Origin of the sequence: Ferrimonas gelatinilytica (assembly GCF_039544205.1) — a bacterium.
Taxonomy (GTDB): Bacteria; Pseudomonadota; Gammaproteobacteria; order Enterobacterales; family Shewanellaceae; genus Ferrimonas; species Ferrimonas gelatinilytica.
In genome coordinates this window covers 1-115343 of sequence record NZ_BAABLF010000030.1, presented here as the reverse complement: position 1 = coordinate 115343, position 115343 = coordinate 1, and the positions used below count along the sequence as shown (strand labels likewise).

Genomic DNA, 115343 nt, shown 5'->3' with positions numbered 1-115343 from the left:
TTACGGCAACTGACCGGGGCGATCCGCACTGTCCTGGCGGATGACGCCCTGTTTCAGGATTGAACTTGCGGCTAGGCCAGCCGCTTGCCGGCCAGAATCGTCTCGACCACCTCGGGGACCCGTTGACCGGCTCGCCCCTGGTGATGAGAGCGAAACTGGCTGTGCACCTCCGAGGGCTCCAGGTTGATCTCCACGCTGTCGGCGCCCGCCTGGTTGGCCTGATCGACAAAACCCGCCGCGGGATAAACGGTGCCTGAGGTGCCGATGGCGAGGAAGAGATCGCAACGCTCCAGGGCTTCGTAAATTCTGTCCAGGCCAAAAGGCATCTCGCCGAACCAGACCACATGAGGTCGCATCACCTGGGGCGGCTCACAGCAGGTGCAGAGGTTATCAGGCCCAAAGGGCTGGACCAGGGGAAAAACCTGTTGCGTACGGGGACAGCGGGCCTTTACCAGCTCCCCATGCATATGCAGCACCCGTCGGCTACCACCACGCTCATGCAGATCGTCGATGTTCTGGGTAACCAGCAGTAGCTCGCCCTCAAACTCCTGCTCGAGTCGAGCCAGGGCCCGGTGAGCCTCGTTGGGCTCTATACCCGCCTGCAGCTGACGCCAGCGGGCATTGTAGAACTCGTTGACGAGCTCGGGATTGCGCCAGTAGCCCTCCGGGGTCGCCACATCCTCGACCCGGTGTTTCTCCCACAGGCCATCCTCGGCGCGAAAGGTTTTCATTCCCGACTCGGCTGAGATCCCGGCTCCGGTTAAGATCACTATCCTTTGATACATCCCGCTGTGCCTTCCAAACTTTGACTAAATCTTTGTCATTCTTAGTGTATAGAATCAAACCCGCAGTTAGCTAATGGTTTTAAGTTGACCCGATCCTCCCTATAATGGCGCGAGCATCTGCCTGGGTTTGACCACCCGAAAGAATCAAAGAGAGTGACATGACTGACGAAAATCAGGCACTAAAAAAAGCCGGATTGAAAGTCACCCTGCCACGGGTGAAAATCCTCGAGCTGCTGCAAAACCCCAACAACCAGCACATCTCCGCAGAAGACCTCTACAAGCTGCTGCTGGAGTCCGGCGAAGAGATCGGCCTGGCGACCGTCTACCGTGTGCTCAACCAGTTTGACGATGCCGGCATCGTCTCCCGCCACCACTTCGAAAGTGGTAAAGCGGTGTTCGAACTGGCCAGTCAGCACCATCATGACCACCTGGTCTGCCTAGACTGCGGTAAGGTGATCGAGTTCAGTGACGAACTGATCGAAACCCGGCAAAGAGAGATCGCCCTCAAGCACAACATCAAGCTGACCAACCACAGCCTCTATCTCTACGGTCATTGCACCAACGACGAGTGCGATCACAATACCTGACCGCCCAAACAAGCGTCGAACACGACAAAAGCGGACGGTGAGCGTCCGTTTTTTTGTGCCCCCCTCCCCACACCAAAGTTTCCCCGCAGTCCGCCGCTCAACCTCCGCTGCCGCAACACAGCGCTTCGGAGACCGAAAACGCCGAACACAAAAAAACGGCCTCCGGAAGGAGGCCGTTTCTCGTTAGATCCGAGTCAGTTAGTCGGCAATCTTGGCCCAGGAATCCCTCAAGCCCACGGTGCGGTTGAACACCGGGTGCTCCGGGGTGGAGTCCTTCACATCGGCACAGAAGTAACCGGTACGTTCAAACTGGTAAGCATTCTCCGGCTCGGCGTTGGCCAGGGAAGGCTCGACCACCGCGTCCTTGATCACCGTCAGGGAGTCCGGGTTCAGGGTCTCTTCCAACTCCCCAACGTTCGGGTTGGGCACGTTGAAGAGACGGTCATAGAGCCGGATCTCCGCCTTCACCGCGCGGGAAGCACTGACCCACTGGATCACGCCCTTGGGCTTAACGCCATCGGCGGGATCCGTCCCCAGGGTATCCAGGTCCACGCTGCAGTAGATGGTGGTCACCTTGCCTGCCTCATCCTTCTCCACCCGGTTGGCCGTCACCACGTAGGCGTTGCGCAGCCGGACTTTCTTGCCCAGCACCAGACGTTTGAACTTCTTGTTGGCTTCCTCGCGGAAGTCCTCCGCTTCGATGAAGATCTCGCGGGAGAAGGGCAGTTCGCGGGTACCCATCGACTCGTCGGAGGGGTGGTTCGGCGCTTGCAGCATCTCCACCTTCTCCTCCGGGTAGTTTTCCAGCACCAGCTTCACCGGATCCAGCACCGCCATGGCACGGGGAGCATTCTGGTTGAGATCATCCCGGATACAGGCTTCCAGCATCCCCATCTCAACGGTGTTCTCCATCTTGGTGACACCGATCCGCTTACAAAACTCACGCACGGCACCCGGAGTGTAACCCCGCCGGCGCAGTCCGGAGATGGTGGGCATACGGGGGTCGTCCCAACCGGAAACATGCCCGTCAACCACCAGCTGCTGCAGCTTGCGCTTGGACATCATGGTGTACTCGAGATTCAGGCGGCTGAACTCGTACTGACGCGGGTGGCAGGGGATGGTGATGTTGTCCAGCACCCAGTCGTAGAGACGGCGATTATCCTGGAACTCCAGCGTACAGAGGGAGTGGGTGATCCCCTCCAGGGCATCGCTGATGCAGTGGGTAAAGTCGTACATCGGGTAGATGCACCACTTATCCCCGGTCTGGTGGTGATGCGCGAACTTGATACGGTAGATCACCGGATCCCGCATCACGATAAAGGAGGAAGCCATGTCGATCTTGGCCCGCAGGCAGGCGGTACCCTCGGCAAACTCCCCCTGCTTCATCTTCTCGAACAGGGCCAGGTTTTCCGCCACGGGACGATCCCGGTAGGGACTGTTTTTGCCCGGTTCCTTGAGGGTGCCACGGTACTCCCGGATCTCATCCGGGCTCAGTTCATCGACGTAGGCCAGCCCCTTGTTGATCAGCTCAACAGCGAAGTCATACAGCTTGTCGAAATAATCCGAGGAGTAGCAGATCTCGCCATCCCAGTGGAAGCCCAACCACTGGACATCCCGCTTAATCGACTCGACGTACTCCATATCCTCTTTGACCGGATTGGTGTCATCGAAACGCAGGTTGCACTTACCCTGGTAATCCTGGGCAATGCCAAAGTTCAGGCAGATGGATTTGGCGTGACCGATGTGCAAGTAACCATTCGGTTCCGGCGGGAACCGCGTGTGAACACTGGTGTGTTTACCGGAAGCCAGATCCCCGTCAATGATGTTGCGAATAAAGTTGCTGGGACGAACTTCTGTGTCCGGCTGGCTCATGCGCATCCTCCGATGGGAAAACTACAAAATTAAGGGAGTAATATTCCTACAAGTCAGGGAAACCCGCAACCGCTGTGGGCTCCTTATGCCTGTCGTGGCGCAGGATCCCGCACACTTGCTCAGTTCTTGCTCAAGCCTTAAGGACGCGCGGCACCTCCCTGACCTTCAGGACGCCCTATCCGCATACTTTTGCTCCTGAACTGGGCAGCTTTGACGAGAAGCGACCAAACAGAAAAAGCAGCCCGAAGGCTGCTTTTTCGCTACTCACAGCAATTGCTTCTGGCGGGGCCATAACTGCACTTCACCGGGATGTCGCCCACCGGGTGTTGCTTGCCGACGCGACGCATGACGATAAGCAGCAGGGCGAAGAGGCCTGCCATCAGTCCCAGCCAGGGCAGTCCCGCCATCCCCCGTGTCGCCAACTGGTAATAGACCACGGCACTGGCATAGGCCAACGACAGTGTCCAACCGGCAGAGAAGAGCGCCCAGCGTCCGCCAATTTCATTGGCAATGGTACCCAGTACCGCAGCGCAGGGGGTATAGAGCAGAATAAACAGCAGGTACGCCATCGCCGCTGCCTGGCTTCCAAAACCCACCGCCAGATTACCCAGGCTGCTGGCTTCAAAGCCGTGGGCCTCTCCCACCGCGTCCACCTGGTGCAGGTCCCCGACAACCATACCCAGTGGATCCGCCGGGTCGATGCCCAGCAACGCATCCGGAATGGTAGCCAGAGCTTCCTGGGTGGTCGCCCAGAGATCCCACCCAGTAGCCTCATCCTCACCCGCGCCGTATAGGCTGCTGAGGGTGCCGACCACCGCCTCCTTGGCGAACAGGCCAGTGATGATCCCCACCGTCGCCGGCCAGTTATCCTGTTCAATCCCCATGGGGGAGAGTACGGGCGTCACCGCCTTGGCCGCGACCGCCAGCACCGACTGCTCACTGTCATCATGACCAATGGTTCCGTCCACCCCCAGGGTATTGACGAAACTCAGCAGGGTCACCACCACCACGATCACCTTACCGGCACCCAGAACAAACTGGCGGGTCCGGAACCAGGTCCGCGAAAGCAGCATCCGTAGAGAGGGGCATTCATAGTCCGGCATCTCCATCACCGCGTTACCACTGCGCCCCGGCAGCAGGGTGAAACGCAACACCAGCCCGGTCAGCATCGCCGCGACAATCCCGATGAGGTAGAGCAGGAACACCAGGTTTTGACCGTTGTTCTGGAAAAACGCGGCCGCAAACAGGGCATACACCGGCAAACGGGCACCGCAGGACATAAAGGGGGCCATCATTGAGGTCATGATCCGCTGCCGGCGGAGCTCCAGCGTGCGGGTGGCACTGATCGCCGGCACGTTGCAACCAAAGCCCACGATAAGTGGCACAAACGCCTTACCCGGTAGACCCAGCTTGTTCATCAGCCCCTCTACCACGAAGGCGGCGCGGGCCAGGTAGCCGGAGGTTTCCAGGATCCCGAGGGCGAAATAAAGAAAAGCCACGACAGGCACGAAGGTGGCCACGGTCTGGATCCCCATGCCCACCCCATTGGCCAACAATCCCACCAGCCAGTCCGGAAAGCCGATTGAGGAGTAGAGCATGCCGGCACCATCCACGAACAGGGCGCCGGCCATGATGTCGAAGAAATCGATGAACGCGGATCCCATATGGATGGCGAACATAAAGGTCAGGTACATCATCAGCAGGAAGATGGGCACCCCAGCCAGAGGATGGAGGATCCAGCGATCCAGCCTCTCTGTCAGGCTCGGCCCCTCACTTAGGCGCTGTCCAGTCTCGGCCAGCATCTCGCCAATCCAGCGATGTCGGCACGCCGCGATCTCCATCAGCAGCTCGCTATCTTGGCTCAACCCTTCGGCCAACGTATGGGGAGACTCTCCCTGGAGTCGACGGGCCACCGGTTCGCCATAGGGCAGTGCCAGCGGTGTCAGTGATTCAAGTCGCAGCAACTTTTCAAGGGCTTCACGGGCCTGAACGATGCCCTGCTTCGTCCGGGCAGACAGAGCGACCACCGGGCAGCCCAGTCGCTGCTCCAAGGTTTTCAGGTCAACCCCCATCCCCTGGGCGCAGGCACTGTCCCATTTGTTCAGGGCCACCACCATGGGCACGCCGAGCTCCCGCAGCTGCAGGGTCAGGTAGAGATGACGCTCCAGTTGGGTTGCATCAACCACATTTAATATTCCCTGGTAACCACCCGCGCTCAGGGCACGCTGGGACACCAGTTCATCCTCCGGCCCACCGGCAACCGGCGTCAGGTCGTAAAACCCGGGCAGATCCAGCAGGGAAACCGCACACTCATCCAACATGAGGGAACCGGCGCTCTGGGCAACGGTTACCCCGGCCCAGTTACCGACCTTGGCCCGACCATTGGTCAAACCATTAAAGAGCGTGGATTTACCGGAGTTGGGCAGGCCAACGGAGAGGATCGTGACGCTCTGGTTCATGACGTCACCTCAATATGAACCTGCTGCGCCAGTTGATGATTAACGCAGACAGAGGCACCCGCCAGCTTAATCTGGATCGAGCGCCCAAAGGGGGCACGGCGCACCAACTGCAGTTCGCAGCCCGGTGCCAGTCCCATGGCCACCAGCTTCATCTGGGTAAAGGACTCCAGGTCGGCGGCCACGAACTTTGCCACCCGTCCCCGTTGTCCATTCTGCATTTCCGCTAAGGTCATCTCTCACCAAATGCTAATCACTCTCATTTGTAGTGAAGTGTACGGGATTCTCATGAAAAAAAGTTGCGTCAGATCGTAAATCCGCAACTTTGCTATCACGCAACGAAAGACAACGCATGGCTCTTGAACCTAGGCCGCGCACCGCCCGCCGGGTAAAACGCAGATTTAGCACTGTTTGACAGGGTTCAGCGGCGAAAGGAGAGCCACGCACACACGAAAAAAGCCGGTCAGCGATGCTGACCGGCTTTTCAGATTGAAGGGCGTTCCGAATCAGTTTTTCGGATAGGGGTGTGCGACGCCTTTGTGGCAGTCAACACAGGTCTTACGCTCTTCCGGATCCTTCGCAGCATTGCGGCTGTGCATGGTCTTGGCCATACGGCTCATGCTTTCCGGCTGATTCTCTTCGATGCGAGAGTGACAGTGACGGCAGTTGGCGGAGTCATTGTCATGGAAGTACTTCAGCGCCAGATCCGCCTGCTCTTTACGGTTTTCATCCAACCACTCCTGAGTATTGAAGTTGTCGATGGTCAGGTAACCGTAGAGATCTTTGGACACGATGATCTTCTTGACGAGGTAATCCACCGGGCCGTGGGGCAGGTGACAATCCTGGCACTGCACTACCATGCCAAATTCATTACCGCCGTGCGGGGAGGCCAGCACTTCATCCTTGAGGGAGTGATTGCTATGGCAAGTCATACAGAACTCATCGGTGCTGGTTGCGTGCAGGGTTTGCTGGGTTGCAAAATACCCGATCACGCCGATCACGATACCCACGATCAGCAGGGCTGCGATTGAATATTTGGTGCTGGGCTTGAAAAGCGCTCGCCAGTTCATCATTCTTCTCCATCATTTTGTGCTTATGAGGCTTTGTCGATGAGCTCGCGGGGGGCCATTCAGCCCATTGCGCTCAAAGCGTGCCAAAGTTTTGCCGTATTGTAGGGAGGCTTAACAACTAAATTGATGATAACAATCACACTTTTCACATTCCGCGGGAACCATTCTGACAGAATGCGATCCAGCCTCAACTTTCCCCCACAATGATGAAGTTTACGTCACTTCTGCCCCTCTCTCTAGAACCTTGTTCATTTCCTCAACTTACTGCTTCGTTTACTCCTCTGCCATAAACCATTTTTCTTTAACCCCACCTTGGGTGTGCCTTCAGAATTCTTTGCTACGCTTTCTTCCAGTCACTCGTGAGTAATAAGAAAGAAAAAGCTAAGGAAGCTGGGAAATGATGAGTGTTGTGAGCCGCACGAAACGCCTCGGCGTTTTGGGGACCATGCTGTTGTCATGCATGGCCTTCAATGCGTCATCCGCCTGGGAAGATCTCCCCCAGGAGGAGTATGAAGCCGTCCTGAAAGGCAAGTTTGAGCAGGGAAACTACTCTGCGAAAGGCGCCGACAACTGCCTGATGTGCCACCGCCGCAATGAAACGGTGATGGCACTGTTTGAAGGCGTTCACGGGCGCACCGAAAACCCGGCCAGCCCCATGTCCTCCGGACAACTCCAGTGCGAAGCCTGCCATGGTCCCATGGGCAACCACAACCGTGGTGGTAAGGAGCCGATGATCACCTTCGGTAAAGGCTCCCAACTCAGTGCGTCAGCTCAGAACAGCGTCTGTTTAAGCTGCCACAAGGGTGACGACCGCCTGGCATGGCATGGCAGTACCCACGATATTGAAGAGGTGGCCTGCAGCAGCTGCCACAATGTTCACGCTGCTCAGGATCCGAGTCGCGACAAACATGCGGCCGATGAAAACTGTCTCAGCTGCCACCAGCAGCAGCGGGCGCAGATCCACCAGCGCAGCAGCCACCCCATCCGCACCGGCCAACTGAACTGCACCGACTGCCACAATCCTCACGGCACGCTCAACACCGCCATGCTAAGCGAACATAACATCAACGATAACTGCTATGCCTGCCACGCCGACAAGCGGGGTCCCTTCCTTTGGGAGCATGCCCCAGTTGCCGAAGATTGCAGCAGTTGTCACAACCCGCACGGCAGTGTCAATGAAGCGATGTTGACCCAACGAACGCCCCTGCTCTGTCAAAGCTGCCATGCGGGCGTTCACAGTGGCACCCCGGTGTCCCAATCTGGTCAGGATGCCTTTGGCGGGGGGCGCAGCTGCCTCAACTGCCACAACATGGTACACGGCTCCAACCACCCCTCAGGCAAACTGCTGCAGCGATAGGAGCGCACTTATGAAACTGAAGTTTCCAAAATTGGTCAGTGCCCTCACCATCGCCCTCGCCCCATCCGTGCTGGCCCTGGACTTTTCATTGGACAAGGCCAACACCGCCAACGTGAAGTGGGAAGGTTGGGAGTGCAAAAACTGCAAACCGGTGAGCGGAAGTTCCGGCCACTTCCAGATTGGTGTCGTGGATACGAACACCGATGATATCCACTCCGCCAACACCTTGGGTACCGACAAAGACGGTTTATCGATGCGACTCGGTGCCGATATTAACCACTGGGGTGAACACGATACCCGATGGATACTCAGCGCCAAGGATCTCGGATTGGACATCGCCTCACTCGCCGCTAGCGTCTCTCGGGCGAAGAACTTCAGCGCCGCGCTGCGCTATCGCGCCATGGCTCGCTGGGATGCCACCGTCTATACCCCCTTCGCCGTAAACAGCAATCGCTTCACCCTGCCTGATGATTGGGTTCGTGGCGCCACCACGCCGATGATGACCGACCTCAACGATGCCTTGGGTCCGAAAGATCTCAAGGTCGAACGGGACCATTTCGGTCTGGCGTTGGACAAGCATTTTGATGACATCCGGGTCTACCTGGATCTGGAGCAGCAGCAGCGGCGAGGCAACAAACGCGCCAGCAGCAGCCTGCTGACCAACTCCGTCGCCCTGCCGGAACGGGTGGATGACCACACCACTAACTACCAGATCGGACTCAACGCCACCGGAGGGCTATGGCAGGTCGCATTCGGTTATCAGGGCAGCCGCTACCGCAACGACGCCGCAGCCCTGGTGTGGGACAACCCCTACTCCGCCACCTTCGGCAGTGCCTTTGAGGGCCGACAGTCGGTGGCACCGGATAACGATGCCGACCAAGTGTTTGGCCGCGCTACCTGGACCAACAACCGGCACCTGTTCAGTGGTCAGGTCGTCTGGGGACGCCACCGTCAGGACGACGACCTGATCCCCGCCACCATTAACGGCCCCTCCCCGGCTCTACCTACTGACAGTGCCGACCTCAAGCTCGATAAGCTGGATGCGGACCTCCGTTACCGGGTGCGACTCACCGACAGGGCCAGCCTCCACGCCGACTACGGCTACCAGGATCGCGATTATCGACACCCCCTCTACTTCTACCCCCAGGTGATCACAGACAGCATCACTCGCCCCGCCGAACTGGCGCTTTACCCGGATAAAACTGAGCAACAGGCGGGCCTCAAATTCAGCTACCGTTTCGCCCGTGGGATCAGCGCCGACTTCGGTTACCGCTACCAACGGGATGAGTGGGAAAACCAACAGGCAGACAGCGCCGATACCAACAGGTACTACGCCAAGCTTCGGCTGAAACGGTGGCAGAAGGTTCAGGTCTGGCTCGAAGTGGCTGAGGATCAGCGTCGCACCAATGGCTTCAGCGACAGCCTGGATCTGAACGGCATCGATAACGATGAAGCACTGCGCCAATACCACCTGGCAGACCGGGACCAGACCGAAGGTAAGCTGATGGTTCAGTATCAGCCACTGGAACGGCTCAATTTCCAGTTCACCCTGGACGGTCAGGATCAGGACTACCAATCCGATGCCATCGGCCTGGATGAAGTTCAGCGCTATGGCTACGACATCCACGCGACCTGGTATCAGGACAGCTACCACCTCTATCTGTTCTACAACGATTACAAAACCAAGACACGGCAAAATGGCAGCAACATCAGCAGTCGGTGGCAAGCGCTGCAGGACGATGATGCCGAGAGTGTCGGGCTGGGATTTGAATACAGCGGACTGGAGGAGTCCTCGGGGCTGACCTTTGGACTCGATGCCGTCTACGCTGACAGCGACGGCCTCACTCAACTGGAACAAGGGGTGATTGGCCGCTATGACGATATCAGCAGTGAGAGAACCACGCTCGATGCCTATGTGCGGTACCGGGTGAACGAGCACTCGTCGGTTCAGCTGGACTTCCTGATGCAGGACTACGAAGACAGCAACTACCTCTACTCGGGTCTGTCCGCAGACAGCATAGGCAACGTCCTGTTCTTCCCCGACTTTTCACATGATTACAGCGACACAAGAATCGGCTTGAGCTACCGCCATGACTTCTGAACACAGAGTTACAGCGCGCACGGTTCCCTCTGGCAGGAGAGACACAATGAAGCGAATGATTAAAGGACACACATCGTCATGGATCCCGCTGACCCTGGCACTTCTGGCGCTGTCCGGTTGTGGCGACAACGGCTCGGATGGTAGCCCGGGAGAGCCCGGACCACCGACCCCGCCGCCGGCACAGGAGGTCACCGAGCTTAATGCCAGCCTGGAGCAATGGGGGGTCACCGAACAGGGTCGCCTTACCCTATCGTTTTTCGTCACCAACCAGGACGGCGAGGGGGTTATCGGTCTGCAAAGTGCCACCCTGCTCGCAGCACAACTGCTTCCCGCCGGCGCTACCGGTGCCGGCAACAGCACCGAATGGCGATTCCTCGGTTCCGAAACCTGCCAGCCATCAGCAAACTGTCCCGGAGAGTGGGTAGATAACGCCAACGGCGCCTATCGCTACACCAGCGCCTTCACCGTCAATGATCGCGAAGAGGTCAGTTACTCTGCCGAGTTGCCTGTGCGCCTGGTGTTGAAACTCGGGGGCGATACCTTGCCTGGGGATACCAGGGTGCTGTCCGTGATCAACGAGTCCGTGGATTTCCAACCTGACGGGGGAGCGCCCGCCTTTACCCGTCACCTGGTCGCCACAGACTCCTGTGAAAGCTGCCACAGTGACTTGGGCACCGTATTTCACCGTGGCAACTACACCGAAACCAACACCTGCGTGGTCTGCCACTCGGCGAATCGCATCTCCAATCCTGACAACATCTTCTACTCGCTGGCCCACCGGGTTCATGCCCAGAGCGGCTTGGCCCAATTCAGCAACTGTGAAAGCTGCCACAACTCGCCAGACCCAAGTGAGCCCCTGGCCAATGTCGATAACTGGGTACTCAACCCCAGTGCACAGGCGTGTGGTGCCTGTCACACCAACATCGACTTTGTCGCAGGCCAGGGTCACCCAGCCCAGAGCGATAACAGTAACTGTGCAGCCTGCCACAACCCCGACTGGACCCGGGATACCCACCTGATGGTGGACAAAGAAGCGGCTCTGGCCCGTTTCAAAGCCGAGGTCACCAGCATTACGCCGGATTTAGCCGCAGGCAGCGTCACCGTTGTCGTCAGTTTGAGCGACCCGGTATCCGGCACCCCGCTGGACAGCCCGGAACAACTACCGTACCTGAATGATCTGCGTCTTTACGCTAACTGGGGAACCAGTTTCGATTACAGCACCCGCTCGGCGCCGAGCCTGCGCCTGACGCAGATCACCCCAGAAGCAGTGGTGGCCGATGGTCAATATCGCTACACCCTGACCGGACTGACTGTCCCCCCGGGCAGCGAGATGGATGAAGGTGGTGCCGTGGCGATCCAGGGACGGGTGTGCCGCAGTGGGGATGCACTGAGCCCCTGTGATACCGCCACAGCCCTCACTCAGCCCATTGCCAGTCGGACCCAATTCTTCACCGTGGGCAATGGCATGGCCCGTCGGGATGTGGTCAGCAACGAGACCTGTGGCAGCTGCCATGGGGATCAACAGTTGAACTTCCACGGCAGTCGCAATGATCTCAGCCAACAGTGCCAGCTCTGCCACAACGCCAACATGACCGCCGATGCTTCTGCACCGGCCCCGGTAGCTGCCAGCAGTGCCAACTTCTCCCACATGATCCACGCCATTCACACGGCGCAACGTGAGGGCTACGAAGAGTTGGTTTACCCCGCACCGGTCTCTGACTGTCGCCAGTGCCACATCCAGTCACAGATGGGAGACAGCTTCGCCCTGCCCCTGGCCGATGGCATACCGCCACTCTCGCTCAACGACGGCAGCATCATCACCGCCACCGCGGCGACCTGCTCCGTCTGCCACAGCGGCGCGACAGCACAGAAGCACATGGAACAGAATGGCGCGGCCTTCAACTACGTGCCCATTCCCGGTGATCTCGGCACTCCCTTGGAAACCTGTGCCGTCTGTCACGGCCCAGGCAGTCAGTACGATATCGCCGTACTCCACGGCCTGGTCGGCGGGCAGTAGGGGGACGTAACCATGAACACTTCTTTGCCCAATGCAACATACTCACAACAGCAGGACGGTCCCATGAAGACTCTCACACAACTTTCACCATGGCGCTCCCTGCTCCTGGCAGGGATTGCCTCCTTCGCTTTGGTCGCCTGCAGTGATGGCGACGACGGCGCCGATGGCCCGGCTGGCCCCCCAGGGGAGGTGAACATCGGCATCAATGATGCCAAGTCGCTTAACGCCACCATCACCGAGGTCAGCATCGATGAGGCCGGTACGGTCGCGGTCGACTTCACTCTCACCAACGCCAACGGCGTTGCGATCACCGGGCTGGAACAACCGGATTCTGTAGATCGCATCGGCATGGGGATCGCCAAGCTGACCAGCCTGCAGAAGCGGGCACGTCCACTCCCTGGAGATGGAGCCGATCCTGCCGAGGATGACGATGTCAGCGCACAGAAAGGCACCAAAGCCCTGCAGTGGACCAGCTACATCAACCGCCTGGTAGAACCCGGTACAGTTAACCTCGGTGAGGTTGTCCCGCCCGAGGGTTGGGATGACAACAAGGGCACCCAGATCCAGGCAGGCATTGAAACCGGTTGTGGCAGCGACTGTGTTGAAGCCACCGGTAACGGTACCTACCGTTACACCTTCTCCATGCCACTGGAGGAGTACAGTGCCATTGAGGGGCTGGACACCAGCTACAACCCGGACCTGACACACAGGGTCACCATGGAGCTTCGCCGCGTCCGCGGTGATGTGAAAGAGGCGTTGGTGAACACCTTCTACGATTTTGTGCCTGCCACCGGCATGGCTGCCTCACCGGAGGAGACCCGCAACCTGGTGGTGTTGGAGCAATCCTGCCTGCGTTGCCACAGCAATGATTACGACAATGCCAGTGCGCACCCGCTGATCCTTCACGGCGGAGCCCGCTTCGAAATTGAGAACTGCAGCGTTTGCCATACCACATACTCCGGCGATCCGGAAACCGGTGCCACCATCGACTTTGGTTCCATGCTGCACCAGATCCACAAGGCCGAGTACTTTATGATCGGCTTTGGTGGTAATCCCCAGGATTTCCGTGAGCTCACCTTCCCCGCCAACGGCAACGACTGCAAAGTCTGCCACCTCGACGGCGAAGAAGGCGCCCCCCTGCAGGCCGAGAACTGGCACTACCATCGCCAGGAAGCCTGCCTGAGCTGCCACGAGAAGTTTGCCCCCGAGGATTGGGCAGGAACCGCCAGAGACCTATTCCATCGCCCGAGCTTCCCTCCCTTTGCAGAAGGCAACTGCGGTGCTTGTCACGCGGGTGATGAGTACAACGGCGAAGCCAACGACGCCGGTTCCTCCATCTTCCACCTTGCCCGTACCAACGCCACGGCCAATGCACGGGAAGCTTATGCTTACACCCTCAGTAACGGCACCTACGATGCCGTCGCCGGCACCCTGAGCTTTACCTTGAGTTGGACCACCGGCACCGCACCGGAATCCGACCCCAATGTGAGCGCCTTCTGGGTCTCCGCGGCGGCCTTCAACGGTACTGAGTACAGCCTGGGCAATGCACGGGCCACGACCGGCAGCGCCAACTTCGGTCGCAACCGCTCCCGCATCGCCTTCGATCTGGCGACCGCCAACACTGAAGGCAGCCCCGTGACCTCTGTCGTGGGTGAAGCGGGGGTCACCTACACGGTAACCGGCATCGACCCTGTCGAGCACGACCTGCTGGCCACTACCGGTGAGGGCTTTATGTACGGCAAGCTGTTCGTCTGCGCTGATTCCACGGTGGCCAGCATCGACCCAGAGTCTCTGCAGCCGGTCGACTGCGACAGCACCGAGGTTCGAGTCACCAAAGCGATCGTCGCCGGCAATCAGGCCAGCTTCTCCGCGGATGGAACGGATGTGGTGATGCGCCGCGTCGCGGCAATGGAGATGGGCTGTGTCAGCTGTCACGCCCAGCAGCCGGACTTTTCCAGCGCACACCTGGGCACCCGAGGGGATGAAACTTACCCACCCAACAGTGCCTGCGGTGCCTGCCACGCAGGGACACCGAATACCGCGGTTACCTTGACCGACGGCAGCTGTGTCAATTGCCACAACCCGGAGGGCTCGGCCCACGCCAATAAGCCGTTCGAACGGGGCTTTGACTTCAAGGTGATGATTCACCAGATCCACGCGGGCACACGCTCCGAGCGCCGCACCACGGATCTGGCAATAACCTATCCCAACAGCCCGGCCAATTGCGTCACCTGCCACGAAGCTGGACAGCTCGATCTGGGTGCCCTCACCGCCGTTCCGGCCTTCCTGGCCAGCGATGGGGCCGGTGCCTTGATCGAGTACTCCCCCACCGTCGCGGCCTGTGCTGCCTGTCACGCTGTCACCGAGGACGCCAATCCGGCTGCCGTGGCACACTTCCGCGGCAATGGCGGCGTCTATGGTGGCACAAGGGGTCAGTACGAGGCGGAAGGAAACAATGAATCCTGCGCCGTTTGCCACAGCGCAGGCAAGAGTCTGGGTTACGACGCCGTGCACGGACTCCAGTAACATCCGCGTTCATGAACAGGGGCCCCAAGTGGGGCCCCTACTTTTTTCTTTAGCGAAAGCTCAGACGCGTTAAACGGGATCAAGATACCACGCCTGGTGTAGCTTCCCCCGAGCAGTGTTCAAGCGTCATGTCCGGTTTCTGGATCGCTCAATTGATGGCCAGAAGAGTGCATTACCTCTCCCCGTTTCATTCCACGCCTGCCCTGACGGGCATTTAAAACGGACCTCTCACAGGAAGGCTCTGGAGGAACGCCCTGTGGCATCCTGTGAATACCCAAACAGCCTCGATAAATTCAGACCAGCACGATCATCTGGCGCCTGGTTGGCCGATTCAATTTTCGACAGGGTTTCAAGATGTTCTCAACAATCTTTCGATTTTGTGACTCTGCTCAAAAGCTCACAAGCCAACATTTAAGAAATTGTTTTTGAGCAAAAAAGTAACATTTTTGGGAATTTTTGAGATCCAGCGAACTAAAGCCTGAGCATAACCTCGCAAGACCCGCTCACTGTGCACTGTCTAATCAGTCATTTTGTCCAGAACGGGCGTCAAATCCGCAACCGCCCATTGATGAGTAACAACAAAACAACAAAGTGCACAAAGGGCAAGCGTTAACAGGATCACGTTGTCGTGCCCGACGGTTACATAAAATCGGTGCCAACCCACTGACTTCAATGGGTTCCTAAAAAATCTTTTCAAATTGCAGGGAAAAGAGATGACCAAGAACTACAAAAACTGGAAAGCGCTGGCCTCCGCGGCCGCCATTTCCGCCATCCTGGCCGGTTGCGGCAGCGATGGCAAAGACGGTGAGCCCGGTAAGCCCGGCGAACCAGGTCCGATCGGCATCAATATTACCGATGCAACGGGTATCAAGACTCAAGTAACCAACGCCTCTTTCGAAAATGACGCACTGGTTATCGAATTCGATGTCACCGACAAGCGTGGCGTGTCTGTATATGGCCTGGAAAACGAAGAGGCACACGGTGGCCATATCCGGGTTTCCTTCGGCCGTATGGGTACCGTGGGAGAACTGCAAGAAGATCTGGCAGAGGAGATCTTCAAGCAAGAGCTGGATCGCGAGATCTGGTTGTCCTACACCAACAAGATGAAGGGCGACCTCGTTGCAGGCACCAACAACTTCCGCACCAATCGCGATTGCCCGGAAGAGAGCCAGTGCCTGGAGTACCTGGGTGACGGCCGCTACCGCTTGACTGCGGAAAACATCATCAATGTGCAAAATCAGCCTTACGGTTACGACGCCGACGCCGTTAACGGGCTGTACCTGATGGTCTACGCCGCTGGCAACCAGCCGAATAAAGCGGTAGAAGCCTACTACTGGCAGCCGGCCACCGACCAGCAAGGTGTTCCTTCTCCGAAAGTGGTTATTGCTGGTGAGACCTGCACCAGCTGTCACGTCGATCAAGAGCACATTCGCCATGGCAACTACGGTAACACAGCCGATGGTTGTGCCTTCTGCCACACCGATTACACCCTCTACGCCGGCACTGGCCAGATGGAAGGTGGAGAAGCAGTAGAATTCACCTACAACGGCTCCATCAAAGGTCTGGTACACGCGATCCACACTGGCGCGACCCACGCAGACCGCCGTGCATGGGCCAAATTTGAGTCCACTATCGCTAAAGAGGGCGCGAACCCGGCATTCTTCCACAAGTTCAACAAGGAAGACGGGGTCTATCCGCAAGAGGCCTCCAACTGTCACGCCTGCCACGTAGACTACACCACCGATGTTGAGAACCTGCCGGCCGGGGTGACCCATCACGCGCTGGACTGGTTCGCAGACATTGATGCCAACAGCTGTCAAAACTGTCACGGTGACTACCATTACGGTGACTACCATGTCGGCGATGAATACTATGGTTGCGTTGGTTGCCACAATACTGATCCCTCTTATGGCAACCCTGATCGAAACAACCGCGGTGGGGCACTGCGCCACTTTGCCGGCCATGACACCGACAGCCGTGAACGTGCCTACGATGCAGCTAAGCTGATCGAGGTGGCTTACAGCGACTTCGCCCTGAACGAAGGCGTGCTGAGCTTCAACGTGGCTCTGAGCCAGGGTGAAGTTCAGGTTGATGACCGCTACGTCACCAGCAATAGCCTGTTCGTCAACGCCATCGATCCGACCCATCCGAAAGGCTTCCTGGTGTACCGTCCTGACGTGACCCGCACCTGGAACACCGATGGCACCATCACCGCGACCGTCACCGATGCCGCCCTGACCGCGGCCATCGAAAACGGTGCCAGCATCGCCGTTACCGCCTCCATCAAGGCCTGCTACAGCAACAAGAGCAGCGAGCTGAGCGAACTGGTCGAGTTGGACGGCGAACGCACCTGTGGTGGCGTAGTGAGCCAAAACGCCGCATCAACTCAGTACTTCAACCTGGATGGCACTGAAGGCACCGCTCGCCAGAGCGCCGCCAACATGGAAAACTGCCAAGCCTGTCACTCCGACGACATGGTGGTTCGATACAAAGGTGACCACTACCGCAATGCGGACCTGGCCACTTGTGCCCAGTGTCACGAGGCCGGCGATTACAACAGCCTGGCAGTTCGTGTCCATGGCACCTTCGGCAAGGCCCACGGCCGTGACGACGTACAACAGCTGCTGAGCTCTGCCGACTGCCAGGCCTGTCACAATGACAGCTATACTCTGGCTGACGCTCGTAACACTCCGCTGCGCTGGAACCGTAAGGACGACACCTGGAGCAGCCCGCACGCCGGTGTTTGTGCCTCCTGCCACGTATCCGACTCTTACGATCTGGGCAATGGCGCCGACTCTGCTAAAGCGCACATCGAAAGCATGGGTGGCGTAGTCGCCGGCAGTTACGATGACGCAACGTTGGCCAGTGAGTCCTGTGCGACCTGTCACAACGCCGACTACATCAAACAGAAGCACAGCTTCTAATTGTTCCTGTCTGAATAATGTAAAAGCGGCCTTCGGGCCGCTTTTTATTTGCGTGCCAGGTCACAAATCTTCGCGTCCGGCGTGAGTTTTTTTCAGCCACCAAGGAGCCAGATCAAAAAGCAGTGACAGCATTGAAAAAGCTCAATAAATCACTGACTCAAGTCACGGTTTAACTCGTGTGAAATTGTTATAAAACCCATTGACCAGATCCCTTGCCTGACTTTACCGGCAGAGGACAACACAACAGGTCCGGCATAACAACGTGCCCCATATTCTTTTGCAGGGAATAGATGATGACAAACCAAAAACAACTCTGGCGCCTCAGCGCCATCGCAGCTGTCCTGGCCACCGGCCTGGCGGGCTGTGACGACGGTAATGATGGCAAGCCCGGCGAACCGGGCCGCCCCGGCGGTGAACCCGCCGAGGTGATCAATACCCTCAACCTGGACGTCGTGGATGTCGCCAACCATGGCGCCAACACCACCATCACTGTGCTGGCCACCAACGAAAACGATGAGTCCGTCGTTGGCCTCCAGGGCTTCACTGCCCGCCGTACTCAGCTGCACCCTGTGGGTGAGCGTGGTGTCGGTGAGCGTGCAGGCTGGGAAAGCCTGAACAAATCTCAAAACGAGATCGTCGACGAGAAGAACGGCTACTACCAGATCACCTTCGAAAACCGCGACAACGTCAACGACGCTCTGACCCAGAAGGTCGGCCTGATTGTCGACCCAGGTACTTTGATTGATGGCAAAACCACGGTGCCTTACACCGAGGCCTTCGCCACCTTCGCCGCCGATGGTTCCGAAGCCCGCTACTCACACAACACCGTTGATGGCGAAGCCTGTGTTGCCTGCCATAGTGACGATGTCGCTGTTTATCACAAAACCAACCGCGGCGACGGCTCCGACCGCTTTGACCGCGGCAACGACTACCAGACCTGCACCATGTGTCACGACGATGCGGGTACCCAGAGTCGCGACCTGACCCTGATCGTGCACGATAAGCACGTAATGTCCGGCTTCGATCCGGCCTTCAAAGACTGCTCCACCTGTCACGTAGACCTGGAAGGCTTCGGTGAGTGGGGCAACTGGATGAATGTCCCCACCGTGGAAAGCTGCGCCGTCTGCCACAACGATGGCATCGATGACAGCAGCGGCCGCCGCTTCCCGATCCCCACTGCCCACATGAAGCAGCAGGGTGACAACAGCCAGTGTGCTTCCTGTCACACCGCCGAAGGCACCGGTGTGGTGATCGGCACCTACGACGCCCACATGAAAGACTTCGATGCCATCAGCATGATCATCGACGACGTCACCTTCAGCGCCGAGTCGACCATCAACGAAGACAACAGCGTCACCGTGGCCGTCAGCTTCGCCAACAAAGGCAACGCCATCGACGCCGGCGAGATCGCCAACAGCATCGACATGGCGGAATTTGTCTCCAATATTGGGCCGAACTTCCCGCAACTGGGCTACTACGGCAAAGACTCTGCCGCCCTGACTGGTGACGCGATCCCGGCGGCCATCGTCGACGGTAAGCTGACCCACACCACCAAGGTCCTTCCCTTCGGTGAGGGTGACGCCGCCACCGCCTTTACCCTGGTTGGGATGCGCGTCTGTGGCAACATGGGTGAGCTGGTTGCCTGCAGCGACGACGCCGATAAAGTGGCCCTCAAAGCGTTCACCGCCTTTGTCGCCACCGAAGGTAACGAGATTGCCCAGCGCCACTCTACCCTGGACAACGCCAACTGCCTGGGCTGCCACACCGACAGCTTCCAGCTGCACAACGGCAGCCACCACACCGGTTTCGTGCTCAATGACAACGTGAAAGTGGGCGACTGTGCCTCCTGCCACACCCCGGAAGGCACCTACGCGCCGACCACCAAGGGGGCCATCGAGATGAAACTGCACGTCCGCCACGGCGGCGAGGGGATCATCTCCGACTGTGCCCAGTGCCACACCGGTTTTGAACTGGACTCTTTCAAGGTGAAGGGTGCACTGAACACCGGCGCCGGCGACACTGGCGCGCTCTACAGCACCCCGCGTGCGGCCACCTGTATCGCCTGTCACAGCGAGCTGGACAAGGACATCGGTGGCATCACCCTGGAAGACCATATGGTTGACTGGGCCGGTGCCGTCATCAACGGTGACCGTGTTGAAGCCGATGCCGCTGCCCAGACCGAGTCTTGCTTCTACTGCCACGCTCCGACCCTGGAAGATCACACCGTGACCTTCAACAAGGGCGCGGCCCAGGCGATGCAGTTCTAAACCCGCTCGGGAGGGCTTCGGCCCTCCCGTCGAGAGCAAAGAAGAGATAAGGCATTACTATGCGTATGAAAACGATGATGGCGAGCCTGCTTGGCAGTACCCTGTTGGCCCTCGGGCTGACCGCCGGTGCTCAAGCGACCACCTGGCACGCCATGCCCCAGGCGGAGTACGAAGCGGCGCTGGACGCCAAATTTGCCGAAGGCAACTACTCCAAGCAGGGCGCCGATGGCTGCCTGATGTGTCACCGCCGCAGCGATAAGGTGATGGAACTGTTCGACGGCGTGCATGGCCGTATGGACCAGTCCAAGAGCCCCATGGCCGGCCTGCAGTGCGAAGCCTGTCACGGGCCGCAGGGCAACCACCGTAACAAGAACGAACCGATGATCACCTTCGGGGGTGACACCCCTCTGTCCGCGGAAAAGCAGAACAGCGTCTGTCTATCCTGCCACCAGGACGAGGAGCGGATGGCCTGGCACAACGCGACCCACAACCTGGAAGAGGTGGCCTGTGCCGACTGTCACCAGGTGCACGTCGCCCAGGATCCTATCCTGGACAAGACCACCGAAGTGGAAACCTGCACCAGCTGCCACACCCAGCAGAAGATGGACATGAACAAACGTTCTCACCATCCGATGCAGTGGGGCGAGATGACCTGCAGCTCCTGCCACAACCCCCACGGCACCATGTCTGAAGCCGACCTGACCGGTTTCAGCATCAACGACACCTGCTACAGCTGTCACGCCGAAAAACGCGGCCCCTACCTGTGGGAGCACCAGCCGGTCACGGAAAACTGCGCCAGCTGTCACAACCCGCACGGTAGCGTCAACGAAGGGATGCTGGATCGCCGCGCCCCGCAGCTGTGCCTGGAATGTCACCAGGGCCACAACGCCGATCGCGATGGCACCTCCATCCACACCGGCGGCCAAAGCTGCCTCAACTGCCACAACCAGGTGCATGGTTCCAACCACGCCGATGGCAGCAAGCTGATGCGCTAAGGAAGGGACATCGATGAAAACACGTTTGAATCTTATCACCCTGGCGCTGGCGAGCTTCTCCGGCGCGGCCATGGCCAACTACGGGCTGGCGCAAGCCAACCTGGAAAGTGTCGACACCTCCCGCTGGGCCTGTAAACGCTGCGAGCCGGTGAACGGCTACAGCGGCAAGGTGGGCGTTTCTGTCGGTGCCGTTGAGGCCGAGGACAACCACGCCGCCAACCGTCTGGGTGACACCGACGGTTTTGCCGGTGCGGTCAATGCCGACGTTCGCTACCGTGGCGACAAAGGCTACCGCGCTGACATGAAAGCCAACCGGCTGGGCAGTGACAACGGCTCTTTGACCCTCTCCGGCGGCAAAGCGGACTGGGTTAATCTCGCCTTCAATTACGGCACCCAGACTCACTGGGATGTGGATGGTGCGCTGAGCCCCTTCGCTCTGGAGGGGGATCGCTTCGTCGATACCGGCAGCGATGTCGAGCACGACCTGAAAGTGAAGCGGGAGAAGTACGGCTTCGCCCTGGATCTGGGCGGGGACTTCTGGACCGCTTACACCAACTTCCAGCGGGAAGACAAAACCGGTAACCGCCGCGCCTCCATCTACTCCGGTGGCGGTGTGAACCTGGCTGCGCCCATCGACAGCACCACGGATCGTTGGGAAGCGGGGGCCAAGCTTACCGGCCAACGTTGGCACGCGGGCGTCGCCTACATCGCGTCCCAGTACGATAACAACCTGCCGAACCAGTTCGACTTTGGCTTCCATCAGGCGGCTATGAGCAACGCCCCGAGCAACGAGTCCTACCACATCATGGCCAATGGCCAGTACGCGCTGGATCGGACCCACTTTGCCGGGCGCATCGTCAGCGGCAAGATGAGCCAGAACAACAACCAGGTGCAGATCGGCGGCATCAACGGACTGGATGGTGAGGTGGAAACCACCGATGCCAACTTCCGCATCGCCTCCACAGCCACCCGGGGGCTGCGCCTGACCGCCAGCTACGACTACAGCGATCGGGACAACAACTCCTCGGTTCTGGGCGGTAACACCGTCACCGTGGACGCACTCTCCGGCGACATCTCTGAGCGTGCCCGCTATGACAGCACTCGTCATACGGCCAAGATCGGAGCCAGCTACCGCATCGCCCAGGGTTACCGCTTCGACGCTGGCTACGACTACAAGCAGGTCGAGCGCAGTGATCTGGAGCGGGAGACCACCGAAGACCAGGGTGTCTGGGGTCGCTTGCGCGTCACCAGCCTGGACAATTGGGACTTCGGCCTCAAGGCTGGCTATAGCAGCCGGGACGGCTCCAAGTTCGAGGCGGCCCGCGCCACCTCCGAGGAGGAGAACGCCCTGCTGCGTCGCTACAACCTGGCGGATCGGGATCGCGTCGAGGCCCAGCTGAAGATCGGTTACACCCCGCTCAGCAGTCTGGCCATCGATGCTACCCTGCGCTACGCCAACGATGATTACAGCGATACCCTGGTGGGCCTGCTCAACGCCGACGACTACGGTTACGATGTGAACCTGAACTGGGGCGCGACGGACAATCTGAACCTGCACGCTTTCGTTGGTCAGCAGTGGATTGAGTCCGAGCAGAACAACCGCTTCAGCACCGGCAGCAGCTTCGATCAGATCGAAGACAGCTTCCTGAATGCGGGTGCCGGCATGGCCTACGGTGGCCTGGTGAACGACAAGCTGACCCTGGGTCTGGATTACCTCTACGCCGACTCCGAAAGCGAGACCACCGTCACCGTGGTGACCCCCGGTGAATACGGTGATTACTTTGCCACCAGCCACAGCGTAAACTTCTACGGTGACTACGCGGTGACCGAGCGGATCGGCCTGCGCCTGGATTACCGTTACGAGCGTTACCAGGACAGCGACTTTGCCAACATCGGCAATATTGGCAATGACGCCGTCAAGCTCTACACTCTGGGTAACCTCAACCACAACTACAACGCGCACATGATGATGCTCTCCTTCAGCTACAGCCTGTAAGCGTTGCTTAAAATCAAAACGCCCCGTTTCTTTGAGCGGGGCGTTTTTTTATCTCTACTCCCTCCCCCGCCCGTTCAGAGCAGGTACTGACTCACAGCCGGGAGCGGTGCGGCTCGATTCCTTTGTCATGAATGGCCATAAATGCAAAAACGCCGAGCGAGGCTCGGCGTTTTTTCCCAACAAGGTAGCAGGCCCGGTTAGAGCCCCAGCCGGGTCCGCAACGCGTCACCGTCCTCAAGGTACTCTACGCCCTGAAACTGACCGGCTTCGAAGCGCATGACGCTGACCTTGCCCTCTTCGGCGGGGAAGTTGGCGGTCGCAGCCCCCTGGTTGTCCAGCAGGGTCAGGAAGCTTTGCTTACGCATCTTGGGCATGGCGAACATCTTGGTGATGATCGCCGGCATGGCGCTAATGTCCGCCACATAAACGATGCCCGACTCTGCCAACTGCTCCGGCGTCACCCCCGTCAAGGCTTCCGTTGCGACATCGGACGCCGCCTTGTCACGGGTGAACACCAGGGCGTTCAGCTCGGCGCTCACGGTATGGGCCTCACCATGCTGATCATCCAGGGTCAGGTAGGGCAGCGGCTGCCCCAATTCCAGTGCCGAAGCGGGGGCCATCAAGGGGCCCAGCAGCATCGCCAGGGCACAGATCTGTTTTTTCATTGTTCGTTAACCTTGCAGTACGGCGTCTGCGACAAAGGGGTTGGAGCGACGTTCATCGCCAAAGGTGGCACCGGGGCCGTGTCCGGGCACAAAGGCGACCTCATCACCCAGGGGCCAGAGCTTCTGGGTAATGGAGTGGATTAAATCTTCGTGATTGGAGAGGGGGAAATCGGTACGGCCGATGGAGCCGTGGAAGAGCACATCACCAACGAACGCCAGCTTCTCACCCCGGTGGAACAGGACGATGTGGCCCGGCGTATGACCCGGGGTATGCAGCACCTCCAGTTGCTCCTCACCGAGGGTCAGCACGTCTCCCTCCTCCAGGAAACGGGTCGGGGTGAAACTGGCCAGCATCGGGAAACCGAACATCTGCGACTGGTTACCCAGGGAATCAAGCCAGAAATTGTCCGCTTTGTGCGGCCCAATGATCGCCACGCCGGTCTGCTCCGCCAGTGCGGTGGCGCCACCCACATGATCGATGTGGCCATGGGTAAGCCAGATCTGATCGATGGTCACACCCTGTTGTTGCGCCGCTTCGAGGATCCTGTCGATGTCGCCGCCGGGGTCGATCACTGCGGCCTTGTTGGTTTGCTCACACCATACCAGCGAACAGTTCTGCTGAAATGGGGTAACGGAAACGATTTGATGTTTCATCTTGCTGCCCAGTGGAAATTCGTGCCAGCAGGATAGCAAAATCCCACCGCGGGAACACGACTCAGGCGGCAGTGACTGTACCGGTGTGACTACCCGCTTACAGGGTTAAGTGGTCCCCTCGAACCGGTACCTCGACACCCAGTTTAAGATCCTTGCGGATCTTCTCCGCCAGTGTCGCTTGGGCTTCAGGCTCACCATGCACCAGGATAACCCGGGGCCGACCCGGAACCGCCGCTAGCCAGGCCATCAGCTGGCGCTGATCCGCGTGGGCGGAGAAGCCACCCAGGGTGTGGATCCCCGCCCGGACCGCAAATTGCTGGCCGAACAGTTTGATCTTCTTCTCACCCTCCACCAGCGACCGCCCGAGTGTGCCCCGAGCCTGGAAGCCGATGAAGAGGACTTGGGTATTCTCCTGCCAGATACGGTGCTTAAAGTGGTGCACAATGCGACCGCCGTTACACATCCCGCTGCCGGCGATGATGATAAGGCCGGAGCGGATGGCGTTCAGCGCCATGGAGTCCTGGGCATTTTCGGTCAGGTGCAGGTTGGGCAGAAACTGCTCCAGGGTCAGGCTCTGCTCAGCCCCCAGCTCCGCCCTGTCCGCCGGGTCCAACAGCTCCAGCCACTGGTCGTAGATCTGCGTCACCTCGATCGCCATGGGGCTGTCGAGCACCACATGCCAGTTTGCCAGCTTGCCCTGGTGGTAGAACCGGCCCATTTGAAACAGCAGCTCCTGGGTACGCCCCACGGCGAAGGCAGGGATCAGCACCACGCTGCCCTTGGCCGCGTTGAGCACCTGCTCCAGCTCCAGCAGGGTATCGGTATAGCTGCGGTGGTTGCGGTCGCCGTAAGTGCTCTCCATCATCACCACATCCGCCTCCGGTACCGGGGCGGGATCGCGCATCAGTGGGGACTCATCATTACCGAGATCGCCGGAGAACAGCAGCCGCTTATGCCCCTGCGTGCCGTCGAACTCCAGGTACACCATGGACGCGCCCAGGATATGGCCGGCGTCCAACAGCGTCAGCGTCACCCCGGGCAGGATGGCGGTTGCCTTTCCATACTCCAGGGGCACACACGCCTCCAGCACCGCAAGGACATCCTCCATGTCGTACACGGGTGCCTGCTCCGCCTGCCCCTTTCTCCGTCGCCACAGGTTGTGGCGCTCCAGATCTCTCAGATAAAGGTTACAGGCATCCTTTAGCATCACTGCCAGCAGGTTGATGGTGGGGGCCGTGCAATAGATGGGGCCCTTGTACCCCTTGCGCAGCAGCAGTGGCAGGGCCCCGGAGTGATCGAGGTGGGCATGGGAAAGCACCACTGCGGTTAAGGATTTGGGCCGAAAGGCAAACGCATCGCGACGCAGACGTTGCGTGATCTCCCGCCCCTGGTGCATGCCGCAATCGAGCAGCAGTGACTGACCGTCGAACTCGAGCAGATGGCGGGATCCGGTCACCTCTCCGGCCGCCCCGTGACAGTTAAGGTGGATCATGTGCGCTCCCAGATTCTGTGGCTCCCTAACAGTTTGGCAAAGCCATACCCTTTGTGGGGCCAATTACCCCAGGTTGTTTTACCAAGCCTGAACGTGAACGGCTACGAGGCAGGTTTCCCCTATCGTCGTCCATCGGCTTTCGCTACTCTTCGCCCTCTCGCCACGGGGCACACCTTAGGAGGTCACCATGTACCCTGCCCGGACACGCTTATCCCAAACGCTGCTACTGTTCGCCGCATTGCTGCTCGCTGGCTGCGGCAAGGATACCGGCAAAGTGAGCCTCGGCTGGTTCACTCTGAAAGACTTGGTGATCCGCGACTTCGCCGACCCGCTCATTCCCGGTGTGACCTGCCATATCGCCTCGGTAGAGGCCAACCTGTCATTGGCGGATCCCTCCAACTCCAGCATCGCCTGCCGACAGACCGGCCCCATCCACGCCGCCGACATTGAGCGCATCGATCGCAGTGAGCGGGGGGAGCAGGTGTTCAAGCAATCCAAGAGCGTCCTGTTCAAATCTTTGAAAGTAAGGAGAATTTTCGATGAAAAGAACCAGACCCTGCTTTATCTCTCCTATTCCACCAAGGAGAGTGAAGGCAGCCACAAACACGCGTTAAGCACCGTCGCTCTCTGGGGAACCGATGCTTACCACACCGGCCCCTGAACCGAGCGCCTAAGCGCCCTGCCCCTTTGTGGCACGGTAGATACGGTAACTGAGCGCCAGAGCGCTACAGGCCAGTGCGGGGCCGATCAAGGCGAGGAATTGCCAGCGTGCGAACAGCAGTGCCCCAAGGAAGCCGCCACCGATAAACCCGGCCACAATCAGGATCAACAGCCAGAACTTGCGCCGATCAAAATCGCCCCCCCGCAGGCGCCCGCCCAGCATCAAGCCAAGATCGGTAATCACGCCAGTCACGTGGGTGGTGCGAACGATGGCGCCGCTGTAGGTGGTAACTAGGGCATTTTGCAGTCCACAGGCGGCGGAGGCGAAGTAGTGCCCCCCGAGTCCGCCATGGGTAAGCAGCAGCGCCGCCATCATCAGCAGCGTCGCTTCCAGCCACAACAGGGTGTCATAGTGACGCCCCAGCCGCAGCGAGCTCTGACCGATCAGCCACCCGGAGAGGGCCGAGCCGACCAGGAAGCTGAGAATAATGCCGCCAAGATGCCAGAGTCCCGGCGCCTTGGTCACCAGGCCACTGCCGAGTTGAGTGGCAATCCCGGAGAGATGGGAGAGAGACTGATGCTCAACTCCGAGCAGACCGACCGCGTTCACGGTGCCGGCCAGCAGGGCCAGGGAAAAAGCGCCGGCTTCAACCCAACGCGGCAACTTAGAGATCACGACTTCAGCTCCAAGACAGGGCCAATCGAGCCCCAGCATCGAAAGTCCCGCGTGGGGGCATTTCTGATGCTCGGTCACCCCTGTTTAACGACAATCAGTTGGGCGACGTTCCGATAACGGGTCGCCTTTTCGCGGCCCCGCGCGACGGAGCAAACGCGATCACAGCGCGCCCGGAAAGGTCAGTTCGCTCAGTCCAGCATCAGGCGAGCACGGAACTGGCGGCCCTTGATCTTGCCATGCGCCAGGATCTTCAGCGCCCGGTTCACCACGCTGCGCTTCACTGCCACGTAGGCGCGCTGATCGGTGATCTGAATCTTCCCCAGTTGATCCCCTTTAAGGTTGCCATCACGGGTCAGGGCACCGACGATATCCCCCGGTCGCAGCTTCTGCTTCTTACCGCCGTCGATCTCCAGGGTGAGCAGCTCCGGACGCATCGGCGCATTCTGCAATACCGACTCGTTGGGCAGTGGCGTGCTTTCGATTCTCAGACCCAGGTAATCCTCAAGCCGGGTCACCTTGGCCGCCTCCTTGGTGCTGAACAGCGACAGCGCCAGGCCCTGACTGCCAGCTCGCCCAGTCCGCCCGACCCGGTGGACATGAACCTCACTGTCGTGGGCGATGTGATAGTTCACCACCGCGTCCAGCGCCTCGATATCCAGCCCCCGGGCCGCCACATCGGTGGCCACCAGCACCGAGGCGCTACCGTTGGCGAAACGGATCAGGGTTTGATCCCGATCCCGCTGATCCAGGTCCCCGTGCAGGGCAAGCACGCTAAAACCAAAGTCCTGCAGTGACCGGGCGACGCTGTTCACCTCTTTCTTGGTGTTGCAAAACACCACGCAGGATCCCGGCTGGTACTGCAGCAGCAGACGCTGCAAAGCCGGAGTCCGCGCTTCATTGTCCGCCACTTCAAAAAAGTATTGATGGATGTCGGCGGAAAGCTTGGTGGCAGCGGCCTGAACCATCCGGGGCTGGTGCATGAAGCTCTCAGCCACCTGCTGGATCTCATCCGGGTAGGTGGCGCTGAACAGCAGGGTCTGACGCTCAGCGGGCGTGCGGGCCACGATGTAGTCCAGCTCGCTCTGGAAACCCATCTCCAGCATGCGATCCGCCTCATCCAGCACGAGCAACTCCAGGGTATTGAGATCCAGGGTTTTTCGGCTCAGGTGGTCCTGCACCCGTCCCGGGGTACCAACCAGGATATGGGCACCATGCTCCAGTGATGCCGCCTGGGGGCCGAGCGGCGTGCCGCCGCACAGGGTGAGCACCTTGACGTTGGGGATCCCACGTCCCAGGCGGCGAAGTTCGTTGGCCACCTGGTCCGCCAGCTCCCGAGTCGGACAGAGGATCAGCGACTGCACGCAGAAGCGACCCACCCTGAGGCGATTGAGCAGCCCCAGTCCGAACGCCGCCGTCTTGCCGGAGCCGGTTTTCGCCTGGCCGACCACATCCTCACCGGCGAGAATGGGCGGCAGTGCCGCCTGCTGGATCGGCGTCATGGTGTGGTAACCCAGAGTCTCCAGGTTGGAGAGCAGTTCAGGTTTCAGCGGCAGCGTCGCGAAGGCTTGGGGGGCGGTGTCACTCAAGGGAGGTTTCCTGGTTCAGGTACGCATCAAGGGCGCGGAGTTTAGCACAGTTCCCGCCGGTGAACCCGGAGCGCCGTCGCAGGTCAGATTGGTCCCTCTGGCGCTGTTCTGCGTAAACAAAATGTATCCGTTTTTCGTCAGCGACTTAGCGGTTGCGAGATGGCTGCGGATCCTTACACTGTCCCTGTCTAACTCAGGAAGAGATCCAAGATGGCCCAGGCCCTGCTGCATCATAAGACCTACCAACATGCCGATCCCCGAGATTGGGTGGTACTGGTGCACGGCGCCGGTGGCAGCGCCAATATATGGTTTAAACAGCTCAGGGCCTATCGGGAGAAGTACAACCTGCTTCTGCTGGATCTTCGCGGACACGGCAACAGCCAAACCATGTTCGAGGGGTTGATGGAGGGGAGGTACAGCTTCAAGTCGGTCACGGAGGATGTGGTGCACTTGCTTGACCATCTCCAGATCCGGCGCGCCCACTTCGTTGGGATCTCCCTAGGCACCATCATCATCCGTACCCTGGCCCAGTTACAGCCGCAGCGGGTGCAATCCATGGTGCTGGGAGGCGCCGTCACCCGGATGAACAAGCTCTCCCAACTGATGATCAAAACCGGCCACCTGCTTAAGGATATCCTGCCCTATATGTGGCTCTATCGCCTGTTTGCCCGCATCATCATGCCCCAACGGGCCCAGGCCCCCTCCCGCAACCTCTTTATCCGTGAGGCCAAGAAGCTGTGTCAGAAGGAGTTCAAGCGCTGGTTCCGGCTCGCCGGCGAAGTGAATCCCCTGATGCGTTTCTACAACGAACGGGAGTTGCCGATCCCGACCCTCTACATCATGGGGGAGAATGACCACATGTTCCTGAAGCCGGTCAAGGCGCTGACCCAGCGACATCGCCGGGCCCGACTCAGTGTCATTGAGGACTGCGGCCATGTTTGTAACGTCGAGCGAGCCGAAGCCTTCAACACCCTGTCGCTGGATTTCCTTCGCCGTCACAGCCGTCACCGTCCTGACTGAGAGCCTCGCACTCAAGCCCCGTGAGTCGGCCGCGCGCCCTAGAGTGGCCATAGAGATCACAGATAAGTCGCCCCCCGGGTAACGCCCCTCTGGCTTAACGACAAGTCTCATCCCCTCTCTTCACACTCTGGTGCGCCTGCTGTACAGCTTCGCTTTATCGCCATCCGCTAACGGTTTATTCAGCGCCTGGCACCTGCACAATCCCCCGCTATTTGGCGCTATGCCTGGCAACAAGTGATTAGCTTGGCCGACGCGGCGCATGAAAGGGGCGTCAGCGCAGTGACGGTTCAGGGCTCCACAGGGTGGATCTGGTAAGCGGCAACTTCCTTGCCAATATCCACGCTCCGCTTGAACGCGTCACGCTGCTTCAACATTTCTAAATAGGCACGTGTTTGCGGTTTAAACTCCCTGTCCAAGCCCAATCGCTCGGCCAAGAACAGGGCATAACCCACGGCAATATCGGCAATGGTGAACTTATCGGCCACCAGGTAATCATGATGTTCCAACCGTTGATTCACTCGCTTCAGCCTGGCCAAAAACCAAATTTTATAATCGTCAACGGCTTGAGGAATGCGACGTGCCTCCGCTTCAAATTGCGAGTAGCGCAGGACAACCGTCAGGGGGAAGGTCAGGGTGGCATCACTGTGGAACAGCCAGTTGAGGTAGTGTCCATACTCCGGATGGTCCCTCGTGACAGAGAAATCATGTTGGTCATACTTTTCAGCCAGGTACAACAACATGGCGCTGGACTCCGTCAGAGTCGTCGCCCCATCCCGAAGGAAAGGTACCGTGCCTAACGGATTGAGGGCCAGGTAATCCCTGGAGAGAACGCGGGGAGGAAAGGGCAGATTATGGAGCTTGAACTTTATCCCCATCTCCTCCATCGCCCAAAGTGCCCGCAGCGATCGAGTCTGATGGGCATGCCAAAATTCAATTGTCATGATGATTCCAGTGCATCCATGCGATAGGAAGATAAAATAAGATATTAATGTGGTTTTTAATAGCCATTAAGAATATCGGGATAGTCGTCCACTCCAGCGGATTTCCTTCACTAGATAGCCGATCCTAGATCTGCTCCACGTCTTTATAAGTCCAAGAGCCTCCGGCTCTTAGGAATTAGGCCCTAGATCCGAGTTCCTAACAACGCCGTTCCCCACCGTGCCCAGCAATCTCCGAGTCAGTCGGCGTGCAACACAGTTTGGAACCGCTATTTAGGCTCAAAGCCGGGATATACCGGCTTCCCCTCCGGCTGCAATGTCGGACTGTCACCGCGCCGCTATTTCAGCAAGGGGCCCAAACGCAGTAACGCGGCCCTAAGGCCGCGTTACTGATTATCAGGGGGGGTGCCCCGACTCAACCACCGAAGTCATCCAACAGGATGTTCTCATCCTCGACGCCGAGATCCTTGAGCATGTTGATCACCGCCGCATTCATCATCGGCGGCCCACACATGTAGAACTCGCAATCTTCCGGCGCCTTGTGGTTCTTCAGGTACTTCTCCAGCAACACCGTATGGATAAAGCCGGTGTATCCCTCCCAGTTGTCCTCGGGCTGGGGATCAGACAGCGCCACATGCCACTGGAAGTTCTCGTTTTCCGCCGCCAGGCCATCGAAATCCTCCTGGTAGAAGATCTCCCGCTTGGAGCGCGCGCCATACCAGAAGCTCATGGTGCGCTTGGACTTGAGTCGCTTGAGCTGGTCGAAGATGTGACTGCGCATCGGCGCCATCCCTGCCCCACCTCCGACAAACACCATCTCGGCATCGGTCTCTTTGGCGAAGAACTCACCGAAGGGACCGGAGATAATCACCTTGTCGCCGGCTTTGAGGTTGAAGATGTAGGAGGACATCTGCCCCGGTGGCACCTTCATCCCCGGCGGCGGGGTGGCGATCCGCACGTTGAGCATGATGATCCCCTTCTCCTCGGGGTAGCTGGCCATGGAGTAGGCACGAATGATCTCCTCGTTCACCTCAGACTTGAGATCGAACAGGCCGAAATTCTCCCAGTCATCCCGGTACTCGGCAGGAATGTCGAAATCGCTGTAGTTCACCTTATGGGGCGGCGCCTCGATCTGGATGTAACCGCCGGCCTTGAAGGGGACCTCCTCCCCCTCCGGGATCCTCAACTTGAGCTCCTTGATGAAGGTGGCCTGGTTGTCGTTGGAGATCACCTCGCACTCCCACTTCTTAACCCCGAACACCTCCTCGTCCAGCTCGATCTTCATATCCTGCTTCACGGCCACCTGGCAGGCCAGTCGGACCCCCTCACGGGCTTCCTTCTTGCTGATGTGGTCCAGCTCGGTGGGCAGGATATCGCCGCCCCCTTCATGGACCTTACAGCGACACTGGCCACAGGTTCCACCGCCACCACAGGCGGAGGAGATAAATACGCCATGACCCGCCAGGGCCCCGAGCAGTTTATCGCCCGGCGACGTGGTGAACCCCTTGGCCGGATCTTCGTTGATGGCAATAGTGACGTTACCGCTGGGCACCAGCTGGCTCTTGGCCACCAGGATCACCGCCACCAGCAGGCTGACGATGAGGGTAAACATGCCTACGCCGATAATGATTTCCATCGACTCTTCCTTACGCTGTTATCGTTTTACAGGGTGATACCGGAGAAGGACATGAAGCCCAACGCCATCAGCCCGGTCGTAATAAAGGTGATGCCGATCCCCTGTAGCCCTTCCGGGATCTTGTGGAACTTCATCCGTTCACGCATCCCCGCCAGCAGGGCAATCGCCAGGGCCCAGCCGACGCCGGAGCCGGCAGCGAACACCACCGAGTCCAGCAAACCGTAATCGCGGTTGGCCATGAAGATCACGCCGCCAAAGATCGCGCAGTTCACCGTCAGCAGCGGTAGGAAGATCCCCAACGCGTTGTAAAGTGCCGGCAGGAAACGATCCAGTACCATCTCAAGGATCTGCACCATAGCGGCGATCACCCCGATAAAGGTGATCAACTGCAGGTAGCTGAGATCCAACTCTGGGAAGCCGGCCCAAGCCAGAGCGCCCGGCTTGAGCACGTAGGTATAGATAATCTGGTTCAGCGGGACCGCCAGGGTCATCACCACGATGACCGCGACCCCCAGCCCCAGCGAGGTGGAGACCTTCTTGGAGACCGCCAGAAAGGTGCACATCCCCAGGAAGAAGGCCAGTGCCATGTTGTCGATAAAGACAGCCTGAATAAACAGGGTCAGATAGTATTCCATCGGTTATCCCTTACGTTTCTGCACCACGTTAATCCCCCAGATCATGAAACCGATCAGGAAGAAGGCGCTGGGAGGCAGCAAGAACAGTTCGTTGGCCAGGTACCAGCCGTCATTCGCCTGGGTCGGCAGGATCTCGACACCAAACAGGGTGCCGGCCCCGAGCAACTCACGGACGAACGCCACGGAGCAGAGGATCACGCCATAACCCAGGGCGTTACCCAGACCGTCGACCACCGCCATCAAGGGGGTGCTCTTCATGGCGAACGCTTCCGCCCGGCCCATCACGATGCAGTTGGTGATGATCAGACCCACGAACACCGACAGCTGACGCGCGATCTCCGGCGCCAAGTCCTGCATCACCATATCCACCACGATCACCAGGGAGGCGATCACCGTCATCTGGGCGATGATCCGCACACTGTTGGGGATCGCCTTGCGGATCAGCGAAATGATCAGGTTGGAGAAGATCAGTACAAAGGTCACCGCCGCCGTCATCACCACGGCGTTGGTCATGGAGTTGGTCACCGCCAGGGCGGAACACACCCCCAGTACCTGCATGGCCACCGGGTTGTTGGCGAAGATCGGGGTGCGCAGTACCTCATTCATGGAGGGGTTTTGACTACTCATCTTATCTTCCTCATCCCTTGTTCATCTCTGACAGCTGCTGGAGGTAGGGTCCGAAGCCCTCATTACCGACCCAGAACTGAACCGCACGCTCGACACCACGACCACTCATGGTGGCCCCACTGATGCCGTCGACACCGTAGAGGTCACCGGGTTTGGCACCGCCACGAACCACGCTGATCACCACTTTGCCACTGTCGTTATAGAGCTGCTTACCCTGCCACTGACTCTGCCAGGCGGGATCATCGAGAAAATCACCGATCCCCGGGGTTTCGCCATGCTCATAGACGTAGAGACCCCGGATCGTGGAGAGATCCTCCTCCAGGGCGATGTAGCCGAAGATGACTGACCACAGTCCCTTGCCGTGGAACGGCAGCACCACGCCATCAAAGTTGCCAGCCTCATCGAGAATCGTGAAGGCACGACCCTGGTCAGCCCGACGGCCAATGCGAGCACTGTCCTTCTTCGGTTTGCTTGAGGTCTGAGGGTTGGCCGCGGCCATGTTGGGGTCAAACGTCATGGGGTCGATCTCGCCGTTCACCTCACCTCTGTCCAGATTGATGATCTGCGGCTGGATCCGGCGTTCAAACAGGCCGTCAATATCCCCGCCGCGATGATCACCGAAACCGGCGGCCATCAACACCGAGTGTTTCATTCGTGCCAGCTCTTTGGCTTTGGCGCGCTCCTTCAGACCCGCGGCGGTGCCGGTGATCATCAGCGAGCAAAAAATGCACAGGCAGGCGATGAAGAGGAAGGTGCCCGGCACTGAATCCTTGTTATACCGCATTACGGGCGAGCCTCCGTTTGATGTTGGCGCGGGCGACGAAATAGTCCATCAGGGGTGACCAGAGGTTGGCAAAGAGGATGGCCAGCATGATCCCTTCGATATGATCGGCGTTCACCACACGGATCATCACCACCATGAAACCGATCAGCAGGCCATAGGCCCATTTTGCGGTGCGGGTATAGGGCGCGGTGGTGGGATCGGTCGCTAGGAACATCATCCCCAGGGCAAAGCCGCCGGTAACCAGGTGCCAGGTCCAGGGCATCTGGTAGAGCACGTTCTTGTCGTCGCCGATCAGGTTAAACAGGGTCGCAGTGGCGATCATACCGATCAGCACTGCGGCCACGATGCGCCAGTCAGCCAGGCGGCAAAGCAGCAGCAGGCCACCGCACAGCATAATAAGCAGGGTGCTGGTTTCACCGATGGCGCCAGTATCCAGGCCCAGGAAGGCATCCCACCAGTGGCTGTCCGAGAACACGCTGTACCAAGTTACCCCTTCAAAGGCCCCCTTGCTGTTCAGCGCCTCCAGGGTGATGGGCGACTTGGCCCCCTCCACCGCCAGGTAGATCCCGTCGCCGCTCATTACCGTCGGGTAGGCGAAAGTGAGAAACGCCAGGCCGATCAAGGCGGGATTGAGCAGGTTGTAGCCCATGCCACCAAAGATCTGCTTGCCCACCACCACGGCAAAGGACATGCCGATCGCCACCAGCCAGAGGGGGATGGTGACCGGCAGCATCAGGGCAAACAGGATAGCCACCACCAGGTGCCCCTCCTGTACCGACTCGTTGCGCAGGCGGGAGAAGATCATGTCCCACACCAGGCCGACGAAGAAGGCGACAAAGAAGATGGGGAACACAAAGCTGGCGCCATAAAACAACCAGGCGATGAAACCGGAATCGACGGTCAGGCCGCCGGTGAGCCCGTTAAACAGGGCAAGTTGCCAGACATCCGGCGTAGCCAGGCCATCGGCCAGGGCGTTGTGGGCATGCCAGCCCTGTATCACCATGGCAAAGAAGAGGATGGGCAGCAGGCAGAGCCAGATCATCGACTGGCTGCGCTTCACATCCATCAGATCCCGGACCGCAACGCTGCCCCGGGTGCGCTGACCGTCCGCCAGCAGTAAGACCTTGAGATCGGCCATCAGGGTTCGAAACAGCATCCTCAGCCCTCCTTCTCGATAAGATCCAGACAGGCGCGCAGTTCGGCGCCGTAGTCATACTTGCCCGGGCAGGCAAAGGTGAATAGGGCGAGATCTTCCTCATCCAGCTCCAACGCCCCAAGCAGTTGGGCCTCGTCTGTATCCCGGGTCACCAGATCCCGCAACAGCAGGGTCGGCTCGAGATCCAGCGGACTGAGGTCATCGAAGCGTCCGTAAGCCATGATCGGCCGATTGATCCCGCCGGAATCGGTGGTCATATCGTACGCTTTCGGACGTGACAGCAGGGTGGTGATGGAACGGTAGAGGGAGAAGCGTTTTCGGCCCTGGCCGATCCAGCCGAAGCTGCGACGGTTGTAGCCCTCCTTGAGCACCGTAACCTGGTTATGGAACCGGCCAAGGAAACCGTGCGGGCCGGTGGCGTGATGACTGGAGAGGATGGAACCGGAAAGGACGCGGTTATTGCCCTCGATCAACTCACCCTCGGTAATGGAGGCGATGTCGGCCCCCAAACAGGTGTGGATCAGTCGTGGGCGCGCCACCTGGGGGCCGGTAAGGGCGATCACCCTGTCGGTGTATAGCTCACCCGTCTTGAACAACTTGCCGACGGCAATCACGTCCTGGTAGCCGATATGCCACACCTGCCGCTGCAGGCTCACCGGCAGCAGTTTGTGGATATGTGTGCCGACCAAGCCCGCGGGGTGTGGCCCGAAAAATCCGTGGCACTCGACGCCCTCGATAGCCGACTCCAGCACTGGACCTTCGCCACCATGACAAAGGTAAACAGCACCGTCTGTCAGATGGGTAAGCAGTTCCAGGCCATAGCGAAATGCCGCCATCTCCGGCGCAATAATAAGACGGGGATCCGCCGCCAGGGGCGCGGTATCCATCACACTGACGAAGATCCCAGCCGGGACCGAGCCAGGTTCGGGAACCCGGGAGAAGGGACGGGTCCTCAGCGCGGTCCACAAACCGCTCTCCTGCAGCAGATGTTGAATTGAGTCCCGGTTCAGCTGGCTGGGGGGGGAGAAGTGAATGGCGTCATCACCCTCTACGGCAATAACCACCGATTGCAGCACACGCCGATCACCCCGGTGGATGGCATGGATACGGCCGGCAGCGGGGGCGGTGTGGGTCACACCGGGACGCTTCTTGTCCTGGAAGAGTCCCTGGCCCTTCTTCACCCAGTCCCCCACCTCAACCAGCATGGAGGGCTTCATCCCCTTATGTTCCTCACCCAGGACCCCGACAAACTGGGGGCTCCGGTGACCGTCGAGACTAGGATCGGGTTGCCCAATGATGGGAATGTCCAAACCTTTTTCTATTTTTATCATGACGTTATCGCGACTCAACACGGTAGTGACGTTGGCAGCCTGCCAACGTCATTGAATGGCTTGTGCAGCAAGGCAGATCATTCCCTGCCGCCGCCCAACTATAACCATAAGCTATGGATAAATAACTCGATTACGGTCACAGTATTCGGATTGACTTTGACCTATGCCACTGTGTTATTTGTCATTTCCGGACTTAACCCCGGTAATTTTATTTCAATGACAGCGCGCTGCGCTCAATGCTCGATATCGCACCGCTCACGGACGTCACCACCCCGGTAACGGCGGGGACCACTGGCACCTTGACGCCCTGTCGTCAGAGCCGAAGAACCGGAATTATGCCGGGTCCCACAGCAGGTCACTCATAATAATGACGGAGATTCACAGTGACGTTTCTCAGCCTAGACTCTGGCTCAGGCAGGTGCCAACTAAGCCCTTGAGCGAGAGGCATTCTCGCCTAACGGAGCAGTCACAGTGACGTTGTTGTCAGTGGTTTTCAGGTTTGGCAACAACGGTATCGGGCCGACGTGCAAACGGCGAGGCCCCAATGACCCCGCGATCGTGCAGGACGCCCAAGGTTTAGGGCGTCGTTTAAGGCAGGAGATAGGAAAGCGTCACTCGTCGATGCCGATGATCTGACCCTCATCATCGATGTCGATGTTGAGGTAGGCCGGGCGCTCAGACAGCCCCGGCATGGTCATGACGTTGCCGGTCAGCGCGTAGATAAAGCCAGCGCCGGCACAGAGCCGCAAAGCACGAACCGGCACCGTAAAGCCACTGGGCGCCCCCTTGAGTCCAGGGTCATGGCTGATGGAGGCGGGGGTCTTCGCCATACACAGCGGCAGGTGACCAAAGCCCAGTGTTGTCAGGGACGCCAGGTCAGACTCGGCGCTCTGTGACAGGGCTATCCCCTCGCCACCATAACCGGCCTGGGCCAAGGTGGTCAGCTTGGTGGTCAGATCCGCATCGACGTCATAAAGATACTTAAACTCCGCCGGCTGCCCCAGGGCCTGCAGCACCCGCTCGGCCAGCTGCTCGGCGCCGGCACCACCCCGGCTGAAGGCATCGGAGATCGCCACGCTCGCCCCCAGCGCCTGCACCCGACGAGCAAGCCACTCAAGCTCCTCATCAGTGTCTTGCGGAAAGCGATTGATCGCCACCACCGTCGGGATGCCGTACCCTTTAACATTGTTGATGTGCCACTCCAGGTTGGCAAAACCCGCTTCCAGCGCTGCCGTGTCCGGGGCAAAGATCGCTTCCGGCATAGGCTGGCCAGGACGCAGATCGTACTTGTCGCTGTTGGCCTTGAGGCCACGCAGTGTGGCCACCACCACGGCAGCATCCGGATGACGTTCCGCGGCCCGGGCTTTGATGTTGCACGCTTTTTCAAACCCCATGTCGGAGCCGAAGCCCCCCTCGGTCACCACCACATCCGCCAGCCTCAACGCCATACGGTCGGCGATGATGGAGGAGTTACCATGGGCGATGTTGGCAAAGGGACCTGCGTGGACCAGGGTCGGCACCCCCTCCAGGGTCTGCATCAGGTTCGGCTGGGCTGCGTCACGCAGGATCGCCGCCATCGCCCCGGCAACCCCGATATCCTCGGCGCTGACCGGCTCACCGCTGTGGCGGTAGGCCAGTACCACCCGGCCAAGACGACGGCGCAGATCGGCCAGATCCTTCGCCAACGCCAGGATTGCCATCAGTTCGGAGGCGGCAGTAATATCGAAACCACTCTCCCGCTCCAACCCATTGGCACTGGAGCCCGGGGCGTTGTGGCCGATGGTGATCTTACGCAGAGTGCGATCATTGATATCCACCACCCGGTTCCAGACGATCCGTTCCGGGTCGATATCCAGTCTCGGCAGGCCAGTTTTGGGCTCGAAGGCGTCCCCCAGTTTCTGTTCGTGGAACGCCCGGGCATCGATGGCCGCCGCCGCCAGGTTATGCGCTGCGGAAACCGCGTGGATATCACCGGTCAGGTGCAGGTTCAACTCCTCCATCGGTGCCACCTGGCTGTAGCCGCCACCGGCAGCGCCCCCCTTGACGCCGAATACCGGACCCATGGAGGGTTGGCGGATGCAGGCCATGGCACGCTGACCCACTCGCTTGAGCCCCTGGGCCAAACCTATGGTGGTCACCGTCTTGCCCTCACCCAGGGGAGTCGGCGTGATGGCAGTCACCAGCACCAGCTTGCCCTGGGGCGCATCGGCCAGTCGATCCAGCAAAGAGAAGCGGATCTTCGCCTTGTGCTCACCATAGGGGATCAACTCTTCGGGCAGGATCCCCGCCTGTTCGGCAATGGTCTGGATCGGCTGCAGTTTGGCCTGGCGGGAGAGGGTCAGATCGGATCTCATAATGGGCACTTCCTTTGACAAGAGGGCGATAACAGGAGGGTCGGTTCGCCAAAATCGGTCAAAAGTGTATCGCAATCACCCCGCCGGACCGACAGCAAGAGGGAGAAACCTCGCCGCCATCACGCTTTCGGGCGATGAACCCGGCTCACAAGGTTGCCACCCCAGGATCACGGGCGTAAGGTTTGCGGACACAACAGAAACAGACAGTGAGCGCCCCATGGCTTACGACCACCCCGTTGAACTCACCTCCGCCACCGATCTCGCGGCAATGATCACCGACACCTGTGCACGCTTCGCGGATAAGCCCGCGTTTAGCGCCCTGGGTAAGTCCCTCACCTTCACCGAGGTCGAGCGGTTCAGCGGTGCCCTGGCCGCCTATTTTCAGCATCACACTGAGCTTGAGCCTGGCGATCGCATCGCCCTGTGCCTGCCCAACCTGATGCAGCTCCCTATTGCCGCTTACGCCGCACTGCGTGCCGGATTGGTGATCGTCAACACCAGTCCCCTTTACACCGCCGATGAGATGGCTCACCAGTGGCAGGACAGCGGTGCCAAGGCGCTGGTGATCTATGGCGATCTCGCCGCCACCGCGGCCAAGGCACTGTCCCAAACCCAGATCCGCCATGTGATGACCACCTCGGCGAAGGACTTTCACCAGCCACAGCCGGCCAGCGACGCCATCGACGGCGCCCTGAGTCTGATGGCGTGTTGGGAACAGGCACTGGCCGAATCGCTGCCCCTGCAGACGCCCACCATAGCGCCAAGCCAGCTCGCGGCGCTGCAGTACACCGGTGGAACCACCGGCGTCGCCAAGGGTGCCATGCTGAGCCACGCCAACCTGCTGGCCAACGCGCGCCAGGTCCTGGCTAGGCTGGGAGATACCTGCCGCCAGGGAGAGGAGATCTTCATTGTTCCCCTGCCCCTTTACCATATCTATGCCTTTACGGTGAACCTGATCACCTTCTTCGCCCGGGGCAGCCTCAACGTGTTGATCCCGAATCCGCGGGACCTGCCGGGCTTCGTGGAACAGATCAAACCCTTCCGCTTTACCGGCATGGCCGGACTCAACACCCTGTTCGTCGGTTTATGTCGATTGGAGGCCTTCCGGCAGCTGGACTTCAGCGCCCTCAAGTTAACCATCTCCGGTGGCACCGCCCTGACCTCGGTGGCTGCCGACGTGTGGCACAAAACCACCGGATGCCTCATTGCCGAAGGGTACGGTCTCTCCGAGGCCTCCCCGGTGGTGTGCCTGAACCCCATCGACCAGGTTCGCCTTGGCACCATAGGGCCGGCACTGATCGATACTGAAGTGAAACTGATTAATGACGACGGCACCACCGCCCGCCACGAGGGAGAGCTGTGTTTGCGCGGCCCCCAGGTGATGGCAGGGTACTGGAACATGCCGGAGGAGACCGCCACGGTCCTCGACCAGGAGGGCTGGCTGCGCACCGGGGATATCGCCACCATCAATGATGACGGCTACATCACCATCGTCGACCGCAAGAAAGACGTGATCCTGGTGTCCGGCTTTAACGTCTACCCCAATGAGGTGGAAGATGTGCTTACTCAGGCCCCGGGGGTGCTGGAGGCTGCGGTGGTGGGAGAACCGGATCGCCACAGTGACGAGAAGGTGGTGGCCTACCTGGTGACCGAGGGGGAGATGGACATACCGGCTTTACGGGCATTTTGCCGAACAAAGCTGGCGGGCTTTAAGATCCCCCGCAAGTTCGTTCAGATGCAAAGCCTGCCCAAGACGGCGGTTGGAAAGATCCTACGCCGGGCCCTGAGACACTGAATCCGGGTTCTAGGTTCGAGTTCCTGGTTCCTGGGCGCGAGTTCCTATGAGCGGAAGGTTACGAGCAGTTAGCGACGGGAGCCGCGGTTCTAGCAACTAGGAACTCCCGCCGAGGAACTCCGATCTAGGTGCGCCGATTGGGGGGATCCCGCACGACCAGGGTCTGGCTGAGTTTGTCATGCCAGCCCTGCTTGCGGGGATCCCAGGCGATCCAGAACAAGCCGAGAAACAGCGGCAGGGTGGCGATGTAGTAGCCCAGGTAGCGGACAACCAGCTGGCGCTTAGTGGGTGTACCGCCACCATCGGCATTGACAATGCGCAGCCGAAGTAACGATTTACCCGGTGTGGCTGAGCGCTGAACCCAGAAGATGATCACGGCGATGGCGGGCAGCAGGTAGCTGACGGCCTTGGCCAACAGCGACGATTGCGCCAGGGATTGACCAAACACCAGGGTGATGCCCGGCGTCAAAACGGCCATCAGCAGTAAGGTATCGATCACCCCCGCCAACAACCGTAACCAGAACCCGCCATACTGCATAACTGCCTCACGACTACGGCGAAACCTCAACTATAGCCTGGGGCGGGCCCAAGCGGGATACTCTCTACTCTTCCCCGCTACGGACAAACTCCAACAACAGGGTTTCATCCCGCCACCACTGCAGCCGCTCCCCCTCTAACAGAGTTCGGTTCGCCTCGGCAAAGTGGCGCATCAACGCCTGCTCCTGCTCCATCAGCGCCGGCTGACAGGCCATCAGAGTCATCCCCGCGGGGGTGAGACTCAACGCCTGACCCGCGGCTACCGGCTCGGCGAAATACTGGTTACAGCCGGAGTTTCCCTCCGCCTTTGCGCGGTCCAAAGTCAGCTCCAGGTAGGGTGGACGCCCCCCGAACAGGTCGTGGATCCTTTCCACCCCCTTGAGGTAGGTCAGCGAGTATTCACCGCTGAGCGGTAGCCACTGACTCAGGGGCGCGGCCCGGTACCCCTCCAGCACCACCCGCTCGCCGGCGAGGATCTGCAGCCGGTCGTAATGGATCCGGTAACCGTTGGCGGAGGCCAGCGCCGAGGTAAGCGCCTGCTCCGCGCTGGCCAGCGGTTCCGGGCAGCCTTTGCGGGTGCTGATCACGGGCCCAAAGGGCTCACCCGGCTCCGGCCACGACCCGCTGAATCGATTGCAGCCTAGATCGGCGCTGAGCTGTCCCGACTCGATGGTTAAATAGGGTGTCGTTGGCGGCCCTATGAAAGTCTCGCCATTGACACTGCTGACGATCCATTGCCCCTCGTAGGGCGATGGAGCACTCTCACCGGTGAGACTACAACCGGTCAGTCCAAGGGCCACTGTCGCCAAGGCGGCGATTACTCTTTGGGATAGGGACACCTTCATTCTCCTGATTTCACTTCTACCCGTTACTGCAAGCCTAACCCATCTGTGTTGGATCATATTCTCAAATACATGAGTGAGAACCTATCACCCCGGGACGAGCAGCTAGCTGCAATAGTAAAAACAGAAAGGGCCCCGAAGGGCCCTTTTTTGACAGTATTTAGAAGTACTTAGAACTTCTGGGTGTAGGTCAACAAGTAAGTGCGACCGTACAAGCTGTACAGAGCGGAGTCATAGGTCAGGTTGCTATCCAAGCGCGGATCTTCATCGGTGATATTCCGAACCGCTGCAGTGATACTTCCGTTCCACGGACCGCTGTAGGTGTAAGTAAAGTCGTAAGTAGTATAAGAAGCGATGTGACCGCTAGACTCGAACGTTTCGTTGTCTGTCTTCTCATACTGACTATCGATGTGCTGAGTCTGAATGGCTGCATAGTGGTCACCGCGCTGCCAGTCAACGGTCCAGGTGAAGCGATACTCGGGCAGCCCATTACGGCCAACCATATCGTTGACCGGGCCATCAAAGTACTCGGGAGAGTTGTAGTTCAACACCCAAGTCAAATCGAAGTTGGTACCGAAATCCCCGACAGAGGTTTCCGCCCCGCGATAAGCAATGTTGAAATCGATACCATCGGTATCAAATCCATTGCCGTTCACCAGCGGCGTAGTTGCCTCAAGGATGCGGCCATCCGGGTTATCACCCGCGCGCAGGATCTGCCCACCGTTTGAGATGTTGCCATAACCACGGTTAGCCTCTTCGACCAACATGGAGTCGAGGGAGATGAAGGTGATGACGTCATCAATCTTCAGGTTGTAGTACTCAACCTTAGTGCTCAACTTGTCGGTGATGTCCCAGATCCAGCCCACGTTGTAGAAATCGGAGGTTTCAGCTTCCAAGTCTTCATTGGCGGTCCGAGTAACGTCGTACTGCCCCTGTGCACACTCCTCACGAGAAACACCCGTCACTTCACAATAGTGATAATCGGTGGCGTAATCAGCGCTGAAAGAGTCCGCAGCGTACAGGTCAGACAGCGCCGGCGCGCGGAAACCCTGACCCCAGGAGCCACGCAATACCATGCCGTCCATAACCTGGTAGCGCAGCGCGACTTTGGGTGCAACGTTGCTACCAAAGTCCGAATAATCGTCGTAGCGCAGAGCCAGGTTCAGTTCCAGAGAATCCAGCAAGGGAATCGAGGATTCAGCAAACACCGCCCACACATCACGATCACCGCCCGAACCGTTACCAGACGAACCAATAACTTCACCGTTGGCGGACTCCTTGTCGACCTGAGCCTCATAGATGTATTCGGAGTACTCAGCGCCAACATACCAGCCGATATCCCCAGCTGGCAGAGAGCCCGCAACAAAGCTGGTACCAAAGCTCACGTTATGGAAATCCATAGTGTCCTGGGCCAGGACATCGTGACTGATGGCAGCCACCACATCGTCGGAGTTACCCTCGGAGCCGAACTTAAAGTCGCCGGACTTAACCAGGGCCTCAACGGTCGGGCGATGAACGTAACCCTCCCCGAAGTTTTTGTTCTCCTGCTTGTTGTAGTGGTAGGTGAAATCCCAGTCAAAGGCATCGTGGGTCCCCGTCAGAGACAGCTGGATGTCGGTGGACCAATCAATGGTCGTAGAGTCACGGGTACCTACATCGGTAAAGCGGTAGTAAACGCGGCCAGCGTTTTGGTTGGTGCTGGTACCGAGGAAATTGCCATCGACCCAGTTCTGAATCTCAACTTGACCCGCATCGACATTGAACCAGCCGGCGGCAGGAGCATAGCGCCCGAAAGTCTCGTTCCGCGCCATCATTACCTGAGTATTGAAGGCGATTTCATCGCTTAAGTAATACTCACCATTGAAATAACCCGCGGTGTATTGACGGGAGGCGTGGTCGGCCGCTTCAGAGGTGTAGTCGTAACCACATGCGTAATCGCCCAAGCCAAGATCGTAGATGTGGCCACCGCCGACCATTTTGTCGTTGTTACATGCTTCCATTGGACTGAAGGCAAATGTGGTCATGTCCAGGAAGTTACGAGCGTAGAGAGATACACCCGTTGTATCGGCATAATTGGGAGCCAGCACATTGGTTGAGCTGGAGAACCAACGATCACGTTGGTAGATAATGGCGCGGTCTTGATGCTCAATGGAGAATGTCGCGCTTCCCTTGTCATTGGCAATACCGCCAACAACGCTGGCTTTCCACTCTTCCCCACCCGGCTGATAGGTATCTGTGCCGGTGATGGACATCTCAAGTCCTTCGTAACCCTTTTTCAGAATGATGTTGACCACACCGGCCACAGCATCCGAACCATAGACAGCGGAAGCCCCATCGGTCAGAACTTCGATGCGTTCAACAGCGGCGGTGGGAATGGTATTAAGGTTGACGGCTGAACCGCCCATGGTGGGGGAGCCCGGCATACGCTTGCCGTTGAGTAGGACCAGGGTACGGTCAGCACCGGCACCACGCAGAGAAACGTTTGCCTGACTCTGCCAAGTGCTGCCGGAAGACTCAGAGAAAGAACCGAAAGTGTTGAGGTTACTTTGACGCAAAATATCGGAAACCGACATCTCGCCAGTGTTCAGCATATCTTCAGCGCTGATAACGGAAACCGGAGAGGCTCCCTCCATGTCCGTACGTTTAATGCGCGAACCTGTCACCTCAATACGTTCAACATCCGCGCCCTCTTCCGCAAGCGCTGTGCCGGCGCCGGCAAAAGCCATCGCTCCGAGGGTACTGAATAGCAATCCTTGGCGTACCGCTTTGGATACAGAAGATTCCATAGCCATTGTTATATTCTCCCTTAGTGCCTGCCTAACCCGGGGTAAGCATCAACAGGCCATCATCATTTCGTTATTTTTCCCTACCGGAATGCCACAAGACATTCACATCCAGATACTCTATGCATACAAAGTTTATGTCAACTAAGTTATTGTTTTTATTGTGTTATAATTGTAAACTTGCCGTTAAATGGCTCACTTGTGAGATGGCATCGCTGGGGAGTTATTAACTTGTGATGCGCATTTGTCGCAAAGTTATGCAGCACCAGAATGTTGATTTGTTGTTACTGGGCGAGTTCACTGCTTAGGGCAAAAAAAAACGCAACAAAAAAGGCAGCGAATGCTGCCTTTTTATTCAGGAGAAAGATCAGAATCGGTAGCTGATCTTGGTAAAGAGGTAGCGACCCATCACGTCGTACACTTCCGGCGTGGTGTAAACGTCGCTGTAGCTTGGGTGGTACTTTGGCGTCTCATCAAGCAGGTTGTTAATCCCGATGGTCCAGTCGACACCACGGTTGAAATTCCGGGTATAGGAGACGTTGTGGTAGAAGGCCGACGGCACTTCGAACTCCGGCGTCCCCAGGTCCCTCATCTCACCGATGTGGCGCATCTGGTAGTTGAAGCTCCACTTATCCGCGCGAACAGAGAGGTGAACGTTCTGGCGCCATTCGGCGTAGCCGCCGTTCATGCCGCTGATGGTACCGGTGTAATCGATGCCATCCTCTTCGAAGGTCAACAGACGGGTGATATCCCAGTTCAGTCGCCAGTCATGGCCGCCATAGACCCAGTTGTACTGGAAGTTCACATCGACACCGTCAGTTTCCTGGTAGCCCGCGTTCACCAGGGGTGCGTAGAACTCCATGATCTCGCCAGTGATCTGGTTACGGGTGATATCCAGGGTGTCACAGGCGCCGCCGTTACCCTCGAAATAGCAGGCGTTCAGGTAGGCCTGACGGTCGATACGGGTGATGGCGTTTTCTACCTCGAACTTCCAGTAATCCACGGTCATGGAGAAACCGTCAAGGGCCGCAGGACTGATAACAATCCCCGCCGTGTAGGTATCGGCCTCTTCAGGCTGCAGATCCCCATCGGTGTTCCAGATCACCTCGATTTGGCCGTCTTTCTGCTCATACTCCACCGGCGTGTTGTCGCCCCAACCGATGCTGGCGCACTGCTGTGCCAGGACACTGCCATCACTGTGACTCACGCCGGAGCAGGGATCTGTGAGGTAATCAAACGACCCCACGTTGCCGGCATACAGCTCGGAGATGCTGGGAGCGCGGAAGGCGGTAGAAGCCACACCACGCAACATCACTTCGTCGCTCACTCGCCAGGTCAAGCCTGCCTTCCAGGTCAGGTCTGAGCCGAAGGTACTGTAATCAAACCAGCGTACGGCCGCCTCCACGGTCACCTCTTCGGCAAAGCGCTTGCCCGATACCAGGGGGATGGAGAACTCGGCGTACACCGCAGTGGTGTCGTAGCTGCCTGCCGTGGGATCCTGCTGCGACTGCGAGGAGTCACCAGCCTGGGTTACCGGATCCGGGTTGAACCAGCCCTTCTCCTTGCGGTGCTCGGCGCCGGCGGCAAAAGCCACGCTGCCCGCGGGCAGATCAAAAAGTTCACCGGTGAGGTTAGCGGCGATGATCTGCATCTCGTTGCCGCCGTCGGACTTGTCGTTGTACATCACGTCGGACAGGATGGCATCGCTCAAGGGGTCACCGGAGAACCAGTCAAAGGCGTTATCGTAGATGGAGTCAATAACCCGGTTTCTGATCGCCAGGTTGTTGGCCCAGGACTCCGCTTCGTTGCGGCCGAAGGTGTAGGAGATGTCCCAGTCAAGACCGCGGCCGATATCCAGGAAGCCCTCGAAGCCTGCCACCACGCGGTAGGTATCCACCGTCTGCTCATAACCCCGGGGGCCGGCATCGGTCATACGGCGTTTGTACACCACGGTATCCACATCGTTACCCCAGGGGCCCACATAACCGCTGCGTCGCTCCAGCTCGGCGGTGTCCAGGAACAGCCCGGTCACCGGTGCCGCGGCCAGCTGCTGGCTAGAGTCCCGTCGAGAGTACAAACCCTCGGCGAAGAAGCCCACGTTGTCGCTCAGCTCGTAGTTGAAGTTTGCATTGAAGCCGAAACGCTCCTGAGGGGTGCTCAGGTAGGAGTCCGGAACATAGTTATAAAACTCATCCTGCGCTTTCCAGTCCCCATTACCATCTGGCGTCATGGCACCACTGCCCCAGTCGATCACACCGCTACCGATGGTGGAGCTCCAGCCGCCACAGTTGCCATTAGGGCCACAGTTGGACCAAAAACGGTCATCCTGGAACACATCGCCGCGGTTAACGTAGGAGGCGCCAACCGTCAGGTTACCGCGATCAAAGTTGGTACCCCAGAGTGCACTGATCTCATAAGTTTCGCCGTCGCCCTTGTCGGAGATACCCGCCTGGGCATCCAGCTGGAACCCTTCGAAGTCGCGCTTGGTGATGATGTTGACCACCCCGGCGATGGCGTCGGAACCGTAGACTGCGGACGCGCCGTCTTTCAAGACCTCGATGCGCTCAATGATGGAGACAGGGATGGTATTGAGATCGACGGAAGCATCGGCGCCGGTACCTGAGACCACCATACGGCGGCCGTTAACCAGCACCAGGGTACGGGCTTCACCCATACCGCGCAGGTCAACCCGGGCCGCACCCCGGCCACCGTTGTTGGTTGCCGCGCCCGTGGCCGCGCCGGCGGAGGCGGTGGTTTCCTGCAGGATCTGCTCGACGGAGGTGTAGGAGCCAGCCGCGATCTGATCCGCACCGATAACATTGACCGGACTGGCGGTCTCCATGTCACTGCGCTTGATTCGGGAGCCGGTGACGTTGATCCGTTCAACCTTTCCGGTGGCCGCGGCGGCGTCCTGTGCCACGGCCGGTGCCACTGCGGTGATGGATGCGACTGAGCCCGCCGCCAATGCAAACTTAACGGCCCGGGCTATGCTCGATGGGTACTTCATCCTAACTCCCTCCTAGATTTCTAATCGTGATTGGATGCGCCTGATTTTCGCGAAAATATCCGCGTATGTTGTTTTGGCGCTACGACGAAGATACTGAGTTAGCGAAGGATTATGCACAATGGTCATTTTATTATGCATTTGTTGCATGTCAGTAATAATGACGAGACTGCACACACGGACTAAGCGAAGGGAAGGTTACACACTCGACACAAACGCCACGCCGACAACACACTCGACCAGCATCAACCGGACAAGACAGCATCTTTCACTGGCCCTACCTGTTAACAGCCACCCGACACAAATTGCCAATAATGTGACCTTAATCACGCTTTTTGCGCCTATGAGGCAAGTGTCGCTCGTCTGTTGGAGCAGCTTTGTTATACCCAATTGCGGCGAAACAGAGCATTTTACCGTTCGCCCTAGGATTAGAGGCGGAAGATACGCCAGCGCTCCGTCCCTGCCGTAAAGCGGGCCGAAGCACAACCGGCAAAAAACAAAAAATCGGGAAGCGAATGCTTCCCGATCTGTCGGAACCCCCAATTACCCCTGGGTTGCTAACCTGGTGTCGCGCAGATCAGCTCTGGGCGGCGATCCAGCGGTTGATCTTCGCCTCAAGTACCGCCATCGGTAGCGAGCCCGAGGTCAACACCTGATTGTGGAACGCCTTGATATCAAACCCCTCACCCAGAGCGCGCTCGGCTTTATCGCGCAGCGCCATGATAGTGAGCTGGCCAATCTTGTAGGAGAGCGCCTGGCCGGGGATCGCCATGTAACGCTCCACCTCCGCGATCACGTCCGACTCGGCCATGGGGCTGTTGTCCAACATGTACTGGATCGCCTGCTCCCGACTCCAGCCCTGAGCGTGCAAACCGGTATCCACCACCAGGCGCATCGCCCGAAGCATCTCATCTGACAGCTTGCCAAAGTACTGGTAGGGGTCGTTAAACAGGCCCATCTCAATGCCAAGCACCTCGGCGTAAAGCGCCCACCCCTCCTCGAACGCGGTGTAACCGCCGAATCTCTGGAAGCTCGGCACGCCATCCAGTTCCTGCTTGAGGGCGATCTGGAAATGGTGACCCGGTGCCGCCTCATGCAAAGAGAGCGTGGTCATGCCCCATTTCGGCTGTGCCTTGAGGTTGTAAGTGTTGATGTAGAACACCCCGGGCCGGGATCCGTCCGGTGCGGGTGCCTGGTAGCTGGCCCCGGCGGCGGAGCGCTCTCGGAACGGCTCCACGGGACGGACTTCGTAGTCCGCCTCGGGCATCACGTCGAAATAGGCAGGCAGTACCCCGTTGATACGGGCCTTCAGGCCCTCGTAGCCATCCACCAACGCCTGCTTATCCTCGAAAAAGAACTGAGGATCGCTCCCCAGGTAGTCGAAAAAGGCACTCAGATCGCCCTCGAAACCCACCTGATCTCGCACCTGGTCCATCTCGGCCCGGATCCGTGCCACCTCCTTGAGGCCCAGACGGTGGATCTCCGCGACCGGCATCTCCGTGGTGGTGTGGTAGTTTGCCAGGTGCTGATACCAGGCAGCGCCGTTGGGCAGGCCTCCCCAGCCGTGGCTGGCCCGGCTCTTACCGAGGTAAGTCTCGCTGAAGTAGTCATGCAGTTTGACCAGGGCCGGACGCAGCTCCTGCTCAAGCACCGCCATGTAGCGCTCGGCCAGGGCCGCCGTTTCAGCCTCTGAGAGATCACTGGGCAGCGACGCCAAGGGGTTGGCGAAGGGGCTGTCGCTCATGGGCTGTTCAATCTGGCTTGCCAACTGGGGAATGATCCGCTGCACCAGAACGCGCGGCAGTACCACCTTGGAGCGTGCGCCCTCCTCCATCCGCTCAATGGCGCTTTCGGACCACTGGATAAATCCTCGGATCCGGCTGATGAAGTTATCGTAGTCCTCCACCGTATTGAAGGGTTGCGCCCCCTCACCACTGCCGAGCTGCACCAGAGTGATCACCGGGCTGTAAAACTGGTTAATCGGCAAAAAACGGCTGGGATAGGTTTCATCCACCAGGGCCATCTCCAGCTCATAGCGCAGCACGTCACGGCTCAGGCGCTGTGATTCACTCAGCGCCCCCTCCGGCAACGTGGCCACTTCGGCGAGGTATTGCCGATTCATCTCATGCCGCGCCTTGAGGTAGGCGTCGGTCAGGTCGTTGCCAAACTGGTCATTGTATTGCGGGCGGCCGACGTAGGTGCCGTAGATGGGGTTCAACTCGATGTAATCATCGAAGTAGGCCTCCGCCACCGCATCGAAATCCGCCGGGCTTTCCTGATTGCTGGCGGGCTCTGAGTCACTGCACCCCAACAGCAGCGAGGTGCAGAACAGGGCAATTAAGGGTTTCATCTTTGTCATCCTTTACCATCAAAAAAGCCCCGACAAGCGGGGCCTTTTTCATCGGGTGGCACTCAGAGTGCCACCCCCTTACGATCGGCGGTTTCCTTGATGTAGGAGATCCAACCTTTCGCGGTTTTGGCCGTACCTGAGTCTTTCGACGCGGCGATGGCGGCCCGGTGCGCGGCTTTGTATTCGCCGAGATAGAAGTGGGCCTGAGCCAGCAGCATCTGGGCTTCGCCCCGATCCTTGAGCCCTTCGCCATCCATCGCTTTGCGAACTGCCGTCTTAGCGGCACCGAACTGCTCCAGCTCCATCAACAAACCGGCCTGTCGCATGTAGTAGCGACTGCTGTTGTTGATGGCGGCAGCCTGACCGTAGTAATCCACGGCCTTGTCGATCTCCTTCGCCTGGTGGTAGGTGTTAGCCAGCATAGAGAGCGTGCTTTCATCCTTATCCACCAGCCCACTCTTCAGGTACTCCTCCTGAATCAGGGCGCTACGATGGGGGATCTCGTTCTGGGCGTAGAGCTGGGCCAGCATCTTGAACTCACTGGCACTCTCCAGGTAACCCTTTCGGTAGGCGATATCCATGGTGTAGAGAGACTTCTTATAGTCTTCCGCCAACATGTACATCTGTGCCAACTGGATCCAGTGACGACGCTCCTGCGGGAACAGACGAGCAATATCTTCGGCGATCTTAGCTGCCTTGGGATACTGCTTGCTCTCGTAGTACGCCGCCATCTTCAGGCTGTAGGGGCCCTTATTCGGGCTGGTCTGCAGCTTGATGGCCTTATCGGCCAGGGATAGCGTTTCCGGGTACTTTTTCAGCTCGAACTTGGCGCTGGCCATGCGCAGGTAGACATTGGTGTCCTCCTGACAGGAGAACTTCATCCACTGCTCATAGTACTTAAGCGCTTCGTTAAAGTTACGCTCTGCGATGTTGAGATCGCCCAGAAGACGCAGGGTGTTGGCGTGATCCGTTCCACCGAGCTGGTCGATGTCCACTGCAATCTTCAGGTGTTTCAGGGCCGTCTTCGCATGCCCCTCTTTACCTGCGTACAGTGAGCCGATCATTCGGGAGACATACGCCTTATCGAACTCACCGCTGGGGTCAATCTCCAACAGCTCGCCCAGGGCGGCATCGACCTGATCTTCTGCGTACAGCTCATAGGCTCTTTGCACCTTGCGGCCAACACGTTCCGACACGACACGGGTTTTACGCGTATCGATTTCGCACTGTTCAGCCGCATAGGACGCCGGGGCGTACAGTGCGGTGCCAAGTACGGACATCAGAACCGCAGACAGTAGTGTGGTCTTGCTTTTCATGTTCACCTCCTGTCTTAGCCGTTGCTCTTATCCAAAGAGAAGTCCAGACGAACGGTTTGACCCGTTTGTTTTACCGGTTTGCCGTCAACAATCTTGGGCTTGTACTTCCACTTGCGCAGGGCGCGTCGGGCTTCCTGGTCAAAGAGTCGACGGGGCTCGGCTTCAATCACCTCGACGTCGTCGACACCACCCAGCTCGTTGATGGTGAAGCTGAGGATAACGTAACCCTCTTTACCATCACGGGCAGCCTTAATCGGGTAGCGCGGTTCGATACGAACGATCGGGGTTGCGTCGCCGTCTCGGGCCATCGCACCGCTGGGATCACCCAGGCCGGAGTTCAGGCCACCCAGGTCAACACTGGGGACGTTAACGGAAACGGAATCCGACATATCGTTGGTATCGGGCTGCATCTCTACCGGCTTGGGCGGCTCTTGCGGCGGCTTCGGCGGCTTCGGTTTGGGACGGTCGCGATTCTGCGCTTTGGCATCCTCACGTTCCATCACGATCTCAATCGGTGGGGTTTTGAAGCCAGTGTCGGCGCGCTTGGCGCCGCCACTGATCAAGAACGCCATGAAAGAGAACAAAGCGAAGGTCACCGCAGCACCGACTATCAGGGCTAACAGTGCTCTCAACATATCAATCGCTCTCCGCTGAGACCGAAATCTTATCGATACCGGCCGCTTTCACCTGATCCATCACCTTCACCACGATGCCGTGCTTGGCAGCTTGGTCGGCCTGGATCATCACCTGGGCTTCAGGGGCTTCAGCCAACATACGCTCTACGTTGGCACGAACCCGCTGGATATCGACTTCACGCTTCTCCATGTAGACGATACCGGCCTCGTTGATGGCAATGAAGATGTTTGCGGATGGCTTCTTCGATGCCTGCTGAGCCTTTGGACGGTTAACTTCAATACCAGACTCCTTCACAAATGACGTGGTCACAATGAAGAAGATCAGCATGATGAAAACGATGTCCAGCATGGGGGTCATATCGACCTGGGCCTCTTCGGCCGCGCTGGAATGCTTCTTACGTGCCATAAAAAACTCTCTTTAGTGATGGGGCAGGTTATCGGTCAATTGCTCGGCGCTGATCTGGAGTTTCGCCTTCAGCCGAGTGCTGAAGAAAACACCAGAGAGTGCCGCTACCATCCCCGACATGGTCGGGATGGTGGCCATTGAGATCCCGCCGGCCATCAGCCGTGGGTTCCCTGTCCCTTGCACGGCCATCACTTCAAACACCGCGATCATGCCGGTAACGGTACCGAGCAGACCCAGCATCGGGCAGATGGCAACCAGGGTATTGATCAACCCCATGCGTGCGTTCAATTGTTCTTTTGCCTGGGAGATCCATGCTTCACGAATGCGATGGGCGTACCAGGACGTTGTATCGGTGCGAGCATCCCACTTGGCGATGATCTCTTTGCGCATCTTCGGAAAGACAAAGTTGACAAAGAAGTAACGCTCAAGCATCAGTACCCACATCAGGAACAATGCCCCCGCCACCAACCAGAGGACATCGCCCCCGGTGGCCATGAAGTCCCTGACAGACTCCCAGAGTTCTACCAGGTAAATCATAATTACTTGCCTCGCTGTTCAGCGTGAGCGGCGATGATGCCAGCGCTTTGCTCTTCGATGACATCGACGACGGACTTAGCACGACCGGCAACGAAGGCATGCATCAGCAACAGCGGCAGGGCTGCAACCAGACCCAGTACGGTGGTTACCAGCGCCATGGAGATACCGCCAGCCATGATCTTCGGATCACCAGTACCGAACAGGGTGATGTCCTGGAAGGTCGCGATCATACCGGTTACGGTACCCAGCAGACCCAGCATCGGAGCGATGGCCGCCAGTACCTTGATGATGTTGACACCGCTCTCAATGGAGGGGGTTTCCTTCAGGATGGCTTCGTCCAGCTTCAGCTCCAGGGTCTCAACGTCCACGTTCTTGCTTTCGTGGTAGGTCTTGAGAATGTTGCCCAGCGGGTTGTTACCGGGGTTCTCGATGTTCTTCACCTGGCTGCGGATCTTGCCGGATACGATGGTCAGGCTGATGATCTTCCAGATGGAGATGGCCAGGCCGAATACCAGCAGACCAGCGATGATCTTACCGACCACGCCACCGGCTTCAAACTGCTCCTGCAGGGTCGCTTTCTGGGTGTAAACCTGCAGCAGGGCACCGCGGGAGGGGTCAACGAACAGGTTCGCGCTCTCGCCGGACGCAGCATTTTCGAACTGAGCAACGGTCTTCACCTTGAAACCTTCCGGCTGCTTGGGCAGCTGCAGGATAGTGCCGGTTTCCGGGTTGTAGTTCAGGTACTCACCATCTGCGACCAGGGTGAAGTTACCGATACGAGTAACCTCTTTCTCCGCCACATCACCACCGGGAGTGGTTACAGGGGCAGTGAAAGTGACAACCTTACCGGCTTCGGTGGCTTCAGTTTGCAGAGTGAACCACAGCTCTTCCAGCTCCTTGATGGTCGGCAGCTCCTTGGCAGAGCCCAGCTCAGCCATGAACTCCGCACGGCCCGGAAGCTGCGCGCTCACCAGGGAGGCAAACAGCTGACCGGACATATCGCCGGAAACCTGACGAACCACACCGAACATCTCGCCCAGGTCACCGGTCGCAGAGGCCAGGTCATGGCTCAGACGATCGATCTCCTGGTCGTTGGCGGTGAAGCGGTTCTGCAGGTCTTCGCCACGCTGTTTTTCCGCCGCCAGTTCGGCTTTGGCTTTTTTCAGCAGGGCTTGCTTGTCGGCACGCTCAGACTGGAACTCAGCTTCGCGCTTGCTGTTCAGGCGCCCTTCGGATTGACGCTCAGACTGGATCTGCTTGAGCAGCTGGTCCAGGGTCTGGGACGCTGATTGTTCCGCCGCAATCGGCCCGGCGGAAAAGGTCATGGCCGCTGCAACAACGGCAGTAGTGATGAGCTTTTTCATTATTCTGCACTCTCCGCGGCTTTAACAGGCAGTTTGATCAGGTCAGGCGCAGCCTGGCGGCGGGCCATCTTGATCGCATTAGACACGGAACGCATGTCGGAGTCCGGCAGGGCTTTCCATTCGCGGCTGTCGTTATCCCACTCCCAGGCGTCTTTCTGATCCAGGGACTGAGCCAGGAAAACCACGCGACCCAAGTGGAAGAAGTCCACGGTGCGCTCTTTGCCGTCGATGGTCAGCTTGCCTTCGTACGCGTCCATCTTGTTGCCATATTCGTTTTCGATTTGGTAGGCATCCAAAACCAGACGGTATTTTTCGGAAGTCGATACATCGGAGTCACCCATGATCTCCTTCAGGCGCTCAACCCGGGCCTCACGCTCTTCCGCTTTGAAGGGCACGTCCAGGGCAACGAACTGGTCCAGAGACTGGATCATGCGATCCATCAGGGGCACGACGCCCTGCTTGGTACGCTCGATGCCATCGATCTGCGACTGCAGGGAGGCCATACGGGCTTCCTGGTCAGCAACAAGAGTGGCGACATAGTCGTTGTAGTGTTGAAGGGTTTCAGTTTCCGCGACCACTTGGCCATACTCGAAACGCATGTCCTGAGTCTGGTCGTAGAGTTTGTTGATCTTCTGCTGAGATTTCACAGCATCCTGTTGGATCTGCTTGTCAGCGTTTTGGATTGTGGCCAGCGCGTCTGCTGCTGTAGCCATGCCACTAACAGTCAGTGCTGCTGCACCGAGTACCGCTGAGGCGAGCTTGGTTCTTTTCATCACGGACATAGTTCCCAACCAGTCTTGTTGTGAGTCCACGGCTCCAAACACTTTCCACTGTGTTTTTCCAGCGTTGCACTGGAGCCAGTCCCGTTTTGTACTATTGTTATTCCTTTGATGCCCCGCTGTTGGCAGCCGGGAACATGCACGTGAATCTTTCCACAGCGTTGTGACTTGTGTCAACCTTGCTGCCGGCTTCAACTTAAAAGAAAACTTCGCAACATAAATTTCAACTTTTCTCCTCCAAACCGCCTTTCTTTTAACTGCGGAAAAACCCACCAGTTACAGCCAACAGCATTTGCCTGTTATACAAATCCTTTTTCTTAAACACGTGCATCAAATGCAATGGTGACTCTTTTTTCATCGCCGCTAATGGGCAGGGTCCCATGCCACAGATAAGAGGGAAAAATGACCAACTGTCCCGGCTTAGGTTTCACCAGGTAATCCGGTTCAAAATCCAACCAGCGACTCAACGCCGGCTCGCCAAACTTAAGCCACCCCTGGCCCTGCCGGCCCGTACAGCGGGGCACCTGGATATAAAGGCAACCGCTTATTGTCCCCGAACTGTGGTAGTGACTGACGTGATGTCCGCCCCCGGTCAATGCGACGGACCAGGAGCCGGTAAAATAATGTTCATGACATTTATCACCAATAACAGGCTGATTTCTCCCCGCACTGTTCGTAGCTAAATAATCAGAAATGGACGCTTCTATTTTTCTCTTTACGGCAGCAATAACACGATTTTCGGTATCAAATAATTCACCCTGCGTTTGCGAACCTTCTCTAAGAGATTGCTCTAAAGGCGCATTTTTTGGACGAGGTAAGACCTCTAGCTCACCGGCTATTTTTTTAAGTTCCTGCTCATCATATATATCGATGACCCGTACGGCCCGGTCATAGTCACAAAGAATACGGTACTCCCCCATCCGTCCGGTGACCTTCAGACAGGCTAAGAGCAGTGCTCGGATCTTTTGACTGCGCGGTCGCGCCTCCGACAGTTCTCTAGCAATGGCAAGGGCCCCTTCCCCATTCTCCTTGCACATCAGGGTTATCGCCCGCTCCCACAAGACCCCCTCGTCGGCACTATCCTGGGTCAACGCAAGCGTCAGTGCGGCATCAATCGCACCTGACTCCCTCAGCGCATGGACCCGCATCGCAATGGCCGACGGGGACAGCCCACCTGCCTGCTGATAGGCGATCAGCACCGCATTTGCTTCGTCCAATTGCCCGGACCGAATAAGATGTTTGGCAAAGGAGAGGGCGATGGGATGAGCGGGATTGGCCGCCACCGTGCGGCGGTAGAGCGCGAACGCCGATTCCGCCTCCCCCTGCATCCAACCCAGATCCAGGTAGCCATCCTGGGCGTGAATATCCAAGGGATCGCTATTTATCAGCTTTAAATACAGCTCGTTAGCCTGAGCGAATCGTCCCTGGCTGATCCAGAGTCTGGCCCGGGAGAGCAGCAGGTTGCGATTATCCGGCTGCAGGGACAAGCAGGCATCCAACGCCTGTTGCGCAGCCACGTGCTCCCCCCTTCGCAACTTCAACAGCGCCCATTGGTGACGCAGGGCAAGTTGCCCGGGATGCTGTTTAAGCCCCTGCTCAAGACAATGCTCTGCCGGCTGCAGAGCCCCCATACCAAGCAGCACCTGTGCCAGCCCTAGGCGTACGCCGGCATGAGTCGGCTTCAGTTTCAGTGCATTCTGGTAGGCATCACGAGCCTCAGGAAATGCCCCGGATTTTTGCTGGTAACGGCCGAGGTTGTAATGGTTATCGAACTGTTCCGGCGCTTTCTCGACTGCCTTTTTTATCCAGTGCACCGCCGCCTCATAGTCGCCCAGGTCTCCTTTGAGTCCGGCGTAGGCACGCCAGTGTTCCGCGGTTGGATAAGTCGTTAATAGAGCATTAAACGCCACTTCGGCCGCTTCAAACCGACCTAAATGTCGCAATGATACCGCCCGAATATAGAAAATAACGGGGTGCTTCAATCCACCTTGAATAAGCGGCGCGACTAACTGCAGTGCCTGTTGGAAGTTTTTTTTCTGGAACTGCGACCACGCCCGCTGTAACTGCTGCACCGGAGCCAAACTCTCTACCGCCATAACTGTTGTCTCACTGCTTTTTTGAAAAACACTTCAGCCAAAATAAAAAACTGACACCAAAGTGACAAGAAAGAGAAAAAGAAAAAGAAAAAAGGCCAGCATCATGCTGGCCTTTTCAGTATCAATGCCGATTTAGAACTTAACGCTCACACGGGCATACCAGTACTGACCAGCGGTGTCGTAGGACGCCGGAATGGTGTTCATGTCCTGGTTACCGGTGAGGTAAGGAGCCTCCTCGTCAAACAGGTTCTTAACACCAAAGGTCAAAGCGGTGTTGTCCTGAACGAAGTAGGTACCCTGGAGGTCGTGGTAGAACACGGAGTCCGCGATGTTATCCAGGTTGTCCTCGGAAGCGAAGAGATCTTCCCCTTCAGACTGGTAGCGGGTCTGCCAGCTGATGGCCCAGTTGTCCATGGCGTAGTTCACGGTCAGGTTGGTACGCCACTCGGAGAATACCGCCAGGGTGGTTTCCCACTGGTCTTCCGCCACCTTGCCGGCCGCTTCTACCAGATCGGCGCCCACGAACGGCAGGTAATCGTAGGTGTCCAGGTAGGTCCCGGTCAGTTTCGCGGAGAAGTCACCGCCACCCAGTTCCGCCTTGTAGGACACATCAAAGTCGATACCGGAGGTTTCGAAAGTGGAGAGGTTTTCGCTCAGCAACAGGACACCGGAGGGGTTGCCCACAGCGTTACGGTACGGGGAGCCGGGACGCGGGGCTTCGCCCAGGTATTCCGGACCCTTGATGAAGTCACACAGCGGGCTGGAGAAGCCAGCGCTCTCCCAACAGCCGTTGATCACGTTGTTGGTCCCGGCGGTTCCGATCCCGTTGGTGATCTCGATGTCGAAGTAGTCAACGCCGAAGCTGAAGCCAAAGTCGGTGCTGTAAACCAGACCGGCGGTGAAGCTTTCGGACTCCTCCGGCTCCAGGTCCGGGTTACCACCGACCACAGTAGAGGATTGGTCAGAGGAGAGCTCGAAGTCGCCCGGCAGGCCTTCGGAGGCACAGTTGGCGATGATGTTGGCATTATTACCAACGGACGGATCCAGGTTACCGTAGTTTTCACAAGGCTCGCTGTAAGCCAGGTTGGTTTCCGCCTGGGGGGCAAACAACTCGGTGATCCCCGGAGCACGGAAGCCTTCGGCGTACGTCGCACGCAGCTTCAGGTCCTCGATGGGGGCCCACTCGATGCCGAACTTGGTGTTGGTGGAGCTGCTGGCAAGGTAGTCGTAGTCGGTGTAACGGACTGCGGCGTTGATGCTCAGCTCTTCGGCCAGGAACATGCCGGAGAGGATCGGAAGGTCGATCTCAAAGAAGGCTTCGTCCACCTTGAACTGACCTTCGGTCGGGTCACCGGTAACGGAGTAGATCTGGCCGATGGAGGCGGCGCCGTCCGGCACGCTCTCGTAGGTTTCGTAACGCTTCTCGTAACCCGCCGCCCACATGATCTCGCCGCCCGGCAGGGATGCACCCAGATCACCGGTGATGTTGAACATGAACTGACGGGTCTCACCGCGGACCACCGGGGAGTTAGGCACGAAGGCGTAGTTGATCATCTCGTCGGTCAGAGAACCTTCGGTCAGGATGTCCCAATACCCATCGGGGGCAGCGGCAGCACAATCAGGGTCGGCGGCACAGAGTGCCGGATCCAGCAGAGTTCCCACGCGCTCAGGGTTGACTCGGCCCAGATCCAGGCGGCTGTCCACAAAGCGGGCGAAGTTGTAGGACACATCCCAGTAGAAACGGTCGGCGATGGCGCCGTCGAAACCGAACACCATACGGTAGTCGGAGAAGTCCTGGGTAAAGGCACGACCACCGGTTTCCGCCAGACGGCGGTAGACGATCAGGTCTTCACCAGCGGGGTTACCCGGGTTAGTGGCTGGCATGACCGGGCCCCAGAAGGTCCCTTCCGGTGCCATCAGCTGATCGGACTGACGGTTGGTGAAACCACCCTCGATGAAGGCGCTGGTGCTGTCGGTGATGTCGTAACGACCGGCACCGTTGATGCTGAACACCTCCTGGGGGGTCACCATGTAAGAAGCGACGGAGTAGTTATACCCGTCAACTGCCTGGTCAAAAGGACGTTCTTCACCGGTTACCGGATCTTTAACGTAGCCACCACTCGGTTCACCGTCGAGGTAGAAGTACTGACCATAAGGGATGGTGCCGGAGCCACCACACACCTTCTCACCACCGCGCTCGAAGATGGGGCAGTCGGAGAAGTCACGGTCACCCTGCCCGATCGGCTTACGATCGGTGTACTGCAGGGAGAGAACCACGTTGCCGCGGTCGGAGGAGGCACCGGTGGTGACGGAGAAGAGGCTCTTCTCGCCGTCGCCTTCGCCGGTCACGTCGTACTGGGCGTTGAACTCCAGCCCTTCGAAATCTTTCTTGGTGATGAAGTTGATCACCCCGGCGATGGCGTCGGAGCCATAGATGGTGGAGGCGCCGTCACGCAGCACTTCTACCTGCTCAACGTAAGCAGTGGGGATGGAGTTCAGATCGCCAGAAGCGAAGCGGCGACCGTTGATCAACACCAGGGTACGGCCAGAGCCCAAACCACGCAGAGAGGCGGTGGCGTAACCGCGAGAACCGTTGTTGATGGAGGAACCTTCCGCACCACCGTTAATGGCGGGGATGGTCTGGACGAAGTCCTCAAGGGTGCTCACACCGGTATTGGCGATATCTTCGGATGAGAAGACGGTGATGGGGCTGGCGGTCTCGATGTCGGTACGCTTAATGCGGGAACCGGTGACTTCGATACGCTCGACGCCCTCCTCCTCGGCAGCAAAAGCAACCGGGGCGGAGTACGCCGCGGTGGTCGCTCCAGCCAGCAAAGCCAAACGAACGGCTTTTGATACGACGCTGTTGTTGATCATGTGTTTTCTCCCTGGACACATCAATGTGTGTTTTTGTTGTTCCTTCCTCTCCGACTTCTCCCTGGAGTAGGAATCAATATGGGTGGAACCCAATCTGTCACAGCCGATGTAACCAGAACATTAACAAACATTCAACCATTTAATTAACATGCGATTACATTGCGATAGCGATGCGTTATCACCAACCTCTTGACAGGTGTTTTTTTGTCCATTCCGCGGTGCCAACACCCTCCCCACAACCCTGTCTCGGACACGTCCCTCGGAACCGAACAGATGGTCAAACGGACCAAAACCTCGGCGACGGCACAAAAAAACACCGCCCCGATTGGGGGCGGTGTTGATCTCAACCGTTATCTACCGGGCCGAAGCCCAGGCGTCATGGACGGGGTCAGTCCAGGGTCACCCGTGCATTGCGGAACATCCGCATCCAGGGGGAGTCCTCACCCCAGCCGTCAGGGTGCCAGGAGTTGGTCACGGTACGGAACACCCGCTCCGGGTGCGGCATCATGATGGTAGTGCGCCCGTCGCTGGTGGTCAGGCCGGTGATCCCTGCCGGGGAACCGTTGGGGTTCGCCGGGTAGGCGGTGGCGATCTGACCGCGGTGGTTAAGATAACGCAGCGCCACCGTCCCTGAGTTATCCGCCGCCTGGAACGCGTCCAGGTTGGCAAACTCCGCCCGCCCCTCCCCATGGGAGACAGCGATGGGCATCACCGAGCCGACCATGCCGCCAAAGAATGCGGAGGGCGATTCCTGCACCTCGACCAGGGAGAAGCGCGCCTCGAACCGCTCGGAGCGGTTACGCACAAAGTGCGGCCAATGCTGTGCACCGGGGATGATGCTCTTCAGGTTGGAGAGCATCTGGCAGCCGTTGCAGACTCCCAGTGAGAGGGTATCATTGCGCTCAAAGAACGCCTGGAACTGGTCCCGGGCCCGATCGTTGAACAGGATTGACTTGGCCCAGCCCTCCCCCGCACCCAGCACGTCTCCGTAGGAGAAGCCGCCACAGGCCACCAGAGTCTGGAACTGCGACAGGCTCAGGCGCCCCTCCAGGATGTCGGACATGTGCACGTCCACCGCCTCGAAGCCAGCGCGGTCAAACGCCGCGGCCATCTCCACGTGGGAGTTCACCCCCTGCTCCCGCAGGATCGCCACCTTCGGAGCGGCGCCACGGGCGCCGTTACGGAAGATCACCGGTGCCGCGATATCCTCAGCCGGGTCAAAGCTCAGCTTGGTAAAGAGGCCCGGGTCCTCGCTGTCCTGCTTGGCCTCGAACTCCTCCAGTGCACACTGGGGGTTATCCCGCAGTGCCTGCATCCGGTAGGTCGTTTCCCCCCACAGGGTGCGCAATTCCGTGCGGGACTCATCCAACAGCAGGGTATCCCCCTGGCGGATCCGGATGCGGTCATGATCATCCCCCCGCGGATCAAACAGCCCGCCGATCAGGTGGCTGCAGTGCTCAAGCCCCTGGGCTGCCAGTACCGCACGCACCTCGTCCAGATCACGGGTGCGTACCTGGATCACCGCACCGAGCTCCTCGTTGAACAGCAGCGCCAGGGGATCGTTCCCCAGGCCCGCCAGGTCGACGTCAACCCCTTGCTTGCCGGCGAAGGCCATCTCCGCCAGGGTAACCAGCAGGCCGCCGTCGCCCTTGTCGTGGTAGGCCAGCAACTTCTTCTCGGCCGCAAGCTGCTGAATCGCGTACCAGAACCCTTTAAGCAATGCGGCGTTGTCCAGGTCCGGCGCCTGGTTGCCCAACTGGCTGTAGACCTGCGCCAGGGCGGAGCCGCCCAGGCGCTGTTGCCCCTCTGCCAGGTCCAAATAGAGCAGTGTGGTGTCACCCAGATCGGCGCGCAGCTGTGGGGTCACGGTGTTACGCACATCCTCGACCCGACCGAAAGCGGTGATCACCAGTGACAGCGGTGCCGTCACCGATTTCTGTTCACCCTGATCCTCCCAGGCGGTCTTCATCGACATGGAATCCTTGCCCACCGGGATGGTGATCCCCAGCGTCGGGCACAACTCCTCGCCCACCGCCTTCACCGCCTCGTAAAGGCCGGCATCCTCGCCGGGATGCCCCGCCGCCGCCATCCAGTTGGCGGAGAGTTTCACGTGCTTAAGCTCACCCACATGGGCAGAGGCCAGGTTAGTGAGCGCTTCCCCGACCGCCATGCGGGCCGAGGCACCGTGGTTGATCAGGGCCAGGGGGGTACGCTCCCCCATCGCCATCGCTTCACCGTGGTAGGAGTCCAGAGTCGCCGTGGTCACCGCCGCATTGGCCACCGGCACCTGCCAGGGGCCGACCATCTGGTCACGGGCGACCATACCGGTGACGCTGCGGTCGCCGATGGTGATGAGGAAGGTTTTCTCTGCCACCGCCGGCAGGCGCAGTACCCGACGGATGGCGTCCTTGGCGGTAACACCGGACAGGTCCAGCGCCGGGGCCAGGCAGGAAGTCCGGCTCGCTTCGCGATGCATCTTGGGTGCCTTACCCAGCAGCACCTCCATCGGCATGTCGATGGGAGTATTGTCGAAATGGCTGTCCTCAAGGGTCAGGTGGCGTGCCTCGGTGGCCTCACCGATTACTGCGTAAGGCGCCCGCTCACGGCGGCACAGCGCATCGAAGGTGGCCAGGTTCTCCGGCGCCACCGCCAGCACGTAACGCTCCTGAGACTCGTTACACCACAGCTCCAGCGGCGACATCCCCGGCTCATCGCTGAGTACGTCCCGCAACTGGAAAATGCCGCCACGGCCGCCATCATCCACCAGCTCCGGCATGGCGTTGGAAAGGCCGCCAGCGCCCACATCGTGGATAAAGGCGATGGGGTTGTGCTCACCCAGTTGCCAGCAGCGATCGATCACCTCCTGGCAGCGGCGCTCGATCTCCGGGTTGTCCCGCTGTACAGAGGCAAAATCCAGATCCTCGGAGGATTGCCCGGAGGCCATAGAGGAGGCGGCACCGCCCCCCAGGCCGATGTTCATCGCCGGCCCACCCAGCACGATCAGCTTGGCGCCAACGGGGATCTCCCCCTTCTGCACATGCTCTTCGCGGATGTTACCCAAGCCACCGGCCAGCATGATCGGCTTGTGGTAGCCACGCACCTCAGTACCGTTAAAGCTGGTCACCTGCTGCTCGTAGGTGCGGAAATAGCCGGTGAGGGCCGGACGACCAAACTCGTTGTTGAAGGCCGCCCCGCCCAGCGGGCCCTCCAGCATGATCTCCAGCGGAGTGACGATGCGATCCGGCTTGCCGTAGTCCTTGATGGCGTCGGCCTGCTCCCAGGGCTGCTCGAAGCCGGGGATCTTCAGGTTGGAAACGGTAAAGCCGGTCAGACCCGCCTTGGGCTTGGAGCCCCGGCCGGTGGCGCCTTCATCGCGGATCTCACCGCCGGAACCGGTGGCCGCGCCCGGGTAGGGGGAGATGGCCGTGGGGTGGTTGTGGGTCTCCACCTTCATCAGGATGTGAACCGGCTCCTGATGGTAACGGTAGGTACCGTCAGCATCCGCAAAGAAACGCCCGCCCCGGGAACCTGTCATCACCGCAGCGTTGTCCTTGTAAGCGGACAGTGTCTCCTCCGGGGTCACCTCGAAGGTGTTCTTGATCATCTTGAACAGCGACTTGGGCTGAACCTCGCCATCAATAGTCCAGTCGGCGTTGAAGATCTTGTGACGACAATGCTCGGAGTTGGCCTGGGCGAACATGTAAAGCTCAATGTCGTTGGGGTTGCGACCCAGGCGGCTGAAGTTCTCCACCAGGTAATCGACCTCATCCTCCGCCAACGCCAGCCCCAGACGCAGGTTCGCCTCCGCCAGCGCCTCACGGCCACCGCCGAGGATATCAACGCTGGTGAACGGCTTGGGCTCAGCCGCCTCAAACAGGACCTCGACCGCATCCAGATCCGGCAGCACCGCTTCAACCATGCGATCATGAATAAGGCCCAGCAACTGTTTCTGCTGGGCCTCATTCAGTGGCGCATCTAACTGTACATACCAGGCTAAGCCCCGCTCCAGTCGCTTGACCTGCGTCAATCCACAGTTGTGGGCGATATCGGTGGCCTTGGAGGACCAGGGCGAGATGGTACCCGGGCGCGGCACCACCAGCATCAGCTTCCCTGCAGGCTCGTGCTCCTCCATACGGGGTCCGTAAGTGAGGATCTGCGCCAGTTGCTCGCTGTGTTGGGGAGACAGGGGGGCGGTGAGGTGGGCGAAGTGGTAGTGTTCAGCGTAAAGGTCAGAGACTGGCAGTTTGGCGTCTTGGCAAGCTTGCAGTAGCTTAGTGACTCGAAAGTCGGAGAGGGCCGGTGCGCCGCGAAGGATCTCAATCACGTCGATATACCTTTATAAAGTTGGGGTACAGGTTTTTATTGTTCTCGACCCGGCGACGACGATGACAGCAGCTCACAGCCGATGGGGACGCCGGGGCGGAGGCATTTTTGAGTGGCGCCATTATAGAGAAAAGCCCTGTCCAAAACACCCGCAAACGTGCTCAGGTCGGAAAGGAACCCGGTGCAATGAAGCGAAAAAACAGTCTGAGTCTGCAAAGATTTATTGCCGCCTCGGGTCAACGGCTGCTCTGCTGCCTGCTCCTGTTGATGCTGCCGGGCTGCCTGGAGTTGGCCAACAAACCCTCCCCAAACCGAGACGAACTGCCTCAGCAGCTGACGGTGGGAACCCTGAGTAGCCCACTGAGCTTCCAGATGCGGGGGGAGGAGCCTTACGGCCTGGATTACGATTTGGCGACGCAGTTCGCCCGCTTTATCGACCGACCGGTTCAGTTCCGGGTTTACCCTACCCTGCATCAACTTTTTGCCGCCATGGAGGCCGGCGAGCTGGACCTCATCGCCGCAGGCCTCAGCCGCACCCGTAAACGGGCCGATAACTGGTATTTTGGTCCCCCACTCTACCGGGTGAGGGCGCAACTGCTCTACCGCAACGGTCAACCCAAACCCCGCTCCCTGGCCGATCTGGATGGCCGGCTGGTGGTGACCCAGGGGTCCAGCCATGCGGAGTTGCTCGCGGCCGCCCTGGCGGATTACCCGGAACTGCAGTTCGAGCAGACCACGGATTACGACAGCGATGAGCTGGCGGCCATGGTGGCCTCCGGTGAGCTGGACTACACCATCAACGACTCCAGCCAGCTGGCGTTCAACCAACGCTACCTGCCAGAGCTACGCGCAGCCTTTACCCTGGGGGAGCCCCAGGCCGTCGCCTGGGCCCTGCCCCAACGCAGTGACGACCCCTTGTTCAGTGCCCTGCTGGATTTCTGGCATCAACTTCGAAGAAGCGGTCAACTGGTTCGGCTGGAGGAGAAGTACTTTGGACACATCGAACGGTTTGACTACGTGGATACCCGCGCCTTCATTCGCGCCGCCCGCACCACCCTGCCCCGCTATCAACCCCTGTTCGAGCGTTACGCCGGTACCCTGGACTGGCGCAAGCTGGCAGCGGTCAGTTACCAGGAGTCCCACTGGGACCCCCATGCCCGCTCACCCACCGGCGTGCGGGGCCTGATGATGCTAACTCAGTCAACCGCCAAGCGTATGGGCGTTCAAAACCGCCTGGATCCGGAACAGAGTATTCGCGGCGGCAGCGCCTACCTGCAGCAACTGATCACCCGGCTGCCCACCGGCATCTCCGACGATGAGGCGATCTGGTTTGCCCTGGCGGCCTACAACGTCGGCTTAGGGCACCTGGAGGACGCCCGGGTGATCACCCAGCGGCAGGGGTTTGATCCCAACAGCTGGCGCGATGTGAAACGCCATCTGCCTCTGCTGCGCCAACGTAAATTCTACGAACGTAGCCGTTACGGCTACGCCCGGGGTGACGAAGCGGCCCACTATGTCTCCAACATCCGTCGCTACTATGAAACCCTGCAGTGGCTGGACCGGCAGGCCTCGGCACCAGAGGCTCAACCTGATCCAGATCACAACTTGGCACCATGACGAGTGAGCAACCTCGCAGACAGGTCACAATGTGCGCACCAGTCCACACTCTTGGGCCCGCAATAACAGTGTCTTATTCTTGACTTAAACGAGGAGGAGGATAAGGATTGAGGTATTGGGATTGGGCCGACCTTTCACTGTCGGCCAGCCCAGTGACAGGACAATGTCACCTTGAACCCACCTCATACAGTGGGCTCTCATCCTCAAGAACAACAATTACGGAGGTAATCAGATGGCCAGATGCCAACGCCGTCGACTGGCGCTGCAAAGTCGCACTGATCGCCGCAGAATGTGTAAAAAACGTAACCATCTGCGCATCATTCACCGCAGCCGGCAATATGACCAGGTTCACTTTGCCGAAGAGGCGTCGTCCGACGCCGCCCGCTGAGCCTGTTTCAAGGCTTTCTTCTCCGCCCTGCGCCTTCGGAAAAAGGCACTGAGCTGTTCCGCGCAGGGCTCTGCCAACACCCCTTTCACCACCTCAGGCCAATGATTCAACGCGGGATGATCCAACAGATCCATCACGCTGCCCGCCGCACCGGTTTTCGGATCCGACGCCCCGAACACCACCCGTCCGACCCGCGCATGCACCAAAGCACCCGCACACATGGGGCAGGGCTCCAGGGTCACGTAGAGCGTGGTATCCAGCATCCGGTAGTTGCCAAGCTTCGGGCCGGCCTGGCGCAGACAGAGCATCTCCGCATGGGCCGATGGATCATGATCCGTGATGGAGCGGTTGTAACCCTGTGCGAGCACCTCGCCATCACGCACCAGCACCGCCCCCACGGGGACCTCGCCCAGGGCTTCCGCCTTGGCCGCCAGCGACATGGCGTGCCTCATCCACTTTTCATGCTGATCCACTATCTTCTCCCGAGCGAAAAGTTCGGCGCCATTGTACGCAGGCCCAAGGGAAACGCCAGCGCTCAGGGCGCCAACCACTCCCGGTGCAGCTGTGCCTCATCCCCGAGGTAGTCCAGTAACCAGCGCATCAGGGCTGAGTCACTCTCCTTGCGCCAGGCCAGGCAGCAGGGGCTGGGACGCTGGCCATTGGCCATCCCCCTTTCCACCAGGCTGCCCGCGGCCAGCAGGGGGCGCGCCAGGTGGCGGGGCATGTAGTTGAGTCCCAGGCCCGCCTGAACACACGCCACCGCGTTGGGCCAGTCCGGCACCATGATGCGGCGCTGGTTATCCTGCAGCCAGGTAGAGCGCTTGGGTAAGGCCCGGGCCGTGTCCTCCAGGCAGATCATCGGAAAGTCGCGGATCCGATCCGCTGAGAGGACTGTCAACGCCGCGGCCGGATGGTCCGGGCTCATCACCAGCGCCCACTCCAATACCCCCATGTCCCGGTAACCGAAATCCCCCCCCACGGGAATGGCGGTGGTGGCACCGATGGCGATCTCCGCCCGCCCCTCCGACAAAGCATCCCACACCCCGTTGAACACCTCGATGGTCAGGATCAACTCTGCGTCGTCGAAGGCGTTGTAGAAATCCCGCACCAGCGCAGTAATGCGATCCGCCCGCACCACATTATCCAGCGCCACCCGCAGACTGCGTTGCCAACCGTTGGCTACCCGTTGCGTCTGCAACCGCACCTGCTCCATCTCCCGCAACCACTGCCGGGCCTGCTCCACGAAGTAAACGCCGGCGGGCGTCAGGCTCACCCGCCGTGGATGACGCTCAAACAGTGCCACCCCCAGCTGCTGCTCCAGCTGCCGCACCGAGTAACTGATGGCGGAGGGCACCTTGTGCAACTGCTTAGCGGCAGCGCTGAAGCTCCCCAGCCGGGCGACGGTATCCAGCAGAACCAGATTGGCTTGTGACAGCACAGGCATTACCTTTCAATTATTTTGAACGCTAAGGCCAAAATATAGCGTTTTTCCTGAGGCTATGCAGTGAGTAGACTGCACCGCATTAAAATAGTGGACGAGTGCAGGGGCGATGCCCAAGCGATTCGCCCGGCACCCCGCCGCCACATCAAATTATTTGGTCAACCCCTTATGAAAATCACCAAACTGGAACTCATCTACCTGGCCGGACTCTCCATGCTCGGTTTCGTCGCCACTGACATGTATCTGCCGGTGTTCAAGGAGATGGAAACCTTCTACCAAACAGGGCCTGAGTCCATCGCTCTCTCCCTGTCGATCTTCCTGGCGGGTCTCGCCGGAGGCCAGCTGCTGTGGGGGATGGCCTCGGATCGTTTTGGACGTCGCAACACCCTGGTAGCGGGGCTGTTGCTCTTTACCCTCGCCTCCCTCGGTCTGGCCCTGAGCAGCACCGTCTGGCAGCTGCTTAGTCTGCGCTTTTTGCAGGCGCTGGGGGTCTGTGCGCCGGCGGTGATCTGGCAGGCGATGGTGATCGATCGCTATCCCGGCGAGAAAGGACAGCAGATCTTTGCCACCATCATGCCACTGGTGGCGCTCTCCCCCGCCCTGGCGCCTCAACTGGGCGTTGGCCTGTCGATGGTGATGAGCTGGAAGAGCATCTTCGTAGTGCTGACCCTGGTGGGTCTGGCACTGGCACTGCTGACCCTGCGTCAACCCAACACCATCCCGGTCAGAAGCTCGCGCTCCGTTCGCGGCGACATCGCCGCCCTGCTCGGCAGCCGGGTCTTCATGGGCAATGTCACCATCTTCGGTGCGGCCTCCGCCGCCTTCTTCGCCTACCTCACCGGGATGCCGGAGATCATGGTCAGCATGGGCTACGACGCCAAGGCGATCGGCCTCTCCTTCGTGCCCCAGACCATCGCCTTTATGACCGGCGGTTACCTGGGCAAGAAGTGGGTGGCTCGCCGTGGTGACACGCCGGTGCTGCACGCCCTGCTGACGCTGTTCAGCGTCACCAGCCTGGTGCTGCTGGTGGCCTCCCAGTTGCCGCTGCAGACCATCTGGGCACTGCTGATCCCCTTCTGCTTCCTGGCCGTGGCCAACGGGGCGCTCTACCCCATCGTGGTGAACCGGGCACTCTCCAGCGCCCCCGAGTGCGCCGCTACCGCCGCGGGACTGCAAAACAGCTTACAGATCGCCATCAGCTTTGGTGCCAGTGCCATCGTTGCGACCTTCGCCAGCCACGCCCTGGCCGTCACTGGCTGGGTGATCGCCGCCGCCGCCCTGATGGTTCTAGCCGGCTATGCCCTCTCCCGCCGTGGCCAGCGTCTTGCAACACTGGCTGACAGCGTAGCCTGATCCCGAGTCGGGCCTGCTGGCTCGATCCCAACCCAAGGCGCGTCCCAAATTGGGAGCGCGCCTTTGCCGTTACCCCTCCCTGAATCGCTGTTTGTCCCCCCTTCCTCCCGCTTTTTGATCCATAGCGTCATAGAACTCAAAGAGTTCTTCGACCCAACACCCTCCTCCGACTTTGATTCGGCGGCATAACCCCCTATGTTGGACAAAACATCGTCGAACCCCGTCAGGTTCCGATCCACCCCATCAAGTATGCTGACCCGTCGTGGAATGCTCAGGTGGCGAGGGCGAACTTTCAGGGGCGACAGCAGCAGGAGCCGGCAGGAATGAAAGTATCGAAACGGGAAGGCGAGACACTGGATAAGGCGATCGCCCAATGGCGTAACCAGGGGGTGATCTCGGAGCCGCTGAGCCAGCAGTTGAAAGCCTCCTACCAGGTCACGACCATGGACTGGGAGCGGGTTGCCAAATACGCATTCTGGCTGGCGATCGCCTGTATCGTCACCGCACTCTTCTCCCTGTTGGCGGATCGCTGGCTGATGTCGCTGTTCACGAAACTGTTCGAGGCGCCGGATTCCGTCAAGTGCCTCCTGTTCGCCCTGCTCTCATCCATCCTTTACTTCATCGGTCTTAAGCGACGACGTCGACAGCCGGAGAAGCGCTTCAGTAACGAGGCGATACTCTTCCTGGGGGTCGCCACTACCGCCATCGCCATCGGTTTTTTCGGCAGAGCGATCGACACCGGGTCCGACCACTTCTCTCTGTTGCTGCTCATCTCGGCCCTGGTTTACGGACTGCTGGGGCTGGTTTTTCCCTCCAAGCTGGTCTGGATCTTCTCCCTGATGTGCCTGGGCAGCTGGTTCGGGGCAGAAACCGGTTACCTTTCAGGCTGGGGCGCCTACTACCTGGGGATGAACTACCCGCTTCGCTTCGTCCTCTTTGGCCTGGTTCTGGTGTTTGGCGGCACTTACCTCTTCAGACGCATCGAAAAACGGCAAGATTTCATCCGGCCAACCCGGGCGGTCGGGCTGCTCTACCTCTTTATCGCACTCTGGATCCTGTCGATATTTGGCAACTACGGGAGCCTGGAGCGTTGGGAGGGCGTTGAGCAGTCCGAGCTTTTGCACTGGTCATTGCTGTTCGCCGTCGCGGCCATCGGGGCCCTCGTTCACGGGGTCAAGCAGGACGATGCGATGACCCGGGGCTTTGGCATTACCTTCCTGTTCATCAACCTCTACACCCGCTTTTTCGAATACTTCTGGGACAGCACCCACAAGGCGATCTTCTTCGCCATCCTGGCACTGAGCTTCTGGTTCCTCGGCAGCCGGGCCGAGAAGATCTGGCGGCTCACCACATCGCCCTCCCGTGACGACGCCCACTGAACGGGGGGCTCCTCAGGCTGGCGCCCGTCCGTCGCGATGCAGACTGCCTAATGCGGATGAACTAAGCTTTTTTGCTAAGTACAGAACAAGTACAAAACGTGGAGGTTCTGATGCGTTGCTTTTTCCTCATCACCTTGCTTCTTGTTACGGGGTTTCACACTTTAGAGAGCGCCCACGCCCAGTCAACAGAGTCTGCCACGGCGCAAGCGGCGAACCCCGAGGCCCACGGCGCCCCCGGCTGTCAGAGCAACAGTGACTGTCCCCTCGGCCAGGTTTGCGAAGGTGAGGGCTGCCCAGGAGATGGAAGCCATGGCCAGTGCGTCGATCCCAACCGGCCCTGCACCATGGACGTCGCGACCTACTGTGGCTGCAACGGCAAAGAGTTTTACGGCAGCGGCAGCTGCCCCAACGCCCGTTATGTACGTAAGGGGCAATGCCTCGAGAGCGGCTTGCCGGAGGTGCTCTCCCGACGCGCTCCTTAGCCATAAACGGCTGGGGAGGCTCGCACGAAAAAACGCCGTGGCCAAAGCCACGGCGTTTTGCTGTCATTCAGAGTCTTTCGCCAACTCAGTCGTTCAACTCTACCGTCATATCGGCGGTCACGGTGCTGGAGCAGGCCAGGAAAATCCCCTGGTCAATCTCCGCTTCCGTGAGCCCCAGGGTGGAGCTACTGCGGATCTTACTCTTCTCGCCCTGGCACTTGCAGCTGCCACAGACCCCCGCCCGACAGGCAGCGAAAATAGGGATCCCGCCGGCTTCCAGGCTTTCCAGCACAGTTTGACCCGGAAGGATAGGCAACTCGACGCCATCAACGCTGAGGGTGTGCCCGCCGCCAGCGGCCTCTTCCGAATGCACCGGAGCATGAAACGCCTCGCAGTGCACCCGTAATGCCCCCTGCTCGCTGGCCAACTGCTTCGCGGTCACCATGTAGCTCTCGGGGCCACAGATCATCACGCTGCGCTGCGCTACATCCGGGACAAAACGTGCCAGATTATCGCTGTCCAGCCGCACCCCTTCGCCGCTGAGCAACCAGTGCAGACGGAAATTGCGGTGATGTTTCGCCAGGTGTTCCAGCTCGCTGGCGAAGATCTTGTCCGCTTCACCGCGGACACTAAAAAGGAGGCAGATGTCGGCGTCCGGCTGACGCTGAAGCCGATCCCGGAGCATAGAAAACAGCGGCGTGACTCCACAACCGGCGCCCAGCAGCAGCCAGGGTTGATCCCCTGCCAGCTCGCTGTTGAATTCGCCGGCGGGCGGCAGTGCTTGGAGGGACTGCCCCATCTTGAGGTTATCCAGCAGGAAGTTGGAGACTCGCCCCCCCTCGACCCGCTTGATGGTTAATTGAACCCGGGCATCGGAGGGGATAGAGCTGATGCTGTAGGCACGCACCGAAGTACGATCTTCGATGGGCACCTGCAAAGAGAGAAACTGGCCCGGGATAAACGCCAGGGGACGATCCGCCAGGAAGGTAAAGCGGCTAACATCCGCCGTTTGCGACTCAACGCCGACACAGGTCAGTTGCATTATTCGCTCCCGTTCATCAAATAGGGTGGCCGGTACACACGAGGAGTGTGTGCACCGGCCTTGCAGGGAAAAGGAAAGGGTTAGCCGTTGAGGATGGCGTTCATATCCTGCTCAACCGTGGTGATCAGTTGCAGGCCGAACTTCTCATTCAGGGCCGCCACCAGGTTATCGGTCAGGAACGCCGGAACCGTTGGGCCGACACGGATATCTTTAATGCCCAGCGCAAGCAGGGTCAGCAGGATGGCGATCGCCTTCTGCTCGAACCAGGAGAGCACCAGGGAGAGCGGCAGGTCGTTGACACCACACTCAAACGCCTCGGCCAGGGCCAGGGCGAGCTGGATGGCGGAGTAGGCATCGTTGCACTGGCCAACATCCAGGAAGCGCGGCACGCCATTGATGTCACCGAACTCCAGGTCGTTGAACTTGAACTTGCCACAGGCCAGGGTGAGGATCAGGGTATCTTTGGGCGCCTGGGCGGCAAACTGGGTGAAGTAGTTACGCTCCACCTTGTCCCCATCGCAGCCACCCACCAGGAAGAAGTGGCGGATATTGCCCGCTTTCACCTGCTCGATCACCGCCGGTGCCGCCGCCATCAGGGCGTTGCGGGCAAAACCGGTGGTGGTGTAGTGCGGGATCTCATCATACTTGAACCCCTCGCACGCCTGTGCCTTGGCGATCACCTCGGAGAAGTCGTCGCCCTCCAGGTGGGTCACGCCGGGCCAGCCCACAATGGAGCGGGTAAAGAGACGGTCGCCGTAACCTTCGATGCCCGCCGGGTTGGGATCGATCAGGCAGTTAGAGGTCATCACGATGGCGCCAGGGAAGTTGGAAAACTCCTTCTGCTGGTGCTGCCAGGCGGTGCCGTAGTTGCCGACCAGGTGAGGGTACTTGTGCCCCAACTCAGGGTAGGCATGGGCAGGCAGCATCTCACCGTGGGTGTAAACGTTGATGCCGGTACCCTGGGTCTGCTCCAGAATATCCTGCAGATCGATAAGATCATGGCCGGAAACCAGGATCGCCTTGCCCGCGACCGGCTTGAGGTTCACCTTCACCGGCTCGGGATGGCCAAAGTGCGCAGTCTCACCCCGGTCCAGCAGCTCCATCACACCGTAGTTAAGCAGGCCGATCGCCATGCTCAGCTCCAGCAGTTCGTTCATGTCGCTCGGGTCTTCACCCAGGCGCGCCATAATGCGGTGCAGTTCAGCGTAGAGTTTCTCGTCGCTTTGACCCAGCACGCGTGCGTGCTCGAGATAGGCCGCCACCCCTTTGAGGCCATAGAGGCAGAGCAGTCGCAGGCCCACGATATCCTCTCCCACCTCGGCCAGGCCGCGATTTACCATCGCATCCGGTGCCACTGCCAGCATGGCAGCGCGGTCCGCAGAGAGGGTGAAGCTGGCGGCGCCGATCGGCTCCAGCGGCGTCACACCAGCGTTGGCACAGGCGTCCAGGTAGGCAGCTTTCATGCGGTTGCGCAGCGCCAGAGCACGCTCGGTATAGGCCACCAGACGATCGGCGTCGAAGTTGACGTTGGTCAGGGTGGAGAAGAACGCCTGCGGGAGATAGGTGTCCACTTCACTGTCGACGATGCCATGTTGACGAGCCAGGTGCGCGTAAGCGCTGACGCCCTGCAGCAGGTAGACCAGGACGTCCTGGAGATCGGAGATCTCGGCGCTTTTACCACACATCCCCATGCTGTAGGCACAGCCCTTGGCGACGGGGGTTTGGATGGTTTGCTCACACTGAACACAAAACATGGCGTAACTCCGTAAAGATGCTTTTAAGATGCACGTTATGGGGTGCACTATACCTTTGCAGGGATTTACGAACATGCATTTTGTTGGCCTGTTTTATGGTTTTCTGATCTGGATCACTAAATGTTCACTTCAGAAAAAGTGCTTATCCGCCAGTCATCTCACAAGAGTGAGATAGCGGACGTGCGCGACGAACGTGCCAGCAGGCAGGTTCAGCAGTGTTAGACGAAAAAAGCAAAAAAAAGCCCCCGACACCAGGGCGTCGGGGGCTTTTCAGTCAGAGAGGTCACCTAAGGCGACGCTTCTCTCAGTGGCGGACTTTGGCCTTGGCGGCGCGGTCCAGCAGGGAGAGAATGCTCTTGTAGGGGATCCCGGAGTGAGTGGTCAGACCCACTTCACAGGTGGCAGAGACGGAGTAACCGCTGGTGCAGCCTTTCTCCTTGGTCTCCTCCTTGAGGTGACGCAGGGCGTGGGCGTTCAGCTCGGGGTAGTTCATGCCCCGGTTACCGGCCATACCACAGCAACCCACCTTCTCCGGCACCACCACTTCGCGGGCACACAGCTTGGCCAGGCCAACCAGGTCATCCACGATACCCATCTTGCGACAGGTACAGGTCGGGTGAACGGCGATCTTCTCCTCCACCGGAGTGATCTCGAGGCGCTCCACCAGGAACTTCATGGCAAACTCTTCCGGCCCCAGCAGGTTCAGACGCTTGTCACAGGCGCGACGCATCCGCTCCAGACAGGCGGTGGTTTCCACCAGGATCGGGTACTCACCGTTGTTGGACACCTGCAGCAGCCAGGCGGAGAGCTCGTCAGACTTGCGATCCGCCTGTTCATCGTGACCGTAGGACTCCCACGGCTGACCACAGCACAGCCCCTTGGGCTTGTGGCCGCTGACCATCTCCAGGCCCGCTTTCTCAAACAGGGTCTTGATGGTTTCCGGGATGGAGCGCTGATCCGGGTTCTTCGGCGAAGTGCCCATCATCCGGTTCAGACAGGCGGGGAAGTACACCGCTTTCACATCACCGACGGTTTTCAGCTCAGGCAGCGCCTTACCGCGCTTGGGCATCCCTTCGCTCCACTGGGGAACCGGCAGGCCGGTCTTGCGCAGACCCTTGGTGATGCCACCGATGGCACCATCGCCGATCACGGCACGGGCCACGTCTGCGGCACCCAAGGCGAAACGGGCCACCCCTTCCAGCTGACCAAACTTGTCCGCGGAGAAGTTGGCGATCTTGATATCCCCCTCGGTGGCCAGCTCAGCACGCTTGACCTTGACGAACTTACCGGTGTCGATCCCCATCGGGCAACCGCCCTTACAGAGGCCGTCTGCGGCACAGGTATCCAAGGCAAAATAGGGGTACTGCTTCTTCAGCTCCGCCAGGATCTCCGGCTCTTTACCGGTGGTTTCCAGGGTCTTGATCACCCGGGCAACGGCGGTGCGTTGACGGGGGGACAGGGTCAGACCGTGGGCCACACAGTGCTGCTCACAGAAACCACACTCGATGCACTTGTCGACGATGTCGTGGATGGTCGGCAGCGGCTTGAAGCCCTGGGCGTGACAGTTGGGGTCGTTGTTGATGATCACCCCAGGGTTCAGGATCCCGGCGGGGTCCATCACCTGCTTGGTGCGGGCCATCAGGGCGTAGATGTCGCTGCCCCACTCCTTCTCAACGAAGGAGGCCATACCGAAGCCGGTGCCGTGTTCCGCTTTCAGGGAGCCGTCGTACTTCACTGCCACCAGTTCAACCAGCTCCTGCATGAAGTGGTCGAAGCGGGCGATCTCCTCTTCGGTGCTGAAGTCCTGGGAGAAGATCACGTGGTAGTTGCCTTCCAGCGCGTGGCCGTAGATCACCGCGTCGTTATAGCCGTGCTTGAAGGAGAGCTCCTGCAGATCCAGGGTCGCCTGGGGCAGCACCTCGATGGGGAAGGCCACGTCTTCGATCACGCAAGAGGTGCCTGCCGGGCGCATGGAACCGGCCAGCGGGAATACCGCCTTACGGATCGCCCAGAAGTTGGCGATCTCCGCCGCATTCTGAGAGAACTCGGCCGGCTTGTAGAGGCCATGCTTGGCCATGATGCCGGTCATCTTGGCGATGTTGGCATCGATCTCGGCCTGGCTCATGCCGAAGGTTTCGAACAGCACTGCGGTGACGTCGCTGTGGATCTCGTTCAGGAAGTCCGGGGTCTCGTACTTGGACGCGGCCACGGCTTTCAGGGCGAAGTTATCCAGCAGCTCTGCCGCGTTGGTCTCGTCGAAGGCGTCACGACGCAGCTCTACGATCGCTTCACAGGCGCCCTTGAGGGAGTCGAAGTAGATCATCGCAGAGGCGGAGTGGGTCGCCTTGACGGCGCTCTTCATGGTCACTTCGGACAGGAAGCCCAGGGTACCCTCGGAGCCAACCATCAGGTGCAGCAGGATATCGAAGGGATCGCTGTAATCCACGAAGGAGTTCATGCCGTAGCCGGTCACGTTCTTGATGGAGTACTTACGCTTGATGCGCGCCACCATGGCTTCGTCCGCCATGATGGTATCGCGGATCTCCGCCAGACCTTCGAGGATCTCAGGGTGCTTGAGTTTGAACGCTTCGCGGCTCTGCTCACAGCCGGTATCCACCACGGTACCGTCCGCCAGAACGATGCGGGCGGACTCGATCATCCGGTAGCTGTTCTGGTGGGTACCACAGTTCATGCCGGACGCGTTGTTGGCCACGATGCCGCCGACCATCGCGGAGGCGATGGTGGCCGGATCGGGACCAAACTTAAAGCCCAGGGGAGCCAGGATCTGGTTCACCTTGGCACCGACGATGCCCGGTTGCAGGCGGATCTTGGCGCCCTCTTCCAGCACTTCGTAATCCTGCCAGGTACGGCCGGCGACCATCAGAACAGAGTCAGACAGTGCCTGGCCACACAGGGCAGTACCCGCCGCACGGAAGGTCACCGGGGTCTTAGCCTGGTGGCACATGGACAGGGCTTCGGCCACTTCGCTCTCGCTGTTCGGATGAACCACGATCTGCGGGCGCTTCTGGTAAAAGGAGGCATCGGTACCCCAGGCTACGCGACGCAGTGGATCGGTGTAGACACGATCATCATGCATCAGTTGACCCAGGCGCGAGGCCAGTTCAGTTAAGTTAGTTTGCAACATACTCACACCAATACGGAGAAAAACAAACAAAAGCGCCGGACCAAGAGATCCGGCAGCTGAAGGGAGATCTAGGGGGTTACATGCCACCCCAGAGGAAGGCGATGGTGCCTGCGACAAAGGCGTAGCCCAGTGCCACCGGCAGGGTCTTGCGGATAATCTCGGACTCACGGCCAGCCATGCCAACCACGGTCGCCGCCGCTACCACGTTCATCACACACATCATGTTACCGGCGTTGGCACCGATGCCCTGCAGGGCCAGGACCAGCGCGTGGTTCATGCCGATGTTGTCCGCAACGCCGTACTGCAGGCCGGAGAACATCATGTTGGAGAAGGTGGCGGAACCGGACAGGAAGGCACCGAAGATACCGACAACCGGCGCCATCCAGGCCCAAACGGCACCCATGGAGTGGGCCAGCAGTTCAGCCAACTGTTCCGGCATGGAGTGCAGACCAGAGGTGTTGGTGCCGGAGTTCAGGAAGATCTTCACCATGGGAACGGAAGCGCCCAGGGAGATGATGGTCGGAACCATGGACTTGCAGGAGGTGGTCACACTCAGCTTGAAGGCGGCCGGCTTCATCTTGAAGATGAAGTAACCCAGGATACACACGGCCACGAAGAAGGCGCCCGGGGCATACAGGGTCTGGAAGCCCGCTTTCAGGTTGGTACCCATCAGTTCGCTCCAGCCGATGTTAAAGCTCAGCAGGAAGGACTTGAGCGGCGCAACGGTACGGGAGAGTACCAGCAGCAGGGCCATCACCAGGTAGGGAGTCCAGGCGGCCAGCTGAGAGATCTCAGTCTTGGTTACGGCGGCACCGACAGGCTGCGGCTGGGCAGCCGGGGCGGCTGTGGCATCGGCTTTGTCGTTCTCGGCAAAGTCATTCCACGGCTGGCTCGGCAGCAGGAAGCCTTTCTTGGCGGCCGGGATAACGATGGCCATACCGATCAGGGCGCCAATAACGGACGGGAACTCAGGACCGGCGATGAAGTTGATCATCCAGGCCGGAATGGTAAATGCGAAGCCAGCAAACAGGGCAAACTTCCAGATCGCCAGACCTTCTTTGAAGGACTTATTGCGGCCGAAGAAGCCAGTCAGGATGGCCACCATCACCAGCGGAACCAGGGAGCCAGTCACCAGGTCGATGGTGATCATGTGCATCGCTACGAACTGGGCGTAGTCGGCGAAAGTACCGCCGTGCTCAGCGATCTGGGCAGCAGCCATAGAGACACCGCCCTGCATCAGGCCCTGTTCCATACCGAACAGAACCGGCAGACCGATGGCACCGAAAGATACGGAGGTAGAGTCGGCGATCAGGGCTACAACGGCAGCAGCGATCGGCGGCACGCCCAGCAGCACCAGCAGCGGTGCACCGATAGCAGCCGGGGTACCGAAGCCGGCAGAACCTTCAATAAAGGAACCGAACAGCCAGCAGATGATGATCACCTGAACCCGAGCATCCGCACTGATGTTGGTGAAGCCCGCGCGAATGGTGTCCATTGCGCCGGAGTTCTTCAGGGTATTCAGCAGGAAGATCGCGCCGAAGATGATGGAAAGCGGGGTCAGAGCTGACAGGAAGCCTTCCACAACGGAAGCCATCAGCATGGTGCTATCCATCTTCCAGACGAAGAAGGCGACCAGGCCGGTCAGTACGGCAGAGATGGGCATGGCGCGGGACGCCGGCATGCGCATCAGGACCAGAAACACCAGTACGGAGATGACGGGTGTCAAGGTGGCTAGAGTTTGGATCAAAGTCACGGTTATCGCCTCATAATATGCGAACGAACAAGTAATATAGGGGGCCCAATTTATATCGTTATGGCTTACGCCTCTGGGCTCCCCCGCTCAACGTTTTCCCCACTGAAAACCGCAGTTTTCAGAGACGGCGTACGTCGAGCTTTGACGGCGACTATTTTTTCGAATCAAGCGGTTCCAAACTGTGATCCGCCTCAATGTCGTCGCCCTGTATCTTTATTACCGCTCGAAGTGGTGCTGAGTCTCACAAATAAAGAAAAAAGTGTGCACCAGGACTCACGCAGGCCGCCTTTAGTGAAGCTAGTTCAGTTCCACAATCCAATCTAGCGCGCCAATCGACAAAAACGACAAAGCACTGTTTTTTCTAAACAAAACAGAATGGCTTAAATTTCAGCTGCGAACAGAAATGCACACTTTGCCATCAAATCCTGAGTGATTTATCTCCTTTCGCCACTGAAAACCGCCAATCCACCTCCAAATCGCACGAAATTTGACCGGAACAAGACCTGGACCCGTTGAGCGCATTCAGGGCGGGACAAGTTGTCCATGCCGGACAACTTGTCCCCCATCGCCGCCGTGACTTTCACCTATCCTTTCGAAACTGTATTTTTCTTTCAACTTTAGGCCGGCTCTATCCACGATCCCGATGACACACGTGAACGTGATCACGTTTCATCTGCCCGGCTCAATTTGAATGCGTGCCGTACATCATCGATTAAGTCTATTTGAGCAGGGGAAACGACTCGGGCGGCCCTGAATACCCGTTCCGTCGTGCGCCTGCACCCGCTCATTGCGCAACCCGGCCCGGGCACCCGAGATCGGTGCGCTCATTTCAGCAAGCAGAGTAAAGATTCAATAGCGAGGAGACAGTCTGAGCCCCCGCTTATGGGTCCTGGGACAGTCGGGTTTCAATTTCCGGCTATGGGAGTCGTTGGGGCACAGCCCTTCGCACCGTCCTGCTTCAATGTTCAGTCCGTTGTAGGGTTACAGCGGGGTGGTTAAAGCGGAGTGTGGCGCCGCCATGCACGTTGGGACGCTAGCTGAATACTCAGCGGTACCAGGATGGTTGGGCTCCAGGAGTCGCCCGAGAGGGAAGGAAAGCCTGGGTTTCGCGGCAAGCACCGCTTGCTCGCTGAACTGGCGTCACCTGGTTCTTCAGTGCCCCCCGTTAGCGAAGCCTGTGCAGAGGGTAACGCCCTGGCGCAGATTGCTGTGCCGTTGAGAGCCAAAAAACAAAAAAAAGTGCCCCCGGATGGGGGCACTTTTTCACGGCATAGATTCAAGCCAAAGCTCAGTCGATGAGGAACACCGTCATGGAGCTGGCACCGTGAGCACCGATCACCAGGGCCTGCTCGATATCGGCAGTCTTGGAGGGGCCGGCGATGAAGGCCGCATGGTGACCAGGCGCCAGGTCCAGCTTGGGCACGGCCTGGTGCATGGTCGGGTAGAGGGTGTCCGCTTTCACCACCGCCGCCAGATGCTCGGTGATGTAGGGCGCCACCCGGTGGCCGGTGTCGCAATCCTTGATCAGGACCGCACCGTTCTCGGCAACCGCCAGCTGGCCATGGACTAGGGTGTGATCCACATCTTTCAGATCGTGGCGCTGCGCGTCCAGTTCACGGTTACCCTTGAGCCCCTCAACCAGGCTCAGCACCTGCTGACCCTCGGCAACGCGCTCATCCAGGTACTGCTGGATCTCGGCAAGACCCTTAACCCGAACCAGGGTACCACCCACCTTGTTGAGGGAGGCTTCGAACTGACCGGGCAGGTCCTCCAGGTTGGGCTCGACGTCGATAACCGGCATGGCAGCCGCCGGCAGGGTCACTCGGCCCAGGGCCTCTAAAATGGCGTTACGGCTGGACATCATTTCTCCTCCCGATTTTTGCGGAACCAGCTTTCGAAGGAACCCGTTTTCGGGGCCTTGGGCAACTCGCGGTGCTCGGTCCAGGCGCCACCGAACGGCTTCATCACGGCATCCGGCAGGATCCGCATTGCACCGCGGGCCACGCTCATGGAGCCGTTGAGCATCATCTCACTGCCCATCAGGCGCCCCACCAACGGCATATAGCGACGTTTGCCATAGGGCAGTTTGCCCTCTTTGGCATGCACCTTGCGCCAGTGGTGGATGATCTGATCCAGCGGAACCTTGGTCGGACACACCTTGGTGCAGGAACCGCACAGGGTGCAGGCCCACGCCATGGAGTGGGTCTCATCGTCACCGGCGGATACGGCGATACCGATGGGGCCTGGGATCAGGGCGTTGTAGCTAAAGCCACTGGAGCGGCGGTACACCGGGCAGGTGTTGAGACAGCCACCGCAGCGGATGCACTTGTACGCCTCCGCCAACAGCTCGTCCTGGAACAGCTTGGTGCGGCCGTTGTCCACCATCACCACGTGCATCTCACCACCGGCCTTGGGGCCCTTGTAGATGGTGTTGTAGGTGGTGCTGGGCTGGCCGGTAGCGTTACGGGCCAGAGTGCGGCTCAGTACACCGACGGCATCCAGGTTGGGAACGATCTTGTCGATCCCCATGGAGTGGATCTGCAGCCCGGGCAGGTTGGCACCCATGTCGGCGTTGCCTTCGTTAGTACAGACCACCACGGCGCCTTCGCTGGCCACCGCCATGTTCACCCCGGTCAGGCCTGCATCGGCGGTGAGGAAGTGCTCACGCAGGTGATAGCGCGCCTGTTTGGTCAGGTAGGTGGGGCAGGATGCCCCCTTCTCGGAACCGATCTTCTCGTGGAACAGCTCGCCGACCTCCTCCTTCTTCAGGTGGATCGCCGGTACCACGATGTGGCTGGGCGGCTCCTGGCGCAGCTGGATGATCCGCTCACCGAGGTCGGTGTCGATCACCTCGATGCCACGCTCCTCAAGGTAAGGGTTCAGGTGGCACTCTTCGGTCAGCATCGACTTGGATTTGACCAGTTTCTTCACCTGGTGCTTGGCCAGCAGACCGTGGATGATCTCGTTGTGCTCTTTGCCATCTTTGGCCCAGTGCACTACGATGCCGTTCTTCTGGCAGTTCGCCTCGAACTCCTGCAGGTAGTTCGCCAGGTTGGAGAGGGTGTGCAGCTTGATCTCGGAGCCCAGCTGTTTCAGCCGCTCCCACTCATCGCCGCCCACGCTCTCGGCCGCCAGGTCACGTTTATGACGCAACGCCCACAGCGCCTTGTCATGCCAGTTCACCCGGGCTTCATCTTTATTGAATTTCTCCGCCGCGCTGGCGTGGCTTTCAATTTCGCCAATCAGTGCCATGTCCAGTTCTCCTTACAGGGCCATGTTGATCACTTCGGCGATGTGCAGGGTTTGCACATCGTGCTTCTGACGGCGGATCACCCCGTCAAGGTGCATCAGGCAGGAGGGATCGAAACCGACCACGTAGCGCGCACCGGTATCGGCGTGGGCCTGGGCCTTGTCTTTGCCCATCTTGCCGGACACCGCCCCTTCATCCATGACGAAGGTGCCACCGAAGCCGCAGCATTCATCCCGACGCTCCGGGTAGCAGATCTCGATACCCTCGATGTGAGACAGCAGAGCTTCCACCTTGTTGTAACTCTGCCCCTTGGTTTCGGAGGGGGTGGCCAGGTCCAGCATGCGGATACCGTGACAGGACATCTGCAGGCTGATCTTGTGATTGAATGGCTTATTAAAGCGCTCCAGACCGTGGATATCGTGCAGGAACTCAGTCAGCTCCTTAAGCTTGCCGATGACGGCTGTCGCCTCGGGGCTGCAGTCAAACTCGTGGAAGTTCTCTTTGGCCGCCACCAGGCAGGAAGCCGCGGGGCAAACGATGTAGTCGCACTCCACCCCTTTGAATGCATTAAGCAGTTTCAGGGTGGTTTTCTTGGCGTCTTCATAGCAGCCGGAGTTGGTCATCGGCTGTCCACAGCAGGTCTGGCCTTTCGGCAGAATCACCTCGTGACCCAGTTTTTCGAGTAGTTCTACGGTGGCGATGCCAACGTGGGGGGTCATCTGGTTGACCAGACAGGGGATAAACAGGGCAATTTTCATCAAATGCTCCAACATTTCAGATTCGCCCGGAAGAGTGCCACCTCTCATCGGCGAGTAAAATGCGCAATGTCACACTTCTCATCAGTTCGATGTGCCACCACGGGCCTTATGGGCAAGATATGTGACCACCGCCACACTTCGTCACAAGAGTTCGCAGTCGTTCTCATGCCGTCAAACAGGGCACGCGGCAAAGCCAGGCGGGGCTGAGAGCCTCGGCGGGAAGCGCAGGGGCGGTGGCATCCATACGCCGGGAAGCAGGGTGAAGAAAGCAGAGTGGGAAAACAGGAGATAAAGGGGAAAGAACGGGAAAGCCGGGAGCCTTAGGTCCCGGCCTAGAAGCCCGGGTTCAGGCCAGGCCAGGTTCCTCCAGATCCGTCACCACGTTGAGTTCGCTGACATCATCCAGGAAGGTATCAATCTGCGCCTGGGCCTCGTCGGCACCGCTGCGCTCGAAGTAGGCCAAGTGGAACAGTGCATCCCCCTCATTGGCCAGAGGCAAGGTCTGGTGGCCGATGACGATCCCCTCCTTGGGCGCCAGGATCTCGCACTCACTGTGTCCCAGGGGGGCGCAGATCCTGGCCAGAGCCTGGCCCTTGCGGACCCGATCTCCCAACTGCACCAGGCTGCGGAAGGTGCCGTTCTGTTCCGCCCGCACCCAGGAGGTGCTCTGGGCGATCACCACCGCCGATGGCTTACGCGCTCGGGCACGCAGCATTTTCAGATCGCGCATCACACGAAGACAGCCCTTGACCGCCAGGTTGATCGCCGCAGGGTCGAAACGCAGTGCTTCTCCTCCTTCGTAGGTGAGCACCGGGATCCCCGCCTTTTCCGCCTCGGCGCGCAAGGAGCCATCCCGGGTTGCGGCGTTGATCACCACGGGCACATCGAACGCCGTCGCCATCTCCGCGCTGATGGGATTGTTCAGGTTAACCCTGAGCTGCGGCAAGTTGGTGCGGTGTACCGCCCCCGTGTGCAGATCAATGATATGGCTGCAGTGGCGAACGACCCCCTCGAAAAACTGATGTGCCAGGCGCGCGGCGATGGACCCCTTCTCCGAGCCGGGAAAGCTGCGGTTGAGATCCCGACGGTCCGGTAAGTAACGGCTCTTGTGAATGAAACCAAACACGTTCACCACCGGGACGGCCACCAGAGTCCCCCGCAACTTAAGTGGGTCCACCAGCGCCAGCAGCTGACGTACCGCCTCCACCCCGTTAAGCTCATCACCGTGGATAGCAGCGGCCACCAGCAAAACCGGACCGGCGTAGCGGCCATTAACCACCTCGACAGGAATGCTCAGGGCCGCATGGGTATAGAGCTGGGCCACCTCCAGGTCGAGGGTCCGCCGCTCTCCGACGGGCACCTCCGTCCCCGCCATGGTGAACGTTTGATTCCTCTTAACCTTTGCCACGGGTTTGGGTCCTCTGCGGCTTGGCGTTCTTCTCGATGTAGTCGATGATCATCCCGGCCACATCCTTGCCGGTCGCCGCTTCGATCCCCTCCAGGCCCGGTGAGGAGTTCACCTCCATCACCAGGGGGCCACGGCTTGAGCGCAACAGGTCCACCCCGGCCACCCGCAGCCCCATGATCTTGGCGGCGGTGACGGCGGTGCGCCGCTCCTCGGGGGTGATCCGCACCAGCGAGGCGCTGCCACCACGGTGCAGGTTGGAGCGAAACTCCCCCTCCGCCCCCTGGCGCTTCATCGACGCGATCACTTTGTCGCCGATCACGAAGCATCGGATGTCGGCGCCACCGGCTTCCTTGATGTACTCCTGCACCATGATGTTGGCCTTAAGGCCGAGGAACGCCTCGATCACGCTCTCCGCCGCCTTGCGGGTCTCCGCCAGCACCACACCGATCCCCTGGGTGCCCTCAAGCAGTTTGATCACCACAGGGGCACCGCCGACCATATCCAGAAGATCCTTGATGTCATCAGGCTTACTGGCGAAACCGGTCACCGGCATGCCGATTTTCTTGCGCGACAGCAACTGCATGGAGCGCAGCTTGTCGCGGGATCGGGTGATCGCCACTGACTCGTTGCACGGAAACACCCCCATCATCTCGAACTGGCGCAGTACAGCACAACCGTAGAAGGTCACCGAGGCGCCGATCCGCGGGATCACCGCATCAAGATCGTCCAAACTCTCCCCCTTGGAGTGCATCGAGGGCTGGTCGGAGTTGATGTTCATGTAGCAGCGCAGCGCATCGATCACCAACGGCTCATGACCCCGGGCCTCGCACGCTTCGATCAGCCGGCGGGTGGAGTAGAGTGAGCGATTACGCGATAAAATTCCGATCTTCATTTAGGGCTCCAGGTTCAAAAGGAAGGAGGCATCGGAGTCGATCAGCAGACGGCCTTTCATCGCCGTGCGCCCGATCAGCATCCGAAATTTCATGGTGTCGCGGTTGGTCACGGTCATCTCGATGGGCCAGCGTTGACCGGCCATCACCAGTTCGGTCTGGATCACCGGCCGCCATTCGACATGACCGCCGGAGTCGGTCACCTTACGCTGCTCCAGCAGGGGGGCCTCGCAAACCACCACGGTGTCCAGGTCGTTTTGATGGGGGTGGACCTTGAAACGCAGCCAGCGGACGCCGTCTCGCTCCACCTCCTCGGTCTCGAAGGCGTGCAAACAGGAGGTTCTGGCTCCGCTGTCGAGTTTGGCCTTGATGCGGGGGATCCCCAGCTGCGGCAGGCCGACCCACTCGCGCCAGCCTGCCCGTTGCAATGTCTTGCTCTTCACACTCTCCATACGCCCTCCTCTGGCGACGGTGATGTAATTTTTTAGACGGTGATTGCCAGCATAGGTCAATACACCGAATCACCGGGCTTCGAGCTCTGGCCCGAGTTCCTGACGCCCAGTGTCGCGCGCCGGGTTTCTAAACCCTAAATAACTGCTCCGTATTGTGCTTCACCCCGCCGGCCTTGGCGATGACTTGGCGCGGTGGGCGCACGACACTTCCAGGAACCAGGGTCTAGGACCTCGCTCCTAAGAGCAAGAGCCAAGCCAGAGGCTTCTGGGCTGATACAAACGTGGAGCATATTTAGGATCGGCTACTCAGTAACCTGGATTCAAAGCAGCAGCCAGCTGCCCAGGCCCAGGAAGGTCATGAAACCCACCACATCCGTTACCGTGGTGAGGATCACCGAGCCAGAGAGAGCGGGGTCGATCTTAGCCCGCTCCAGCATCACCGGGATCAGCACCCCGGCAAAAGCCGCCACCGTGATGTTGATGGCGATCGCCGTGGCCATTACCACGCCGGTGGTGATATCGCCAAACCAGATCCCCGCCACCGCACCGATCACTAGCGACCAGATCCCGCCGTTGAGCAAACCGACACCGATCTCCTTGCGCAGCATCGGCACCAGGTTGCCACGGTTGATCTGACCCATCGCCAGGCCGCGGATCACCAGGGTCAGCGATTGGCTGCCGGCGATACCCCCCATGGAGGCGACGATGGGCATCAGCACCGCCAGCGCCACCACCTGCACCAAAGTGGCCTCGAACTGGCCAATCACCCAGGAAGCCAGCAAAGCCGTGAGGAGGTTGATCCCAAGCCATACCGCCCGACGCCGGGCACTGCGCAGCACCGGCGAGAAGAGATCCATCTCCTCATCCAGACCGGCGGTGGCCATCAGCCGTGCTTCGTACTGCTCCCGGGTCAGCTCCAGGGCCAGTTTGAGGCTAATCCGCCCGAGCAGGCGACCCTCGGCATCCACCACCGGCAGCGCCGCGAACCCACTGTGCTCGACGGTATCGCTGGCCTCACTAAGGGTGCTCTGGGCCTGAATCGGCGACAGCGGCTGCAGGCTCAGATCCCGCAAGCGCTGATCCGGTGTCGCCGCCAACAGTTGCTGCAACGAGACCGTCCCTTCATAGAGGCCCTGGCGACTCACCAGGTATGCGTGTTCACTGAAAGCGTGGGGGCTACGGCGCAGCAATCGCAGCGCCTCCCCCACCCTTGCGTTGGCGGGTACCAGCACCACGTCGTGATTAAGGTAGCGACCGATGCTCTCCTCACTGTACTGGCTGGCCTGCTCATACCACTGCCGCTGGCGGGTATTCATCCGCGACAGGGCATCATCCACCACGGCATCGGGCAGATCGTCCGCCAGCTCAATGAGCGACTCGGCGTCCATCTCCCGCAGCAAGGTTTCCTGCTCCTCCGGGGAGAGGGCCCGCAAAATGACGCCACGGGCCTCGGCCCGCATCGCCACCAGGACCGCAAGGCGCTCCTCGTCGGCCACCTGGTGCCAGCGCTCGATACGCTCGCTGATCGGCAGTGATTCCAGCAACAGCGCGATCTCGCCGGGCTCCACCCACTCGATCGCCTGCTCGAACAACTCCGTCTGGTCTGACTCCTCGGCCAAGGTCAGGCGCTGTGCCAGATCCCGCACCTCCTCCCGACCCGCTTCGGTCCGCTCCTTCGGCTCCATCCTACTGCTCCCAAATATTGATGACGACGGCCCAGACCGTTGGAACCACGGCCTCGCTCGATGAAACCGGATAACTCAGTGCCAAGCGCTGGATGCTGGTTCCTGGTTCCTGGTTCCTAGGATCTAGTGCCTAGTTCCTGGTTCCTGGTTCCTAGTGCCTAGTGCCTAGTGCCTAGATCTAGGGTCTAGGGTCTAGGGTCTAGGGTCTAGGGTCTAGGGTCTAGGATCTCGTGCCCAGGAACTCGGATCCAGGAACCCGATCCTCAGTGATCGAGGTTCGGTTCCCTCGGCTCCCGCCAGCCCGTTGCCCGGGCTTCAGGATGCCATGTTATCTCACTGTTATACAAACGGATAACCCTATCTGACAGCAAGGCAGCGAGCGTTAACGCATCGAACGCACCAGGTAGGGCAGGATCCCCTCCAGCGTTTCGGGCACTGCCAGTTTCACCAGCGCTGAACCCGGCGTGAGCCAGCCCCGCTGCACCAGTTCATCCAGCAGATCGAGGTAATCGATGCCGGTCTTACCCAGCAGGAGGTTGTCCAGGGGCCGGGTCTCACTGAGCCGCAGCATCGTCAGGAAACCACTGAGGTAGAGGTGATCCTTGGTAAATCCACCCCCTCGGAACACCCGGGCCGTAATGTTAAAGGCATCGTTTTCGCCCAGTCCATGCTGCTCACGCAGACAGCCGTAGGTTTGACCAAAACTCTCACCCCGTACCATGGCGTCCACGGCGATCACCCGGGCGGCCAGTTGCTTAAGCCGCGTCAGGCTCATCCCGCCGCTGGTGAACTCCGACAGGATCGCGATCCCCTCCTGGGTAAAGGTGTTACCTGGCAGCCCCAGCCGTAGCAATTTGAGCGGTTGCCGGCGGGCATTGAGGGTGGTCGCCACGTGTACCCCCAGCTCATGCTGAGCCAGGTTGGCCAGCTCCGAGGGCGCGAAGCGGGCGTGACGGTTCAGCAGCAGCTTGGGGCTGTCGCCGACCACCATCGCCCGGGCCGCCAATTGGCTGCTGAGGCTAATCTTGCAAGGCAGTCCCCAGGACTCGGCCTGTGCCGTCAAGCGCTCACAGGCTTGCTGCGCATCCAGGGAGGGTTCCGTTTCCTCGTCCAACTCCGCCGCATGGAGCAGAAACGCGGCGTTGGCCAGGTCAGTTTTGGAGGGCTGCCCATGATGGCGCAACGAGTTGTAAAGGAACGCCTCGCTGCCCACGGAGGTGAGCAGGTCCAGTCCCATCGCGACATCCTCCACTGAAGCGGCATAGAGCTGCTTTATGTCAGGGTCATCGATCTTCTCCAGCGGAAGCCGGTAGAGCTTCCCCCTCAAACTGGTGGGGTCCAGTGGCAGTTGCCGATAGCGGAAACTGGGCTGGTAGCGGTGAGGCGCCGCCAGGAACCGCTTGCGCTCGCTTTGCAGGTTGAGCGGGTTGACGTAGGTCAGCGGGTCCAGACCACGGGCCAGGCGGTAGAGCTTGTCATCCACGGCCAGCAGCTCCGGATCCAGCACAGTGCTGAGCATGTCCGCCTCCCGGGCCTTGCGGTGCCGGTTGTACTTGCGCTCGAAAAAGGCACTGGTGGCGCTGAAGGCGTGCTTCATCCCCTGCTTAAGGGCATCCACCACCAGCGGATACACTTCGCCACTGTGCTCATCCATGTAGATCTTCTTGATCTCCGTGGGCAGCACCAGGGTGCGGTCGAAGTGGGCGTTGGTGTGGGCGATCAGGTAACCGCGACCGGCGAACACCGCGTCCTTTTCCGCCTGCACCTCCAGATTGGGCAGGGTTACAGTGGAGAGCTCTTTGCAAAAGCGATCCACGACCGCGCCCCAGCGCTCCTTGTCGATCTGCTCGGTGCCGACGTTGAACACCGGGGTCTGTCGCTCGATCCGCTGGTAGTTGTAGGAATGGATATCGAACACCAGCACGTTGCGGAACAGCGATTCCAGCTTGCCGATCAGCGCCTCGTAGAGCCGGTAGAACTCGCTGTGGCGGCGATGGCTGACACTGCGCTGGCGCGCGGTCAGGGGTTTTTGCCATACCCGCACCCCCCAGGCCGACTTGTAGTAGGTCGACAGAGTCATGGAACGGTTCAGGTCGTACTCGAAGCGGGAGTCACCGCCGATCAGGGTGATCGGCTGTGATGCGATCACCGCATCGGTAAAAGGGTCTTCCTCGAAGTAGCGTTGCTCCCGGCTCAGCAGGCAGTTGGGTTGCAGCTCCGGACGAAGCCGGTGGCCGGCGTGGATCGCCGTGCTCATCACCGGCAGGTAGTCATCAATCTTCAGGAAAAAGCTGCCATCGCCCACATGCGCGGCGAAAGTCTCGCCGCGTTGGATCTTGGCGATCGCCTCATCAACACTACAGTTGAGCATCTTCGATCGCCCGGCGGAAGGTGGTCTTACGCTGTGCCAGTCGCTCCTTGGACTGCACGATATCTTCGGCGAAATCAATCACCTGACGCTGCAACCTCACGCGGTTGAGCTTGTTGATTCGGGCGATGCCACCTGGGCTGAGGACGTTGACCTCCACCAGCTTGTTGCCGATCACATCCAGGCCGGTGAAGTAGAGGCCATCGCGCACCAGCTTAGGTCCGATGGCGGCGCACAGGCGGCGCTCCTCACGAGTGATGTTGTGCTTCACCACGGTACCGCCAGCATGGACATTGGAACGGATGTCTCCCTTAGCGGGGATCCGATGCATGGCGCCGATAGGCTCACCATTGAGCATCAGGATCCGCTTGTCCCCCTGCTCGGCACCTTCGATGTAGTCCTGGAGGATGACGTAGTTGCTGTTGCCGCCGTGGCCGATGTAGAAATCCAGCAGGGAGCTGAAGTTCTGCTTGGCGTTGCGCTCGATCACGATCACCCCGTGGCCGCCATAGCCGTTGAGCGGCTTCAGAATCATCTTCTCCTGGTCGCTCTCCTCCAGTACCTTCTGCAGGTACTCCTTGTTCTTGGAGACGTGGGTAGCGGGGATGAACTCGCTGGCCGCGCCGCCCATGCTGGCGGTATAGAGCTTGTTGTTGGCCAGGCGCAGACCCTCCAGATCGTTGATGATCAGGGTGTCGCCCTTGACGGAGTCGAGGAAGTTCAGCGCCAGGGAGTCCAGCGGCGGATTGGAGCGCATGAAGATGCAGTCGAAGCCTGCCATCGGCAGCAGCGCCTTGCGGAACTGAACCTGGCTGTAGAAAGTCGGCACTTTCTCATTGATGCGCTGGCCCCGGGTAATCACCTGGCAGAAGCCAAACACGTTGCTGTCCCGGATGGTCAGCCCGCTGGGGGTGGCGATGGCCACGGTATGGCCACGCAGGGCGCACTCGTGCACCAACCGAAGGGTGCTGTCGTGCTCCGGGTCAACGTGCTCCCAGGGGTACATCATAAAACAGATACGCATGATCTTTGTCACTCATCAAAACAGGCCGGGCGCCGCCAGGGGGCGTCGCAGAGCGCTTCGCGCACAGGGCCAGAACAGGAAAAAGAGCCCCGGCAGCAGACGGGCTGAGGCGCCATAATTGTGGGCAAGACGCCCGGAGCGCGCTTTATAAAGCAGCATCCGGGCAAAGAAAAACCATTAGTTTTTGTCGAAACGACAATTGCGACTTATGATTCCGCCGATGACTCCATTTTTCGAGTAACCTCATGGACGTAAAAGTCTTTCGAACCTTCCTGGCGGTGGCCCGTCAACGCCATTTTGGCAAGGCAGCGGCGGATCTCTACATCACTCAGGCGGCGGTCAGCGCCCGCATCAAGCAGCTGGAGAGCTTCTTCGATACCCAGCTATTCGTGCGAGATCGCAACGCCATCAAGCTCACCTCCGCCGGTGAGCGCCTCATCGGCTACGCCGAGGTGATGGTGGAGACCCTGGCTCAGGCCAAGCTGGAACTGGCCCTGGAGGGCAACAAGTCAATCCAACTCTCCATCGCCGGTACCCCCAACATCTGGGATGCCTATCTGCAGCACTGCCTGAGCCTTATCACCGATGCTTTCGAAGGGTTCGGCTTCAGCGCTCAATCCCTTGGCCGGGAGCAGATCAACGCCGCCCTGTTGGACCGGACCCTGGACCTGGGGCTGTTGTTTGACCCCATGAAATCGGACGACCTGGTCTGCAAGGTGGTGGCGCAGCTGGAGCTGGTGCTGGTGGCCACCGAGCCCGCCACCACCGAGCAGGCCCTTTCTGCCAAATACGTCTATGTCGATTGGGGCACCCGCTTCGCCTCGGAGCATGCGGTGCGCCATCCGCGGCTTCCCCCGCCCCTGCTGCGCACCTCCACCGCTCGCATCGCCCTGGACTTCATCCTGGAGAAAGGTGGCGCCGCCTACCTGCCCCTCTCCCTCGCCCAGCCCCTGCTGGATTCAGGACAGCTGTTCGCCGTGGCGGACAATGAGCTGTGGCAGCGACCGGTCTACCTCAGCTACCGCAAAGGCACCTCCTCGTTGGGCACCATCGAGCGGATAGAGCGGCTGATCAGCCAAACCGATCCCGCTTCTGCCTTCACCCTGCAGCAGCTGGGCCACTGAATCCTTCGACGTACGCCTTCGAGTGGCGGCGCCAATAGAAACAAAAAACGGGGCTTCAAGCAGATGCTTGAAGCCCCGTTTCTCTATCCCTAGCTCCTAGGATTTAGTTCCTGATTTCTGGTTCCTGGTTCCTGGTTCCTGGTTCCTGGTTCCTGGTTCCTAGGATCTAGTTCCTGGTTCCTGGTTCCTAGGATCTAGTTCCTAGGATCTAGGATCTAGGATCTAGGATCTAGAATTTAGGAATTCACTCGCTACTCAATCCAGTCCCGCCGGCGGCTCCATCACCGCAGACTCTGTCCCGGCGGCAGCCTGCACCAGCATGTAGATGCTGGTCGCGGAGAAGACGATCCCCAGGTAGAGCGGCAGTTGGGTCAGGGATCCCGTGCTCCATTGGGCCAACAGTGGTCCCACCACAGAACCCAGGCTATAACAGAGCAACATCAACTCGGTGATGGAGACGATGCGGCTGTTGGCCTGACCTTGGCACGCCTGGGCGATCGCCACCGGGTAGAGGGCAAAGGCTGCGGCCCCCACCAGCACCAGCGCCATCCCGATCCCCACCACCGACTCCGCCAGCAGCAGCACCAGGATCCCCAGCATCCCCATCAGGTTGAACAGCGCCAGCAGCAACGTCCGGCTATAGCGAGCAGAGAGCGCTCCGGCAATGGGTTGAACCCCCATGCCGCCGACAATCAGCAGCGCCATCATCGGGCCGCTCTGCCCCGCCAGTTCCGGGCGTTGAATCAGGTAAAGCGGTAGCAGGCCGTATAGCGGGCCTAACAGCAAGCCGGAGACCCAGCAACCCAGCACCGCAGGGCGGCTCAGCCGTTTGACCGCACGCAGGCCAAGACGGTGATGCACCTGCAACCGGGGTGCACCACGACGCACCAGCAAGGGGGGTAACAGGGCCAGCACCAACAGCAGCCCCACCAGAGCAAAAGGCAGGCTACCGGCGACGCCCACCGGGGTGATCAGGATCTGCCCCAGGGCGTTACCGCCATAGAGGGCGGTCATGTAGAGTGCGAGGCGGCGGGCGCGCTGACGCTCGTCGTCCACCAGCAGTAGCCAGGACTCCACCACCACGAAGATGCCGGCGGTGGCCGCCCCCGCCACCAGGCGGGCCCCCAGCCAGAGCGCTGCCGAACTCCACAACGACATCGCCACCACGGTCATCGCCAGCAGGGACAAAAAAGCCACCAGGGCACGGCGATGGCCAAGCACACGCACCACGGGTTCGATCCGCATCGCACCAAGCAGCAACCCGGCATAGAAGGCACTGGCCAGCCACGCCGCCAGTTCCGCCGACAGTCCGCGCCCCGACAGTGACAGGGGAAGCAGGCTCATCAGGAAGCCCGCCGCGATGGCGAACAGGAAAAGCCCGAGGACAGGCACAATAAGGCGGTCTCGGGGGACGGGAACGGCGGCGTGTTGCAACGGCGGAGACTCCAATAAGGGCCGAAAAACAGGGACTCGATAGGGTGAGTCAAGCAGTAAACGCGCGCAGTCTGGAGCCAGATGACAGACAGGTAAAACGAATAATCGTTATGGTGAAGATCAGCCTTTTCGTTTGTTTGCCGACGCCCTGTGATCCCGCTCCCTTCCCATCAGGATTCCGCTCTGTACACTGTGCCCACTTGCCTGATACCCAGAGCTTTATCATGACTGAACTGCGCTTTCGCCCCCTGGCCCTGGCCAGCGGCCTGATCCTGGAAAACCGCCTGGTGGTGCCGCCGATGGCCTCGCAAACCGCCGACACTGAAGGTCTTGCCACCGAAGCCACCCTGGCCCACTACGAGCGCCTTACCCGCTCCGGCGCCGCCCTGGTGATGGTGGAGTACAGCTTTGTCTCCCTGGCCGGCCGCGGCGATCCCAACCAGTTGGGTGCCCACAGCGATGACTGCCTGCCGGGGCTGACTCGACTTGCCCAGCTTCTTCATCAACAGGGGGTCAAAACCGGCCTGCAGCTAACCCACTGTGGTGGCAAGGCCAGCGCCGAGATAAGCGGCGATCTCATGGGCCCCTCCGGGATCGCCGTTCCCGCCTATGACCGCACCCTGGAAACCCCTAGGGCGATGACGGATGCCGATATCCAGGCCTGGCGCCAGGACTTCATCGGTGCCGCACGGCGGGCCGAGCTGGCGGGCTTTGACCTGGTGGAGATCCACTGCGCCCATGGCTACGGCCTCAACCAGTGGCTTTCTCCCCTGACCAACCAGCGCCAGGATCGCTATGGTGGCAGCCTGGAGAACCGTGCCCGCCTGCTGATGGAGATCATCGAGGGGATCCGTCTCGCCGCCCCCACCCTGGAGATCATGGTGCGGATCCCCGGCCAGGATGGTTACCCGGAGGGGTTGAGCCAATCCCAGATGAAAGAGGTGGCCCGACGGCTGGTGGCGGCCGGCGTCAGCCTGATCGATGTCTCCTCTGGCATCGGTGGCTGGAACCGGCCTAAGTCGCGCCGAGGCGAAGGGTACCTGGTGGAGGAGTCCCGCGCCCTGTGCGGTCAGGTGGGGGCACCGGTAATCGGTGTCGGCGGGATCGAGTCTGCGGAATACATGGAGCAGGCACTCTCCGAGGGCTGGCTGGATCTGGCAGCGGTAGGCCGGGCGATCCTCAAGGATCCTGACGCCTTCCGCCGCCAGCAGATGCTGCCCCGCGCCCTCGCCCACCAGGAAGAACCGGCCTAAAAGAACACCGCCCTAGGTACAAAAAACGGGAGGCGCCCAGTGATGGGCGCCTCCCGTTTCTTTTTCCTGCCCTCATCGCCAGGACGAGTGGCCCTCAGTGCATCAGGCTGTAGATGAGCGGCATCAGCAGCGAGGCAAACACCGCCGTCAGCGCCATTGCCAGGCCGGCAAAAGCACCGGACTCCGGGTGAAGGTCGAACGCCCGCGCCGTACCCTGACCGTGGGAGGTGGCCCCCAGCGCCAGCCCCATCACACGCGGGTCACGAACTCCGAAACGACCCAGAACACTGCTGCCGATGATACTGCCCAGGTTACCGGTGATCACCACAAAGACAATGGTCAATGACACCGTGGTATCGATGTGCTCACTGATCCCCATCGCCACCGGCACCGTCACGGATTTAAGCCCCAGCGCATTGCCCAACTCCCCATCCATCCCGAGCCAGCGGGACAGTTGGATGGCACCGGTAAAGCTGATACTGACCGAGGCCAAGATCGCCAGCACGATGGGCAGCCACAGCCGCTTGAGGTGATGCATCTGGCGATAGAGGGGCACCGCCAATGCCACCGTTGCGGGCCCCAGCAGGAAGTGCAGGATCTGTGCCCCCTCGAAATACTGCTCGTAGGGCACCTCCAGCACCAGCAGGGTGGCGATCACCCCAATGGCCGCAATGGTCACCGGGTTGGCCAGGGTATGGCGGCCGCTGCGCTCAAACACCCACTGTCCCACACCAAAGCAGAGCAGGGTCAGCATCAGGTAGAAACCGGGCTGCTCGAGGATATGCGCCATCATAGTTCACGGCTCCGGCTCAATCGGATCGACACCGCCATCACAGTGGCGCTGATCCCCAGGGTCAGCAGCGTGGCCAGAACCACCGCCACGGAGGTGGGCAACCAGACATCCAGCAACACTTCGCCATACACCATGATGCCGACACCGGCGGGCACGAAGAGCATCGCCAAGTACTTCAGCAGGCTGTCGCTGGCGCTGGCCACCCCAGTGGGGATCCCCCCCTTAAGGCAGAGGATCACAAACAGCAACATCAGACCGATCACCGAGCCTGGCACCGGTAGGCCGAAGTGAGCGCTTATCCCCTCACCCAGCAGCCACAACCCCAGCAACCCTGCCATTCCAAACACCCTATCCACGCGCTCTACTCCTGCCGAGACATTTTTGATGCGATAGGATGCCGCCTGGGAAAAATAATGCGCGGCGGACACAGCAGAGTGTGATCCGGGTCAACGAAAAGATGGGGCCTCAGGGCCAAAGCGAGTTTTCTCTTCGGGATCAGGCGGTAGCTGCCACAAGCCTAAATTGCTGATCCTAAATATGCTCCACCTTCGTGTAAGCCCAGAAGCATCAGAGTTTGATCCGGCTCTTAGGAACAAGGGCCTAGATCCGAGTTCCTAAGAGCTTGGTGCAGTCGAGCACCAAGTTGTCTTCGCGAAAGCTAGGGTATAGCAGGATTAAGAACAGCGATATCAGGGCCGGCAAAGTTGCCATCAAGGCAGTGGCGTGAAGAGTCCACCCGGCCAGACCGTATTCACTCCACAGCCACCCGCTCCGGCTCACCCGCTTCATGGACGCGGAAGATCAGTAAGGTCGCGCCCTCATCGCCGGTACCGGCCCAGTGTGCCTGCTTGTAGGGGACTTTGAGCAGCTCCCCCGCATGGCCGCTCACGCTCTGCTCCCCCAGCCAAAGGAAGACCTGGCCCTCGATCACGTAAGCAAACTCCTCGCCAGGGTGCCAGTGTTCCGGCAGCGTTGTATGAGGGGGCAGCTCAACCCGGCTGACGATCACCTCGGTGTCGGCATGCGCCGCCAGGGCACTCTTCAGCAGCGTCTCCATCCGCATCACCGGACTGGCGGACGACAGCATCGATGTCGCCTCTGCGGGCGGATCCACGTCGAGCAACTCACCGGCGCCGCTGTGGCCCATCAGCAGCAGGGTGACGGCCAAAGTACAGCTTCCCAGCTTCATCGCGACCTCTCCTCAAGATTTGCAGCCTCTCCCGGGCCAACCCCGGAACTTCAAGCGTAGAACACGCCACCCTTGCGCTCGAATTGCACTCGAATTGCGCTGGAACCAGGCTCGTACCCTGCACCGTCAGCAATCGCGCACCCTCCTAACGGGAAGGCACCATCACGATAGGCCACTGGGGCAGCTTGGCGTTCAGGTCCTGCCGGATCCGCCGGGCATCGCCCCTGAGCAGGATCACCGGCGGACGGGCGAACAGAGTTGCCGCCGCTTGCCGCAACGCCCCCCCATCCTGAGCTTGTAGCCAGGGCGCCAGCGGCGGGCGGGGGTGAACCAGTCGCGACAGGTATTCCCACAAGGCCGCGTCTTCGCTGGCGGTCGCCACCCGGGCACGGCTCACCGCGTAGCGCTGGACCGCGCGGACCTCCGCTTTCGGCGGCGCCTCCTCGGCGGCACGGGCAAGATGATCCAGCACACCGGAAACAAAAGCCCCACTGTGCTCAAGTCGCGTACTGCCGGAGAAAGTCAGCATAGTGGCCATCGGGCTGGCGGCGCAGTAACCGTGGATCCCGTAGGTCCAGCCTCGCACCTCCCGCAGGTCGTAAAACAGTCGACCGGTAAAACTGCGCCCAAGCCAGGCCGCCAGCGACTCACAAATCAGAGTGCCCTGTGCTTCGTCGCCGGATTTGCCCGCCTCCCCGCTCTCGGGCATGCGGTAACCCAGGTAAACCTGGAGCTGGGCACTGCCGGGGGCATCCAGCAGGTGGATCGCTCCCCCGGGCACCCTGGCGGTGGCTTCTGGCGCAAGAGAAACCGACGCCTGCGCTGAAGAGGATGCCACCTGGGCATCCAGTGCCATCAGGGCGTCCATCGGGGCAGACAGCGCCGAAGCCAGTTCCTCGGTGGCCGAGACACGGCTGCGGGTGATCACTTGCCAGCGGGACTGGCGGTGCAGCTGCGAAAGGGCCTGCTGTAGGCGCCGATCGGCCCTATCCTGAGTCGGCGCCTCGTCAAGCGCACGCACATAGGGGTGATCCCGCCCCAACAGGAGTTCACGCCAGACCCTGTCCATCTCCCCGTCGACGGCACCGTTGATCCGGTCAGTCACCGCCCGACGACGCGCTGCTTCGCGCAGATCCAGTCTCCGGTACTCCTCCGGGTCCACCATCCTCACCAGCAACGCCAGGGCATCTCCCCAGGCCACCGAGTCGGGACAGCTGAGCTGCAGGGCCACGCTGTGCAGCTGGGCACTGATCTTCAGGGTATCGATGCAGGGCAGGTCTACTCTTTGCATCAATGCCAGTCGCTGCAACCGCAGCGCCTCGGCCAGGAAGCGGATCTGGCCGTAGGGCTCGGCGCTCAGAGCCACCAGGGTGAGGCTCTGCCGTCCCGATGGCGGCAGCGCCATGGCGTGCCAGGGATGTCCCGAGGGCAATATAGACACCTTGGCCTCGAGTCTCTGCGGCAGGGCCAGTGCCGGGATCTCAGGTGCCCCGGGCAGGGGCGCAAATTGCGGCAGCGTCACCGCAGACGGTTCGGAGAAGCTGATAGGCCGTGAGTGACAACCTTGAAGGATGACGATGGCCATCGCGCTCAACAGCAGGCCCAGAGCCTGGCCCCACGGCGCACTCGCACCCTTGCCCCACCCGGGGGCAACCTTTGCTGTGCCCATCATAACCACCACGCCTCCATGCGATCCGCCCAGCTCTGCGGCAGCCACTCCAACACCCGTTTACCCCAGCGCAGGTACCAGGGCGGCAGCAGATCCAGCCGAAGCTGGGCTGAGAGATAGTATCGCTGGGCGACCCGCTGCAGGTCCGCCGGCGTCACCGCGACAATCCGCTCCCAGGGGCCGGTCAACGGCTTGGCCTCATCGATGGCGAGCGTTGACGAGAGCTGCAACGCCAGCGCCTGGGGATCCCCAACGGTTTCGAGCTGTTCATCGAGCCACTGCTGCTGCAAGCGCGCCAACCTCGCTGGGCTCAGAGGCGTGGTGGCCACCGCCTCGATCAGTGCCGCCACCGCCTGGGCAAGGCTATCCAGCGAAGCCCGGGCCCTAGGCACCAGTGCCACCGCCGACATCCCGTGCAGCGCCATCGGCAGGGGAAGCGACATCATCCAGAGCTGGTCCGGATCATCCAGTCGGGTTTGCGCCAGCAAGCTGGCAGTACTTTGCAGCAGGTGGCGCTCCAGCAAGGCCACCGCTGCTGCATCGGGATGGGTCGGCGGCACCGTGTGCCAGCCCAACAGCAACACCGGCCAAGGCCCCCGGGCGTCGACCACCTCGGCGTGCCAATTCTCCCGGGCAATAGAAAGTGGCTTTCGCGCCCGCTCGGACACCCCGGCCACCGCTGCACCGTCCCTTTGGGTCGTGGCGTTATCGCCCCAATCCGCGAAGCGCTCCATCACCCAGTCTCGGCTCTGGGGCAGCAGGTCGCCCACCAGTGTCAGTTGCATCCGCTCTGGCCGGTAGTGGGCCTGGTGAAATGCCGTTAACCGCGCCGGCGTGGCCGCCGAGATGGAAGCCTCATCGCCAATCACCGAGTGTCCGTATGGGGTATCCGCCAGTAGCGGCAACAGCGCGTCCATGGCCAGACGCACGTAGGGCAAATTATCAATCCGCATTGCCATCTCCTCCAGCACCGCCCCTTTCTGGTTCTCCACCGTCTCAACGGTCAGCAAAGGGTGGCGGAAGCGATCCGCCTCGAGAAAGAGTGCCAGGGGCAACGCCTCGCTGGGCAAGGTCAGGTAGTAGTGGGTATCGTCGAACCCGGTGGTGGCATTGAAGCGTCCCGCGTAAGAAGCGATCGCCTGCTGGTAGGCATCGCCCGGTGCGGCCTCACTGCCTTTAAACAGCAGGTGTTCAAACAGGTGGGCATAACCGTGCTCCTGCGCCGACTCGTCACGGGAGCCCACCTCGAAACGACTTACCAAGGAGACCACAGGGCTGTCCGGCAGGGACAGAAGCCGCAACTGCAAGCCGTTATCCAAAGTCTCGTAGTGCAGGGCCCGCTCCAAGCGATAGAGCACGGACGCTCCGGCAAACTCGACACCACCGCTAAACGCTGTGGGGGTTTCACCGCCCTGCCCCGCGGCTGTTACGGATGGCGAGGGAGTCAGCATTGCTGCCAACAACACCCCCAGGGTTCGCCATCGTCGCGGTGCGCCGGCGGTTGTGGGCCCGCGCCTCAAATTCATATCCATCCCAGCTTCTGTCATCGCTGCCCTGCGCGCTTCTGTCATCCTTAACCCCTTTTCAGCTTGCCGCCTGCGCCGCCAAACAGCTTGGCGACAAGCGCATGTCATACCTTGCCCTTGCTCTTTGCGTCCGGCTTCTTGGTCGGCAGCCGGTCATAAGCTGGCAAGGCATCCGGCGAGACGTACCAAGGCGCGCGAGAGGCAAAATGGATACTCTGGAGTGGGCGGATCCCCGGATCCGCATCCAGCGAGCCTGCGGGCACCACCATCGCCTTGCCGCTTTTCGACAACCAGGGCAGGGAGGACCCGCACTGCTGACAAAATGCGGTGGCAAAGTGTTTACTCGTTTGCGGCTCGAAACGTCGGACCAGAGACTCGCCGCTTAGCCAAACCAACTGCTCGGGCTGAACAAACAGGTTCGAGGCGTGGGCGCTGCCGGTAAACTTTCGACAACGTGAACAGTGGCAATATTGAAAAAGCCCAATGTGTCCGCGAAGCTCGTAGGTCACCTCGCCACACAGGCAGCTGCCTCGGGTTACTGTCGTCATAGTTCCCTCCTCGATTAGTTCCAATCCCGCCCCCAGGCCCAGCCAGCTTTCAGGGGTCATTCACTGAAATGAAAACGGCCATCAACGGATGGCCACTATTTCGCGTTAAGACGATGCCACCCCTCATTCGGTTTGAGGCCAGAGCGGCGGCGATAACTGATTTTCAAAACGGCCCTACAGCCGGATTAAGAGCCAGACCCCCATAACAATCATCATGATATTTTCAGTCAGGGAGATAAATCCCAAGGGCACCTTACTGTCGCCGCCGACACAGGCGCACTTGAGTTCGCGCTTGTCGATGTATACCGCTTTGATGACTGAAGTTGCCCCCACACCGCCGATGAAGATCGCAATAGGGATGGAGATGAATGGCAGGACCCCGGCGATCATCAGCAACCCGGCCAAACCTTCCCCGTATGGATAGAGATAGCCGTAGGGCACCCATCGTCGAGCGAGCAGATCGTAATTGAGGAACATGGTCGAGAAGGACTCAACGTCCCGTATCTTCAGGTACGACAGGGCACACATCGAGAAGGCGATGAACCATTCGAAGGTGCGCAGAGAAAACCACACCCCTTCTACCACTGCAGCGGCGCCCAGGGCCATGAGGAGCGTCATGCCAAACAGGGTGACAACGGGCCTGTAGGTTTTTCCATCCGAATTACCGTTTTGCCCGAAATACTGGCGAAGATCTTCGTATCCCCCCACCCGAGTACCGTTGATGAACGTCTGAGGCGTGGTTTCGACATCATGGGCGGACTTGAAGGATTCGACCTCCTCCCGGCTCTCCAGTAAGTGGTCTTCGACCTGAAAACCCTGGCGCTCCAACAGGTATTTAGATTTCAATCCGAAGGGGCAGATATGGTCATCCATCACCATTCGGTAGAGTTTGGCTGAATTTTTGCCTGACATACGAATTCACCCATAAATAAGATATATAAGAATAATAGCCTAGCTGAACTGGAATGTTTTAGTACCAGTCTCAACAGAAAAATAAAAAAGAAAATTGGTTGATTTAATAATAGCACCACCTGGGGGCCACTTTATTGTATTAGATATGGCATTAAGCTTTAATCCCTACCATTTTATTATTAATAGCACCTGAACATACGCCATTAGACTTTACCTTGGACACGCCAAGGTGGGTGCCGACGGTTCTTACCCGCCCAGTAAAGCTTAATCTTATTACCGGAGGGGTCGTGCAGAACCGCCTCGCGCCACAGGTAGCTTTTGTCCTGTGGGTCCTGCTCAAACTTGACACCTTTGGCTTTCAACGCCACCACCCATTCGTCCACATCCGGGTGCTCGAAGTAAATGACTGCACCGTTACTAAACGCCCTACCCTCAAGACTCAATGAAAATGTCGATTCGCCCTTTGGGCACTCAAATCGTGCGTAATGAGGAGTGTCAACGATCAATAGGAAGCCCAGCAACTGGTAAAACTCAACCGCCTTCTTCATATCTAAGACTGGTAGGGTTACTTGGTTCAGATTCATTAAAATTTCCAAAATGCTCATAAATTACATAGGTTGTCGGATGACCAAAGAACAACAAGCTCATTCATCCAGTTATCCGTGCCTTAGACCCATTACCTTCGTCAGTAAACATCGCAAAGATGAAGCAACTGATGAGAGACACAATGGAGAGATACAACAACGTGGGTGCAAACCAACTTATGGCCGTCCCGCAAGCAAAATGCCACTGGGTGCTTTTTTCAGTTCGAAATATACCGCCAGGATTCTCTAACCACTCCCAAGCCAAGACGATTATGGTAAGCAGCATCGAAGCGACAACGGCAAAGCAATACTTCGAGTTTCCTCAACCCTTTCTCCGCTGGAGAATCCTCCCTAGCTGCCATGCCCTTTCACCATGGATGTCGAACGCCGCGGTGTAGGACTGCCACAAAGCACCAGCGGAATCCAAGTCCCTGCCGAAGGCGGCAACACCGCCTTGTGATGTTTTTGATTTGAAGACGGCTTAAATCATTGAGATCACAACCTGCGATTCAGTCGTCTGGAAAAATGAGGCTCAGGAACTAAGCTCTAGGAGTTTATCAAATTTGAGTATCGGCATCACAAAAGAGGCCAGATAAATGCCTGAAAGAGATAAGAAAAAATCTATTGGTATCCATGAACTTTATTCTCAAGACCCTATCGCTGCAGACAAACTGCTGTGGGGCCGAGAGACAGACAGCAGCAGGAGAGGCTTCCTGAAGAAGTCCGGATTATTAGCAATGTCCGCTGCGCTGGGAGGTTACATTCCTTTTGCCAGCAAGATGCCAGGAGGGCTGATACCGGCTGCTTTTGCCGAGGCGCCTGAGCCTTTCTCAATAGAGGGTAAGGAGGGCCTTAGGGTACTGAATGACAGACCTATCAATGCAGAAACCCCCGCCCACCTGCTTGATGATGATTTCACCCCCGCAAAGTACTTTTTTGTTCGCAACAACGGCTTGCCACCGGCACTGGACACCATAGGTGATGTCGACCAGTGGGAGTTGGAAATCGCCGGAGAGTCCTGTCTCAAACCCCAGACTTTTACCCTGGCGGAACTGAAAAAGCGATTCAAGCACTACACCTACGCTCTAACGCTGGAGTGTGGCGGCAACGGTCGCAGCGAATTTAACCCTCCGGCGAAGGGAAACCAGTGGAGTACCGGCGCGGTAGGATGCGCGAAGTGGACCGGGGTGAGACTGAAGGATGTCCTCGAAGCCTGTGGCATAAAAGATGATGCCGTCTACATCGGTTACTACAGTGCTGATCGCCATTTAAGTGGTGACCCCAACAAAGATGCTATCTCCCGGGGTGTGCCGATGCATAAGGCACTGGAAGAGGAGTCACTGATCGCCTGGGGATTCAACGGTGAAGACATTCCCTACCAAAATGGCTATCCATTGCGGTTGATAACCGCAGGTTGGCCTGCCTCCACCTGTGGCAAATGGTTGAATAAGATTGTCATACGCAACAAGGTTCATGATGGTCAGAAGATGACAGGCCAGGCCTATCGAGTCCCCTGTGAACCGGTCGCCCCGGGCACCAAGGTGGCCGATGAGGAGATGTGCATCATCGAATCAATGCCTGTCAAATCCCTAATCACCTTCCCAAAAAGTGGTGTGACACATGCACTGAAAGAGACTTTCGAATTTCGCGGCAAGGCGTGGGCAGGTGATCTGGCGGTGAAAGAGATGGAAGTCTCCATAGACTTCGGCGCCACCTGGCAGCGGGCAAAACTGGAAAAGCCGGTAAACCGCCTCGCTTGGCAAAAGTGGTCTGCCAACCTCAAATTCCCAGAACCCGGCTATTACGAAGTGTGGGCCCGTGCCACCGATAGCAACGGCAAGGCTCAACCGACGATCCTGCCAGGATGGAACCCGAAAGGTTATCTAAACAACGCCTGTCATCGCATTGCGGTTCAAGTGGTCTAGGTGAGGGGGACATCATGAGCAACCGAGGTTCAATAAAGCTTTTGGCGATATCAGCGTCCATGCTCCTGCTGGTAACAGCAAACAGCAGTTTGGCGGTCGATCAACCCTCTTACGAAAAGGATAAGGAGTCCGGGTTGATAATGGCCCCCGGCTGGGAAACGGTAAAAAACAATTGTACCGTCTGTCACTCGGCCAAGTTCATAACGCTGCAGCGGGGCGACAGAGATACCTGGGAATCGATGATTCGCTGGATGCAGAAAACCCAGGGGTTATGGCAATTCCCTGACAATGTGGAAACGACCATCCTGGATTACCTTTCGACTCATTACCCTCCAGGGCCACCATCACGCAGGGCCAATCTTCCTCCCAGGCTAATGCCCAAGAGTTGATGACCACCTACCTCAAGGTAAACTATGTGGCGCCCCGCTTCGGGGCCATAACATGCTGGTTGAAATTGGAGAAAAGCAACTGAGCCTAAAGATTATTGCCTCAGACAACATGATAACGAGTTAATTGCAACTTTGTCTCTCTATCCACCAGATTTCTCATAGCCGGTGATTTTTACGAGTTTTTTATCTTTTCCGAATAGATAGGTCAGTATGATTTTATTCTGAGTTTCATAGAGATAAACAAAACGTCCATCAGAGTTATAGTCCTCGTGTCGAGGTTTTCCCATGCATGAAACCACATCATCTGAGGTTGTGTCCCCAATGGGAAATTGGGCAATATTGTCAGGGCATTTATAACGATCTTTCCCACCGTCCATTGGCGTTATTTCAAATTCAGCCGAACCCAAGCCTACTTCTTTAAATGTGAGTAAGAACTGAGTTGTGTTTTCAGGTTGTTTAACGATCCACATTTCCCGCCATGCGCGAGAGCCGTTGTCTCCAATCGGCTGCTGAATAACAAACTTTAACACTTCAGAGCTTTTGATAGGAGTCCCCATTAGCGCCTGCAAGCCTGCTGTAGCATCTAAGATTAGTTTTTCATTGGCAAGGGAACCTTCTTTTGCAACCGAGGGTTTGATCTGGGAGACAGGCTTAAGTGTTTGAGTGGATTTGCATCCTGTTAGCAGCACTAAAAAGAGTGATAGCACGGTCAAATATTTCATTTACAATTCCCTTGTTGAGTATTTGATATTAGTGAGACATGGCGCCGTTAACAATGGTCAATTGAAAGAAGCGCCAGGCCATCAAATGGCCGATGTTGCCTGGTGTTGTTAAGCCAACTATTCTCTAAGCGACTGCCTCATACAGCTTGTAACACCAGAACACGCCTATAATCATTTGAACCGCAAAAAAACTAAATCTTAAAGTAACTGCTGCGGGGCTCGTAGACAGTAAATGTACGGCAGATTGGGCGATTCTGGCTGCAAGGAAAGCATGGGCGAGTTGATCTGTTACTGACTGATTTCCAGTAAAAATCGAAAAAGCCAATAAACCACCAAAAATGGGTAACCCCTCTACACAATTGGCATGAGCTCTTGCCAGCCGTTGCATAAAGGGGGATAAATTTGAGTTTTCTGGGTTGAATCCATTCGGGGCTACTTCTTTTGTCAAAACCATTTTAGTACGAATGGCCTCCATAATAACCAGCAACAATAAACTCCAACTAACAAAGCCAAGCAATGAAATTACTGTTGGTGAATTCATCAGTTTCCCCTGTATCTAGTTCGGATCTATAATTGATAAATTAACGCCCGCTATGCCAAAAGCAGTTTGGTTGGCCAAAATATGCGAGGCACGAGCAACATCCAGCCAAACGATTTCGATCAACCTGTAGCGCCTTGTTAGCGCCAGTGGCAACACGAACGGTATCCGTTATCACCGCTCCATGCTGGTATGAAGAGCTTTCATTTGTTTCACACTCAAGGCGTTTTTACACGTTCAGGAATCCACATCAAAAGTGCAAGCCCCGCCACTGCAGAGAAAACAGATGCGAAGAAGATTCCCAGCTTAGCACTGTCAATCAGACTGTTATCGAAAGCCATGTTCGCAATGAACAGCGCCATGGTGAAGCCGATTCCCGCGAGCAAGCTACCACCGGCCAGTAACCTCCAGCTGAGTTCTGGTGGGCGAGTCGCAATGTGCAAACGTATAGCCAGCCAACAGAAAAAAAGAATACCAATAGGCTTACCAAGCACGAAACCCAAGAAAACCGCCACGGTAAGCAAGCTTTCCAATTCGCTGAGCGTGAGTGACATGCCAGCATTGGCAAATGCGAACAGGGGCATGATTACAAAGCCTACCCAGGGATGTAGCGCGATCTCCAGACGCTCCACAGGAGATAGCGTTTCACGCGCGGCAATTTCGGCCATCTGTAATGTTTGTCGGTCCTTCGTGACTCCGCTGCCTTCGCTGCTGGCTGGGTGCGCAATAACCTGACCCAATATCGCGTATAGCCGCTGATCGCTGACCCATCGACGCGCTGGCGTCATCAGGCCGAGCATCACGCCTGTGATGGTAGCGTGGATCCCGGACGCATCCACTGCAAACCAGATGCACACGCCCACCAGAAAGTAGAGAGGAAAGCTACGAAAGCCGAGCAATGTGATTGCACGGATAACCAACAGGCCAAGCGCAGCCATCACCAACGGCCACCAGGCAATATCGCTACTGTAGCCGATTGCGACGACAAGTATTGCGCCGATATCGTCAACAATCGCCAACGACAACATGAACACCCGTAAGCTTTGAGGAATGCGCGAGCCAAGCAGGGCTAGGCAACCGATAACAAACGCCGTGTCAGTTGCCATGACAGTGCCCCATCCATGCTGGCCGGGCTGACCTGATTGCAGTGCCAGATAGATCGCAGCGGGAACGATCATACCGCCCAAGGCAGCGACGATAGATAACGCGGCCATGCGAGGCTTGCTCAACTCTCCGAGAACCAACTCCCGCTTAAGTTCCAATGCGACAACAAAGAAAAACAGCGTCATCAGCCCATCGTTGATCCACTCCCGCAGCGAACGGGCAAACTCGATTGAGCCCACCTGAAGACCGACCTGTGTCTCCCATGCGTGTTCGAACGATCCTGCCCACGGTGAGTTGGATAGAATGAGTGCGGCAACAGTAAAAAATAGAAGCATTGCCCCACCCGCTGACTCAATGCGCAAGAAGCGCACAAAGGGGTTTGCCAGCCGATCCGCAAATTCCTTTGGTAATCGGGACATTCCTGGACTTTCTTGCTGACCTGTAATCATAAAAAGTCATTCCGACTGTCAAGCACTTACGCTTGGCTAAGAGCAATTAACGCCATAATAATGACAGAAATTTGTTGGCTAAAATTAGCGACGAAGGACAATATGCCAACTTTTTCTGCCCTGCTTTATTGGCTTGTTAGCTTTTACTACTCGCAACCATGGCTGCTCCCAGCCAAGAAAACCATACAATTTGGCTTACACCAAAAATTTCTGTAAGTACTTCAGCAGGATAAACGGTAAGAATGCCAACAATACCAACAAAGATCCCGAAGTAGTTAAGCCTTTGAGAAAACTCATCACCTTTTAAAGCGGCAAAACTTAGCAATAGAACCCAAAGCCCTCCAACCACTTCGTTTCCACCACCTAAACCTTCCACTACTGAGTAAATGGCCCGCCAGACTGTCATAGCTTGTTCTGGGTCTTTAGTTGATAGCTCCAAAACAGCAGATAACCCTATATTTGCAATCATTCCACTGGCAATGACTAAGCCCACCCAAACGACACCAAATATAGAGGCAATTTGTGAAAGGGTTGGGGCATTGCTTTTCAAGCGCTCATTAATCGCCAGCACTAATACAGCCAAAACAATCCCAAAGAGTACGTACATAATGAGATTTACGATGGATAGAATGACCTGATTTTCAGCTAAAAAGGCAAACTTTTGTACAGAATCAGCATCGGTAGGGAAATTCCAAAACGCACCAAAGAATACAAATGCAGATACGTAAATAATGGCTTCAAAAATAGCGGAAACACCCCCTATTTTCTGTAATTTATTCAAAATTTAAACTCCTTATTATTTGAACAACCCGCTTGAATTGCAGGTTTGCCAGAGCGGGACGACGGAAAATACGTCGTCTAAAAGCGATTGTTATGTGCAATCACCCCATGAAGACGCTACCCAGATAGAGGTCCTTGTTCTGATCTCAATGGAAAAAATTAGAAGTCATACTCCGGACGCTTTGGGTCGAAGTCGGCGTCTGACAGACGCGCGTCAAGGTTTAGGTTCTCGTACCCGTAGTTTTCGATGAGCTGGCCTTTCCGGTCATAGACTCTGATCCGTATCAGGATCTTGCTCTCGACATCCTGGTTGATAACAAACCGCGCACCGTCGTAGTCCTCCGCATTCTCGTTGGGTAGTATGTCGATTACCATGACCTGCGTGTCCCTGCCGTAGACACTTTCTTTTCCGTGATCAGTGAACGTGAGCACACCAGCTTTGATCGCCTTACGCATGTTTATCGCAACAGTCTGCAGGAGGAATCCAACCCCTGTACTGGTCACCGGGCGAAGGTCATTTTCCATGAGTTTCGGGTCATTTGGGGCGAGGTTGCGAACGATAAAGCTGAAAAATCCGCCTCTGTGCGCCTTGATTCGGCCCTTATTCCAGCCCACTACGTACAGTAACTCGCTACCCTTGTAGGGTTCTGTCACCCACTTCATGTACAGGGAATATGGCTGTTTCCTGAACTTTAGGAATATGGTCTCTTCGTCAAGAAGTTCGCCCGCTATCCGCTGCTGTTTATGAAAAATGGCGGTGTAACTTTCGACCCTGTCGTAGGCGGCCTCTGCCTCCATAAGCCACTGCTCAGGATTGGGTTCAACAATTTCACTGCCGTACGCGGCTATAGCAATGATTACGAACAACGCTAAACAGATGAACCGGGACGAAGGATTGTTTGCAATGTTGTCCATGTCTGACAAATCCGCCGCTGAAACAGTTTAGGTAGCCATAGTATTTAAATGATAGTCTTCGTTAATTAATACAACGACAAAATAATTCGGCAATATTTCAGCGGGGAATTTTTACCCGCTGAAATATTTGCCAGATTGATTTTATTGTTAACCGCTATTGAGCTACGCCTTCTTAACCAAACCAATTATAAACAGCAAAATAATAGCACCAATAGTTGCCATAACTATTGATCCCAAAAAACCACCTGTTGTTATGCCGAGCAAACCGAATATGAAACCACCAAGTACAGCACCAACAACTCCCACAATTATATTGCCTATAACACCAAATCCTCTGCCCTTCACTATGACGCCAGCAAGCCACCCAACCAGCGCGCCAACTGCTAAAAATACTAAAAAGCTGATGATATCCATGTTGCCTCCCATTTATTTTTTAAGGAAAAGGTATATGCCAACAACAAAACTGACAGCGCCAGCAATGTAGAAAGTCATTACTTTATCTGTATCCGAGCCTGTGACGGCCTGTGATATTTGAGAACCGACAGAACCTGATAATTGATAGCCCCATATTGCAAGTCCAAGTCCTAAAACTACCAGAGTAATACCGATGATTTTCATTGTGGTTCCTGAACCCGTAGCCATGTTGAACGCCTGTCGTTGAAAGAGATGTAATGTTTTTAGTATTGCAGCTAACGTGCATTAGCGCATCCAGACCGCAGGGCGATGCTGTTTTTACTTGTTAAGAGTCTCTCACTCACCGACCTGACTCGAATACTCACTATTAAGGTAACTCACTAGTTTTTCTGTACTTAGATCTCGCACAGTATCTTCAATGGACTCTAGGGCAAGATACCCTGCCTGGAATCAACGAAGGCTCTCTCTTCTATAGAACGGCTACGAACAAGCTTTGTCTCGGCAAGTGTGATGATTGGTCTCTGCCAATGTTCAGTGAGTCTATCCATCAGCCTGATAGCCTCTCGACGCTGCAATCAGCCGGCGGCTGCAGGCCGGTCCCTCTGCAACGCATTGATAGGTGGCGCAGCCGTGCTAGCGAGGAGTAGCCATCCCCCAATAGTTGAAACTGGCGGGCTTCCATCCGGGAATGTACATAGATTCCATATCTCGAATCTTAAAACCAGCTTGCTGAATTAGATGAGGAATTGGCCGATTGAGATTGCAACCACCCCCTATTCTTTTCCAGGTGGGATTCAACCTGTTTTGCCATCTTTGCACACCTTCATCGGGCGCCAGACCATGCTCGCAAAACAGGAGGCGACCATTAGGCTTGAGTACACGGCGTGCCTCATTCAATGCAGATATCACGCCTGGAATCGTACACATTGTGTATGTAATCAATACGGTGTCGACTGTACCGTCATCCAGCGGGATATCCTCAGCAAACGCCTCGATAAACTCAACATCGAAGCCAAGTTTTCCGTGCGTGTCTCGCGCTAAAGCCCAGATCTCCTGAGATGGATCCAGCCCCCATAAATGTTTGACTTTGCTTGGGTTATAGAAAGGCAAGTTTAATCCCGAACCGATTCCGATCTCTAACACCCGCCCTTCGGCCAGGGGAACAATTTTCTCGCGCTGCTTCATCATTGGCTTTAAGCCACAGGTAAAATCTATGATCCGAGGAAGCACGTATTTATCGTAGAATTTCATCGTAAGGTATTCTCAGTATTAAAACCCACCTAACGCTTTAATCAGCCGGAGCGTCAGCGATGAAGTTGATTGCCTTGTTATGCATTTGAGTGTTTTTTCCACTCATTGTATTGCTCGCACATACAACTACCGCAGGGGCGGTAGCCTGCGTTTATCGCATCACTCTCAGATACAAAGAATACTCTATGGGAAGCGTACCCCTTAGCAAGCGCTCTATTTGCAGCGGAACAATCAAGCTTGCCGTATATTTTGGCTTTGCTATTACCACCAAGCACACCAGGTTTATCACTTAGGAATAGTTCACCAGAGCCGGAGAGCAGTTTGTATTGCTTTGTCATTGTTGCGCTTCCTTATGCATAACGCTTTGCTAAGGGGCAATTGACTGTTGGCTAAACTTGCGCGAAGCGCCAAGCCAACTGTTAATTGTCCCAGTGAGTTTACGAACGAACTTTAGCAACTTGTTAGCTGCTTACTCTGATTTGCCAGAAAATTTTCGTTTGATCCATTTCCAACCATATACGAACGGTATAAAAATGATAAACCAGAACTTTTTAGCAAAAATAGCAGCAGCGGCTAAGAATCCAGCTTTAACAGCGGCTTTACCTGTTGCAAGTTTATAAACTAATGCGCCAGCTCCCATTGCAGCAACAGTGTCTGTTTCAGGTATAAAGTCGTCATATTGAAAGCCTTCATTATATGTATAACTCGCCAAAACAGGCTCTAATACAGCTTCGGCATTAGTAAATTGGTCAGGAGAACCAGCCCAAATAACTTCTGTATAACCTTTTCTGCCTAGTTTTAATGCTTTAGCGTTAATAAATTGTGTATTCTCACTTGTATGCCCATTAATAGCCCAATAAATAATCGAATTCTCTTTATCCAGAAAAGGCGTTTGCGCCCAACCGTCAATATATAGCTTGGCATGACCTTCAGCGCGTATTTTATTGGTTTCTTCTGTGCCTTGTATGATTTCAGCTAACATCTCATCGGAATCAATGTTTTCTTCCCAGTCATCAGTTTCTACAAAACCAATGTCATATCGCTGATAAATTGCCGTAGATTCAGATTCATCTGCATGTATTTTGAGTTTTACGGCGTCAGGCTTGAAGCCATCGTGCCCTTCTGTAAGAAGCATGAATTTGTGGGCATCTTTTCCCAAAACTAAATACTCATTTTCACTAATCGTAATCTTTGCATCATTAGAGGGAAGTTCATAGCTATCAACGACACCTTTCCAGTCAAGTTGCTGAACCTGATTAAGGTACTCATCATCTTGAGAAAAAGCTGAAAAGGAGAAAAATATGGTACATACAATTAATAGTCCTAAACGCATTAATATTTCCTTATTTGTAATTGTAATTTATGTTGATGCTGCATCGGCTCAACCTACGCAACTAACGCCCGCATAAGGGGCTGATAATGCTTGGCTATACTGTGCAGCGAAGCGGAACCGAGCCAAGCGTTAGCAGTCCCTTCACTTTATGCGCTTGTTAAGTGCCTAATATACCTAACAATTAAAATAAGCAAAATGATACCACCTATGAACGGTGCGATAAAAATATTAAATAACATCCCTAAGAACATATACGATGTTTGCCAAGTATGTGCATTTTTAAAGTTATAGTTTATTGAGATATAACTTGTGAAGTTAGCAAACTCGCGGCTTGGATTATTTACATTGATTGAAAATTTATACTTACCAGAAGGAACTTTTATTTTTCCAAGGCAACGATAAACTTGCGCCTGTGACCAACCACAAGAGTTTAAAGCTATTAAGCTGTTAGATTTGACCAAACTATCTTCTTTATAAAGTGACCAAACTACATTTAAAGGCATTCCGTTTTCATCATTGTTGGTCATGTTACCCAGTACGCTTTTTAAATATTCAAAGTCGAGTTCTTTACGGTCAAAAAGTAAATTAATCTCGTATGTTTGCTCCATGGGTATATAAATTTCAAATGTAGAATTAACCGAGTCAGTAAGATTTATAGGCTCTTTTAACGGTGCCTTTGAAAAATGCTCGCTAAAGAAATGAGTGAAAAGAGCATGAGCTGCAAGAATTATTATTGCGATTATGGCTGAACGATTACTCATGGCTCTCCTTGGCACTTAACGTTCGCATAAGGGGCTGATAATGCTTGGCTATACTGTGCAGCGAAGCGGAACCGAGCCAAGCGATAGCAGTCCCTTCACTTTATGCGCTTGTTAGGCGACATTCCTACAAAACTCTCTCGTTACCACAAATAACGAAAATCCAGAAAACTGAATTTCCCTCCACAGTATAAATCTTGGGATGTTCCGAGTTTTCGCCCGCGTACTTAGTATTAGTGCAAAGTCCTTTATTGACCACTTCTTTCTTTGCAAATTCCAAAAAGGCGGAACTGGCTTTTAAGTTTCCATAACATTCGGCTGGCTCAACAATCTTACAGAAAGCAGTTCTGCCAGCCATTACTTCAATTTTTTCCGCATCCTCTATGTCGGAGGGGCACATTCCTTGACACTTAGGTCCTCCACTACCAACTACTGGAACAAATTTAACTGGTGTGACTTTTACATAATCTAAATCTGCAAATAGCGCACAACTAGATATGCAGATTATAAAGATTAAAATTATCGCCCTCGTTATCATATTGCGCCTAACGCTGCGTTAAGGTGTGACAAGCGCTTGCCATACTGTGAGCGAAGCGAAACCGGCAAGCGTTTGGAATCACTCTTAAATGCTTTGTTATTTTGCTGTTACCCACTGACTTTCAAGCCCAATAGTTTGGCTGTCAAAATCGATTGAAGCCTGAATGCCCAGAGGTGTAACCAGCATTGGGTGCGTATGACAACTGTCGAAACCATAAAGTATAGGGACGTTTTTACCATTTAACACCTCAAGCAAAACGTCAAGTGGCGAGCGCCCCGTCCCTTTGTCATTAAACAGTTCATGCTTACCTAATACAATTGCACCAACCTTTTCAAACACACCGCAAGCCATTAAATGGGCAAAAGAACGTTCGACTGTTTCTATACCTTTGAGAGAGTCTTCAAGCAGGAGGATATCGCCTGACTCTATCTTAGGCATATATTTGCTACCCCATATGCCTGCCATAGTATTAAGATTACCACCAATTATACGACCACTAACTTGGCCATTACCTAAAAACTGCCATTCATTTGCGTAACTAGATTTTGGAGAGTCTTGAGTTTCCCAGTCGTGCATAACATCTGTCCACGACGGAGGCATTGTGTACTGATACGAGTCAGACTCCGAGCATAAAATATCCAGAAAAGACTTAAGTGTTTCGTCAACTAAGGGTGGAAACTCACCAAATGATGCAACCAATGCTGGGCCATAAAAAGTAATAAGTCCTGTTTGAGCATAGATACCCAGTAGTAAAGCCGTTACATCAGAATAGCCAATGATAATCTTGGGATCGTTTCTGAGTGCTTCATAGTCGATGTAGGGCAATAGAGAGTTACTATTGCTACCACCAATTGTAGACATGATACAGCGAACATTAGGGTCACGGATTAATCGGTTAAACTCTTCTGCACGCTCTAGAATTGAGCCGGAACGATATGAATCAGAACAGCCAGTGAGGTGCCCCTCTACTAGATCAAAGCCTTGAGATTCCAGATACGATTTTGCTCGTCTGAAACGAACTGGCGCAAAAGCCGTTGCGGGTGAAGATGGTGAAAAGAAGCCAATTTTATCACCAACTTTTAGAGCTTGTGGGAATATCACCTACTCTTATCCTCCATAATTCAAATAAGCAAAAATAACGCCCCGCTCAGCGGAAGCACTTTGGCTGGCTAAAATCTGCGAGGCACGAGCAACAGCCAGCCGAGCGATTGCGATCCGCCTGTAGCGCCTTGTTATGTGCTATTCATATTTCAAGTGAGATCTAAGCTTTCCTACCGAGGTCAGCTTTTTTTTTAGCAGCCTGGATCGACCGGTAAGGCCATAGTAGGTAAACGCTGCTCCAACGGCATAGGAAGACATAACGCTAAGAGTGCTCATCGTCCCAGTGCTACTAATGGTCTCATAAACGGCAAGCACGATGAACACCGTTCCCAACGATGTTCCAGCAACTCTAAGTATGAATTTCATACCACATCTTGCCTCATACATTTAACGCGCACTGGGCACATAACGCCCTGTTAAGGGGCGGATAGTAGTTGGCTAAAATGTGAAGCGAAGCGGAACCAGCCAACTGTTATTTGTCCCGCTTGAACAGCTTGTTAGGCGTACGTTTACCTATATAACCACCGATAAATATTAGAGGTATTAGCAAATACAAAGCAATATTTGTAGATAACCCTTCATTAAAATTAAAAGCAGTAATTAATCCTTGGATTAGAAGTCCAATTACTGCGACAATTTTTAAGTTCATAGACTGAGTATCTTCAAAAGTACGAACAGCTAAAAAGCCAGCAGCTAAAATGAAAATAATACCTATTGGTCCATGAAAAAGTGCAATACTTGAATCTTTGGCTGCAATGTTAATAAAGCTCAATAAGAATGAAAAAATATACCATAACAAATAAAAACAGGTTAGCTGGCCTAGTACGATAATCCCTAGTGCCCTTCCTATTGCAGCAGGAGCTGAAGGAACTTTACCTTTAAAGCATTCTATAAGAGCTTTGGTTAAAAATACTAAGCTTAAAATAGCAACTATATGGGGTAATGCGGTTACCAAATATCCTAACAAAATACTCCGTCCTTTCTTGTACGCCTAACGCCTGAGCTCACCGGCGTTTGAGGCGACGACCGTTTTTGCGGCAGCAAAAATGGGCGGCGGGTCAAACGTCCGGTGCAGCGATTTGTTAGGCAGATTT

91 protein-coding genes (1 of these 91 running past the window's edge) are annotated in these 115343 nt (G+C 57.9%); 21 read left to right on the top strand and 70 right to left on the bottom strand.

Annotated features, from left to right (window positions below; all coding sequences use genetic code 11):
- On the top strand, positions 1-63 hold the 3' portion of the coding sequence (gene bioA / locus ABD997_RS14850) for an adenosylmethionine--8-amino-7-oxononanoate transaminase (protein ID WP_345317902.1). 1227 nt of this gene lie to the left of the window's left edge; only the last 63 of its 1290 coding nucleotides appear in the window; the start codon falls outside the window, past its left edge; it ends in the stop codon at positions 61-63.
- 8 nt (positions 64-71) lie between these two features.
- On the opposite strand, the gene cobB is transcribed toward bioA, so the two are convergent.
- Positions 72-785, bottom strand: a complete 714-nt coding sequence (gene cobB / locus ABD997_RS14845) for a Sir2 family NAD+-dependent deacetylase (protein WP_345317901.1) — start codon at positions 783-785, stop codon at positions 72-74.
- Positions 786-943: 158 nt separating this feature from the next.
- Here cobB and fur point away from each other — a divergent pair, with 158 nt between their 5' ends.
- Positions 944-1372 carry a ferric iron uptake transcriptional regulator gene (fur, locus tag ABD997_RS14840; RefSeq protein ID WP_345317900.1) on the top strand — a complete coding sequence of 143 codons (429 nt, stop codon included), beginning with the start codon at positions 944-946 and terminating at the stop codon, positions 1370-1372.
- A gap of 198 nt (positions 1373-1570) precedes the next feature.
- Here fur and glnS read toward each other — a convergent pair whose 3' ends face one another.
- From glnS to ABD997_RS14820, 4 genes are all read right to left on the bottom strand, one after another.
- Positions 1571-3244 carry a glutamine--tRNA ligase gene (gene glnS / locus ABD997_RS14835; RefSeq protein WP_345317899.1) on the bottom strand — a complete coding sequence of 558 codons (1674 nt, stop codon included), beginning with the start codon at positions 3242-3244 and terminating at the stop codon, positions 1571-1573.
- Between the two features lie 260 nt (positions 3245-3504).
- Entirely contained in the window at positions 3505-5703 is a 2199-nt protein-coding gene (feoB, locus tag ABD997_RS14830; RefSeq protein WP_345317898.1) for a ferrous iron transport protein B, read from the bottom strand.
- Complete coding sequence (locus tag ABD997_RS14825; RefSeq protein ID WP_345317897.1) at positions 5700-5936, bottom strand: FeoA family protein; 237 nt, start codon at positions 5934-5936, stop codon at positions 5700-5702. Before ABD997_RS14825 ends, feoB begins: the two co-directional genes overlap by 4 nt.
- Before the next feature lie 270 nt (positions 5937-6206).
- A complete protein-coding gene (locus ABD997_RS14820) occupies positions 6207-6770 on the bottom strand; it encodes a NapC/NirT family cytochrome c (protein WP_345317924.1) in 564 nt (187 codons plus the stop codon).
- 400 nt (positions 6771-7170) lie between these two features.
- On the opposite strand from ABD997_RS14820, the gene ABD997_RS14815 reads away from it, so the two are divergent.
- The 8 genes from ABD997_RS14815 (at position 7171) to ABD997_RS14780 (ending at position 22953) form a co-directional block, all read left to right on the top strand.
- Positions 7171-8127 carry a DmsE family decaheme c-type cytochrome gene (locus ABD997_RS14815; RefSeq protein WP_345317923.1) on the top strand — a complete coding sequence of 319 codons (957 nt, stop codon included), beginning with the start codon at positions 7171-7173 and terminating at the stop codon, positions 8125-8127.
- 10 nt (positions 8128-8137) lie between these two features.
- Entirely contained in the window at positions 8138-10228 is a 2091-nt protein-coding gene (locus tag ABD997_RS14810) for an MtrB/PioB family decaheme-associated outer membrane protein (protein WP_345317896.1), read from the top strand.
- Positions 10229-10274: 46 nt separating this feature from the next.
- Positions 10275-12245 carry an OmcA/MtrC family decaheme c-type cytochrome gene (locus tag ABD997_RS14805; RefSeq protein WP_345317895.1) on the top strand — a complete coding sequence of 657 codons (1971 nt, stop codon included), beginning with the start codon at positions 10275-10277 and terminating at the stop codon, positions 12243-12245.
- Between the two features lie 63 nt (positions 12246-12308).
- Positions 12309-14771, top strand: coding sequence for an OmcA/MtrC family decaheme c-type cytochrome (locus ABD997_RS14800; protein WP_345317894.1), 2463 nt, complete (start codon positions 12309-12311; stop codon positions 14769-14771).
- 713 nt (positions 14772-15484) lie between these two features.
- Complete coding sequence (locus tag ABD997_RS14795) at positions 15485-17695, top strand: multiheme c-type cytochrome (RefSeq protein ID WP_345317893.1); 2211 nt, start codon at positions 15485-15487, stop codon at positions 17693-17695.
- A gap of 293 nt (positions 17696-17988) precedes the next feature.
- Positions 17989-19962: a multiheme c-type cytochrome gene (locus ABD997_RS14790; RefSeq protein WP_345317892.1), complete on the top strand. Its 1974-nt coding sequence runs from the start codon at positions 17989-17991 to the stop codon at positions 19960-19962.
- Between the two features lie 59 nt (positions 19963-20021).
- Positions 20022-20957 carry a DmsE family decaheme c-type cytochrome gene (locus ABD997_RS14785; RefSeq protein WP_345317891.1) on the top strand — a complete coding sequence of 312 codons (936 nt, stop codon included), beginning with the start codon at positions 20022-20024 and terminating at the stop codon, positions 20955-20957.
- 13 nt (positions 20958-20970) lie between these two features.
- Positions 20971-22953: an MtrB/PioB family decaheme-associated outer membrane protein gene (locus tag ABD997_RS14780; protein ID WP_345317890.1), complete on the top strand. Its 1983-nt coding sequence runs from the start codon at positions 20971-20973 to the stop codon at positions 22951-22953.
- A 197-nt stretch (positions 22954-23150) separates the two neighbouring features.
- Here the strand turns inward: ABD997_RS14780 and ABD997_RS14775 are convergent, their stop codons facing one another.
- The 3 genes from ABD997_RS14775 to ABD997_RS14765 form a co-directional block, all read right to left on the bottom strand.
- A complete protein-coding gene (locus ABD997_RS14775) occupies positions 23151-23618 on the bottom strand; it encodes a YtfJ family protein (RefSeq protein ID WP_345317889.1) in 468 nt (155 codons plus the stop codon).
- Between the two features lie 6 nt (positions 23619-23624).
- Positions 23625-24272: an MBL fold metallo-hydrolase gene (locus tag ABD997_RS14770; RefSeq protein WP_345317888.1), complete on the bottom strand. Its 648-nt coding sequence runs from the start codon at positions 24270-24272 to the stop codon at positions 23625-23627.
- A gap of 97 nt (positions 24273-24369) precedes the next feature.
- Positions 24370-25764 carry an MBL fold metallo-hydrolase RNA specificity domain-containing protein gene (locus tag ABD997_RS14765; protein WP_345317887.1) on the bottom strand — a complete coding sequence of 465 codons (1395 nt, stop codon included), beginning with the start codon at positions 25762-25764 and terminating at the stop codon, positions 24370-24372.
- Between the two features lie 187 nt (positions 25765-25951).
- Between ABD997_RS14765 and ABD997_RS14760 the strand changes: the two genes are divergently transcribed.
- Positions 25952-26425 (top strand): CreA family protein, encoded by a 474-nt coding sequence (locus tag ABD997_RS14760; RefSeq protein WP_345317886.1) that lies wholly within the window; start codon positions 25952-25954, stop codon positions 26423-26425.
- Positions 26426-26434: 9 nt separating this feature from the next.
- Here the strand turns inward: ABD997_RS14760 and ABD997_RS14755 are convergent, their stop codons facing one another.
- Positions 26435-27100, bottom strand: coding sequence for a YoaK family protein (locus ABD997_RS14755; RefSeq protein ID WP_345317885.1), 666 nt, complete (start codon positions 27098-27100; stop codon positions 26435-26437).
- 188 nt (positions 27101-27288) lie between these two features.
- Positions 27289-28686, bottom strand: coding sequence for an ATP-dependent RNA helicase DbpA (dbpA, locus tag ABD997_RS14750; RefSeq protein ID WP_345317884.1), 1398 nt, complete (start codon positions 28684-28686; stop codon positions 27289-27291).
- Between the two features lie 210 nt (positions 28687-28896).
- On the opposite strand from dbpA, the gene ABD997_RS14745 reads away from it, so the two are divergent.
- Positions 28897-29706, top strand: coding sequence for an alpha/beta fold hydrolase (locus ABD997_RS14745; RefSeq protein ID WP_345317883.1), 810 nt, complete (start codon positions 28897-28899; stop codon positions 29704-29706).
- Between the two features lie 287 nt (positions 29707-29993).
- Here the strand turns inward: ABD997_RS14745 and ABD997_RS14740 are convergent, their stop codons facing one another.
- The 8 genes from ABD997_RS14740 to ABD997_RS14705 all read right to left on the bottom strand — a co-directional run bounded on the left by ABD997_RS14740 (position 29994) and on the right by ABD997_RS14705 (position 39167).
- Positions 29994-30647: a glutathione S-transferase family protein gene (locus tag ABD997_RS14740; protein WP_345317882.1), complete on the bottom strand. Its 654-nt coding sequence runs from the start codon at positions 30645-30647 to the stop codon at positions 29994-29996.
- 412 nt (positions 30648-31059) lie between these two features.
- Entirely contained in the window at positions 31060-32280 is a 1221-nt protein-coding gene (gene nqrF, locus ABD997_RS14735; protein ID WP_345317881.1) for an NADH:ubiquinone reductase (Na(+)-transporting) subunit F, read from the bottom strand.
- Between the two features lie 26 nt (positions 32281-32306).
- Entirely contained in the window at positions 32307-32915 is a 609-nt protein-coding gene (gene nqrE / locus ABD997_RS14730) for an NADH:ubiquinone reductase (Na(+)-transporting) subunit E (RefSeq protein ID WP_345317880.1), read from the bottom strand.
- A gap of 3 nt (positions 32916-32918) precedes the next feature.
- Positions 32919-33542: an NADH:ubiquinone reductase (Na(+)-transporting) subunit D gene (locus ABD997_RS14725; protein WP_345317879.1), complete on the bottom strand. Its 624-nt coding sequence runs from the start codon at positions 33540-33542 to the stop codon at positions 32919-32921.
- Between the two features lie 10 nt (positions 33543-33552).
- Positions 33553-34326 carry an NADH:ubiquinone reductase (Na(+)-transporting) subunit C gene (nqrC, locus tag ABD997_RS14720; protein WP_345317878.1) on the bottom strand — a complete coding sequence of 258 codons (774 nt, stop codon included), beginning with the start codon at positions 34324-34326 and terminating at the stop codon, positions 33553-33555.
- A complete protein-coding gene (locus ABD997_RS14715) occupies positions 34316-35482 on the bottom strand; it encodes an NADH:ubiquinone reductase (Na(+)-transporting) subunit B (RefSeq protein ID WP_345317877.1) in 1167 nt (388 codons plus the stop codon). The genes nqrC and ABD997_RS14715 overlap by 11 nt, the downstream gene beginning before the upstream one ends.
- A 2-nt stretch (positions 35483-35484) precedes the next feature.
- On the bottom strand, positions 35485-36834 hold the full coding sequence (locus ABD997_RS14710; RefSeq protein WP_425557081.1) for a Na(+)-translocating NADH-quinone reductase subunit A: 1350 nt from the start codon (positions 36832-36834) through the stop codon (positions 35485-35487).
- A 590-nt stretch (positions 36835-37424) separates the two neighbouring features.
- Complete coding sequence (locus tag ABD997_RS14705; protein WP_345317875.1) at positions 37425-39167, bottom strand: formate--tetrahydrofolate ligase; 1743 nt, start codon at positions 39165-39167, stop codon at positions 37425-37427.
- Between the two features lie 217 nt (positions 39168-39384).
- On the opposite strand from ABD997_RS14705, the gene ABD997_RS14700 reads away from it, so the two are divergent.
- The gene (locus ABD997_RS14700; RefSeq protein WP_345317874.1) at positions 39385-40962 is read left to right on the top strand and encodes an AMP-binding protein; all 1578 of its coding nucleotides are present in this window, start codon (positions 39385-39387) and stop codon (positions 40960-40962) included.
- A 124-nt stretch (positions 40963-41086) separates the two neighbouring features.
- Here the strand turns inward: ABD997_RS14700 and ABD997_RS14695 are convergent, their stop codons facing one another.
- The 14 genes from ABD997_RS14695 to purL form a co-directional block, all read right to left on the bottom strand.
- On the bottom strand, positions 41087-41500 hold the full coding sequence (locus ABD997_RS14695) for an RDD family protein (protein ID WP_345317873.1): 414 nt from the start codon (positions 41498-41500) through the stop codon (positions 41087-41089).
- A gap of 64 nt (positions 41501-41564) precedes the next feature.
- Positions 41565-42338: an META domain-containing protein gene (locus ABD997_RS14690; RefSeq protein ID WP_345317872.1), complete on the bottom strand. Its 774-nt coding sequence runs from the start codon at positions 42336-42338 to the stop codon at positions 41565-41567.
- A 173-nt stretch (positions 42339-42511) separates the two neighbouring features.
- Positions 42512-45133, bottom strand: coding sequence for a TonB-dependent receptor plug domain-containing protein (locus ABD997_RS14685; RefSeq protein ID WP_345317871.1), 2622 nt, complete (start codon positions 45131-45133; stop codon positions 42512-42514).
- Between the two features lie 358 nt (positions 45134-45491).
- The gene (locus ABD997_RS14680) at positions 45492-48131 is read right to left on the bottom strand and encodes a TonB-dependent receptor plug domain-containing protein (protein WP_345317870.1); all 2640 of its coding nucleotides are present in this window, start codon (positions 48129-48131) and stop codon (positions 45492-45494) included.
- Positions 48132-48705: 574 nt separating this feature from the next.
- Positions 48706-50478, bottom strand: a complete 1773-nt coding sequence (locus tag ABD997_RS14675) for a DUF885 domain-containing protein (RefSeq protein ID WP_345317869.1) — start codon at positions 50476-50478, stop codon at positions 48706-48708.
- A 62-nt stretch (positions 50479-50540) separates the two neighbouring features.
- Complete coding sequence (locus ABD997_RS14670; RefSeq protein ID WP_345317868.1) at positions 50541-51794, bottom strand: tetratricopeptide repeat protein; 1254 nt, start codon at positions 51792-51794, stop codon at positions 50541-50543.
- A gap of 14 nt (positions 51795-51808) precedes the next feature.
- A complete protein-coding gene (locus ABD997_RS14665) occupies positions 51809-52429 on the bottom strand; it encodes an energy transducer TonB (protein WP_345317867.1) in 621 nt (206 codons plus the stop codon).
- A gap of 1 nt (position 52430) precedes the next feature.
- Positions 52431-52835 (bottom strand): ExbD/TolR family protein, encoded by a 405-nt coding sequence (locus ABD997_RS14660; RefSeq protein WP_345317866.1) that lies wholly within the window; start codon positions 52833-52835, stop codon positions 52431-52433.
- Between the two features lie 12 nt (positions 52836-52847).
- On the bottom strand, positions 52848-53372 hold the full coding sequence (locus ABD997_RS14655) for a MotA/TolQ/ExbB proton channel family protein (RefSeq protein ID WP_345317865.1): 525 nt from the start codon (positions 53370-53372) through the stop codon (positions 52848-52850).
- Positions 53373-53374: 2 nt separating this feature from the next.
- Positions 53375-54736 (bottom strand): MotA/TolQ/ExbB proton channel family protein, encoded by a 1362-nt coding sequence (locus tag ABD997_RS14650; RefSeq protein ID WP_345317864.1) that lies wholly within the window; start codon positions 54734-54736, stop codon positions 53375-53377.
- Positions 54736-55509, bottom strand: a complete 774-nt coding sequence (locus tag ABD997_RS14645) for a DUF3450 domain-containing protein (protein WP_345317863.1) — start codon at positions 55507-55509, stop codon at positions 54736-54738. The genes ABD997_RS14650 and ABD997_RS14645 overlap by 1 nt, the downstream gene beginning before the upstream one ends.
- A gap of 323 nt (positions 55510-55832) precedes the next feature.
- Positions 55833-57611, bottom strand: coding sequence for a tetratricopeptide repeat protein (locus ABD997_RS14640; protein WP_345317862.1), 1779 nt, complete (start codon positions 57609-57611; stop codon positions 55833-55835).
- A 132-nt stretch (positions 57612-57743) separates the two neighbouring features.
- Positions 57744-60488 carry a TonB-dependent receptor plug domain-containing protein gene (locus ABD997_RS14635; protein WP_345317861.1) on the bottom strand — a complete coding sequence of 915 codons (2745 nt, stop codon included), beginning with the start codon at positions 60486-60488 and terminating at the stop codon, positions 57744-57746.
- A 388-nt stretch (positions 60489-60876) separates the two neighbouring features.
- Positions 60877-64809 carry a phosphoribosylformylglycinamidine synthase gene (gene purL, locus ABD997_RS14630; protein WP_345317922.1) on the bottom strand — a complete coding sequence of 1311 codons (3933 nt, stop codon included), beginning with the start codon at positions 64807-64809 and terminating at the stop codon, positions 60877-60879.
- Positions 64810-64997: 188 nt separating this feature from the next.
- Here purL and mltF point away from each other — a divergent pair, with 188 nt between their 5' ends.
- Both mltF and ABD997_RS14620 read left to right on the top strand, forming a co-directional pair.
- Positions 64998-66428 (top strand): membrane-bound lytic murein transglycosylase MltF, encoded by a 1431-nt coding sequence (gene mltF, locus ABD997_RS14625; protein ID WP_345317860.1) that lies wholly within the window; start codon positions 64998-65000, stop codon positions 66426-66428.
- Between the two features lie 232 nt (positions 66429-66660).
- The gene (locus ABD997_RS14620) at positions 66661-66816 is read left to right on the top strand and encodes a hypothetical protein (protein WP_345317859.1); all 156 of its coding nucleotides are present in this window, start codon (positions 66661-66663) and stop codon (positions 66814-66816) included.
- Here the strand turns inward: ABD997_RS14620 and tadA are convergent.
- Both tadA and punR read right to left on the bottom strand, forming a co-directional pair.
- Complete coding sequence (gene tadA, locus ABD997_RS14615; RefSeq protein ID WP_345317858.1) at positions 66777-67289, bottom strand: tRNA adenosine(34) deaminase TadA; 513 nt, start codon at positions 67287-67289, stop codon at positions 66777-66779. The genes ABD997_RS14620 and tadA overlap by 40 nt on opposite strands.
- Positions 67290-67351: 62 nt before the next feature.
- The gene (gene punR, locus ABD997_RS14610; protein ID WP_345317857.1) at positions 67352-68254 is read right to left on the bottom strand and encodes a DNA-binding transcriptional activator PunR; all 903 of its coding nucleotides are present in this window, start codon (positions 68252-68254) and stop codon (positions 67352-67354) included.
- Between the two features lie 171 nt (positions 68255-68425).
- On the opposite strand from punR, the gene punC reads away from it, so the two are divergent.
- The 3 genes from punC (at position 68426) to ABD997_RS14595 (ending at position 71471) form a co-directional block, all read left to right on the top strand.
- Positions 68426-69610 carry a purine nucleoside transporter PunC gene (gene punC / locus ABD997_RS14605; RefSeq protein WP_345317856.1) on the top strand — a complete coding sequence of 395 codons (1185 nt, stop codon included), beginning with the start codon at positions 68426-68428 and terminating at the stop codon, positions 69608-69610.
- Between the two features lie 323 nt (positions 69611-69933).
- On the top strand, positions 69934-70989 hold the full coding sequence (locus ABD997_RS14600; RefSeq protein ID WP_345317855.1) for a DUF2157 domain-containing protein: 1056 nt from the start codon (positions 69934-69936) through the stop codon (positions 70987-70989).
- Positions 70990-71099: 110 nt separating this feature from the next.
- The gene (locus ABD997_RS14595) at positions 71100-71471 is read left to right on the top strand and encodes a hypothetical protein (RefSeq protein WP_345317854.1); all 372 of its coding nucleotides are present in this window, start codon (positions 71100-71102) and stop codon (positions 71469-71471) included.
- Positions 71472-71556: 85 nt separating this feature from the next.
- On the opposite strand, the gene ABD997_RS14590 is transcribed toward ABD997_RS14595, so the two are convergent.
- From ABD997_RS14590 to gshB, 13 genes are all read right to left on the bottom strand, one after another.
- Entirely contained in the window at positions 71557-72513 is a 957-nt protein-coding gene (locus tag ABD997_RS14590) for a flavin reductase family protein (protein WP_345317853.1), read from the bottom strand.
- An 80-nt stretch (positions 72514-72593) separates the two neighbouring features.
- Positions 72594-74267, bottom strand: coding sequence for a hydroxylamine reductase (gene hcp, locus ABD997_RS14585; RefSeq protein ID WP_345317852.1), 1674 nt, complete (start codon positions 74265-74267; stop codon positions 72594-72596).
- Positions 74268-74571: 304 nt separating this feature from the next.
- The gene (locus ABD997_RS14580) at positions 74572-77412 is read right to left on the bottom strand and encodes an FAD-binding and (Fe-S)-binding domain-containing protein (RefSeq protein WP_345317851.1); all 2841 of its coding nucleotides are present in this window, start codon (positions 77410-77412) and stop codon (positions 74572-74574) included.
- 76 nt (positions 77413-77488) lie between these two features.
- The gene (locus ABD997_RS14575; protein ID WP_345317850.1) at positions 77489-79165 is read right to left on the bottom strand and encodes an L-lactate permease; all 1677 of its coding nucleotides are present in this window, start codon (positions 79163-79165) and stop codon (positions 77489-77491) included.
- 1288 nt (positions 79166-80453) lie between these two features.
- On the bottom strand, positions 80454-81029 hold the full coding sequence (locus ABD997_RS14570) for a LutC/YkgG family protein (RefSeq protein WP_345317849.1): 576 nt from the start codon (positions 81027-81029) through the stop codon (positions 80454-80456).
- On the bottom strand, positions 81026-82417 hold the full coding sequence (locus ABD997_RS14565) for a lactate utilization protein B (RefSeq protein WP_345317848.1): 1392 nt from the start codon (positions 82415-82417) through the stop codon (positions 81026-81028). Before ABD997_RS14565 ends, ABD997_RS14570 begins: the two co-directional genes overlap by 4 nt.
- A 12-nt stretch (positions 82418-82429) precedes the next feature.
- Positions 82430-83173 carry a (Fe-S)-binding protein gene (locus ABD997_RS14560; protein WP_345317847.1) on the bottom strand — a complete coding sequence of 248 codons (744 nt, stop codon included), beginning with the start codon at positions 83171-83173 and terminating at the stop codon, positions 82430-82432.
- A gap of 346 nt (positions 83174-83519) precedes the next feature.
- Positions 83520-84581 carry a succinylglutamate desuccinylase/aspartoacylase family protein gene (locus ABD997_RS14555; RefSeq protein WP_345317846.1) on the bottom strand — a complete coding sequence of 354 codons (1062 nt, stop codon included), beginning with the start codon at positions 84579-84581 and terminating at the stop codon, positions 83520-83522.
- Positions 84568-85473: a 30S ribosomal protein S6--L-glutamate ligase gene (gene rimK, locus ABD997_RS14550; RefSeq protein ID WP_345317845.1), complete on the bottom strand. Its 906-nt coding sequence runs from the start codon at positions 85471-85473 to the stop codon at positions 84568-84570. Before rimK ends, ABD997_RS14555 begins: the two co-directional genes overlap by 14 nt.
- Positions 85474-85923, bottom strand: a complete 450-nt coding sequence (locus tag ABD997_RS14545) for an ATP-dependent zinc protease family protein (RefSeq protein WP_345317844.1) — start codon at positions 85921-85923, stop codon at positions 85474-85476.
- A 320-nt stretch (positions 85924-86243) separates the two neighbouring features.
- Positions 86244-87608 carry a magnesium transporter gene (gene mgtE, locus ABD997_RS14540; RefSeq protein WP_345317843.1) on the bottom strand — a complete coding sequence of 455 codons (1365 nt, stop codon included), beginning with the start codon at positions 87606-87608 and terminating at the stop codon, positions 86244-86246.
- Between the two features lie 382 nt (positions 87609-87990).
- Positions 87991-89979, bottom strand: a complete 1989-nt coding sequence (locus tag ABD997_RS14535; protein WP_345317842.1) for a flavohemoglobin expression-modulating QEGLA motif protein — start codon at positions 89977-89979, stop codon at positions 87991-87993.
- Positions 89966-91000, bottom strand: a complete 1035-nt coding sequence (gene gshB / locus ABD997_RS14530; protein WP_345317841.1) for a glutathione synthase — start codon at positions 90998-91000, stop codon at positions 89966-89968. The genes ABD997_RS14535 and gshB overlap by 14 nt, the downstream gene beginning before the upstream one ends.
- A gap of 245 nt (positions 91001-91245) precedes the next feature.
- Here gshB and ABD997_RS14525 point away from each other — a divergent pair, with 245 nt between their 5' ends.
- Positions 91246-92124, top strand: a complete 879-nt coding sequence (locus ABD997_RS14525) for a LysR family transcriptional regulator (protein WP_345317840.1) — start codon at positions 91246-91248, stop codon at positions 92122-92124.
- A gap of 255 nt (positions 92125-92379) precedes the next feature.
- Here the strand turns inward: ABD997_RS14525 and ABD997_RS14520 are convergent, their stop codons facing one another.
- Entirely contained in the window at positions 92380-93558 is a 1179-nt protein-coding gene (locus ABD997_RS14520) for an MFS transporter (protein WP_345317839.1), read from the bottom strand.
- A gap of 224 nt (positions 93559-93782) precedes the next feature.
- On the opposite strand from ABD997_RS14520, the gene ABD997_RS14515 reads away from it, so the two are divergent.
- Positions 93783-94811, top strand: a complete 1029-nt coding sequence (locus ABD997_RS14515; RefSeq protein WP_345317838.1) for an NADH:flavin oxidoreductase — start codon at positions 93783-93785, stop codon at positions 94809-94811.
- Between the two features lie 94 nt (positions 94812-94905).
- On the opposite strand, the gene ABD997_RS14510 is transcribed toward ABD997_RS14515, so the two are convergent.
- The 8 genes from ABD997_RS14510 to ABD997_RS14475 form a co-directional block, all read right to left on the bottom strand.
- On the bottom strand, positions 94906-95604 hold the full coding sequence (locus ABD997_RS14510) for an LrgB family protein (protein WP_345317837.1): 699 nt from the start codon (positions 95602-95604) through the stop codon (positions 94906-94908).
- Positions 95601-95942 (bottom strand): CidA/LrgA family protein, encoded by a 342-nt coding sequence (locus ABD997_RS14505; protein ID WP_345317836.1) that lies wholly within the window; start codon positions 95940-95942, stop codon positions 95601-95603. The genes ABD997_RS14510 and ABD997_RS14505 overlap by 4 nt, the downstream gene beginning before the upstream one ends.
- A 413-nt stretch (positions 95943-96355) precedes the next feature.
- Entirely contained in the window at positions 96356-96793 is a 438-nt protein-coding gene (locus ABD997_RS14500) for a cupin domain-containing protein (RefSeq protein ID WP_345317835.1), read from the bottom strand.
- A 145-nt stretch (positions 96794-96938) separates the two neighbouring features.
- Positions 96939-98465, bottom strand: coding sequence for an insulinase family protein (locus ABD997_RS14495; protein WP_345317834.1), 1527 nt, complete (start codon positions 98463-98465; stop codon positions 96939-96941).
- Complete coding sequence (locus ABD997_RS14490) at positions 98462-99988, bottom strand: M16 family metallopeptidase (protein ID WP_345317833.1); 1527 nt, start codon at positions 99986-99988, stop codon at positions 98462-98464. Before ABD997_RS14490 ends, ABD997_RS14495 begins: the two co-directional genes overlap by 4 nt.
- 104 nt (positions 99989-100092) lie before the next feature.
- Positions 100093-100536 (bottom strand): GFA family protein, encoded by a 444-nt coding sequence (locus ABD997_RS14485; protein WP_345317832.1) that lies wholly within the window; start codon positions 100534-100536, stop codon positions 100093-100095.
- A gap of 174 nt (positions 100537-100710) precedes the next feature.
- Positions 100711-101409, bottom strand: coding sequence for a MauE/DoxX family redox-associated membrane protein (locus ABD997_RS14480; protein ID WP_345317831.1), 699 nt, complete (start codon positions 101407-101409; stop codon positions 100711-100713).
- Between the two features lie 242 nt (positions 101410-101651).
- A complete protein-coding gene (locus ABD997_RS14475; protein ID WP_345317830.1) occupies positions 101652-102032 on the bottom strand; it encodes a VOC family protein in 381 nt (126 codons plus the stop codon).
- A gap of 596 nt (positions 102033-102628) precedes the next feature.
- Here ABD997_RS14475 and ABD997_RS14470 point away from each other — a divergent pair.
- Positions 102629-103957: a sulfite oxidase gene (locus tag ABD997_RS14470; protein ID WP_345317829.1), complete on the top strand. Its 1329-nt coding sequence runs from the start codon at positions 102629-102631 to the stop codon at positions 103955-103957.
- 529 nt (positions 103958-104486) lie between these two features.
- On the opposite strand, the gene ABD997_RS14465 is transcribed toward ABD997_RS14470, so the two are convergent.
- From ABD997_RS14465 to ABD997_RS14400, 14 genes are all read right to left on the bottom strand, one after another.
- Positions 104487-105068: an FKBP-type peptidyl-prolyl cis-trans isomerase gene (locus ABD997_RS14465; protein WP_345317828.1), complete on the bottom strand. Its 582-nt coding sequence runs from the start codon at positions 105066-105068 to the stop codon at positions 104487-104489.
- 124 nt (positions 105069-105192) lie between these two features.
- Positions 105193-105609 (bottom strand): MAPEG family protein, encoded by a 417-nt coding sequence (locus ABD997_RS14460; protein ID WP_345317827.1) that lies wholly within the window; start codon positions 105607-105609, stop codon positions 105193-105195.
- A 215-nt stretch (positions 105610-105824) separates the two neighbouring features.
- On the bottom strand, positions 105825-107159 hold the full coding sequence (nhaA, locus tag ABD997_RS14455) for a Na+/H+ antiporter NhaA (protein ID WP_345317826.1): 1335 nt from the start codon (positions 107157-107159) through the stop codon (positions 105825-105827).
- 136 nt (positions 107160-107295) lie between these two features.
- The gene (locus ABD997_RS14450) at positions 107296-107940 is read right to left on the bottom strand and encodes a hypothetical protein (RefSeq protein WP_345317825.1); all 645 of its coding nucleotides are present in this window, start codon (positions 107938-107940) and stop codon (positions 107296-107298) included.
- A 158-nt stretch (positions 107941-108098) separates the two neighbouring features.
- Positions 108099-108854, bottom strand: coding sequence for a DUF1571 domain-containing protein (locus ABD997_RS14445; protein WP_345317824.1), 756 nt, complete (start codon positions 108852-108854; stop codon positions 108099-108101).
- A 162-nt stretch (positions 108855-109016) separates the two neighbouring features.
- Positions 109017-109268, bottom strand: coding sequence for a GlsB/YeaQ/YmgE family stress response membrane protein (locus ABD997_RS14440; protein ID WP_345317823.1), 252 nt, complete (start codon positions 109266-109268; stop codon positions 109017-109019).
- Positions 109269-109280: 12 nt separating this feature from the next.
- Positions 109281-109472, bottom strand: a complete 192-nt coding sequence (locus ABD997_RS14435) for a DUF3185 family protein (RefSeq protein WP_345317822.1) — start codon at positions 109470-109472, stop codon at positions 109281-109283.
- Between the two features lie 429 nt (positions 109473-109901).
- On the bottom strand, positions 109902-110519 hold the full coding sequence (locus ABD997_RS14430) for a class I SAM-dependent methyltransferase (RefSeq protein WP_345317821.1): 618 nt from the start codon (positions 110517-110519) through the stop codon (positions 109902-109904).
- Positions 110520-110596: 77 nt separating this feature from the next.
- Complete coding sequence (locus tag ABD997_RS14425) at positions 110597-110857, bottom strand: Ada metal-binding domain-containing protein (RefSeq protein ID WP_345317820.1); 261 nt, start codon at positions 110855-110857, stop codon at positions 110597-110599.
- A 131-nt stretch (positions 110858-110988) separates the two neighbouring features.
- On the bottom strand, positions 110989-111852 hold the full coding sequence (locus ABD997_RS14420; protein WP_345317819.1) for a DUF2167 domain-containing protein: 864 nt from the start codon (positions 111850-111852) through the stop codon (positions 110989-110991).
- A gap of 146 nt (positions 111853-111998) precedes the next feature.
- The gene (locus ABD997_RS14415) at positions 111999-112613 is read right to left on the bottom strand and encodes a DUF5625 family protein (RefSeq protein WP_345317818.1); all 615 of its coding nucleotides are present in this window, start codon (positions 112611-112613) and stop codon (positions 111999-112001) included.
- Positions 112614-112737: 124 nt separating this feature from the next.
- The gene (locus ABD997_RS14410; RefSeq protein ID WP_345317817.1) at positions 112738-113148 is read right to left on the bottom strand and encodes a hypothetical protein; all 411 of its coding nucleotides are present in this window, start codon (positions 113146-113148) and stop codon (positions 112738-112740) included.
- A 96-nt stretch (positions 113149-113244) separates the two neighbouring features.
- Positions 113245-114249 carry a S66 family peptidase gene (locus tag ABD997_RS14405; protein ID WP_345317816.1) on the bottom strand — a complete coding sequence of 335 codons (1005 nt, stop codon included), beginning with the start codon at positions 114247-114249 and terminating at the stop codon, positions 113245-113247.
- 472 nt (positions 114250-114721) lie between these two features.
- Positions 114722-115216 (bottom strand): hypothetical protein, encoded by a 495-nt coding sequence (locus ABD997_RS14400; protein ID WP_345317815.1) that lies wholly within the window; start codon positions 115214-115216, stop codon positions 114722-114724.
- Between the last annotated feature and the right edge of the window lie 127 nt (positions 115217-115343).

What these genes read in the sequence shown, in the direction of transcription:
- mltF (WP_345317860.1), top strand. Translation starts at nt 64,998, where the DNA reads ATGAAGCGAAAAAACAGTCTGAGTCTGCAAAGATTTATTGCCGCCTCG.
- ABD997_RS14640 (WP_345317862.1), bottom strand. Translation starts at nt 57,611, where the DNA reads ATGGCGGTAGAGAGTTTGGCTCCGGTGCAGCAGTTACAGCGGGCGTGG.
- ABD997_RS14820 (WP_345317924.1), bottom strand. Translation starts at nt 6,770, where the DNA reads ATGAACTGGCGAGCGCTTTTCAAGCCCAGCACCAAATATTCAATCGCA.
- ABD997_RS14770 (WP_345317888.1), bottom strand. Translation starts at nt 24,272, where the DNA reads ATGAAACATCAAATCGTTTCCGTTACCCCATTTCAGCAGAACTGTTCG.
- ABD997_RS14410 (WP_345317817.1), bottom strand. Translation starts at nt 113,148, where the DNA reads ATGATAACGAGGGCGATAATTTTAATCTTTATAATCTGCATATCTAGT.
- ABD997_RS14420 (WP_345317819.1), bottom strand. Translation starts at nt 111,852, where the DNA reads ATGCGTTTAGGACTATTAATTGTATGTACCATATTTTTCTCCTTTTCA.
- ABD997_RS14475 (WP_345317830.1), bottom strand. Translation starts at nt 102,032, where the DNA reads ATGAATCTGAACCAAGTAACCCTACCAGTCTTAGATATGAAGAAGGCG.
- ABD997_RS14780 (WP_345317890.1), top strand. Translation starts at nt 20,971, where the DNA reads ATGAAAACACGTTTGAATCTTATCACCCTGGCGCTGGCGAGCTTCTCC.
- nhaA (WP_345317826.1), bottom strand. Translation starts at nt 107,159, where the DNA reads ATGATTACAGGTCAGCAAGAAAGTCCAGGAATGTCCCGATTACCAAAG.
- ABD997_RS14810 (WP_345317896.1), top strand. Translation starts at nt 8,138, where the DNA reads ATGAAACTGAAGTTTCCAAAATTGGTCAGTGCCCTCACCATCGCCCTC.
- ABD997_RS14510 (WP_345317837.1), bottom strand. Translation starts at nt 95,604, where the DNA reads ATGATGGCGCATATCCTCGAGCAGCCCGGTTTCTACCTGATGCTGACC.
- ABD997_RS14500 (WP_345317835.1), bottom strand. Translation starts at nt 96,793, where the DNA reads ATGAAGCTGGGAAGCTGTACTTTGGCCGTCACCCTGCTGCTGATGGGC.
- ABD997_RS14570 (WP_345317849.1), bottom strand. Translation starts at nt 81,029, where the DNA reads ATGATGTCCAGCCGTAACGCCATTTTAGAGGCCCTGGGCCGAGTGACC.
- ABD997_RS14445 (WP_345317824.1), bottom strand. Translation starts at nt 108,854, where the DNA reads ATGGACAACATTGCAAACAATCCTTCGTCCCGGTTCATCTGTTTAGCG.
- fur (WP_345317900.1), top strand. Translation starts at nt 944, where the DNA reads ATGACTGACGAAAATCAGGCACTAAAAAAAGCCGGATTGAAAGTCACC.
- ABD997_RS14695 (WP_345317873.1), bottom strand. Translation starts at nt 41,500, where the DNA reads ATGCAGTATGGCGGGTTCTGGTTACGGTTGTTGGCGGGGGTGATCGAT.
- ABD997_RS14470 (WP_345317829.1), top strand. Translation starts at nt 102,629, where the DNA reads ATGCCTGAAAGAGATAAGAAAAAATCTATTGGTATCCATGAACTTTAT.
- ABD997_RS14535 (WP_345317842.1), bottom strand. Translation starts at nt 89,979, where the DNA reads ATGCTCAACTGTAGTGTTGATGAGGCGATCGCCAAGATCCAACGCGGC.
- ABD997_RS14775 (WP_345317889.1), bottom strand. Translation starts at nt 23,618, where the DNA reads ATGAAAAAACAGATCTGTGCCCTGGCGATGCTGCTGGGCCCCTTGATG.
- ABD997_RS14760 (WP_345317886.1), top strand. Translation starts at nt 25,952, where the DNA reads ATGTACCCTGCCCGGACACGCTTATCCCAAACGCTGCTACTGTTCGCC.
- ABD997_RS14745 (WP_345317883.1), top strand. Translation starts at nt 28,897, where the DNA reads ATGGCCCAGGCCCTGCTGCATCATAAGACCTACCAACATGCCGATCCC.
- hcp (WP_345317852.1), bottom strand. Translation starts at nt 74,267, where the DNA reads ATGTTTTGTGTTCAGTGTGAGCAAACCATCCAAACCCCCGTCGCCAAG.
- ABD997_RS14565 (WP_345317848.1), bottom strand. Translation starts at nt 82,417, where the DNA reads ATGGCACTGATTGGCGAAATTGAAAGCCACGCCAGCGCGGCGGAGAAA.
- mgtE (WP_345317843.1), bottom strand. Translation starts at nt 87,608, where the DNA reads ATGGAGCCGAAGGAGCGGACCGAAGCGGGTCGGGAGGAGGTGCGGGAT.
- ABD997_RS14815 (WP_345317923.1), top strand. Translation starts at nt 7,171, where the DNA reads ATGAGTGTTGTGAGCCGCACGAAACGCCTCGGCGTTTTGGGGACCATG.
- ABD997_RS14800 (WP_345317894.1), top strand. Translation starts at nt 12,309, where the DNA reads ATGAAGACTCTCACACAACTTTCACCATGGCGCTCCCTGCTCCTGGCA.
- ABD997_RS14545 (WP_345317844.1), bottom strand. Translation starts at nt 85,923, where the DNA reads ATGGAGAGTGTGAAGAGCAAGACATTGCAACGGGCAGGCTGGCGCGAG.
- ABD997_RS14425 (WP_345317820.1), bottom strand. Translation starts at nt 110,857, where the DNA reads ATGACAAAGCAATACAAACTGCTCTCCGGCTCTGGTGAACTATTCCTA.
- ABD997_RS14785 (WP_345317891.1), top strand. Translation starts at nt 20,022, where the DNA reads ATGCGTATGAAAACGATGATGGCGAGCCTGCTTGGCAGTACCCTGTTG.
- ABD997_RS14525 (WP_345317840.1), top strand. Translation starts at nt 91,246, where the DNA reads ATGGACGTAAAAGTCTTTCGAACCTTCCTGGCGGTGGCCCGTCAACGC.
- ABD997_RS14825 (WP_345317897.1), bottom strand. Translation starts at nt 5,936, where the DNA reads ATGACCTTAGCGGAAATGCAGAATGGACAACGGGGACGGGTGGCAAAG.
- cobB (WP_345317901.1), bottom strand. Translation starts at nt 785, where the DNA reads ATGTATCAAAGGATAGTGATCTTAACCGGAGCCGGGATCTCAGCCGAG.
- ABD997_RS14675 (WP_345317869.1), bottom strand. Translation starts at nt 50,478, where the DNA reads ATGAAACCCTTAATTGCCCTGTTCTGCACCTCGCTGCTGTTGGGGTGC.
- ABD997_RS14650 (WP_345317864.1), bottom strand. Translation starts at nt 54,736, where the DNA reads ATGAAAAAGCTCATCACTACTGCCGTTGTTGCAGCGGCCATGACCTTT.
- ABD997_RS14595 (WP_345317854.1), top strand. Translation starts at nt 71,100, where the DNA reads ATGCGTTGCTTTTTCCTCATCACCTTGCTTCTTGTTACGGGGTTTCAC.
- nqrF (WP_345317881.1), bottom strand. Translation starts at nt 32,280, where the DNA reads ATGGAAATCATTATCGGCGTAGGCATGTTTACCCTCATCGTCAGCCTG.
- ABD997_RS14600 (WP_345317855.1), top strand. Translation starts at nt 69,934, where the DNA reads ATGAAAGTATCGAAACGGGAAGGCGAGACACTGGATAAGGCGATCGCC.
- glnS (WP_345317899.1), bottom strand. Translation starts at nt 3,244, where the DNA reads ATGAGCCAGCCGGACACAGAAGTTCGTCCCAGCAACTTTATTCGCAAC.
- ABD997_RS14805 (WP_345317895.1), top strand. Translation starts at nt 10,275, where the DNA reads ATGAAGCGAATGATTAAAGGACACACATCGTCATGGATCCCGCTGACC.
- ABD997_RS14590 (WP_345317853.1), bottom strand. Translation starts at nt 72,513, where the DNA reads ATGCAACTGACCTGTGTCGGCGTTGAGTCGCAAACGGCGGATGTTAGC.
- ABD997_RS14765 (WP_345317887.1), bottom strand. Translation starts at nt 25,764, where the DNA reads ATGATCCACCTTAACTGTCACGGGGCGGCCGGAGAGGTGACCGGATCC.
- ABD997_RS14680 (WP_345317870.1), bottom strand. Translation starts at nt 48,131, where the DNA reads ATGAAGTACCCATCGAGCATAGCCCGGGCCGTTAAGTTTGCATTGGCG.
- ABD997_RS14440 (WP_345317823.1), bottom strand. Translation starts at nt 109,268, where the DNA reads ATGGATATCATCAGCTTTTTAGTATTTTTAGCAGTTGGCGCGCTGGTT.
- ABD997_RS14670 (WP_345317868.1), bottom strand. Translation starts at nt 51,794, where the DNA reads ATGAAAAGCAAGACCACACTACTGTCTGCGGTTCTGATGTCCGTACTT.
- ABD997_RS14620 (WP_345317859.1), top strand. Translation starts at nt 66,661, where the DNA reads ATGGCCAGATGCCAACGCCGTCGACTGGCGCTGCAAAGTCGCACTGAT.
- ABD997_RS14505 (WP_345317836.1), bottom strand. Translation starts at nt 95,942, where the DNA reads ATGGCAGGGTTGCTGGGGTTGTGGCTGCTGGGTGAGGGGATAAGCGCT.
- nqrE (WP_345317880.1), bottom strand. Translation starts at nt 32,915, where the DNA reads ATGGAATACTATCTGACCCTGTTTATTCAGGCTGTCTTTATCGACAAC.
- ABD997_RS14705 (WP_345317875.1), bottom strand. Translation starts at nt 39,167, where the DNA reads ATGAGATCCGATCTGACCCTCTCCCGCCAGGCCAAACTGCAGCCGATC.
- gshB (WP_345317841.1), bottom strand. Translation starts at nt 91,000, where the DNA reads ATGCGTATCTGTTTTATGATGTACCCCTGGGAGCACGTTGACCCGGAG.
- ABD997_RS14790 (WP_345317892.1), top strand. Translation starts at nt 17,989, where the DNA reads ATGACAAACCAAAAACAACTCTGGCGCCTCAGCGCCATCGCAGCTGTC.
- ABD997_RS14460 (WP_345317827.1), bottom strand. Translation starts at nt 105,609, where the DNA reads ATGAATTCACCAACAGTAATTTCATTGCTTGGCTTTGTTAGTTGGAGT.
- ABD997_RS14560 (WP_345317847.1), bottom strand. Translation starts at nt 83,173, where the DNA reads ATGAAAATTGCCCTGTTTATCCCCTGTCTGGTCAACCAGATGACCCCC.
- rimK (WP_345317845.1), bottom strand. Translation starts at nt 85,473, where the DNA reads ATGAAGATCGGAATTTTATCGCGTAATCGCTCACTCTACTCCACCCGC.
- nqrC (WP_345317878.1), bottom strand. Translation starts at nt 34,326, where the DNA reads ATGCGGTATAACAAGGATTCAGTGCCGGGCACCTTCCTCTTCATCGCC.
- ABD997_RS14635 (WP_345317861.1), bottom strand. Translation starts at nt 60,488, where the DNA reads ATGATCAACAACAGCGTCGTATCAAAAGCCGTTCGTTTGGCTTTGCTG.
- ABD997_RS14415 (WP_345317818.1), bottom strand. Translation starts at nt 112,613, where the DNA reads ATGAGTAATCGTTCAGCCATAATCGCAATAATAATTCTTGCAGCTCAT.
- ABD997_RS14435 (WP_345317822.1), bottom strand. Translation starts at nt 109,472, where the DNA reads ATGAAAATCATCGGTATTACTCTGGTAGTTTTAGGACTTGGACTTGCA.
- ABD997_RS14515 (WP_345317838.1), top strand. Translation starts at nt 93,783, where the DNA reads ATGACTGAACTGCGCTTTCGCCCCCTGGCCCTGGCCAGCGGCCTGATC.
- ABD997_RS14665 (WP_345317867.1), bottom strand. Translation starts at nt 52,429, where the DNA reads ATGTTGAGAGCACTGTTAGCCCTGATAGTCGGTGCTGCGGTGACCTTC.
- ABD997_RS14795 (WP_345317893.1), top strand. Translation starts at nt 15,485, where the DNA reads ATGACCAAGAACTACAAAAACTGGAAAGCGCTGGCCTCCGCGGCCGCC.
- ABD997_RS14465 (WP_345317828.1), bottom strand. Translation starts at nt 105,068, where the DNA reads ATGAAATATTTGACCGTGCTATCACTCTTTTTAGTGCTGCTAACAGGA.
- ABD997_RS14495 (WP_345317834.1), bottom strand. Translation starts at nt 98,465, where the DNA reads ATGATGGGCACAGCAAAGGTTGCCCCCGGGTGGGGCAAGGGTGCGAGT.
- ABD997_RS14740 (WP_345317882.1), bottom strand. Translation starts at nt 30,647, where the DNA reads ATGACAATTGAATTTTGGCATGCCCATCAGACTCGATCGCTGCGGGCA.
- ABD997_RS14480 (WP_345317831.1), bottom strand. Translation starts at nt 101,409, where the DNA reads ATGGATGACCATATCTGCCCCTTCGGATTGAAATCTAAATACCTGTTG.
- ABD997_RS14645 (WP_345317863.1), bottom strand. Translation starts at nt 55,509, where the DNA reads ATGAAAAGAACCAAGCTCGCCTCAGCGGTACTCGGTGCAGCAGCACTG.
- ABD997_RS14660 (WP_345317866.1), bottom strand. Translation starts at nt 52,835, where the DNA reads ATGGCACGTAAGAAGCATTCCAGCGCGGCCGAAGAGGCCCAGGTCGAT.
- ABD997_RS14685 (WP_345317871.1), bottom strand. Translation starts at nt 45,133, where the DNA reads ATGGCTATGGAATCTTCTGTATCCAAAGCGGTACGCCAAGGATTGCTA.
- ABD997_RS14655 (WP_345317865.1), bottom strand. Translation starts at nt 53,372, where the DNA reads ATGATTTACCTGGTAGAACTCTGGGAGTCTGTCAGGGACTTCATGGCC.
- punC (WP_345317856.1), top strand. Translation starts at nt 68,426, where the DNA reads ATGAAAATCACCAAACTGGAACTCATCTACCTGGCCGGACTCTCCATG.
- ABD997_RS14430 (WP_345317821.1), bottom strand. Translation starts at nt 110,519, where the DNA reads ATGAAATTCTACGATAAATACGTGCTTCCTCGGATCATAGATTTTACC.
- ABD997_RS14580 (WP_345317851.1), bottom strand. Translation starts at nt 77,412, where the DNA reads ATGTTGCAAACTAACTTAACTGAACTGGCCTCGCGCCTGGGTCAACTG.
- ABD997_RS14485 (WP_345317832.1), bottom strand. Translation starts at nt 100,536, where the DNA reads ATGACGACAGTAACCCGAGGCAGCTGCCTGTGTGGCGAGGTGACCTAC.
- ABD997_RS14700 (WP_345317874.1), top strand. Translation starts at nt 39,385, where the DNA reads ATGGCTTACGACCACCCCGTTGAACTCACCTCCGCCACCGATCTCGCG.
- ABD997_RS14725 (WP_345317879.1), bottom strand. Translation starts at nt 33,542, where the DNA reads ATGAGTAGTCAAAACCCCTCCATGAATGAGGTACTGCGCACCCCGATC.
- feoB (WP_345317898.1), bottom strand. Translation starts at nt 5,703, where the DNA reads ATGAACCAGAGCGTCACGATCCTCTCCGTTGGCCTGCCCAACTCCGGT.
- ABD997_RS14715 (WP_345317877.1), bottom strand. Translation starts at nt 35,482, where the DNA reads ATGCTGTTTCGAACCCTGATGGCCGATCTCAAGGTCTTACTGCTGGCG.
- ABD997_RS14490 (WP_345317833.1), bottom strand. Translation starts at nt 99,988, where the DNA reads ATGAATTTGAGGCGCGGGCCCACAACCGCCGGCGCACCGCGACGATGG.